This is a genomic window from Campylobacter sp. RM16704, assembly GCF_000816245.1.
GTDB lineage: Bacteria > Campylobacterota > Campylobacteria > Campylobacterales > Campylobacteraceae > Campylobacter_D.
In genome coordinates, this window is the sequence record NZ_CP007769.1 from 57,672 (window position 1) to 170,787 (window position 113,116).

The 113,116-nt window shown below is 29.2% G+C and carries 131 protein-coding genes, 2 tRNA genes and 1 pseudogene (2 of these 134 only partly in view); 88 read left to right on the forward strand and 46 right to left on the reverse strand.

Features of this window, described 5'->3' with window-relative positions; all coding sequences use genetic code 11:
• From rplD to map, 27 genes are all read left to right on the forward strand, one after another.
• A protein-coding gene (gene rplD, locus CAQ16704_RS00300; protein ID WP_039617137.1) for a 50S ribosomal protein L4 crosses the window boundary here: on the forward strand, nt 1-380 show its 3' portion. 235 nt of this gene lie to the left of the window's left edge; the window shows 380 of its 615 coding nt (coding positions 236-615); its start codon lies beyond the left edge, outside the window; the stop codon is at nt 378-380.
• A gap of 1 nt (nt 381) precedes the next feature.
• Nucleotides 382-663: a 50S ribosomal protein L23 gene (locus CAQ16704_RS00305; RefSeq protein WP_039617139.1), complete on the forward strand. Its 282-nt coding sequence runs from the start codon at nt 382-384 to the stop codon at nt 661-663.
• A 1-nt stretch (nt 664) separates the two neighbouring features.
• The gene (rplB, locus tag CAQ16704_RS00310) at nt 665-1,495 is read left to right on the forward strand and encodes a 50S ribosomal protein L2 (RefSeq protein WP_039666378.1); all 831 of its coding nucleotides are present in this window, start codon (nt 665-667) and stop codon (nt 1,493-1,495) included.
• Nucleotide 1,496: 1 nt separating this feature from the next.
• Entirely contained in the window at nt 1,497-1,778 is a 282-nt protein-coding gene (rpsS, locus tag CAQ16704_RS00315) for a 30S ribosomal protein S19 (RefSeq protein ID WP_039617142.1), read from the forward strand.
• A gap of 9 nt (nt 1,779-1,787) precedes the next feature.
• Nucleotides 1,788-2,162: a 50S ribosomal protein L22 gene (gene rplV / locus CAQ16704_RS00320; RefSeq protein ID WP_039666379.1), complete on the forward strand. Its 375-nt coding sequence runs from the start codon at nt 1,788-1,790 to the stop codon at nt 2,160-2,162.
• A 1-nt stretch (nt 2,163) separates the two neighbouring features.
• Complete coding sequence (rpsC, locus tag CAQ16704_RS00325) at nt 2,164-2,865, forward strand: 30S ribosomal protein S3 (protein WP_039666380.1); 702 nt, start codon at nt 2,164-2,166, stop codon at nt 2,863-2,865.
• Between the two features lie 2 nt (nt 2,866-2,867).
• The gene (gene rplP / locus CAQ16704_RS00330; RefSeq protein WP_039666381.1) at nt 2,868-3,293 is read left to right on the forward strand and encodes a 50S ribosomal protein L16; all 426 of its coding nucleotides are present in this window, start codon (nt 2,868-2,870) and stop codon (nt 3,291-3,293) included.
• Complete coding sequence (gene rpmC / locus CAQ16704_RS00335; RefSeq protein WP_012660819.1) at nt 3,280-3,465, forward strand: 50S ribosomal protein L29; 186 nt, start codon at nt 3,280-3,282, stop codon at nt 3,463-3,465. Before rplP ends, rpmC begins: the two co-directional genes overlap by 14 nt.
• Before the next feature lie 9 nt (nt 3,466-3,474).
• Complete coding sequence (gene rpsQ / locus CAQ16704_RS00340; RefSeq protein WP_039617148.1) at nt 3,475-3,726, forward strand: 30S ribosomal protein S17; 252 nt, start codon at nt 3,475-3,477, stop codon at nt 3,724-3,726.
• Complete coding sequence (rplN, locus tag CAQ16704_RS00345; protein WP_012660821.1) at nt 3,726-4,094, forward strand: 50S ribosomal protein L14; 369 nt, start codon at nt 3,726-3,728, stop codon at nt 4,092-4,094. Before rpsQ ends, rplN begins: the two co-directional genes overlap by 1 nt.
• Nucleotides 4,094-4,321: a 50S ribosomal protein L24 gene (gene rplX / locus CAQ16704_RS00350; protein WP_039666382.1), complete on the forward strand. Its 228-nt coding sequence runs from the start codon at nt 4,094-4,096 to the stop codon at nt 4,319-4,321. The genes rplN and rplX overlap by 1 nt, the downstream gene beginning before the upstream one ends.
• Before the next feature lies 1 nt (nt 4,322).
• Nucleotides 4,323-4,868: a 50S ribosomal protein L5 gene (rplE, locus tag CAQ16704_RS00355; protein WP_039666383.1), complete on the forward strand. Its 546-nt coding sequence runs from the start codon at nt 4,323-4,325 to the stop codon at nt 4,866-4,868.
• Between the two features lies 1 nt (nt 4,869).
• Nucleotides 4,870-5,055: a type Z 30S ribosomal protein S14 gene (locus tag CAQ16704_RS00360; RefSeq protein ID WP_012660824.1), complete on the forward strand. Its 186-nt coding sequence runs from the start codon at nt 4,870-4,872 to the stop codon at nt 5,053-5,055.
• 12 nt (nt 5,056-5,067) lie between these two features.
• Nucleotides 5,068-5,463: a 30S ribosomal protein S8 gene (gene rpsH, locus CAQ16704_RS00365; RefSeq protein WP_039666384.1), complete on the forward strand. Its 396-nt coding sequence runs from the start codon at nt 5,068-5,070 to the stop codon at nt 5,461-5,463.
• Nucleotides 5,464-5,540: 77 nt separating this feature from the next.
• On the forward strand, nt 5,541-6,077 hold the full coding sequence (gene rplF, locus CAQ16704_RS00370; protein ID WP_039666385.1) for a 50S ribosomal protein L6: 537 nt from the start codon (nt 5,541-5,543) through the stop codon (nt 6,075-6,077).
• A 9-nt stretch (nt 6,078-6,086) separates the two neighbouring features.
• Nucleotides 6,087-6,443 (forward strand): 50S ribosomal protein L18, encoded by a 357-nt coding sequence (gene rplR / locus CAQ16704_RS00375; RefSeq protein ID WP_039666386.1) that lies wholly within the window; start codon nt 6,087-6,089, stop codon nt 6,441-6,443.
• A 16-nt stretch (nt 6,444-6,459) separates the two neighbouring features.
• Entirely contained in the window at nt 6,460-6,903 is a 444-nt protein-coding gene (gene rpsE / locus CAQ16704_RS00380; protein ID WP_039666387.1) for a 30S ribosomal protein S5, read from the forward strand.
• Nucleotides 6,904-6,906: 3 nt separating this feature from the next.
• Nucleotides 6,907-7,299 (forward strand): 50S ribosomal protein L15, encoded by a 393-nt coding sequence (rplO, locus tag CAQ16704_RS00385; protein ID WP_039666388.1) that lies wholly within the window; start codon nt 6,907-6,909, stop codon nt 7,297-7,299.
• A complete protein-coding gene (gene secY, locus CAQ16704_RS00390) occupies nt 7,299-8,561 on the forward strand; it encodes a preprotein translocase subunit SecY (protein WP_039666389.1) in 1,263 nt (420 codons plus the stop codon). Before rplO ends, secY begins: the two co-directional genes overlap by 1 nt.
• 41 nt (nt 8,562-8,602) lie before the next feature.
• The gene (gene murI, locus CAQ16704_RS00395) at nt 8,603-9,343 is read left to right on the forward strand and encodes a glutamate racemase (RefSeq protein ID WP_039666390.1); all 741 of its coding nucleotides are present in this window, start codon (nt 8,603-8,605) and stop codon (nt 9,341-9,343) included.
• Between the two features lie 125 nt (nt 9,344-9,468).
• Nucleotides 9,469-10,488, forward strand: a complete 1,020-nt coding sequence (locus CAQ16704_RS00400; RefSeq protein ID WP_200884647.1) for a type II asparaginase — start codon at nt 9,469-9,471, stop codon at nt 10,486-10,488.
• Between the two features lie 84 nt (nt 10,489-10,572).
• On the forward strand, nt 10,573-11,220 hold the full coding sequence (locus CAQ16704_RS00405; protein WP_039666391.1) for a desulforubrerythrin: 648 nt from the start codon (nt 10,573-10,575) through the stop codon (nt 11,218-11,220).
• Between the two features lie 47 nt (nt 11,221-11,267).
• Nucleotides 11,268-11,762, forward strand: coding sequence for a DNA-deoxyinosine glycosylase (locus CAQ16704_RS00410; protein ID WP_039666392.1), 495 nt, complete (start codon nt 11,268-11,270; stop codon nt 11,760-11,762).
• Nucleotides 11,740-12,291, forward strand: coding sequence for a ribonuclease HII (locus tag CAQ16704_RS00415; protein ID WP_039666393.1), 552 nt, complete (start codon nt 11,740-11,742; stop codon nt 12,289-12,291). Before CAQ16704_RS00410 ends, CAQ16704_RS00415 begins: the two co-directional genes overlap by 23 nt.
• Nucleotides 12,292-12,565: 274 nt before the next feature.
• Nucleotides 12,566-13,849, forward strand: a complete 1,284-nt coding sequence (locus CAQ16704_RS00420) for an L-serine transporter (RefSeq protein ID WP_052245046.1) — start codon at nt 12,566-12,568, stop codon at nt 13,847-13,849.
• A gap of 13 nt (nt 13,850-13,862) precedes the next feature.
• Complete coding sequence (locus CAQ16704_RS00425; protein WP_039666395.1) at nt 13,863-15,230, forward strand: L-serine ammonia-lyase; 1,368 nt, start codon at nt 13,863-13,865, stop codon at nt 15,228-15,230.
• A gap of 84 nt (nt 15,231-15,314) precedes the next feature.
• Nucleotides 15,315-16,070 carry a type I methionyl aminopeptidase gene (gene map / locus CAQ16704_RS00430; protein ID WP_039666396.1) on the forward strand — a complete coding sequence of 252 codons (756 nt, stop codon included), beginning with the start codon at nt 15,315-15,317 and terminating at the stop codon, nt 16,068-16,070.
• Between the two features lie 16 nt (nt 16,071-16,086).
• Here map and CAQ16704_RS00435 read toward each other — a convergent pair whose 3' ends face one another.
• Genes CAQ16704_RS00435 through CAQ16704_RS00445 form a run of 3 tightly spaced genes read right to left on the reverse strand, consistent with a single transcriptional unit; the run spans nt 16,087 to nt 20,135 of the window.
• Nucleotides 16,087-17,889 (reverse strand): MCP-domain signal transduction protein, encoded by a 1,803-nt coding sequence (locus tag CAQ16704_RS00435; RefSeq protein WP_039666397.1) that lies wholly within the window; start codon nt 17,887-17,889, stop codon nt 16,087-16,089.
• Nucleotides 17,873-18,793 carry a cytochrome c551 peroxidase gene (locus CAQ16704_RS00440; RefSeq protein WP_039666398.1) on the reverse strand — a complete coding sequence of 307 codons (921 nt, stop codon included), beginning with the start codon at nt 18,791-18,793 and terminating at the stop codon, nt 17,873-17,875. Before CAQ16704_RS00440 ends, CAQ16704_RS00435 begins: the two co-directional genes overlap by 17 nt.
• Before the next feature lie 52 nt (nt 18,794-18,845).
• Nucleotides 18,846-20,135, reverse strand: coding sequence for a metabolite/H+ symporter, major facilitator superfamily (locus CAQ16704_RS00445; protein ID WP_039666399.1), 1,290 nt, complete (start codon nt 20,133-20,135; stop codon nt 18,846-18,848).
• 134 nt (nt 20,136-20,269) lie between these two features.
• On the opposite strand from CAQ16704_RS00445, the gene infA reads away from it, so the two are divergent.
• From infA to flgE, 18 genes are all read left to right on the forward strand, one after another.
• Nucleotides 20,270-20,488, forward strand: coding sequence for a translation initiation factor IF-1 (gene infA / locus CAQ16704_RS00450; RefSeq protein ID WP_039666400.1), 219 nt, complete (start codon nt 20,270-20,272; stop codon nt 20,486-20,488).
• Between the two features lie 173 nt (nt 20,489-20,661).
• Complete coding sequence (gene rpmJ, locus CAQ16704_RS08100; protein ID WP_002781429.1) at nt 20,662-20,775, forward strand: 50S ribosomal protein L36; 114 nt, start codon at nt 20,662-20,664, stop codon at nt 20,773-20,775.
• 3 nt (nt 20,776-20,778) lie between these two features.
• Nucleotides 20,779-21,144 (forward strand): 30S ribosomal protein S13, encoded by a 366-nt coding sequence (rpsM, locus tag CAQ16704_RS00455; protein ID WP_039666401.1) that lies wholly within the window; start codon nt 20,779-20,781, stop codon nt 21,142-21,144.
• A 9-nt stretch (nt 21,145-21,153) separates the two neighbouring features.
• A complete protein-coding gene (gene rpsK / locus CAQ16704_RS00460) occupies nt 21,154-21,546 on the forward strand; it encodes a 30S ribosomal protein S11 (protein WP_039666402.1) in 393 nt (130 codons plus the stop codon).
• Nucleotides 21,547-21,576: 30 nt separating this feature from the next.
• Nucleotides 21,577-22,203, forward strand: coding sequence for a 30S ribosomal protein S4 (gene rpsD, locus CAQ16704_RS00465; RefSeq protein WP_012660845.1), 627 nt, complete (start codon nt 21,577-21,579; stop codon nt 22,201-22,203).
• A gap of 14 nt (nt 22,204-22,217) precedes the next feature.
• Nucleotides 22,218-23,231: a DNA-directed RNA polymerase subunit alpha gene (locus tag CAQ16704_RS00470; RefSeq protein WP_039666403.1), complete on the forward strand. Its 1,014-nt coding sequence runs from the start codon at nt 22,218-22,220 to the stop codon at nt 23,229-23,231.
• A 3-nt stretch (nt 23,232-23,234) separates the two neighbouring features.
• Nucleotides 23,235-23,588, forward strand: a complete 354-nt coding sequence (gene rplQ / locus CAQ16704_RS00475) for a 50S ribosomal protein L17 (RefSeq protein WP_039666404.1) — start codon at nt 23,235-23,237, stop codon at nt 23,586-23,588.
• A gap of 112 nt (nt 23,589-23,700) precedes the next feature.
• A complete protein-coding gene (hisG, locus tag CAQ16704_RS00480) occupies nt 23,701-24,600 on the forward strand; it encodes an ATP phosphoribosyltransferase (RefSeq protein ID WP_039666405.1) in 900 nt (299 codons plus the stop codon).
• A gap of 9 nt (nt 24,601-24,609) precedes the next feature.
• A complete protein-coding gene (locus tag CAQ16704_RS00485) occupies nt 24,610-25,890 on the forward strand; it encodes a histidinal dehydrogenase / histidinol dehydrogenase (RefSeq protein WP_039666406.1) in 1,281 nt (426 codons plus the stop codon).
• A complete protein-coding gene (hisB, locus tag CAQ16704_RS00490) occupies nt 25,887-26,954 on the forward strand; it encodes a bifunctional histidinol-phosphatase/imidazoleglycerol-phosphate dehydratase HisB (protein ID WP_039666407.1) in 1,068 nt (355 codons plus the stop codon). Before CAQ16704_RS00485 ends, hisB begins: the two co-directional genes overlap by 4 nt.
• Nucleotides 26,951-27,751, forward strand: a complete 801-nt coding sequence (locus CAQ16704_RS00495; protein WP_039666408.1) for an HpyAIV family type II restriction enzyme — start codon at nt 26,951-26,953, stop codon at nt 27,749-27,751. Before hisB ends, CAQ16704_RS00495 begins: the two co-directional genes overlap by 4 nt.
• A 2-nt stretch (nt 27,752-27,753) precedes the next feature.
• Entirely contained in the window at nt 27,754-28,833 is a 1,080-nt protein-coding gene (locus CAQ16704_RS00500; RefSeq protein WP_039666409.1) for a type II m6A DNA methyltransferase, read from the forward strand.
• Nucleotides 28,830-29,411 carry an imidazole glycerol phosphate synthase subunit HisH gene (gene hisH, locus CAQ16704_RS00505; protein WP_039666410.1) on the forward strand — a complete coding sequence of 194 codons (582 nt, stop codon included), beginning with the start codon at nt 28,830-28,832 and terminating at the stop codon, nt 29,409-29,411. Before CAQ16704_RS00500 ends, hisH begins: the two co-directional genes overlap by 4 nt.
• Before the next feature lie 6 nt (nt 29,412-29,417).
• On the forward strand, nt 29,418-30,152 hold the full coding sequence (gene hisA / locus CAQ16704_RS00510) for a 1-(5-phosphoribosyl)-5-[(5-phosphoribosylamino)methylideneamino]imidazole-4-carboxamide isomerase (RefSeq protein WP_039666411.1): 735 nt from the start codon (nt 29,418-29,420) through the stop codon (nt 30,150-30,152).
• Nucleotides 30,134-30,901: an imidazole glycerol phosphate synthase subunit HisF gene (hisF, locus tag CAQ16704_RS00515; protein ID WP_039666412.1), complete on the forward strand. Its 768-nt coding sequence runs from the start codon at nt 30,134-30,136 to the stop codon at nt 30,899-30,901. Before hisA ends, hisF begins: the two co-directional genes overlap by 19 nt.
• Before the next feature lie 10 nt (nt 30,902-30,911).
• Nucleotides 30,912-31,538 carry a bifunctional phosphoribosyl-AMP cyclohydrolase/phosphoribosyl-ATP diphosphatase HisIE gene (gene hisIE / locus CAQ16704_RS00520; protein ID WP_039666413.1) on the forward strand — a complete coding sequence of 209 codons (627 nt, stop codon included), beginning with the start codon at nt 30,912-30,914 and terminating at the stop codon, nt 31,536-31,538.
• Between the two features lie 337 nt (nt 31,539-31,875).
• Nucleotides 31,876-32,481, forward strand: a complete 606-nt coding sequence (locus tag CAQ16704_RS00525; RefSeq protein WP_039667659.1) for an NYN domain-containing protein — start codon at nt 31,876-31,878, stop codon at nt 32,479-32,481.
• A 138-nt stretch (nt 32,482-32,619) separates the two neighbouring features.
• Nucleotides 32,620-35,094 carry a flagellar hook protein FlgE gene (gene flgE / locus CAQ16704_RS00530; RefSeq protein WP_039666414.1) on the forward strand — a complete coding sequence of 825 codons (2,475 nt, stop codon included), beginning with the start codon at nt 32,620-32,622 and terminating at the stop codon, nt 35,092-35,094.
• A 162-nt stretch (nt 35,095-35,256) separates the two neighbouring features.
• Here flgE and CAQ16704_RS00535 read toward each other — a convergent pair whose 3' ends face one another.
• Nucleotides 35,257-35,838, reverse strand: a complete 582-nt coding sequence (locus tag CAQ16704_RS00535) for a zeta toxin family protein (RefSeq protein ID WP_039666415.1) — start codon at nt 35,836-35,838, stop codon at nt 35,257-35,259.
• 128 nt (nt 35,839-35,966) lie between these two features.
• Complete coding sequence (locus CAQ16704_RS00540; protein ID WP_039666416.1) at nt 35,967-37,208, reverse strand: multidrug effflux MFS transporter; 1,242 nt, start codon at nt 37,206-37,208, stop codon at nt 35,967-35,969.
• 123 nt (nt 37,209-37,331) lie between these two features.
• Here CAQ16704_RS00540 and CAQ16704_RS00545 point away from each other — a divergent pair, with 123 nt between their 5' ends.
• Genes CAQ16704_RS00545 through CAQ16704_RS00600 form a run of 12 tightly spaced genes read left to right on the forward strand, consistent with a single transcriptional unit; the run spans nt 37,332 to nt 47,336 of the window.
• Nucleotides 37,332-37,601 (forward strand): iron-sulfur cluster biogenesis protein NfuA, encoded by a 270-nt coding sequence (locus CAQ16704_RS00545; RefSeq protein WP_039667660.1) that lies wholly within the window; start codon nt 37,332-37,334, stop codon nt 37,599-37,601.
• The gene (locus CAQ16704_RS00550) at nt 37,588-38,127 is read left to right on the forward strand and encodes a hypothetical protein (RefSeq protein WP_039666417.1); all 540 of its coding nucleotides are present in this window, start codon (nt 37,588-37,590) and stop codon (nt 38,125-38,127) included. The genes CAQ16704_RS00545 and CAQ16704_RS00550 overlap by 14 nt, the downstream gene beginning before the upstream one ends.
• Nucleotides 38,111-39,394 (forward strand): UDP-N-acetylmuramoyl-L-alanyl-D-glutamate--2,6-diaminopimelate ligase, encoded by a 1,284-nt coding sequence (locus CAQ16704_RS00555; RefSeq protein ID WP_039666418.1) that lies wholly within the window; start codon nt 38,111-38,113, stop codon nt 39,392-39,394. Before CAQ16704_RS00550 ends, CAQ16704_RS00555 begins: the two co-directional genes overlap by 17 nt.
• Nucleotides 39,395-39,700 carry a YbaB/EbfC family nucleoid-associated protein gene (locus CAQ16704_RS00560; RefSeq protein ID WP_039666419.1) on the forward strand — a complete coding sequence of 102 codons (306 nt, stop codon included), beginning with the start codon at nt 39,395-39,397 and terminating at the stop codon, nt 39,698-39,700.
• On the forward strand, nt 39,697-40,776 hold the full coding sequence (locus tag CAQ16704_RS00565; protein ID WP_039666420.1) for a DUF7488 domain-containing protein: 1,080 nt from the start codon (nt 39,697-39,699) through the stop codon (nt 40,774-40,776). The genes CAQ16704_RS00560 and CAQ16704_RS00565 overlap by 4 nt, the downstream gene beginning before the upstream one ends.
• Nucleotides 40,776-41,621, forward strand: coding sequence for a geranyl diphosphate synthase / farnesyl diphosphate synthase (locus CAQ16704_RS00570; RefSeq protein ID WP_039667661.1), 846 nt, complete (start codon nt 40,776-40,778; stop codon nt 41,619-41,621). Before CAQ16704_RS00565 ends, CAQ16704_RS00570 begins: the two co-directional genes overlap by 1 nt.
• A 3-nt stretch (nt 41,622-41,624) precedes the next feature.
• Entirely contained in the window at nt 41,625-43,529 is a 1,905-nt protein-coding gene (tkt, locus tag CAQ16704_RS00575; RefSeq protein WP_039666421.1) for a transketolase, read from the forward strand.
• Between the two features lies 1 nt (nt 43,530).
• Nucleotides 43,531-44,631, forward strand: coding sequence for an ABC transporter permease (locus tag CAQ16704_RS00580; RefSeq protein ID WP_442856715.1), 1,101 nt, complete (start codon nt 43,531-43,533; stop codon nt 44,629-44,631).
• Nucleotides 44,628-45,350, forward strand: coding sequence for an ABC transporter ATP-binding protein (locus tag CAQ16704_RS00585; protein ID WP_039666423.1), 723 nt, complete (start codon nt 44,628-44,630; stop codon nt 45,348-45,350). The genes CAQ16704_RS00580 and CAQ16704_RS00585 overlap by 4 nt, the downstream gene beginning before the upstream one ends.
• Nucleotides 45,350-46,177, forward strand: a complete 828-nt coding sequence (locus tag CAQ16704_RS00590) for an MlaD family protein (RefSeq protein ID WP_039666424.1) — start codon at nt 45,350-45,352, stop codon at nt 46,175-46,177. Before CAQ16704_RS00585 ends, CAQ16704_RS00590 begins: the two co-directional genes overlap by 1 nt.
• A 1-nt stretch (nt 46,178) precedes the next feature.
• The gene (locus CAQ16704_RS00595) at nt 46,179-46,772 is read left to right on the forward strand and encodes an ABC-type transport auxiliary lipoprotein family protein (RefSeq protein ID WP_039666425.1); all 594 of its coding nucleotides are present in this window, start codon (nt 46,179-46,181) and stop codon (nt 46,770-46,772) included.
• Nucleotides 46,773-46,814: 42 nt separating this feature from the next.
• A complete protein-coding gene (locus CAQ16704_RS00600) occupies nt 46,815-47,336 on the forward strand; it encodes a flagellar FLiS export co-chaperone (RefSeq protein WP_039666426.1) in 522 nt (173 codons plus the stop codon).
• A gap of 32 nt (nt 47,337-47,368) precedes the next feature.
• On the opposite strand, the gene CAQ16704_RS00605 is transcribed toward CAQ16704_RS00600, so the two are convergent.
• On the reverse strand, nt 47,369-47,908 hold the full coding sequence (locus CAQ16704_RS00605) for a superoxide dismutase (Cu/Zn) (RefSeq protein ID WP_039666427.1): 540 nt from the start codon (nt 47,906-47,908) through the stop codon (nt 47,369-47,371).
• Between the two features lie 114 nt (nt 47,909-48,022).
• On the opposite strand from CAQ16704_RS00605, the gene CAQ16704_RS00610 reads away from it, so the two are divergent.
• Both CAQ16704_RS00610 and CAQ16704_RS00615 read left to right on the forward strand, forming a co-directional pair.
• On the forward strand, nt 48,023-48,910 hold the full coding sequence (locus CAQ16704_RS00610; protein WP_039666428.1) for a helix-turn-helix domain-containing protein: 888 nt from the start codon (nt 48,023-48,025) through the stop codon (nt 48,908-48,910).
• 52 nt (nt 48,911-48,962) lie between these two features.
• Nucleotides 48,963-49,799: a hypothetical protein gene (locus tag CAQ16704_RS00615; protein WP_039667662.1), complete on the forward strand. Its 837-nt coding sequence runs from the start codon at nt 48,963-48,965 to the stop codon at nt 49,797-49,799.
• 22 nt (nt 49,800-49,821) lie between these two features.
• Here CAQ16704_RS00615 and CAQ16704_RS00620 read toward each other — a convergent pair whose 3' ends face one another.
• The 6 genes from CAQ16704_RS00620 to CAQ16704_RS00645 all read right to left on the reverse strand — a co-directional run bounded on the left by CAQ16704_RS00620 (nt 49,822) and on the right by CAQ16704_RS00645 (nt 54,039).
• Nucleotides 49,822-50,076: a TFIIB-type zinc ribbon-containing protein gene (locus CAQ16704_RS00620; RefSeq protein ID WP_039666429.1), complete on the reverse strand. Its 255-nt coding sequence runs from the start codon at nt 50,074-50,076 to the stop codon at nt 49,822-49,824.
• A 48-nt stretch (nt 50,077-50,124) separates the two neighbouring features.
• Nucleotides 50,125-50,814, reverse strand: a complete 690-nt coding sequence (gene ung, locus CAQ16704_RS00625; protein WP_039666430.1) for a uracil-DNA glycosylase — start codon at nt 50,812-50,814, stop codon at nt 50,125-50,127.
• 7 nt (nt 50,815-50,821) lie between these two features.
• Nucleotides 50,822-52,129: a sensor histidine kinase gene (locus CAQ16704_RS00630; protein WP_039666431.1), complete on the reverse strand. Its 1,308-nt coding sequence runs from the start codon at nt 52,127-52,129 to the stop codon at nt 50,822-50,824.
• Nucleotides 52,110-52,805, reverse strand: coding sequence for a response regulator transcription factor (locus CAQ16704_RS00635; RefSeq protein WP_039666432.1), 696 nt, complete (start codon nt 52,803-52,805; stop codon nt 52,110-52,112). The genes CAQ16704_RS00630 and CAQ16704_RS00635 overlap by 20 nt, the downstream gene beginning before the upstream one ends.
• Nucleotide 52,806: 1 nt before the next feature.
• Complete coding sequence (locus CAQ16704_RS00640; RefSeq protein WP_039666433.1) at nt 52,807-53,226, reverse strand: DUF1104 domain-containing protein; 420 nt, start codon at nt 53,224-53,226, stop codon at nt 52,807-52,809.
• 63 nt (nt 53,227-53,289) lie between these two features.
• Entirely contained in the window at nt 53,290-54,039 is a 750-nt protein-coding gene (locus tag CAQ16704_RS00645; RefSeq protein ID WP_039666434.1) for an SIMPL domain-containing protein, read from the reverse strand.
• Nucleotides 54,040-54,126: 87 nt separating this feature from the next.
• Between CAQ16704_RS00645 and mutY the strand changes: the two genes are divergently transcribed.
• Together mutY and CAQ16704_RS00655 are read left to right on the forward strand one after the other, a co-directional pair.
• Complete coding sequence (gene mutY / locus CAQ16704_RS00650) at nt 54,127-55,155, forward strand: A/G-specific adenine glycosylase (RefSeq protein ID WP_039666435.1); 1,029 nt, start codon at nt 54,127-54,129, stop codon at nt 55,153-55,155.
• Nucleotides 55,145-55,996: a radical SAM/SPASM domain-containing protein gene (locus CAQ16704_RS00655; RefSeq protein WP_039666436.1), complete on the forward strand. Its 852-nt coding sequence runs from the start codon at nt 55,145-55,147 to the stop codon at nt 55,994-55,996. Before mutY ends, CAQ16704_RS00655 begins: the two co-directional genes overlap by 11 nt.
• A gap of 19 nt (nt 55,997-56,015) precedes the next feature.
• Here the strand turns inward: CAQ16704_RS00655 and CAQ16704_RS00660 are convergent, their stop codons facing one another.
• Entirely contained in the window at nt 56,016-56,849 is an 834-nt protein-coding gene (locus CAQ16704_RS00660; RefSeq protein ID WP_039666437.1) for a hypothetical protein, read from the reverse strand.
• Between the two features lie 154 nt (nt 56,850-57,003).
• Here CAQ16704_RS00660 and CAQ16704_RS00665 point away from each other — a divergent pair.
• A tRNA-Ser gene (locus CAQ16704_RS00665) sits at nt 57,004-57,091 on the forward strand.
• Here CAQ16704_RS00665 and CAQ16704_RS00670 read toward each other — a convergent pair.
• Nucleotides 57,092-57,730 carry a putative metalloprotease CJM1_0395 family protein gene (locus CAQ16704_RS00670; RefSeq protein WP_039666438.1) on the reverse strand — a complete coding sequence of 213 codons (639 nt, stop codon included), beginning with the start codon at nt 57,728-57,730 and terminating at the stop codon, nt 57,092-57,094. It abuts the tRNA gene before it with no gap.
• 129 nt (nt 57,731-57,859) lie between these two features.
• Here CAQ16704_RS00670 and CAQ16704_RS00675 point away from each other — a divergent pair.
• Nucleotides 57,860-57,936, forward strand: a tRNA-Met gene (locus CAQ16704_RS00675).
• Here the strand turns inward: CAQ16704_RS00675 and CAQ16704_RS00680 are convergent.
• The 8 genes and pseudogenes from CAQ16704_RS00680 to moaC form a co-directional block, all read right to left on the reverse strand.
• Entirely contained in the window at nt 57,937-58,578 is a 642-nt protein-coding gene (locus tag CAQ16704_RS00680; RefSeq protein ID WP_039666439.1) for a potassium channel family protein, read from the reverse strand. It lies immediately after the preceding tRNA gene.
• A pseudogene (locus CAQ16704_RS00685) lies at nt 58,575-59,917 on the reverse strand (TrkH family potassium uptake protein). The gene CAQ16704_RS00680 and the pseudogene CAQ16704_RS00685 overlap by 4 nt, the downstream one beginning before the upstream one ends.
• A gap of 97 nt (nt 59,918-60,014) precedes the next feature.
• On the reverse strand, nt 60,015-61,349 hold the full coding sequence (locus CAQ16704_RS00690) for an anaerobic C4-dicarboxylate transporter (RefSeq protein WP_039666440.1): 1,335 nt from the start codon (nt 61,347-61,349) through the stop codon (nt 60,015-60,017).
• Nucleotides 61,350-61,367: 18 nt separating this feature from the next.
• Nucleotides 61,368-62,780, reverse strand: coding sequence for an aspartate ammonia-lyase (locus CAQ16704_RS00695; protein WP_039666441.1), 1,413 nt, complete (start codon nt 62,778-62,780; stop codon nt 61,368-61,370).
• 279 nt (nt 62,781-63,059) lie between these two features.
• The gene (locus tag CAQ16704_RS08535) at nt 63,060-65,150 is read right to left on the reverse strand and encodes a methyl-accepting chemotaxis protein (protein WP_039666442.1); all 2,091 of its coding nucleotides are present in this window, start codon (nt 65,148-65,150) and stop codon (nt 63,060-63,062) included.
• Between the two features lie 48 nt (nt 65,151-65,198).
• Nucleotides 65,199-66,320 (reverse strand): hypothetical protein, encoded by a 1,122-nt coding sequence (locus CAQ16704_RS00705; RefSeq protein WP_039666443.1) that lies wholly within the window; start codon nt 66,318-66,320, stop codon nt 65,199-65,201.
• An 11-nt stretch (nt 66,321-66,331) separates the two neighbouring features.
• Nucleotides 66,332-66,595, reverse strand: coding sequence for an HP0495 family protein (locus CAQ16704_RS00710; RefSeq protein ID WP_039666444.1), 264 nt, complete (start codon nt 66,593-66,595; stop codon nt 66,332-66,334).
• Nucleotides 66,573-67,046: a cyclic pyranopterin monophosphate synthase MoaC gene (gene moaC / locus CAQ16704_RS00715; protein ID WP_039666445.1), complete on the reverse strand. Its 474-nt coding sequence runs from the start codon at nt 67,044-67,046 to the stop codon at nt 66,573-66,575. The genes CAQ16704_RS00710 and moaC overlap by 23 nt, the downstream gene beginning before the upstream one ends.
• Before the next feature lie 83 nt (nt 67,047-67,129).
• On the opposite strand from moaC, the gene CAQ16704_RS00720 reads away from it, so the two are divergent.
• The gene (locus CAQ16704_RS00720; protein ID WP_039666446.1) at nt 67,130-67,291 is read left to right on the forward strand and encodes a highly acidic protein; all 162 of its coding nucleotides are present in this window, start codon (nt 67,130-67,132) and stop codon (nt 67,289-67,291) included.
• A gap of 2 nt (nt 67,292-67,293) precedes the next feature.
• Nucleotides 67,294-68,604 (forward strand): MFS transporter, encoded by a 1,311-nt coding sequence (locus CAQ16704_RS00725; RefSeq protein ID WP_039666447.1) that lies wholly within the window; start codon nt 67,294-67,296, stop codon nt 68,602-68,604.
• Here CAQ16704_RS00725 and CAQ16704_RS00730 read toward each other — a convergent pair.
• A complete protein-coding gene (locus CAQ16704_RS00730; RefSeq protein WP_039666448.1) occupies nt 68,573-69,049 on the reverse strand; it encodes a hypothetical protein in 477 nt (158 codons plus the stop codon). The two genes, CAQ16704_RS00725 and CAQ16704_RS00730, sit on opposite strands and share 32 nt — an antisense overlap.
• A 105-nt stretch (nt 69,050-69,154) precedes the next feature.
• Between CAQ16704_RS00730 and CAQ16704_RS00735 the strand changes: the two genes are divergently transcribed.
• Nucleotides 69,155-69,538, forward strand: a complete 384-nt coding sequence (locus tag CAQ16704_RS00735; protein ID WP_039666449.1) for a group III truncated hemoglobin — start codon at nt 69,155-69,157, stop codon at nt 69,536-69,538.
• Nucleotides 69,539-69,553: 15 nt separating this feature from the next.
• Here CAQ16704_RS00735 and CAQ16704_RS00740 read toward each other — a convergent pair whose 3' ends face one another.
• The 4 genes from CAQ16704_RS00740 to recA all read right to left on the reverse strand — a co-directional run bounded on the left by CAQ16704_RS00740 (nt 69,554) and on the right by recA (nt 72,780).
• Nucleotides 69,554-70,237, reverse strand: coding sequence for an AMIN domain-containing protein (locus CAQ16704_RS00740; protein WP_039666450.1), 684 nt, complete (start codon nt 70,235-70,237; stop codon nt 69,554-69,556).
• Nucleotides 70,227-70,403, reverse strand: coding sequence for a hypothetical protein (locus tag CAQ16704_RS08395; protein WP_235361611.1), 177 nt, complete (start codon nt 70,401-70,403; stop codon nt 70,227-70,229). Before CAQ16704_RS08395 ends, CAQ16704_RS00740 begins: the two co-directional genes overlap by 11 nt.
• Nucleotides 70,404-70,504: 101 nt before the next feature.
• Nucleotides 70,505-71,749 carry a phosphopyruvate hydratase gene (gene eno / locus CAQ16704_RS00750; protein ID WP_039666452.1) on the reverse strand — a complete coding sequence of 415 codons (1,245 nt, stop codon included), beginning with the start codon at nt 71,747-71,749 and terminating at the stop codon, nt 70,505-70,507.
• Nucleotides 71,749-72,780, reverse strand: a complete 1,032-nt coding sequence (gene recA / locus CAQ16704_RS00755; RefSeq protein ID WP_039666453.1) for a recombinase RecA — start codon at nt 72,778-72,780, stop codon at nt 71,749-71,751. The genes eno and recA overlap by 1 nt, the downstream gene beginning before the upstream one ends.
• A gap of 107 nt (nt 72,781-72,887) precedes the next feature.
• Here recA and CAQ16704_RS00760 point away from each other — a divergent pair, with 107 nt between their 5' ends.
• The 3 genes from CAQ16704_RS00760 to CAQ16704_RS00770 are packed head-to-tail and all read left to right on the forward strand — an operon-like array spanning nt 72,888 to nt 74,817.
• Nucleotides 72,888-73,751 carry a menaquinone biosynthesis family protein gene (locus CAQ16704_RS00760; RefSeq protein WP_039666454.1) on the forward strand — a complete coding sequence of 288 codons (864 nt, stop codon included), beginning with the start codon at nt 72,888-72,890 and terminating at the stop codon, nt 73,749-73,751.
• A gap of 26 nt (nt 73,752-73,777) precedes the next feature.
• Complete coding sequence (gene fliQ / locus CAQ16704_RS00765; protein ID WP_039666455.1) at nt 73,778-74,044, forward strand: flagellar biosynthesis protein FliQ; 267 nt, start codon at nt 73,778-73,780, stop codon at nt 74,042-74,044.
• On the forward strand, nt 74,041-74,817 hold the full coding sequence (locus tag CAQ16704_RS00770) for a UDP-N-acetylmuramate dehydrogenase (protein WP_039666456.1): 777 nt from the start codon (nt 74,041-74,043) through the stop codon (nt 74,815-74,817). The genes fliQ and CAQ16704_RS00770 overlap by 4 nt, the downstream gene beginning before the upstream one ends.
• On the opposite strand, the gene CAQ16704_RS00775 is transcribed toward CAQ16704_RS00770, so the two are convergent.
• The 7 genes from CAQ16704_RS00775 to CAQ16704_RS00805 form a co-directional block, all read right to left on the reverse strand.
• Nucleotides 74,810-75,460, reverse strand: a complete 651-nt coding sequence (locus CAQ16704_RS00775; RefSeq protein WP_039666457.1) for a hypothetical protein — start codon at nt 75,458-75,460, stop codon at nt 74,810-74,812. The genes CAQ16704_RS00770 and CAQ16704_RS00775 overlap by 8 nt on opposite strands.
• Nucleotides 75,461-76,219: a 3'(2'),5'-bisphosphate nucleotidase CysQ family protein gene (locus CAQ16704_RS00780; protein ID WP_039666458.1), complete on the reverse strand. Its 759-nt coding sequence runs from the start codon at nt 76,217-76,219 to the stop codon at nt 75,461-75,463.
• 31 nt (nt 76,220-76,250) lie between these two features.
• A complete protein-coding gene (locus CAQ16704_RS00785; protein WP_052244945.1) occupies nt 76,251-77,438 on the reverse strand; it encodes a sodium/hydrogen exchanger family protein in 1,188 nt (395 codons plus the stop codon).
• Complete coding sequence (locus CAQ16704_RS00790; protein ID WP_039666459.1) at nt 77,419-78,255, reverse strand: biotin synthase; 837 nt, start codon at nt 78,253-78,255, stop codon at nt 77,419-77,421. The genes CAQ16704_RS00785 and CAQ16704_RS00790 overlap by 20 nt, the downstream gene beginning before the upstream one ends.
• On the reverse strand, nt 78,255-80,339 hold the full coding sequence (gene topA, locus CAQ16704_RS00795; protein ID WP_442856706.1) for a type I DNA topoisomerase: 2,085 nt from the start codon (nt 80,337-80,339) through the stop codon (nt 78,255-78,257). The genes CAQ16704_RS00790 and topA overlap by 1 nt, the downstream gene beginning before the upstream one ends.
• Nucleotides 80,340-80,415: 76 nt before the next feature.
• Nucleotides 80,416-81,150 (reverse strand): flagellin hook IN motif-containing protein, encoded by a 735-nt coding sequence (locus CAQ16704_RS00800; protein WP_052244946.1) that lies wholly within the window; start codon nt 81,148-81,150, stop codon nt 80,416-80,418.
• 150 nt (nt 81,151-81,300) lie between these two features.
• On the reverse strand, nt 81,301-82,779 hold the full coding sequence (locus CAQ16704_RS00805; protein ID WP_039666461.1) for a flagellin: 1,479 nt from the start codon (nt 82,777-82,779) through the stop codon (nt 81,301-81,303).
• Nucleotides 82,780-82,939: 160 nt separating this feature from the next.
• On the opposite strand from CAQ16704_RS00805, the gene CAQ16704_RS00810 reads away from it, so the two are divergent.
• The gene (locus tag CAQ16704_RS00810; protein ID WP_039666462.1) at nt 82,940-84,418 is read left to right on the forward strand and encodes a flagellin; all 1,479 of its coding nucleotides are present in this window, start codon (nt 82,940-82,942) and stop codon (nt 84,416-84,418) included.
• 12 nt (nt 84,419-84,430) lie between these two features.
• On the opposite strand, the gene CAQ16704_RS00815 is transcribed toward CAQ16704_RS00810, so the two are convergent.
• Genes CAQ16704_RS00815 through pseI form a run of 7 tightly spaced genes read right to left on the reverse strand, consistent with a single transcriptional unit; the run spans nt 84,431 to nt 96,576 of the window.
• Entirely contained in the window at nt 84,431-86,269 is a 1,839-nt protein-coding gene (locus CAQ16704_RS00815; protein ID WP_039666463.1) for a motility associated factor glycosyltransferase family protein, read from the reverse strand.
• A gap of 4 nt (nt 86,270-86,273) precedes the next feature.
• A complete protein-coding gene (locus CAQ16704_RS00820) occupies nt 86,274-88,124 on the reverse strand; it encodes a motility associated factor glycosyltransferase family protein (protein ID WP_052244947.1) in 1,851 nt (616 codons plus the stop codon).
• A complete protein-coding gene (locus CAQ16704_RS00825) occupies nt 88,121-89,917 on the reverse strand; it encodes a motility associated factor glycosyltransferase family protein (RefSeq protein WP_052244948.1) in 1,797 nt (598 codons plus the stop codon). The genes CAQ16704_RS00820 and CAQ16704_RS00825 overlap by 4 nt, the downstream gene beginning before the upstream one ends.
• Complete coding sequence (locus tag CAQ16704_RS00830) at nt 89,914-91,767, reverse strand: motility associated factor glycosyltransferase family protein (protein ID WP_052244949.1); 1,854 nt, start codon at nt 91,765-91,767, stop codon at nt 89,914-89,916. Before CAQ16704_RS00830 ends, CAQ16704_RS00825 begins: the two co-directional genes overlap by 4 nt.
• A complete protein-coding gene (locus CAQ16704_RS00835; protein ID WP_039666464.1) occupies nt 91,764-93,680 on the reverse strand; it encodes a motility associated factor glycosyltransferase family protein in 1,917 nt (638 codons plus the stop codon). The genes CAQ16704_RS00830 and CAQ16704_RS00835 overlap by 4 nt, the downstream gene beginning before the upstream one ends.
• Entirely contained in the window at nt 93,667-95,502 is a 1,836-nt protein-coding gene (locus tag CAQ16704_RS00840) for a motility associated factor glycosyltransferase family protein (protein WP_039666465.1), read from the reverse strand. The genes CAQ16704_RS00835 and CAQ16704_RS00840 overlap by 14 nt, the downstream gene beginning before the upstream one ends.
• A gap of 39 nt (nt 95,503-95,541) precedes the next feature.
• Complete coding sequence (gene pseI, locus CAQ16704_RS00845) at nt 95,542-96,576, reverse strand: pseudaminic acid synthase (protein WP_039666466.1); 1,035 nt, start codon at nt 96,574-96,576, stop codon at nt 95,542-95,544.
• 107 nt (nt 96,577-96,683) lie between these two features.
• On the opposite strand from pseI, the gene CAQ16704_RS00850 reads away from it, so the two are divergent.
• From CAQ16704_RS00850 to CAQ16704_RS00860, 3 genes are read left to right on the forward strand one after another with little or no spacing between them, the layout of a single operon-like run.
• Nucleotides 96,684-97,106, forward strand: a complete 423-nt coding sequence (locus CAQ16704_RS00850) for a chemotaxis protein CheX (protein ID WP_039666467.1) — start codon at nt 96,684-96,686, stop codon at nt 97,104-97,106.
• A complete protein-coding gene (gene fliN, locus CAQ16704_RS00855) occupies nt 97,103-97,399 on the forward strand; it encodes a flagellar motor switch protein FliN (protein ID WP_039666468.1) in 297 nt (98 codons plus the stop codon). The genes CAQ16704_RS00850 and fliN overlap by 4 nt, the downstream gene beginning before the upstream one ends.
• On the forward strand, nt 97,396-98,160 hold the full coding sequence (locus CAQ16704_RS00860; RefSeq protein ID WP_039666469.1) for a hypothetical protein: 765 nt from the start codon (nt 97,396-97,398) through the stop codon (nt 98,158-98,160). Before fliN ends, CAQ16704_RS00860 begins: the two co-directional genes overlap by 4 nt.
• Here the strand turns inward: CAQ16704_RS00860 and CAQ16704_RS00865 are convergent.
• The 5 genes from CAQ16704_RS00865 to plsY all read right to left on the reverse strand — a co-directional run bounded on the left by CAQ16704_RS00865 (nt 98,157) and on the right by plsY (nt 101,689).
• Nucleotides 98,157-99,653 (reverse strand): Ppx/GppA phosphatase family protein, encoded by a 1,497-nt coding sequence (locus CAQ16704_RS00865; RefSeq protein WP_039666470.1) that lies wholly within the window; start codon nt 99,651-99,653, stop codon nt 98,157-98,159. The genes CAQ16704_RS00860 and CAQ16704_RS00865 overlap by 4 nt on opposite strands.
• Nucleotides 99,653-99,898: a YfhL family 4Fe-4S dicluster ferredoxin gene (locus tag CAQ16704_RS00870; protein ID WP_012660922.1), complete on the reverse strand. Its 246-nt coding sequence runs from the start codon at nt 99,896-99,898 to the stop codon at nt 99,653-99,655. Before CAQ16704_RS00870 ends, CAQ16704_RS00865 begins: the two co-directional genes overlap by 1 nt.
• Before the next feature lie 123 nt (nt 99,899-100,021).
• Nucleotides 100,022-100,696 (reverse strand): homeostatic response regulator transcription factor HsrA, encoded by a 675-nt coding sequence (hsrA, locus tag CAQ16704_RS00875; protein WP_039666471.1) that lies wholly within the window; start codon nt 100,694-100,696, stop codon nt 100,022-100,024.
• A 79-nt stretch (nt 100,697-100,775) separates the two neighbouring features.
• Nucleotides 100,776-101,093, reverse strand: coding sequence for a dihydroneopterin aldolase (locus CAQ16704_RS00880; protein ID WP_039666472.1), 318 nt, complete (start codon nt 101,091-101,093; stop codon nt 100,776-100,778).
• The gene (gene plsY / locus CAQ16704_RS00885) at nt 101,078-101,689 is read right to left on the reverse strand and encodes a glycerol-3-phosphate 1-O-acyltransferase PlsY (protein WP_039666473.1); all 612 of its coding nucleotides are present in this window, start codon (nt 101,687-101,689) and stop codon (nt 101,078-101,080) included. The genes CAQ16704_RS00880 and plsY overlap by 16 nt, the downstream gene beginning before the upstream one ends.
• A 210-nt stretch (nt 101,690-101,899) precedes the next feature.
• On the opposite strand from plsY, the gene CAQ16704_RS00890 reads away from it, so the two are divergent.
• The 15 genes from CAQ16704_RS00890 to CAQ16704_RS00960 form a co-directional block, all read left to right on the forward strand.
• Nucleotides 101,900-102,931: a cytochrome c551 peroxidase gene (locus CAQ16704_RS00890; RefSeq protein ID WP_039666474.1), complete on the forward strand. Its 1,032-nt coding sequence runs from the start codon at nt 101,900-101,902 to the stop codon at nt 102,929-102,931.
• Between the two features lie 113 nt (nt 102,932-103,044).
• Entirely contained in the window at nt 103,045-104,394 is a 1,350-nt protein-coding gene (locus tag CAQ16704_RS00895) for a COG3014 family protein (RefSeq protein ID WP_039666475.1), read from the forward strand.
• Complete coding sequence (locus CAQ16704_RS00900) at nt 104,391-104,711, forward strand: putative periplasmic lipoprotein (RefSeq protein ID WP_039666476.1); 321 nt, start codon at nt 104,391-104,393, stop codon at nt 104,709-104,711. Before CAQ16704_RS00895 ends, CAQ16704_RS00900 begins: the two co-directional genes overlap by 4 nt.
• A 13-nt stretch (nt 104,712-104,724) precedes the next feature.
• Nucleotides 104,725-105,354 carry a penicillin-binding protein activator LpoB gene (gene lpoB, locus CAQ16704_RS00905; protein ID WP_039666477.1) on the forward strand — a complete coding sequence of 210 codons (630 nt, stop codon included), beginning with the start codon at nt 104,725-104,727 and terminating at the stop codon, nt 105,352-105,354.
• Between the two features lie 25 nt (nt 105,355-105,379).
• Nucleotides 105,380-106,723 carry a DUF6844 domain-containing protein gene (locus CAQ16704_RS00910; protein ID WP_039666478.1) on the forward strand — a complete coding sequence of 448 codons (1,344 nt, stop codon included), beginning with the start codon at nt 105,380-105,382 and terminating at the stop codon, nt 106,721-106,723.
• Nucleotides 106,724-106,732: 9 nt separating this feature from the next.
• Nucleotides 106,733-107,890 (forward strand): hypothetical protein, encoded by a 1,158-nt coding sequence (locus CAQ16704_RS00915; RefSeq protein WP_039666479.1) that lies wholly within the window; start codon nt 106,733-106,735, stop codon nt 107,888-107,890.
• 121 nt (nt 107,891-108,011) lie between these two features.
• Nucleotides 108,012-108,320: a 50S ribosomal protein L21 gene (rplU, locus tag CAQ16704_RS00920; protein ID WP_039666480.1), complete on the forward strand. Its 309-nt coding sequence runs from the start codon at nt 108,012-108,014 to the stop codon at nt 108,318-108,320.
• Nucleotides 108,321-108,330: 10 nt separating this feature from the next.
• On the forward strand, nt 108,331-108,585 hold the full coding sequence (gene rpmA, locus CAQ16704_RS00925; RefSeq protein WP_002862355.1) for a 50S ribosomal protein L27: 255 nt from the start codon (nt 108,331-108,333) through the stop codon (nt 108,583-108,585).
• Nucleotides 108,586-108,679: 94 nt separating this feature from the next.
• Nucleotides 108,680-109,720: a GTPase ObgE gene (gene obgE, locus CAQ16704_RS00930; RefSeq protein WP_039666481.1), complete on the forward strand. Its 1,041-nt coding sequence runs from the start codon at nt 108,680-108,682 to the stop codon at nt 109,718-109,720.
• 207 nt (nt 109,721-109,927) lie between these two features.
• Nucleotides 109,928-110,227: a TfoX domain-containing protein gene (locus tag CAQ16704_RS00935; protein ID WP_039666482.1), complete on the forward strand. Its 300-nt coding sequence runs from the start codon at nt 109,928-109,930 to the stop codon at nt 110,225-110,227.
• Nucleotides 110,211-110,690, forward strand: coding sequence for a DUF6194 family protein (locus CAQ16704_RS00940; protein ID WP_069358613.1), 480 nt, complete (start codon nt 110,211-110,213; stop codon nt 110,688-110,690). Before CAQ16704_RS00935 ends, CAQ16704_RS00940 begins: the two co-directional genes overlap by 17 nt.
• A 74-nt stretch (nt 110,691-110,764) precedes the next feature.
• Nucleotides 110,765-111,676: a methionyl-tRNA formyltransferase gene (gene fmt, locus CAQ16704_RS00945; RefSeq protein WP_039666483.1), complete on the forward strand. Its 912-nt coding sequence runs from the start codon at nt 110,765-110,767 to the stop codon at nt 111,674-111,676.
• Nucleotides 111,657-112,292, forward strand: a complete 636-nt coding sequence (locus CAQ16704_RS00950) for a biotin--[acetyl-CoA-carboxylase] ligase (RefSeq protein WP_039666484.1) — start codon at nt 111,657-111,659, stop codon at nt 112,290-112,292. The genes fmt and CAQ16704_RS00950 overlap by 20 nt, the downstream gene beginning before the upstream one ends.
• On the forward strand, nt 112,289-113,071 hold the full coding sequence (locus CAQ16704_RS00955; RefSeq protein WP_039666485.1) for a ParA family protein: 783 nt from the start codon (nt 112,289-112,291) through the stop codon (nt 113,069-113,071). Before CAQ16704_RS00950 ends, CAQ16704_RS00955 begins: the two co-directional genes overlap by 4 nt.
• 5 nt (nt 113,072-113,076) lie before the next feature.
• Nucleotides 113,077-113,116: the 5' end (the start) of a ParB/RepB/Spo0J family partition protein gene (locus tag CAQ16704_RS00960; RefSeq protein WP_039666486.1), read on the forward strand. 803 nt of this gene lie beyond the right edge of the window; the window shows 40 of its 843 coding nt (coding positions 1-40); the start codon lies at nt 113,077-113,079; its stop codon lies off the right edge, out of view.

Sequence of the window (113,116 nt, forward strand, 5' to 3'; positions counted from 1 at the left end):
ATGTTTGGGTTGGTGGTGCTGTGGCATTTGGTCCTACAAACAATCGTAACTATTTTCAAAAAGTTAATAAAAAACAAAAACGCTTAGCGCTTGAAAGAGCATTGGCTGATAAAGCACAAAACAATGCGTTATTCTCAGTAGATAGTTTAAGCATTGAAAGCGGTAAAACAAAAGATGCAAATGCAGTTATTAAAAAGCTTGGTTTAAAAGATGCTTTAATTGTAAAAGATTTACTAGATGAAAAAACACTTCTTGCTTTTAGAAACTTAGCAAATTGCTATGTAGTTGATATTAGCGAAGTAAATGCTTATTTAGTATCTGTATTTAATGCTGTTATCATTGAAAAAGCAGCGCTTGAATCTATCGTAAAAGAGGGTTAAAATGGCAGATATTACTGATATAAAAACAATACTTTACACTGAAAAAAGCTTAAACCTTCAAGAGCAAGGTGTTGTAGTTATTCAAACTTCTCCAAAAATGACTAAAAATGGTCTAAAAGAAGTATTAAGAGAATATTTTGGTGTAACTCCAGTAAGAATTAATTCTTTAAAAATGGATGGAAAAGTAAAGCGTTTTAGAGGTCGTGAAGGTCAAAGAAATAGCTTTAAAAAATTCTATGTTAAGCTACCAGAAGGTGTGAGCTTAGAAAGTTCGGAGGCATAAGATGGCAATTAAAACTTATAAACCATATACTCCAAGTAGAAGATATATCACAGGTGTAAGCTCTGATGATATTACAGCAAAAGCTAGTGTGCGTTCATTACTTGTAAAACTTCCAGCTCATGCAGGTCGTAACAATAATGGTAGAATCACAAGTCGCCACAAAGAAGCAGGTGCTAAAAAACTTTACAGAATTATAGATTTTAAAAGAAGAAAATTTGGTATTGAAGGTAAAGTTGAAGCAATCGAATACGATCCATACAGAAATTGTCGTATCGCATTAATCTCTTATAGAGATGGTGAAAAAAGATATATTTTACAACCAAAAGGTTTAAGTGTTGGTGATGTTATTTGTGCTGCTGAAAGCGGACTTGATATAAAGCCAGGTAATGCAATGAAACTAAAAAATATCCCAGTGGGTACTATCGTTCATAATATTGAGTTAAAACCAGGTAAAGGCGGTCAAATGATCCGTTCAGCTGGTGCTTATGCTCAATTAATGGGTAAAGAAGAAAAATATGTTATCTTAAGACTTGCTAGTGGTGAAATGAGACAAGTTTTAGCTGAATGTATGGCAAGTATCGGTGAAGTTGGTAACGAAGAATGGTCTAATGTAACTATAGGTAAAGCAGGAAGAAATCGCCACAGAGGTATTCGCCCTCAAACAAGAGGTTCTGCAATGAACCCAGTTGATCACCCACACGGCGGTGGTGAAGGTAAGAAAAATTCAGGTCGTCACCCAGTTACTCCATGGGGTAAACCAACTAAAGGTGCTAAAACTCGCCGTAAAAAAGCTAGCGATAAGCTAATAATTTCAAGAAGAAAAGGAAAGTAAGATGGCTAGGTCACTAAAAAAAGGTCCTTTTGTTGATGACCATGTAATGAAAAAAGTCATCGCTGCTAAAAAAGCTAACGATGGTAAGCCAATTAAAACTTGGTCAAGACGCAGCACTATTATACCTGATATGATAGGTTTAACTTTTAATGTTCATAATGGAAAAAGCTTTATCCCAGTATATGTTACTGAAAATCATATAGGTTATAAATTAGGTGAATTTGCGCCTACTAGAACATTTAAGGGTCATAAAGGCTCTGTTCAGAAAAAAATAGGTAAGTAAGGGAGATTTATGAGTAGAGCATTAATTAAATTCATAAGATTATCTCCAACTAAAGCGAGATTGATTGCTAGAGAAGTTCAAGGTATGAATGCAGAACTTGCATTAGCTAGTTTAAAATTTATGCCAAATAAAGGTGCTAAATTTATAGCAAATGCTATTTCAAGTGCTGTAGCAAATGGTGGATTTGAAGCAAATGAAGTTGTTGTTTCAAGTTGCCGTGTTGATGCTGGTGCGGTTTTAAAAAGATTTAGACCAAGAGCTAGAGGAAGTGCTAGTCGTATTAGAAAGCCGACTTCACACATTTTGGTAGAAGTTAGTAAAATAGAAGCAAGTGCTGAAAAAACTACAAAAGCTAAAAAAGCATCAGTGAAAAAGGAAAGCTAATATGGGACAAAAAGTAAATCCGATTGGTTTAAGACTAGGAATTAATAGAAACTGGGAATCAAGATGGTTTCCTACAAAAGCTAATTTAGCAGAAAATATTGGTGAAGATTATAAAATCAGAACTTTCTTAAAAAGAAAGCTTTATTATGCGGGAATTAGCCAAATTCTTGTAGAAAGAACAGCTAAAAAACTTCGCGTTACTGTTGTAGCTGCAAGACCGGGAATTATTATTGGTAAAAAAGGTAGTGATGTTGATGTTTTAAGGAAAGAACTTCAAGATTTAATCAAAAAAGAAGTTAATATCAATATCAAAGAAGAAAGGAAAGCAGGAGCTTCAGCTCAACTTGCAGCTGAAAGTGTTGCTACTCAACTTGAAAAAAGAATTGCTTTTAGAAGAGCAATGAAAAAAGTAATTCAAGGAGCGCAAAAAGCAGGTGCTAAAGGCATTAAAGTTTCAGTTTCAGGTCGTTTAGGTGGTGCTGAAATGGCAAGAACAGAATGGTATCTAGAAGGTCGTGTTCCACTTCATACTTTAAGAGCAAAAATTGATTATGGTTTTGCAGAAGCACATACAACTTATGGAAATATAGGTATTAAAGTATGGATTTTTAAAGGTGAAGTTTTACAAAAAGGTGTTCAACCTGAAAAAACCGAAGAAAACGCTCCGGCTAAAAAAACTAGAAGAGCAAGAAGAGGTAAATAATCATGTTAATGCCAAAAAGAACAAAATATCGTAAAATGATGAAAGGGCGTAATAGAGGTTATGCCAATAGAGGAACTGAATTTACTTTTGGTGAATTTGCTTTAAAAGCAACTGAAGCTGGTCGTATAAATTCACGTCAAATCGAAGCAGCTCGTATTGCTTTAACTCGTTTTGTAAAAAGACAAGGTAAAACTTGGATTAGAGTTTTCCCTGATAAACCTTTAACTAAAAAACCTTTAGAAACTCGTATGGGTAAAGGTAAAGGTGCAGTTGAAGAATGGGTAATGAACATTAAACCAGGCCGTATTATTTATGAAATGGCAGGGGTTAATGAAGAGATGGCAAGACAAGCTTTAACTTTAGCTATGCATAAATTGCCATTTAAAACTAAGTTTGTTACAAGAGAGAGCCAAAATGAAATATACTGAGATTAAAGATAAAACAGCAGGTGAGCTTGCAACAATGCTAAAAGAAAAAAAGGTGCTTTTATTTACTTTAAGACAAAAGCTAAAAACAATGCAGCTAACTAATCCTAAAGAAATAAGCGAAGTTAAAAAAGACATCGCTAGAATCAATACTGCAATTAGTGCTTTAAAATAAGGATAGAAAATGGCATTTAAAAGAGAAATTCAAGGCGTTGTTGTTCAAATTGCTGGAGATAAAACAGCAACAATTTTGGTTGAAAGAAAAGTGGTTCATCCAAAATACAGAAAAATCGTAAAACGCTTTAAAAAATATTTAATTCATGATGAAAGAAATGAACTTAAAGTGGGAAATACTGTAGTTGCTATTGAATGTAGACCACTTTCTAAGAGAAAATCATTTCGCTTAAAAACTATAGTATCAGCAGGAGTTGAGTAATGATTCAAAGTTTTACTAGGCTTGCAGTTGCTGATAATAGCGGTGCAAAAGAATTAATGTGTATTAAGGTTTTAGGTGGTAGTAAAAGAAGATATGCTACTGTTGGTGATGTAATTGTTGCATCTGTAAAAAAAGCTCTACCAAATGGTAAAGTTAAAAAAGGTCAAGTAGTAAAAGCGGTTATCGTTAGAACTAAAAAAGAAATTCATAGAGATAATGGCTCTTTAATTCGTTTTGATGAAAATGCAGCAGTTATTCTTGATGCTAAAAGAGAGCCTATCGGAACGCGTATTTTTGGACCAGTAGGTCGTGAAGTAAGATATGGTGGCTTTATGAAAATTGTTTCACTAGCACCGGAGGTGTTGTAATGAAATTAAAAATTAAAAAGAATGATATGGTAAAAGTTATCGCAGGCGATGACAAAGGCAAAACAGGAAAAGTTTTAGCAGTGCTTCCTAAAACAAATAAAGTGATTGTTGAGGGTTGTAAAATTGCTAAAAAAGCTGTTAAGCCAAGTGATAAAAATCCAAACGGTGGTTTTATCAATAAAGAAATGCCAATGGATATTTCAAATGTAACAAAAGCAGGAGAATAAGATGATGAGATTAAAAGAAAAATACACTCAAAATATCAAACCTGCTTTAGTAAAAGAATTTGATATCAAAAATCCTATGCTTATTCCTTTTATTGAAAAAATTGTTATAAGTGTAGGTGCTGGGGAATTAGCAAAAGATCAAAAAGTATTACAAAATGTTGCAGATACTATTTCTTTAATAGCTGGACAAAAAGCAGTTATAACAAAAGCTAAAAAATCAGTTGCTGGTTTTAAAGTTAGAGAAGGCTTTCCAGTTGGAGTTATGGTAACGTTAAGAAAAGATAACATGTACGCTTTTCTTGATAAACTTATAACTATAGCTTTACCGAGGGTTAAAGACTTTAGAGGTCTTTCAAAAGATGGTTTTGATGGAAGAGGAAATTATAATTTTGGTTTAGATGAGCAGTTGATGTTCCCAGAAGTAGAGTATGATAAAATTTTAAGAACACATGGTATGAACATTTCTATTGTGACAACAGCAAAATCAGATAAAGAGGCACAAAAATTATTAGAATTATTTGGCGTGCCATTTGCAAAAGGAAAGTAATATGGCTAAAAAATCAATGATTGCAAAAGCTGCCCGCAAACCTAAATTTAGTGTTAGAGGGTATACTAGATGCCAAATTTGTGGAAGACCACATTCAGTTTATAGAGATTTTGGGATTTGTAGAGTTTGCCTTAGAAAAATGGCAAATGAAGGTTTAATTCCTGGTCTTAAAAAAGCAAGTTGGTAAGAGGAAAGAACCATGATAAATGATTTAATTTCAGATTCACTAACAAGAATTAGGAATGCAGGAATGAGAAGGCTAGAAACTACTCAACTTTTGCATTCTAAAGTTATCGAAGCCTTGCTTGGAATTTTCCAAACTAAAGGCTATATTGAAAGCTTTAATGTTATTGAAGAGGATAAAAAGAAATTCATCAATGTAGTTTTAAAATATGATGAAAAAGGTAAAAGCGTGATTAACGAAGTTAAGCGCATTTCTAAGCCTGGTCGTCGTGTTTATAAAGGTAAAGATGAAATCAAAAGATTTAAAAACGGTTATGGTACTATTGTAGTAAGCACTTCAAAAGGTGTTTTGGCTAACGATGAAGCTTATAAAGCAGGTGTTGGTGGCGAAGTTTTATGTACTATTTGGTAAGAGTTTCTACTTTTTATGGTATTCGGTATCCATTCTTATAAAGTAGTCATATCGTAGACAAGTAAAAAGGAAAATGAATGTCTCGTATAGGTAAACAACCAGTTGCTATTCCAAATGGAGTAGAAGTAAAATTAGAAGGTAACTTGCTAAAATTTAAAAAAGGAAATTTAGCAAAAGAGCTTGATACAAAAGCAAATGTTAATGTTGAGATTAAAGAAGGACAAATTCTTTTTTCTCCTAAAGGTGAAGATAGACAAAGTAGAGCTTACTGGGGAACATACAGAGCTTTAGCGCAAAATATTGTTGTTGGTTTAACTGAAGGATTTAGTAAAACTTTAGAAATCAATGGTGTTGGTTATAAAGCTGCATTAAAGGGTAAAGTTCTTGAACTTGCTTTAGGTTTTTCTCATCCTATCAACTATGCTATTCCAGAGGGTATAGAAATTACTGTTGATAAAAATAATATTATCATTAAAGGAAGTGATAAACAAGTTGTAGGCCAAGTTGCTGCTCAAATTCGCGAATTTAGACCGCCTGAACCTTATAAAGGAAAAGGTGTTAAATATTCTACAGAGCGTATTATCCGCAAAGCTGGTAAAACATCTAAGAAATAAGGATAGGATATGAGAGCAAATGTATTAAAAAGAAAAATATCTTTAAGGGTTAAAAGAAAAAAAAGAATTAGAGCAAAAATTTCAGGAACACAAGCTCTTCCAAGAGTTTCTGTTTTTAAATCAAATAGAACTTTATATATCCAAGCTATTGATGATGTTAAAGCAGTAACTCTAGTAGCGGTTGATGGTAGAAAAATTGGTGTAAAAGCAAATAAAGAAGGTGCTAAAAAAATAGCAATTGAATTTGCGAAAAACTTAAAAGCTAAAAATATAGAAGAAGCAGTGTTTGATAGAAATGGTTATTTATACCATGGAGTGATTGCAACTTTAGCACAAGCACTTAGAGAAAACGGAATCAAACTATAACCCAAAAGGAAGATCGATGGAAAAATATAATAGAGAAGAATTTGAAGAAGTAATCGTCGATATCGGCAGGGTTACTAAGGTTGTAAAAGGTGGTAGAAGATTTAGATTTACTGCTTTAGTTATTGTTGGAAATAAAAAAGGCTTAGTTGGCGTAGGATATGGTAAAGCTAAAGAGGTTCCAGATGCTATAAGAAAAGCAGTGGATGATGCTTTTAAAAATATTGTTGAAGTTAAAACAAAAGGTTCTACCATTCCTCATGATGTAGAAGTTAAATATAATGCAAGTAGAATTTTACTTAAGCCAGCAAGTGAAGGTACAGGAGTTATTGCAGGTGGTTCAACACGTCCTATAGTAGAGCTTGCAGGTATTAAAGACATTTTAACTAAGTCTTTAGGTTCAAATAATTCAGCAAATGTTGTGCGTGCTACTATTAAAGCACTTACAATGCTTAAAGGATAATCAATGAATTTAACAAAGGCACTAGGTTCAACACATAAAACCAAAAGAATAGGTCGTGGTCAAGGTAGCGGTATGGGCAAAACTTCAACTAAAGGTGGGAAAGGCCAAACTGCTAGAAAAGGTTATAATGAAAAAAGAGGTTTTGAAGGGGGTCAACAACCACTTCAAAGAAGATTACCAAAAGTAGGTTTTACTTCTAAATTTGAAAAACCTTATGTGATCAATGTTGAAAAAATCACAGCTATTAAAGAGCTTAGTGAGATTACATTTGAAACTATCAATAGTGTTCATAAACTTTCAAAAAATATAAACAAAATTAAGCTCATTGGAGCAAGTGCTAAAAATCTTGCTAGTAAAATTAAAGATGAGAAGATTACTTTTAGCGGACAAAAATAATGAATAAAACATTGACAAATAAAATTCTCATAACATTAGCTTTTTTATTTGCTTATAGAATATTAGCTTATGTTCCAGTTCCGGGGGTTAATGTCAGTGTTATCAAGGAATTTTTTGATTCTAATGCATCTAATGCATTAGGCTTGTTTAACATGTTTAGTGGAGGTGCTGCTGAAAGACTTAGCATCATCTCTCTAGGCATTATGCCTTATATTACCGCTTCGATTATTATGGAACTTTTAGCGGCAACTTTTCCCAACATAGGGAAAATGAAAAAAGAGCGTGATGGTATGCAAAAATATATGCAAATCATTCGTTATGCTACTATAGTAATTACTTTAATACAAAGTATAGGTGTTTCTATAGGACTACAAAGTCTTCATGGAAAAGCAGGGCAATCTGCTATTATGATTGACATGAATATTTTTATTGCACTTTCTGCTGTTTCTATGCTTGCAGGTACTATGCTTTTAATGTGGATTGGTGAGCAAATCACTCAACGTGGTATAGGAAACGGTATTTCATTAATCATTTTTGGTGGTATTGTTTCTACAATTCCAAGTGCAATAAGCGGAACGGTAAATTTGGTAAATACAGGTGAAATGAATTTCTTGACTATCATTGCCATTTTAGTTGTAATTTTAATTACTATTTGGGCTATTATAATAGTAGAGCTTGGAGAAAGAAGAATTCCTATTTCTTATTCAAGAAAAGTAATTATGCAAAATCAAAATAAGCGTATTATGAATTATATTCCAATAAAAATCAATTTAAGTGGTGTAATTCCTCCTATTTTTGCAAGTGCAATTTTGATGTTTCCAAGTACTATTTTACAAACAAGCACCAACGAGTATGTTTTAAAAATTTATGATTTTTTAAATCCAAATGGATTCATCTTTCATTTTTTAACTTTCTTGCTCGTTATTTTCTTTGCATATTTTTATGCGTCAATTGTGTTTAATTCAAAAGATATAGCTGAAAATCTTAAAAGACAAGGTGGCTTCATACCAGGTATTAGACCAGGCGAAGGAACTGCAAATTATCTTAATGAAGTAGCATCAAGACTTACACTTTCAGGATCTGTTTATTTAGGACTTGTAGCTACATTGCCATGGCTTATTGTAAAATTATTTGGTGTGCCATTTTATTTTGGTGGAACTTCTGTTTTGATTGTAGTGCAAGTCGCACTTGATACAATGAGAAAAATAGAAGCTCAAGTTTATATGAATAAATACCAGACTTTAAGTGCAGTAGGCTTATAAGAAAGTAGTTTTTCTACTTTCTTATTTATTGAAAGATTTAAATGAGACTAGGCGTTTTTGATAGTGGTGTAGGTGGTCTTAGTGTTTTAAAATCTTTGCTTCAAGCAAAACTTTTTAAAGAATACATATATTATGGAGATACTGCAAGAGTTCCTTATGGTGTAAAAGATAAAGACACAATCGTTAAATTTTCTTTAGAAGCTTTGGATTTTTTCAAGGAAAAAAAGGTAGATATGCTTATTATTGCCTGTAATACGGTTAGTGCCTATGCTTTAGAAATTTTAAAAGCAAATGCACCTTTTCCTGTTTTTGGAGTGATAAAAGCAGGGGTTTTGGCGGTAAAAAATTCATTAAAAAATAAAAAATCTAAAATTTTAGTTATTGCTACAAAAGCCACAGTAGATTCTCATGCTTACAAACAAGCTTTATTAAAAGAAGGCTTTTTATGGGTAGAGGAAAAGGCAACAGGACTTTTTGTTCCCATGGTTGAAGAAGGTATTTTTGAAGGTCCTTTTTTAAATTCTGCCTTTGAATATTATTTTAATAATCTTGAATTTAAACCTGATGCTTTGATTTTAGCATGTACTCATTTTCCTTTAATTTCAAATGCATTGCAACAACATTTTGGAAAGCAAACTAAACTTATTCATTCAGGTGAAGCTATAACTTTGCAATTACAAAAAGAATTTTATTTATCACAAATTCAAGAAAATGTTAATGTTGAATTTTACGCTTCAAGTGATGTAGAAAATCTAAAAAAAATTGCAAAATTATGGCTTTAATTAATATTTACTAATTTTATAAAATATTTATAATTTATTTTTTATTAAACATAGTTACATTATAATTTTTCATATTTCTAAAATATAAAAGGACTAACATGAAAAAAGTGTTAATGTGTGCGGCAATGGCTTTAAGCTTGGGAGCAGGGATTTTGGAAGCAAAACCAAAAGTTGCAATTTTAGCCACAGGGGGAACTATTGCTGGTTCTATTGATAGTTCAGTTGCTACTACTGGTTATACAGCAGGGGTTTTAACTGTTGATACTCTGATTAAAGCAGTACCTCAAATTCAAGATCTAGCGGTAATTAGTGGGGAACAAATTTCAAATATTGATAGTAAAGATATGACAAATGAAATTTGGCTAAAACTAGCTAAAGAAGTTAATAGGCTTTTAAAATCTGATGTAGATGGTATAGTTATTACTCATGGAACTGATACCATGGAAGAAACTGCATACTTTTTAAATTTAACAGTAAAAAGTGATAAACCTGTTGTTTTAGTAGGTGCAATGCGTCCATCAACCGCAATTAGTGCAGATGGTCCTAAAAATCTTTACAATGCAGTAGCTCTAGCAGCAAATCCTAAAGCAAAAAATAAAGGTGTAATGGTAGCTATGAATGATAGAATTCAAAGTGCTAGAGGTGTGGCAAAAACTCATAGTTTAAATGTAAATGCGTTTAGCTCACCTGATATGGGAGATATGGGTTATATAGTAGATGGAAAAGTATTTTTCTACAATACTAATACAAAATTACATACTAAAAAATCTCCATTTGATGTAAGCAAATTAAAAGAATTGCCAAAAGTAGATATTCTTTATAGTTATGCAAATGATGGTAGTGGCGTTGCTGCTAAGGCTTTATTTGAAAATGGCACTAAAGGTATAGTTGTAGCAGGAACTGGTGCTGGTAGTATTCATGATTATCAAAAAGATGTATTGAAAGAACTGCTTAAAAAAGGTCTTAAAGTAGCAGTAAGTTCTCGTGTGGTTGCGGGTAGAGTAGCGGTTAGTGATACTGATGCAAAACTTGGCTTTATTGATACAGGTGATATGAGCCCTCAAAAAGCTAGAGTATTATTAATGCTTGCTTTAACTAAAACGAGTGATCCTAAAAAAATTCAAGAATACTTCTTAAAATACTAAAATCTTTAAAACACCCAAATACTAAAAGAATATTTGGGTGGATTTCTTATAAAAATCTTACTTATTTAAATCACAAGGATATTAATGAAACAATATGAAAGCTATAGATGTCAAAAATGTGGCAATGAAATTGAAGTGCAAAATGTTGGTGGAGGAAAGCTCAGCTGTTGTGGTCAAGAAATGGAATGCATTACTAAAGATTTAACAGCAGTAAATCTAATGAAAGCTTTTGCAGGTGAATCAATGGCTAGGAATAAATACGATTTGTTTGCTGATATTGCTCAAGAAGAAGGTTGGCATGCAATTTCAAAGCATTTTAGAGAGGCTGCAGAAAACGAGAAATGGCATGCAAGAGCACAATATAAAGCTTATCATGAATTAATAGATGGTAAAGCCTTAGAAGAAACTACTAAAAATTTAATCTGTGCAGCAGATGGTGAAAATTATGAACATACAATTATGTATCCAAATTTTGCAAGAATTGCAGAGGATGAAGGCAAAAGAAATATAGCAAGATTATTTACTGCTATAGGTAAAGTTGAAATTGAACACGAAAGAGAATATTTAGCACTTAAAAAAATGCTTGAAGAGGAAGAGTTTTTTAACTCAGAAGTAGAAGAATTATGGGTTTGTGAAGTTTGTGGTCATATCCATCGTGGTAAAAAAGCACCAAATGCCTGTCCATTGTGTAAAGCACCAAAAGAATATTTTAAACGTGAATTCTTGGGATAATTACAAAAAACCTTGATAAAATAATTTTATTTTTGCAAGGTTTTTTAATGCAAATTCTAAACCATCCCTTTGAGCCTTTTTTTGATAAAAATTCAAAAATTTTAATTTTAGGATCTTTTCCATCTATAAAATCAAGAGAAGAGAAATTTTATTATCAGCATAGTAAAAATCGTTTTTGGAAAATTTTTGAAATTTTATTTGATTGTGAACTAAAAAATATACAAGAACAGAAAATATTTTTAAAGACAAACCATATAGCATTATGGGATGTTATAGCAAGCTGTAAAATAAAAAATTCGGATGATAAAACAATCTCTTATGTAAAGGTAAATGATATAGATAAATTATTAAAAAAAACGAAAATAGAAAAAATTTATGTTTTGGGTAAAATTGCAAGTAAGTATTTTTTTAAATTTTATCCTGATAAAGAATTTTTTGAGCTTCCTTCGAGTTCGCCTGCAAATATGAATTACTCTTTAGAGGAATTAGTAGAAAGATATAGCATTATAAAGGAAAATAATGGCATTAGTAGGAGTAGATGAAGCTGGGCGTGGAGCCTTAGCTGGAGATATGCATTTATGTGCTTGCAAGCTTTTAAAAAATATAGATGGCCTAGCTGATTCTAAAAAGTTAAGTGCAAAAAAAAGAGAAGTATTATACGAACAAATTATCATCAATTCAAAATTTTTAATCCTTGCATTTTCTCCTTTACAAATCGATATCTTAGGTCTTAGTCAATGTCTGCAGCTTGGATTAAAAATCATACAAAAACATTTCATTCAAGATGAAATTTTATTTGATGGAAATTTAAATTATGGAATTTTGGGTATTAAAACCATGGTTAAAGCTGATATGAAAATTCAAGAGGTTTCAGCTGCTAGTATTCTAGCAAAAGTAAGTCGCGATCGAAAAATGTATTATTTTTCTAAATTTTACAAAAAATACGAATTTGATAAACACAAAGGTTATGGAACTAAAACCCATATAGAAAAAATTAAAACATTTGGATATTCATCTATACATAGAAAAAGCTTTGTCATAAAGTGTTTTGAAAAAACACTATTTGACTGATATATAAAATTAGATACTTTTTATAATTTTAAAACCATGTAAAAAACATTTATGCTATCATTTAGTAAAGTTTTTAGATTTAAAATATGATAAAAAATAATTATTATATATATTTTTGATAATTTTTCATCAAAAATATATATAATTTTTTAAACTAATAATAATTTTAAGAAATTTTAATTTTTTTTATATATAGTAATACAATATTTTTTATTATATTTGACAAGGAGAAAATGTGGATAATCTTAAGTGGAATTCTTTTGATACGCGTTGGATGCTTTCTCTTTTTGGGACAGCAGTTGGTGCAGGAATTTTATTTTTACCAATTAAAGCAGGTGTTGGTGGTTTTTGGCCAGTTGTTGTTATGGCTTTGATTATTTTTCCGATGGTGTATTTAAGCCATAGAGCATTAAGTCGCTTTGTGTGTCAAGCAAACGGTAATGATAGAGATATTACACATGCTGCTGAAGAGTATTTTGGTAGAAAAGTGAGTATATTTATTTCTATACTTTATTTTTTTGCTATTTTTCCAATTTGTTTAGCATATTGTGTTGGTATAACTAATACCTTTGAAAGTTTTATCTATAATCAATTTTTACCACTTTTAGATTCAAATGGTTCTCTTGCAAATGTAATTAGTGCAATGTACCAAACAAGCATGAATGAGCAAGGAAAAACTGTTGCGAATTTACTCCCTTTTTATAGAGCTCTTTTTGCTTTTGTTTTAGTAAGTATTTTTATGCTTATTATGCTTTTTAGCGAAGAGTTGATTACTAAAGTATGTGAATGGCTTGTTTATCCTTTGTGTGCTATTTTGTTTTTATTTTCACTATATCTTATACCACAATGGTCTTTTGAAAGTTTTAGTGCAATTCCTGGAACAAAAGAATTTATCACTATAGTATGGTTAACTTTGCCAGTTTTAGTTTTTTCATTTAATCACTCACCAGCTATTTCTACCTTTTCATTAAGCGTGAAAAGACAATATCCTGAAAATTCAGTACAAAAAGCAAATCAAGTATTGTTTAGAACCTCTGTAATGCTACTTGCTTTTGTTATGTTTTTTGTTGTGTCTTGTGTACTATCTTTAACACCTACAGAGCTTGCTGAAGCTAGAGCACAAAACATACCTGTTCTTTCTTATTTTGCAAACAAACTTGACAATCCATTTATTTCTTATGGCGGTCCATTGATTGCATTTTTAGCAATTTCTAGTTCATTTTTTGGACACTATTTTGGTGCTAGAGAAGGTGCTTATGGTATAGTTAGAAAATGTTGTAAATTAACAGGTAATGAAAATCCTGATTTGAAAAAAATTGCAGTTTATTCAACTTTGGTAATGTATATTATTATGCTAGTTACTGCTTATATAAATCCAAGTATTTTAGGTTTTATTGAGAGTTTAGGTGGACCAATTATTGCTGCGATTTTATTCTTAATGCCAATGGTTGCAATTTACACTGTTTCAAAAATGAAAAAATTCCAAAATAAAGCTTTAGATGCTTTTGTATTTATCACAGGTGTTTTGACAATCATTACTGTTATTTATACCTTTTAAAAGGTTTAAATGAATGAGTAGTAATTTAAGTATATTTAAAGTTGGTGTTGGTCCTTCATCTTCTCATACCTTAGGACCAATGTTAGCAGGTAATATGTTTTGTGAAAAAATAAAGGATAAAATCACACAAATTACAAAAATTCAAATTAAACTATATGGTTCTTTATCACTTACTGGCAAAGGTCATTTAAGTGATAAAGCTATTATATGGGGTTTGAGTGGTTTAAAAGCAAAAGAATTAAATGCTGCTTTACAAGATCGAGTGTTTAATAAAATCTTGCAAGATAAAATTTTAGTTTTAAATGCTCAAAAAGAATTAAAATTTGATTATGAAAAAGATCTAGTTTTCGAGAAAAGTTTTTTACCCTTGCACGAAAATGGTTTAAAAGTTAGTGCATATAATGAAAACAACGAAATTATTATTGAAGAAATTTATTATTCAGTAGGCGGTGGTTTTGTAATGAGTGAAATAGAGCTTCAAAAATTCAAAGATGGAGCTTGTGGGCAAAAACATACTAAATTAGAATTTGACATTAATAATGCAAGCGATGCTTTAAAAATTTGTGAAGAAAAATCATGGGATTTAGCGAAACTTTCTTATGAATATGAGCTTCAATTTTATACTAAAGAGGAAATTAGAGCATATTGTTTAGAAATTTGGGAAGTAATGCAAGAAGTATATTACAATGGTATTCATCCAAGTTCAGATTATCTTCCAGGAAATTTGCACTTAAAACGTCGTGCCAAAGGACTTAATGAACGTTTGGCAATGACAAGTGATCCTTTAGGTATTATTGATTTTATATCTTTATATGCCATTGCTATTGCAGAAGAAAATGCAAGTGGAGCTAGGGTGGTTACTGCACCTACAAATGGAGCGTGTGCTGTTGTACCCGCTGTAATGCTTTACCTAAAGAACCATACTATAGGTTTTAATGATGAAAAAGCTATCAACTTTCTACTAACTGCTATGCTTATAGGTTCTTTTTATAAAAAAAATGCAAGTATAAGTGGTGCTGAAGCTGGTTGTCAAGCAGAAATTGGAAGTGCAAGTTCTATGGCAGCAGGGGCAATGGTTACTGTTATGGGTTTTGATGCTAAAATAGCTTGCAATGCTGCTGAAATTGCAATGGAACATCATTTGGGTTTAACTTGTGATCCAGTAGAAGGTTTAGTACAAATTCCTTGTATTGAAAGAAATGCTTTTGGTGCTATAAAAGCAATTTCAGCAGCTAGAATGGCAATGAGTAGAAAATCAACTCCAAAAGTGAGTCTTGATGAAGTTATAAAAACCATGTATGAAACAGGTAAAGATATGAACTCAAAATATAAAGAAACTTCTTTAGGTGGATTAGCTACAAATCTTAAAAGTGTATGCTGAAATATTAAGTTAATTTATGTTTTTCCTTAAAGCTTTTAAAAGCCCACAAATGATAAATTTTTAAAAATTTTAAGGAAAATATAAATGATAGAAATCAAAAAACCAGCAGAAATAGAAAAATTACGTAAAGCAAATGAGCTTGTAGCTAGAACGCTTGATTATTTAGAAAGTATTATAACTCCAGGTATAAGTTTAAAACAAATTGACATAAAAGCAGAAGAATTTATACTTGATCATGGTGCAAAACCATCTTTTAAAGGCTTATATGGTTTTCCTGGATCTATTTGCATATCACTAAATCAAGCTTGTATTCACGGAGTAGGTGATGAGCGTATTTTAAAAGAAGGTGATATTTTAGGACTTGATGTAGGAACTTTTCTAGATGGCTATTATGGTGATGCTGCAAGAACTATCCCTATAGGTAAAATTTCAGCTATTGATGAGGCTTTGATTGCTTGTGCAAAAGATACTTTATATTATGCTATTGACATCATTAAAGAAGGTATGCGTTTTAAAGAACTTTCATATGAGCTTGGCGAGTTTATAACAAAAAAGGGATTTGTGCCATTAAAAGGTTATTGTGGCCATGGTATAGGTAAAAAACCACATGGAGAACCTGAAATTCCAAATTATTTAGAGTCAGGTGTTAGTGCTAAAAGTGGTCCGAAAATAAAAAATGGCATGGTTTTTTGTATAGAACCTATGATATGCCAAAAAGATGGCACTCCAGTGCATTTAAAGGGCAATTGGGAAGCAGGTAGCAAAGATGGACTAAATACAGCTCATTATGAGCATTGCGTTGCAATTATAAATGGTAGAGCAGATATCTTATCAAAGTAAGAAAGTTTATACTTTCTTACTCAAATGTTTTTAGTTTTTCCGAAAGTTTAGATGCATTTTCTAAAACATTTTGCGAAATTTGTGTTACATCAAGTGAGTATGTTTTTACAGAATTTGCAAGTTCGGTTACTTTTTCTATGTTTTGTTCTAGCTCATTCATTTTAGCTTTTGATTCATCGCTTTTTTCTTCCATAATTTGAGTAGATTGGATACTTGTTTTTAGTTTTTCTATAGAGGTGCTAACTTCACCTTGTAAAATATCGGCTTTGTCAGAAGTATTGTTCATAGACTGGTGAATTCCATCCATTAAGCTTTTGTTGTCATTGATTTGCTGAACGATTGTTCTTACTGTGGTTTCTATAGCCACTAAAGACTTGGTTGTTTTATCGGCAAGATTTCTTACCTCATCAGCAACAACGGCAAATCCCCTACCATGCTCTCCTGCTCTTGCAGCTTCTATTGCAGCATTTAGTGCTAATAAATTAGTTTGATCAGCTATATCTTTGATGGTTGTAGTGACTTCCACTATACTATCAGCGCTTTGTACTAACATATCCATAGCACTTAAAACACTCTGCTCTTTCTCGCTACTTAATGAGATAAGTTCTACTAGCTCTTTTAGTGTTGCTTCTACTTTACCCATAACCTCTTGCATATCATACATATCTTTTATAGTATCTTTGGCTAGATTTTGAGTTAAATTTATATGATTTTCTAATACCAAACTAATTTTACGAACATTAGAAATTTGTTCATGTTGTAAAAATGAGCTTTGTTGCAACTCTTCGGCATTTTGCGAAAGTTTTTGCGAACTTTTATGGCTTGATTTTGCAGTTTGTATAGCTTCTAAAACAGAATTTTGCACTATTTGTATAAAAGAGTTAATATAACCAGCACTTGCGGCTAATTCGCTTTTTTTATCTATATCCAATCTAGCATTAAGATTAGCACGATCTCCTGCTAAATTTGCACTTAGTTTTTCTAATAAGGATATAGGTATAATCACTTTTTTTAGTGTAAGTAAAATAAAAAAAACTAATACAAATAAAGTAAATAAAAATATTCCTATAGCGGTATAAAGATTATATTTGCTATTTTGACCAATCTCTTGAGCAATAATATTTTTGTGAGTAATAATTTCTTTTTGCAATTCTTGGTCTAAAAAAGCCTGAGAATTCTCTTTTAAAATTGCTATTTGATTAATTATCATTTTGCAATGTATGCTAAAAAGATTTAGCAATTCATGTGATAATTGGGAATTGTTTATAGTTAAATTATTTACTAAATTCTGTAACCTATTTTGTGCTAATGGTTCTAAAATATCCATAGTACCTATAATGCTTAAAATATTTCCTATACGTTCTATTTGCATACTTTCTTGAGTGTTTAAGATTAGCTTATTTGTTTGTTTAATAATTTCTTGCTGAATTTCGTAAAGATAAAGTTTTGAATTAATAGCTATAGAATTTGCAGATTTAAAATGTTGTAATTGTGTATTTTTTTTCTGAAATATGGTTTCTATTTTTTTTATATCAATATCATTCTTTTTTAAAATATTTAAGGTGTTTTCAAAATCTTGTATTAATACGACACTTGTATCATAGTTTTGTAAATTGAGTTTGTTTTTAAAAATTTCATCTAATTTTGTATCTAAAATTTCAAGCTTTTGAAAAGAACTCATAATTGTAGAATTTCTTTTTGTGGTGTTGTAAGTATTGAAAATGAATAATGTTAAAACTAAAAGTAATACCAAAATCACTACAGATAAAATAATAAATTGTGATAAAAATGAAAAAGCTTTTTTATTTGAGTGGATCATGATATTCTCCTGTTAAAGAATTCAAAAATGCAACTATATCATCTACTACATTTTGTTCTAAGAATTTTCCAAGTTGATAATATGCCATAAATTGTACGCACGCATCAAGTGTTGGCATAGATCCATCGTGAAAATATGGTGCTGTTTTAGCTATATTTCTAAGACTTGGAACTTTAACCACAAATTTATCATTAGGATCTTTTGTTATCTCATAACGACCTTGCCAATTTGTTCCATTATCATAAGGTACAAATACCCCCATTTTCTGATACATATTGCCACCTATATTTTGTCCTTGATGGCATGCAATGCAACCATTAGATAAAAAGGCATTATATCCTCTTTTGGCTTGTTCGTTTATAGCGTTTTTATCTCCTTTTAAATAACGATCAAAAGGAGAATTTGGAGTCAGTAAGGTTTTTTGAAATTCAGCTAAAGCATCTGCTATATTATCAAAAGTAACTTCACCATATAATCTTTGAAATTCCTTTTCATATATAGGATTGCTTTTTACTATTTGGACAGCTTCATTTCCATCTTCTAATCCCATTTCTTTAGGATTTATTATAGGACTTTTTGCTTGTTCTTGTAAATCTTTAGCATTGCCTCTCCAAAATTGTGAAAGATTAAAAACTGCATTAAAATTCGTAGGTGTATGAAATGGTTCATCTAATATTTCATTAATACCTACAGAAAAAGTTTTATTATCTACTCCAAATTTAGTAATATCATGACAAGTGTTACAAGAGACTTTTTTATCTTTTGATAAACTTGTATCCATATAAAGTTTTTTACCTAACAAAGCTTTTTCTTTATCATAGGGTATGCTATCGGGTATAGGTGTAATCATTTCTAATGCTAAACAAGGAAAAAAAGAACATATTAAAATGATAAAAAATTTCATAATTATTTCCCTCTTTTTTAATTTTTTAAACTAAAATTCTTTTATTATAACACTAAAATCTTAATCTCTTATAAGTAAAAATGGAGGTTACAAGTGTTATGAATGACAAGATTAAAATATAAATAAAAATTCCAAATATAAAAGGATTTTCTGGTTTTATGGCTAGAGAATGCAAAGCAAAAACAAGTTGTGGGGTAAATCCACCCGCTATTGCATATGCTATATTATATGAAAAAGAAATTCCACTAAAACGTATGTTTGGCTTGAATATTTTACACATTAAAATAGGCGCTAGGGCATTAATGCCACCAAAAAAACTTGAAATGAAATAAAAATATATACTTAAATGTAAAATTTCTTCATAAAAAAAATAAAAATAAAAAAAACAAGATATGCTAAAACCAATTGAAAAAATAAAAGCAGTTGGTAAAAAACCAAATTTATCCACCCATAATCCAGCCATTAAAGTACCACATGATAAAATTATTATAGCCATCATCTGAATATATATAGCATCAGTCTTATTTAAAGTTAATACTTCAGGTATAAAATTTGGCATTAATAGTATTAATATCACAACACAAGCTGTAAGCATCCAAGTTAAAAACATAGAAGAGATAGTATTAAATAATACATCTTTTTCTTTGAAAAAAGTTCTTAATGGGAATTTTTCCAAATTATTTGTTTCTTGCATTAATTTAAAAACGGGAGTTTCTTCTAAAAATTTTCTAAGATATACAGAAACAATTCCAAAAATTGCTCCAATAGCAAATGGAATACGCCATGCATATTCATAAATTTCCTCTTGAGAAAAATAATAATTTATCATTAGGGCAATAATACATCCTAATAAAATTCCAAAAGCCATAGAAGCATTAATAGCACTGATATAAAGACCATCTTTTCCTTGTGGTGCATGTTCTTTTATAAAAACCCAAGCTCCCGGTAATTCACCACCTATTGCAATTCCTTGAGCAATTCTAACAAGTATTAAAATGACTGGAGCAAAATATCCTATATCTTCAAAAGTTGGTACAATTGCTAGAGAAAAAGTTGGTATAACCATCAACAATATACTAAGCATAAACATTTTCTTACGACCAAATTTATCTCCAAAATGTGCCATTACTATACCACCGAGTGGTCTAGCTAAATATCCTGCTGCAAAAGCTCCATAAGTGTTTAAAAGTTTCCAAAAATCACTTAAATCACTAGGAAAAAAATTTCTTGAGATATAGCTTGCAAAAAATACAAAAATAATAAAATCATAAAATTCTAAAGTTCCTCCCAAGGAAGATAAAAATAGAGTTTTTAAATTATTTTTTCTTAAAATTTTTGACATACCATAAGCCTTCTTTGTAATAATTTTAACATTATAGTAAAAAAATATAAAGTTTATAAAAAAATATTAAAATATTAAAAAGAAAAATTATGATAAAATAACAACTTTGTATTTTTTGTAGAAAGGAGAAGACATTGGCAAAAGATGATATTATTGAAATTGATGGTAATGTGGTTGAAGCTTTGCCTAATGCAACTTTTAAAGTTGAGCTAGATAATAAACATGTAATACTTTGTCATATTGCAGGTAAAATGCGTATGCATTATATTAGAATAATGCCTGGTGATAGAGTTAAAGTTGAGCTAACACCTTATAGCCTTGATAAAGGTCGTATTACATTTAGATACAAATAAGTCTAAGTTATTTAAAAGCAAAAGTAAGGTATAATTATTGCTTTTGCAGAAATTGCAATAAAACTGTATGAAGAAGTATTTTCAAAATCACCACTTATTTTGAAAATAGTTGGTTATTCTAAAAACCTGGTGCAGTTGTAAAAAAGTGGAATTTACAATAACAGGAGTAAAGCATGAAAGTTAGACCATCTGTTAAAAAGATGTGTGACAAGTGCAAAGTAGTTCGTCGTAAAGGCGTAGTTCGCATTATTTGCGAAAACCCAAAACATAAACAAAGACAAGGATAATTTATGGCTCGTATTGCAGGTGTGGATTTACCAAAGAAAAAAAGAATTGAATATGGTTTGACTTATATTTATGGTATAGGTTTACATACTTCAAGAAAAATTTTAGATAAAACCGGAATTTCTTATGACAAAAGAGTTCATGAGTTAAGTGAAGATGAGGCAGCAGCTATTCGTAAAGAAATTCAAGAGAGCTATATGGTTGAGGGTGATCTTAGAAAACAAGTTGCTATGGATATCAAAGCATTGATGGATTTAGGAAGTTTTAGAGGTTTAAGACATAGAAAAGGCTTACCAGTTCGTGGTCAAAAAACTAAAACAAACGCTAGAACTAGAAAAGGTAAGAGAAAAACCGTTGGTGCAAAATCATAAGGATAGAAAATGGCAAAAAGAAAAGTAGTTAAGAAAAAAGTAGCTAAAAAAAATATAGCTAAAGGTATAGTTTATATCAGTGCAACATTTAACAATACTATGGTTACTATAACTGATGAAATGGGAAATGCTATAGCATGGAGTAGTGCTGGTGGCTTAGGATTCAAAGGCTCTAAAAAATCAACTCCTTATGCGGCTCAACAAGCAGTAGAAGATGCCTTAAATAAAGCAAAAGAGCATGGTATTAAAGAAGTAGGCATAAAAGTACAAGGACCAGGAAGTGGTCGTGAGACAGCGGTTAAGAGTGTAGGTGCTATGGAAGGTATTAAAGTAACTTTCTTAAAAGATATAACTCCATTAGCTCATAATGGTTGTAGACCACCAAAACGTCGTCGTGTCTAAGAATAAGATATAAGATTTAGGAGAATTACAATGGCAAGATATAGAGGACCAGTAGAGAAATTAGAAAGACGACTTGGCGTAAGTTTGGCAATGAAAGGCGAAAGAAGATTAGCAGGTAAAAGTGCTTTAGATAAACGCCCTTATGCACCAGGTCAACATGGACAAAGAAAAGCAAAAATTAGTGAATATGGACTTCAATTAAGAGAAAAACAAAAAGCTAAATTTATGTATGGAGTTAGCGAAAAACAATTTAGAAGATTGTTTGCTGAGGCTGCAAGAAAAGATGGCAACACAGGTGCACTTTTAATTCAGCTTTTAGAGCAAAGACTAGATAATGTTGTCTATAGAATGGGATTTGCTACAACACGCCGTTTTGCAAGACAACTTGTAACACATGGTCATATTTTAGTAAATGGAAAAAGAGTTGATATTCCTAGTTATAGAGTAGAAGCAGGCCAAAAAATTGAGGTAATTGAAAAAAGTAAAAATAATCCTCAAATTTCAAGAGCAATCGAACTTACTGCTCAAACTGGTATAGTTGCTTGGGTTGATGTAGAAAAAGACAAGAGATTTGGAATTTTTACAAGAAAACCTGAAAGAGAAGAGGTTATCATTCCAGTTGAGGAAAGATATATCGTTGAGTTGTACTCTAAATAATAAAGGTTTATGATATGAGACATATTACAACTTCTGCTTATACGCCGACAGAGTTTAGTATTGAAAATATCAGTGATACAGTAGCAAAAGTAAGTGCATGGCCTTTTGAAATTGGTTATGCTATTACTTTGGCGCATCCTTTGCGTCGTTTGCTTTATTCAAGCACAGTTGGTTTTGCTCCTACTGGAGTAAAAATCAAAGGTGTTGCGCATGAATTTGATAGTATGCGTGGTATGCTTGAAGATGTTGCATTGTTTATTATCAATCTAAAAAAATTAAGATTTAAACTAAAAACAGATTCTGATAAAGAGATTGTTACATTTAATTTTAAAGGACCAAAAGAAATTTGCGGAAAAGACTTAAACAATGAAGTTGTTGAGGTTGTGAATGTAGATAGCTACCTTACAACTATTAACGAAGATGCAGATTTAGAATTTACTTTGATTATAGAAAAAGGTATTGGCTATGTTCCTTCTGAAGAAATTCAAAATTTCTTAGATCCTGATTTTATAGCACTTGATGCGTTTTTTACACCAGTAAAGCATGCAGTTTATGATATAGAAAAGGTGCTTTTTGAAGATAATCCAGATTATGAAAAAGTTGTTTTTACAATTACAACTGATGGACAAATTTCACCAAGCGATGCTTTTAAAAATGCTTTAGAGGCAATGTATAAACAATTATCGGTTTTTGATAAAATAACTAGCGCACAAAGTATTACAAGAAATCAAACACCGAGCAATGAAGTAGAGCATGTAAAATTACTTCAAAATATAACCGAATTAAATTTAAGTGCAAGAAGCTTTAATTGTTTAGAAAAAGCAAATGTAACTTATATAGGTGAGCTTGCTTTAATGAGTATAAGTGAGCTTGCAGATTTGAAAAATCTAGGAAAAAAATCATTAGATGAAATTAAAAGTGTAATGGAATCTATAGGATTTCCTATGGGTGGTTCAAAACTCAATGATAGTGCAAAAGAAACGCTAAAGAAAAAAATTATAGAATTAAAAGCACAAAATGAAGGATAATCAATGAGACATAGACATGGATATAGAAAATTAGGTCGCACCTCAACTCATCGTGCTGCCTTATTAAAAAACCTTACTATTGCTATTATTAAAGCAGGTAAAATAGAAACAACATTGCCTAAAGCAAAAGAATTAAGAGGTTATGTTGAAAGATTAATTACTCGTGCAAGAAAAGGCGATTTTAATGCTCATAGAGCAGTATTTGCAAGTTTGCAAGATAAAGAAGCTACGAATAAATTAGTTACTGAAATTGCACCAAAATATGCAGATAGAAACGGTGGTTATACAAGAATTATTAAAACTAGAATTCGCCGTGGCGATGCTGCTGAAATGGCTTTCATTGAATTTGTAGCTTAAGTTTTAGCCTTTTTTTAAGGCTAAAACCTCTTTTTACTAATTACTCATTATTTTTTGTATTTTTATCTATTTTTTGCTACTATTAATCTTTTAACTACAAAAAAGGAAAAAAATGCAAGAAAATTCAAGATTACGCATAGCTATACAAAAATCTGGTCGTTTAAGTAAAGACTCTATAGCCTTGCTTGAGTCTATAGGGGTAAAACTTCGCATACACGAACAAAGTTTGATTGCATTTTCTACTAATTTACCTATTGATCTACTTAGAGTAAGAGATGATGATATACCAGGATTAATTTTTGATGGAGTAGTAGATCTTGGTATAGTTGGAGAAAATGTTTTAGAAGAAAATGAGCTTGAAAGAAAATCAAAAAATGAAAACGCAGATTTTATAATGCTTAAAAAGCTTGATTTTGGTGGATGTCGTTTATCTTTAGCATTGCCAGAAAAGAGCGAGTATAAAGGTATAGAGAGCTTTAAAAATTTACGCATAGCGACTTCTTATCCACAACTTTTAAAGCGTTTTATGGAAGAAAATAATATCCCTTATAAAACTTGTATGTTGACAGGCTCGGTTGAAGTAGCACCAAGTGCAAATTTAGCTGATGGAATTTGTGATTTAGTTTCAAGTGGTGCTACTTTAAAAGCAAATGGACTTAAAGAAGTTATGGTAATTTATAAATCCAAAGCTTGTATCATTCAAAGAAAAGAAAGTTTATCTTCACATAAACAAGAATTAATCGATAAATTGCTTATTAGAATTAGTGGTGTTATGCAAGCTAGAGAGTCAAAATACATTATGCTTCATGCACCGGTTGAAAAATTAGAAAAAATTACAGCTTTATTGCCAGGTGTGGAAAAACCTACAATTTTACCTTTAGAAAATGATAAAGCTAAAGTTGCATTGCATATGGTTAGCCAAGAAAATTTATTTTGGGAGACTATGGAAGCTTTAAAAAAAGAAGGTGCAAGTGCGATTTTAGTTTTACCTATTGAAAAAATGCTTTCTTAAGGATGGAATATGCAAATATTAGATTTTGAAAAACTCAACAAAAATGAACAAGAATTAGCACTCAAACGCCCAGCTATAAGTGCTAATGCACAAGTTAAAACTATAGTAGAAGACATTGTAGAAGATATTAAGACAAATGGCGATGAAGCATTAAAACAAATGGCATTAAAATTTGATAAAGCAAAGATAAACTCTATCAAATTAAGTGATAAAGAACTTGAAAATCTAGCAGAACAAGTTGAAGATGAGTTAAAACAAGCTATCAAAATAGCTTATGATAATATTTATAAATTCCATAAAGCACAAGAGAGTAAAACCATAGAGGTGCAAACTTTTGAAGGTGTAACTTGCAAAGTGATAACTAGAGCTATTGAAAATGTAGGACTTTATATACCAGGAGGCTTGGCACCACTTTTTTCAACTGCACTTATGTTAGCTATCCCTGCTAAAATTGCAAAATGTAAATTTATAGCTTTAGCTTCTCCGCCACCTTTGCACCCTGCCATTGCTTATGTAGCAAGACTTTGTGGGGTTGATGAAGTATATCAAATGGGTGGAGCAGGTGCGATAGCAGCATTAGCTTATGGAACACAAAGCGTAAAAAAAGTAGATAAAATTTTTGGGCCAGGAAATGCCTTTGTAACAGAGGCTAAAAAGCAAGTTAATAATCATGGAGTAGCTATTGATATGCAAGCAGGACCTTCAGAGGTACTTGTTTTGGCAGATGAGTATGCTAATGCTAAATTTATAGCTTCAGATTTGCTTTCACAAGCTGAACATGGAACAGATTCTCAAGCGATTTTAGTTTGTACAGATGAAAAATTAGCCAAAGAAGTAGATAGTGAAGTTGCTTTACAGCTTGAAAAACTTTCACGCAAAGAAATTGCTACAAAATCTTTAGAACACTCTAAAATCATTCTTGCAAAAGATATAAAACATGCCATAAGTATTTCAAATGATTATGCACCAGAACATTTGATCATTCACACGCAAAATCCATCTAGTTTGCTTGAAGATATTATGCATGCAGGTTCTGTGTTTTTAGGTGAGTATTCTCCAGAATCCATGGGAGATTATGCAAGTGGGACTAATCATGTATTGCCAACTTATGGTTTTGCAAGGTCATATTCTTCTTTAGGGCTTGCTGATTTTATGAAAAGAATGAGCGTACAAGAGCTTAGTAAAGAAGGTTTTAAAAAACTTGGACCCATAGTAGAAGTTTTAGCAGCTGCTGAAGGACTTGATGGGCATAAAAATGCTGTGAGCTTAAGATTAGAAAGCTTAAAATGAGTGCAAAAATTTTATTTATAGATAGAGATGGCACACTTATAAATGAGCCAAAAGATGATTTTCAAATTGATTCTTTAGAAAAGCTTGAATTTGAAAAAGGTGCCATCAACGCACTTTTAAAGCTAAAAAATTTTGGTTTTAAATTTGTCATGGTGAGTAATCAAGATGGCTTAGGTACAAGTTCTTTCCCTAAAGAAAATTTTGACAAGGCTCATGAGAAAATGCTAAGTGTTTTTCAAAGTTGTGGTATAGAATTTGAAGATATTTTTATATGTCCGCATTTTGAAAATGAAAATTGTGTTTGCAGGAAGCCAAAAACTGCTATGCTTGAAAACTATACCCAAAACAAACTTTATGATAAAAATAAAAGTTTTGTTATAGGCGATAGGCCTAGTGATATGCTTTTGGCGAAAAATCTTGGAATTCAAGGTTTAAAATATGACAAAAACGACTTTAATTGGGAGCAAATCACTGATTTTATTTTGCAAAATTATCGTAGTGCTTGTATAGAGCGTAATACCAAAGAAACTCAAATTCAAGTTAAAATAGCTTTGAATGAAAAAGCAAAAGCTGATATAAAAACAAATATCGCTTTTTTTGATCATATGCTAGAGCAAATTGCTACTCATGCAAATGTATCTTTAGAGATAAAATGCAAAGGGGATTTAGAAGTTGATGAGCATCATAGTGTAGAAGATGTAGCACTTGCTTTGGGTGAGGCTATCAAAATAGCACTAGATCAAAAAATAGGCATTGCAAGATATGGTTTTGTTTTGCCTATGGATGAGTGTTTGGCAAGTTGTGCGATTGATTTTTGCAATAGACCACATTTAGTTTATAAGGCTAAATTTAAAAAAGAAAAACTTGGAGAGTTAAGCACAGAGATGATAGAGCATTTTTTCTACTCGCTAAGTTATGCTATGGGGGCAAGTTTGCATTTAAAAGTAAAAGGCAAAAACGATCATCACAAAGCCGAAGGACTTTTTAAAGCTTTTGCAAGAGCTTTAAAAATGGCTATAAAAATAGAAAATGAAAACCTAGCAAGCTCTAAAGGAATGATATGAATTATCAAAATTTTAAAAATAAACTTGATGCTAGAATTTTTGGCGAAGACTTAAATTATGAAATTTTACTTACGGTACTTAATAATCCTAAACGATATATAGGTTTATTTAGAATTACAAACGCTAAAACAAAATTAATTCAAAATATAACTCAAAGTTGTGAAATTAAATTTGGTGATTTTATAGAAGAGATTTTAAATGAATATATTATCGAAATGGGATATGAAATACTCAATAAAAATATAGGGGTTGATGAAAAAAATAACAAACTTAATGCCGATCAGGTTTTTAAAGATAATGATAATATTTATCTTATTGAACAAAAAATTAGAGATGATCATGATAGCACAAAAAAACGAGGACAATATGCAAATTTAATTAAAAAAATCAAAACATTAAAACAAAAATTTCCTAATTACCATATTGTTGCTTGTATGTGGTTTAGTGATGATAGTCTAAAGAAAAATAAAAAATTCTATGAAGAACAAATTTGTAATAATACAGATGAGAAAGTTAATATTTTTATCTTTTACGGAAAAGAATTATTTATAAACCTTTTCCAAAGAATAGATATTTATAATGAACTTATTTCACATCTTAAGAAAAATAAAGAAGAAAGAAGTAAAGATATTTTGAGCGTTCCAGATTTTGATACAAGCGAAGAAATAAAAATTGCCCTTTTAAAAACTAAAGAAAATTATCCAAAATTAATAAAAAAGTTATTATCTAGTAAAGAGGAATTTGTAGAGCTTAGAAAAGAGCTTTTTCCTACAGGTAAAAATTTAGAAGGTTTATAATAATGCAAAAAGATATTATTTTACAAGGTGATTGCTTAGAAATTTTAAAAACTATTCCAGATAAAAGTATTGATTTAGTTTTTGCAGATCCACCTTATTTTATGCAAACACAAGGCGAACTTTTAAGAACGAATGGTGAAATTTTTAGTGGTGTAAATGATGATTGGGATAAATTTGAATCTTTAAAAGCTTATGATGAATTTTGTGAAATTTGGCTCAGCGAGTGTAGAAGAATTTTAAAAGATGATGCAAGTATTTGGGTTATAGGTTCTTTTCAAAATATTTTTAGACTAGGCTATATAATGCAAAATTTAGGTTTTTGGATTTTAAACGATATTATTTGGAACAAATCAAACCCTGTTCCAAATTTTAAAGGAACAAGATTTTGTAATTCCCATGAAACTCTTATTTGGTGTTCTAAATCTAAAAATTCAAAATATACTTTTAATTATAAAACTATGAAATTTTTAAATAACAATAAACAAGAAAAATCAGTGTGGAATATAGGAATTTGCATAGGAAACGAAAGATTGAAAGGAATTGATGGCAAAAAAATTCATTCTACCCAAAAACCTGAAATTTTACTTGAAAAAATTATTCTTTCAAGTACAAAAAAAGGAGATCTAATTTTAGACCCTTTTTTTGGAACAGGAACTACAGGAGCTATGGCTAAAAAATTAGGAAGATATTATATAGGGATAGAGCAAGAGAAAATTTATACTAAAATAGCAGAATCTAGGATTAGACAAATAAACACAATTGATAATGAAATCACTAGAAATGAATTGGAAATAAAACCTCCAAGGGTAAGTTTAGAGGAGCTTATAAATACTGGATTTTTAAATAAAAATGAAAAATTTTATGATAAAAATAAAAATTATATTTGTTATCTAGCAAATGAAAATAAAGTAAGTGATGGAAATGAAATTTTAAGCATACATAAAATGGCAGCAAAATATTTAAACAAAGAAAATCATAATGGATGGAGTTATTTTTATATCTTTAAAGATAAAAAATTTATAAGCATTGATTCTTTAAGATATGAATATCAAAACCTAGCAAGCTCTAAAGGAATGATATGAATTTAGCCATTATAGATACAGGTTGTGCGAATTTAGCTTCTTTGAAATTTGCACTTTTGCGTTTAGGGCAAAAGAGTATTATAACTCATGATTTAAAAGAACTCTCACATGCAGATAAGCTTTTACTTCCTGGTGTTGGCACAGCAGCTAAAGCAATGGCTAATCTAAAAGCACTTAGTTTAGAAAGTTTTATCCAAACTACTACAAAACCACTTTTAGGAATTTGTCTTGGTATGCAAATTTTAGGTGAATTTTCAGAAGAGCTACACCAAAAAACACTCGGTATTATGCCTTTTAAAACACAAAAATTTCAAGAAAAAACAAATTTTACTTTCCCGCATATGGGATGGAATCAAGTATCAAGCACACATGAGCTTTTTAAAGGTTTAAATGGAGCTTATTTTTATTTTGTGCATAGTTATTGTGTAGGTTTAAATGAATACACCATCGCAGAGTGTGAATACTCTACTAAATTTAGTGCAAGTTTAAATAAAGACAATTTCTATGGCGTGCAGTTTCACCCAGAAAGAAGTGGCGAAGCAGGTGAAGTGCTATTAAAAAATTTCATAAATATGTAGGTAAAAATGCAAACTCAAATAATTCCAGCATTAGACTTAATCAATGGCAAGGTAGTAAGGCTTTATAAAGGTGATTATGCCAAAAAGCAAGAATACAGCTTTGATCCTTTGGCTAAATTTCAAGAGTATGAAGCACAAGGCATATCATGGCTTCATTTGGTGGATTTAAGCGGTGCAAAAGATCCTAGCAAAAGACAACTTAAACTTATAGAAAATCTAGCTTCTAAGATTAAAGTAAATTTACAAGTAGGCGGAGGCATACGCACTAAAGATGAGATTAAAGCTTTGTTTGATAGTGGAGTTAAACGCGTGGTTATAGGCTCTTTAGCAGTTAAAAATAAAGCCTTTACACAAGAACTTTTGAGTGAATTTGGCGTAGAAAATATAGTATTAGCGCTTGATAGTGTTTGTGTTAAAGATGAGTTTTTTGTAGCTACTGATGCGTGGAGTAAAACAAGCGATGAGAGTTTGTTTGAGCTTTTAAATTTCTATAAAAATATAAAACATATTTTATGCACTGATATTTCCAAAGATGGCACGATGAGTGGAGCAAATATCACTTTATACAAAGCTTTGCATGAAAAATTCCCACATTTACAAACCCAAGCAAGTGGAGGTGTGGCAAGCTTAGAAGATTTTAAAAAGTTAAATGGCATAGTAAGCGGTATCATCGTGGGTAAAGCCTTACTTGATGGAAAATTTAGCATTAAGGAGGCTCAAAAATGCTTGCAAAACGCATAATAGCGTGTTTAGATGTAAAAGATGGCAGAGTTGTAAAAGGGGTGCAGTTTAAAAACCACCAAGATATGGGCGATATCATAGAGCTTGCTAAGTTTTACTCGCAAAATGGCATTGATGAGCTTGTATTTTACGACATAACAGCTTCGGCTAAGAATGAGCGTGTAGATAGAGCGTGGGTAAGCAAGGTCGCACAAAATATCTCCATACCATTTTGTGTAGCAGGTGGTATAAAAAGTGAAGATGATGCAAAAGAGCTTTTAGCAAATGGAGCGGATAAAATTTCTATCAATTCCCCTGCTTTAAATGAACCTGATTTAATCTCACGCCTTGCAAAAAGCTTTGGGGTGCAGTGCGTGGTAGTAGGTATAGATACCTTTAAAGATGAAAATGGCAATCTTTTAGTCTATAAATACACCGGAGATGAGAGCAAATCTCATCATAGTGGTAAAAAAACACTAGAGTGGGTAAAGCAAGTATGTGAGCTAGGAGCAGGTGAAATCGTGCTAAATATGATGAATCAAGATGGCATGAGAAAGGGCTATGATTTAGATCAACTTGCTAAGGTTAGAAAAATTTGCCCTGTGCCTTTAGTGGCAAGTGGTGGAGCAGGGGCTAAAGAGCATTTTTTAGACGCTTTTAAACTCGGAGTAGATGGAGCTTTGGCAGCTTCGATTTTTCATAAAAAACTTATAGATTTAAAAGAATTAAAACTTTTTTTAAAAGATCAAGGCATACAAATTCGCATTTAAAAGGAAAGCTATGAAGATAAATGAAGAAGAATTTATAAAAAGCATAAATTGGCAAAAGGTAGCAAATTTAGTCCCTGTTATAGTGCAAGATTTTCAAACTTGTGAAGTTTTAATGCAAGGTTTTATGAACGAACAAGCCTTAAGGGAAAGTTTCAAACACCAAAAGGTAGTATTTTACTCCCGCACTAAAGAGCGTTTGTGGATGAAGGGCGAAGAAAGTGGGAATTTTTTAAATATCGTAGATTTAGGGCTTGATTGTGATAAAGATTGTATTTTAGTTTTGGTTAAACCAAGCGGAGCTACTTGCCATAGTGGTGATATTTCTTGTTTTGAGCAAATTTCTAAAAGAGCTGATTTTGTATTTTTATCACGCCTTGAAAAACTCATATACTCAAGGAAAAATTCTACCCCAAATTCTTCTTATACGGCTGAACTTTTTTCAAAAGGCACCAAACGCATAGCACAAAAAGTAGGCGAAGAAGGCGTAGAAACAGCCTTAGCAGCTACAGCAAAAGACAAAGATGAGCTTATAAACGAAGCAGCGGATTTGCTTTATCATTTAGATGTTTTACTTGCTGATGCGAATTTGAGTTTAAATGATGTGATTGCAAAATTAAAAGAAAGAAATAAAAATTAAGTGCAAGAAACCCTGCACTTAACCAAACAATATTTTTGAAAAGATTCACTGACTATATCGAGTAAATTTTAAAAAACTTTACAAAATTTTTACAAATGTCTTTTTGAAAAGTTATAGCAATTTTAATTTATTATGTTATAATAAATCATCATTGCATAGCGAGAAGTCGTCTAGCCATTTATTTTTAGATTGACATCTCGTTATGTATAGTAGGACTTTTATGAATAATTTTAGTGAAGATATAAACTTTTCTGTTATACAGCCTAGAAAAACTGCTGTTTTGGTAGATTTATCCTTTTTTATAGAAAGATATAATACTTTAAAACATATCAAAGATATGACTCCTGAAGAACTAGCAAAACGATTAAAAGATTATGTGTTTGAGTCTGTTAGAAGAAATAAAGATTATTTATATAGAGTGTATATTTATGATTGTGAGCCATTAAATAAAAATGTTCCTATGCCACCTATAGAAAAAACAGATAAATCATTAAATCTTGGAAAAACTGATACTTTTAAATTTAGAACTAGTTTGTTGGATTGTCTAAGACAACAGCCGTATTTTGCTGTAAGATTGGGTGAGATTGATGAAAATAGTTTTCAATGGAAAATCAAAGATTATAAAAAATTTAAACAGCTTTTGCAAAAAGAAATAGAAATTGATAGCTTAACTGCCGATGATTTTGTTTTAGATATCAGACAAAAAGGCGTTGATATGAAAATAGGATTAGATATTGCTACTTTATCTATAAAAAAACAAATCGAAAAAATCATTCTTATTACCGCAGATAGTGATTTTATACCAGCTATAAAACACGCAAGAAAAGAAGGGGTCATTGTCCAACTAGACCCTATGAGAGTTTCAAATTCTCAAATGAAAAAAGGTTTATTAGAGCATATAGACATTCTCTCATCAGTCTTTAAAAATACCAACAATCCTTAATCACACGATTATCACTTTGTATTTATATGTAATTTTTATTACAAATATCTTCATTTTTGGAACACTTATTGCTTTTATCTTGGCAAGCAATAGAAATTGTGAAATATCACAAAGCAATATTTTTTAAAGGATTTAATTATGATGAGATCTCTTTGGGCTGGAGTTTCAGGACTTCAGGCACATCAATATGCAATGGATGTAGAAGGTAACAACATAGCCAATGTTAATACATTTGGTTTTAAGTATTCTCGTGCAGATTTTTCTACGCTTATGAGTCAAACTTCAAAGATAGCTACTTCTCCAGATGGGGATTTAGGTGGTAAAAATCCTATGCAAGTTGGACTTGGTGCAGGTATAAGTTCTACTACTAGAATTCACTCACAAGGTAATATCCAAACCACAGATAAAAACACAGACTTAGCTATAAATGGAGATGGTTTTTTCATCGTATCAAATGATGGTGGTACTACTCAATTTTTCACTCGCTCAGGAGACTTTAAAACTGATGCGGTAGGAAATTTTGTAGATAATAACGGCTACACCGTTCAAGGATGGAATTATAATCAAGAAACAGGTCAGATTGATTCTTCTAAATCAGTAGAAGATATAGTCATCCCACCTGGTATGAGTATGCCAGCTAAACCAAGTACTATAGTAAAACTTGCAGCAAACCTTGATAGTGGTAATACTTTAGGCACAAATGCATCAGCTAAGCGTCCTATATATGCATTAGATTCTAAGCATGGTCAAAGACTCGATACAGGAACAGCTATAGATGAAAACGATAGAGGTCATACTGAATTTTATACGACTTCAAAAAGTGGAGCCCAAGTAACTGAAAAAGGTGTAGATATGGGCGTAGTGTTTAACGCTAAGGGCGAGGGCTTAAATTTAAGAGATGGTCAAGGTATTTGGGTAAGCTATAAAGAAGCAAAACATACTTCAAATATCACTATGTATCAAGACTTGCCTACAGAACAAGCTCAAATGCAAGATAATACCCAATATACTTTTTGGGGTTTTAAAGATACAAATGGAACCCAATACCCTGCTACTTTAGATATTACTATAAATGGGACTCACATTACAGCAACTGGTGTAGGTAGGGAAACATTTTTAAATGCTATCAATGCCAAGACAGCAGAAACTGGTGTAGTAGCTTCTATAGTAAATGGTAAGATGACTTTTACTAATGATAATAGCACAGGGACTACAGCTAAAACTAAAAATATAAATATAACTGTAAATACAGCAACTACAGCTGGAGCTCAAGTTACAACAAGAAATACTGGAGCTAACACAGGACCTGTTAATACTCCACCACTTTTAGTTCAAGATGGAACAGCTGATAGAGTATGGCTTGGAACGAATAATGGAGCAACTACAGGTATAGCTAAAACTAATGTCCAAGTTATTACAGCACATGAGTATATTTATAGTTCAAGCAATGTAGATATAGGAGTTGATCCTAATCCTCAAGCAAATACAGCTGCTAATGCTCATATGCCAAGTGCTACAGGACAAAGAACTTTCCATACTACTGAAGATTTAAGAGAATTAATGCAAAGAGATGCTAGATTTGCAGTAGATTATGATGGAGATGGACAAATAGAAAATTATAATACAGGTGGTGTTACAAACGGACAAGATGTTAATATAGGTGTAGAAGTTGTAGTAGAAAGAGATGGTAGATTTAAAATCACTAATCCTAATTTAAATAGTGATTCTAAAGATATGACTTTTAAAATTACAGGTTATTCTAATGAAGCTAATAAAATAGCTACGAATGATAAATTTACAAATATCTTTAGCGCTTTAGATGGAAATTTCAATGCAGGAAATGATGAAAAATATTCTCAAGATATGTATTTATCAGCTCATACTGCAAGTATAGAAATTTTTGACTCATTAGGAACTAGACACGAAATAACCGTGCAATTTACCAAAGAAACTAAAACAGCAGATGGCGGTGCTGAATGGTCTATCATCATTTCAGTTCCTGAACCTGCTGAGATTAATTTTAGTGGAAATGGAGCACCTGGTAATATAGTAATAGGAAATTTAAAATTTGGTAATGATGGATCACTTCAAAGCTATACACCAAATGTGATTAATTTCACAGGAAATAACGGCTCAAAACCTAATCAAGTAGTAAAACTTGACTTTGGGACAACTGGAGCTTTTGATGGTCTAACAAGCTATGATAAAGACTCAGCCACCACTAAACAAGAAACAGATGGTTACACTGGGGGTAATCTAAAGCCAGATGCATTAAGAACTGATGAAAATGGTTATATTTATGGAGAATTTACTAATGGTAAAACTCTAGCCTTGGCTAAGGTTGCTTTAGCGTCTTTCCCAAATAATATGGGCCTTGAAGAAATAGGAAATAACCTTTTCAAAACGACAGCAAATTCAGGAACTCCTACTATAGGACATGCTGGAGAAGGCGGTAGAGGTGGTTTGAAATCTTCTGCGATAGAAATGTCAAATGTGGATTTGAGTCGCTCATTAACTCAACTTATCGTTATACAAAGAGGATATCAAGCAAGCTCTAAAACTATCACCACAAGTGATCAGCTTTTAAATACCTTGCTTCAATTAAAACAATAATCTTAACCCAAGGTTTTAAAGCCTTGGGATCAAGCTTTACAAGGTTATCAAGGTAACCTTGTAATACTTGATAACCTTGAAGCCTTCAATCTATTGCTAACTCACTTCTTTTGCCTAGGAAGTGAGTAGCATAGTTTCATATTGACGAAAGAAAATGAAAATTTATAAACTTGGATTTTTAAAATTTATCATTAATGGTTCTAGCCATTTGGTGATTTCAAATACTTCTAGTTTGTTGTTTTTAAATTCTAAGAGTTTTTTATAATTTTGAGTATTGTCAAAAATAGTGATGTGATTACAAAATTTTGCAATGATGTTAAAATTTTTTAAAGACTCGTGGTATCTTTTTTCTATGAGTTCTTCTTTTATATCGTGTCCGCCCTTAGCCACACGAATCTTAACTCTTTGCTTTGCTGTATTTGGAGAATCTAATCCTATGTAGTAAAGATTTATAGTGTAAGAATTTTTTTGTAATTTTTTGAATAAAGATAAAATGCTAGTGCCACAAAGTGTAGTTTCTTGGTTAAAATCATAAGCTTTTTTGATATAGTTTTCACGCATTTTAATGGCTATCCTTGAAGCTCTAAATTGATCTTCTTGATTTTTCCAATCGCCAAAGCTACTTACGATTTCATCGATGTTGATTCTAAGTCCAAAGTCTTTGTTTTTTTCAAGTTCATTATAATACAAGGTAGTTTTTCCAGATCCATTAACTCCTGCAAAAATAGTAGCTATTTTTTTCATTAATAAAGCCTTTGTTGAATGATGTGAAATTTTAACATAAATTGTTTATAAGTGTTTTGAAAATAAATATAAAGTTTTTTGAAAAAGGTTCGATATAGTCAGTGAATCTTTTCAAAAATATTGCTTAATTAAGTGCGAGAAATCGCACTTAACTTTCTTTTTATTTTTTCGAATTTTCTTTTATTGATTAAACTAAGATAAGAAATCAAAGCTAAAAAGGTGCAAATTCCTAAAATAACTGATAAAAGTATAGGTGTGTTTGCATTTAAAAGACTTACTAAAAATGCCATAAATCCAGCCATAGCAAATTGAGCTGCACCTAAAAGAGCTGAAGCACTACCTGCGTTTTGTTTTGATCTTGCCATTGCTAAAGTAGTGGTATTTGGCAAGATAAAACCTAAGCTTGCAATGATAAAAAATAAAGGAAGTTCAAAAGCTAAAAATCCAAATTCAAAAGTGGCTCCTAAAATTAGCAAAAATGCTAAAAAAGCTACACTGATGAAAGCCCTAGGTAATATATAATAAGGCGAATATTTACGGACTAATCTTGCATTGATATTTGCAAAAACTACAAAACCTAAAGCATTAACACCAAAAAGCACAGCGTATTGTTGCTCATTAAGCTCAAAAATACGAGTAAAAACAAAAGATGAACCTGTTAAATAAGCAAAAAATCCTGCAAATATTAAATTTCCACAGAATAAATACACTACAAAACGGCGGTCTTTTAAAATATTTTTATAGCTTTTTAAAACTTCTTGGTGATTGAATTTTTTTCCTTGTGTATTGTGGTTACTTTCTTTTAAAACAAAAATTACAAGCAAAAATAAAATAAAACCCAAAATAAAAAGAGTAAGAAAAATGCTACGCCAAGAAAAAAATTCAAGCAAAATTCCACCAAAAGTAGGTGAGAGCATAGGAGCTAGTGAAGTAAAAACCATCATCAAAGCATAAATTCCTGCTGCTTCTTTAAGCTCAAAAATATCATTTACTATAGCTCTTGCTACAACTACACCCACGCAACCTCCTAAAGCTTCAAAAAAACGCAAGGCTATAAAAGCATGAATGGAATCAACCAAAACACAGGCTACACTAGAAGAAACAAAAATAAAAATTCCAATATATAAAGGTTTTTTTCTACCATAAACATCACTTAATGGTCCGTAAAAAAGCTGTCCTAAAGAAAAAGCTATAAAAAAACTTGCAAGGGAAAGCTGAGTGTAAAAAGAATTAGTTTGAAAACTTTTTTCAACTTCATTTAAAGCAGGTAAATACATATCAGTAGAAAGTGGTGCAATAGATGATAAAAAAGCTAGTATAATAATGAGTTTTAATTTTTCAAAACCTTTAATTTGTGTGCGTTTTTGCATAAAAATTTCCTAAAATATTTTTATCATTGTAAGCAAAAGAATTTAAAATAAGCATTAATTTACATTTTTTAAAGGCAAATAAGATAAAATTAAACTAAAAATAATCAAGGAAAAGTTATGAATATGCCTTTTAGTGATGAAGAATTAATCGAGCCTGTAAAGGCAAGTTTAGCTAAAACTATGCATATTTTAGAAAAAGATGGCGGTGGGCTTGATTTTTTAGGGATTAAAAACGGGATTGTTTATGTAAAATTAACTGGAGCTTGCCATGGTTGTCCAGCAAGTGGAACAACTTTAAAATATGGTTTAGAAAAGCAGCTTAAAATCGATATACATCCAGATATTACCATAGTAAATTTAGCAGATGGGGAAAGCGAATTTGCAAAATTATAAAAAAATAGCTATAGAATGTTTTTATAACAAAGATTTTAAAAATGCTAAAATGTATTTTTCTTTAGCATATCAAAAACGTAAAAATAAAAGATTATTAACTTTTATAAATATTTGTGATTTGGCATTAAAAAGTCCTGAAGAAGCTTTTGTTTTTTTTGAATTTTTTATGCAAAATTATAAGAATTATAAAGTAGATAGTGATTTAGAAAAACTAATCAATCTAAGTCAAAGTGTGAAATTTGATGAAGAAAGTGAAGATTTTGATGGTTTAAGTTATCAAGATTTTTTGCTTAGTGAAGAAAAAGTTGGGTTTAAACAAGCCTTAGAAAATGTTATAATATCTAATAAACTTATTATAAACGATAAAGAAGATTTTGTGGATTTTTTAGAAAAGCTTTTAGAGCATGGTTATAAAGATATGCTAGTTGCTTATATGGAAGATGTGTCAGCACATTTTTATTCAAATTATAGATTTATCAAGCTTAGCGAGAAAATCAAGGAATTAAAATATGATAGTAAAGATTAAAAATACTTTCATTTGTGATAATTCTAATGAATGCGAAGAAGATTGTTTTTTCTTAAAAACTTCTCAAAATGAAAAATTTCTTAATCATGCTTTAGAGAAAAAAGCAAAAATCATTAATGTTGATGAGTGCAAAAAACTTTTAAATATAAATGAAAATATTAAGATTGTCGGTATTACGGGGACCAATGGTAAAACAACTACAGCTGGAGCGATTTATTCTATCTTGCTTGATTTAGGTTATAAATGTGCTTTGATGGGAACTAGGGGTAGTTATATCAACGATAAAAAGATTATTCCAAAAGGCTTAACTACAGCTGCGATTTTACAAACTTTAGAGTTTTTATCTTTAGCAAGTAAGGAAAAATGTGAATTTTTGATTATGGAAGTAAGCTCGCATGCTTTGGTTCAAAATCGCATAGAAGGACTTAAGTTTAAAGCTAAAATTTTTACCAATATCACTCAAGATCACTTAGATTTTCATCAAAATTTCGAAAATTACCAAGCCGCAAAAGAAAGTTTTTTTACTGATGAGTGTATGAAATTTATCAACAAAGATGCAAAAGCTATAAAATTTAATGTAAAAGGTGCTTTTACTTATGGGGTGGAAAATCCAAGTTATTATCATATAAAAGCTTATGCTTTAAAAAATGGCATAGAAGCTGTGGTAAATTTTGGTAAAGAAAGTTTTATGATTGAATCTTCTTTGGTAGGACTTTTTAATCTTTATAATCTTTTAGCAGCTAGTGCTTGTGTAAATGAGCTTGTTAGACCAAATTTAAAAGAACTTGAAAAGGCTATTAGTAATTTTGGTGGTATTGAAGGTAGAATGCAAGTGGTTGCAAAAGATGTGATTGTGGATTTTGCTCATACACCAGATGGTATAGAAAAGGTTTTAGACGCTTTGAAATATCGTGATTTGATTGTAGTTTTTGGAGCAGGAGGCAATAGGGATAAAACCAAGCGTCCTTTAATGGCAAAAATTGCAAAACACTATGCAAAAAAGCTTATTATCACAAGTGATAATCCACGCTTTGAAGAGCCAATGGATATTATAAATGATATTTTAAGTGGCATAGAAAAAGATGAAAATGTTTTTGTAGAATGTGATAGAAAAGAAGCTATAAAAAAGGCTTTGAGTTTAAAGACAAAAGATGAGTTTGTAGTTATTTTGGGTAAGGGTGATGAAGATTATCAAGAAATTAAGGGTGTAAAGTATCCTTTCAATGATAAAGAAGTGGTATTAGAGATATTAAAAGAAGGAAAATAAATGTTTGAAAATGTGGATTTTTCTAAAATGGGTGAGCTTTTAACCAAGGCTCAAGAAAAAGCAAATGAGTTAGAACAAGAAGCTTTAAAGAAAGAATTTAGTGCAAAAAGTGGCGGTGGTTTAGTAAAGGTTAGTGCTAATGGAAAAGGCGAAATTATCGATATAAATATTGATGAATCTTTGCTTGAAGATAAAGAATCTATGCAAATTTTGTTAATATCAGCAATCAATGATGTGCTTAAAATGGTAGAGCAAAATAGAAAATCAATGGCTAGTAATTTATTTAGCGGAATGGGAATGTTATGAGAATTTTACTTTGTATGGTAGCAATAGTAGGAATATTATTTGCTATTCCAAGACCTACTTTTAATGATTTTTTGGGTTGTTATGAAAAAAATAAAGCTAGTATGCTAATCTATGAAGGTTTGCCTGCTTTTGTTTTAAATGAAAATACTTTAGCTGTAGTAAAAACCAAAAATGGAAAATTAAATAGTTATACTAAATATGATCCGTTTTTGAATTTGTATTTAGTCAAAACAGACTTTAGTTTAATCCCTGCACCAATGGGAGATGAAGAAGAACTAACACGCAATAGCTGGGTAGGAATTTTAGATAATAATAAAAGCTATATAGGGCATTTAAAATACTTTGGACAAAATTTAAAAGAACGCGATCAACTCGATTTTACTTCTAAAATTGGTGAATTAAACTCGCCTTGTTGTAAAATGCTTGGTATAACCTTAGAAGATGGAAAGCTTATAGGAAATCGCTACTTAAAACATTTTGCAAAATATCCTGATGTATATTGGGGTGATATAGGAATAGACTTTGATATGCGTGATGGTAAAATTTATGTAAAAAATGTGCGTAAAAATGGACAATTTTTGATAAATGATGAGCTAGTAAGTGTGGATGGACAAGCTTATGATGATATAAGAAAATTAAATGAGAAAATTTTATTTGCCGATCGTGGAGCAACTTTATACTTTAATGTGTTAAGAGATAATAAAGATGTAAATATTTCTACTATAGTTTTTGATAAAGATTTGGGTATATTTGCTAAACCTAAAAAGGTTGTTCCGGTTAAACCAACTTCTTTTTATAGTAATTTGGGCTTACGCGTTGATACAAAAATGAATGTTATAGAGGTAATTTCAAATTCAAAAGCACAAATGGCAGGATTTATGAAAGGTGATAAAATTTTAAGAATCAATAATCAAAAAATCAACAATTTTAATGACCTTCAAAATATTTTAGCACAAGCTGATACTTTTGATATTTTGGTTTCAAGACAAGCAAGTAATATCCCTTCTGCTAAAAATAATGATTTTGAACATTTTAATAGAGGATATTTTGATTTTTTCATAAGGCTTAATAAGTGATTTTAGAAAAATTTAAACAATATCTAGAGCAAAATTTTCCTAAAACACAAAGCTTTCATCCTTTTTTTAATGAAGCTTTAAAATGGATGTTGCAAGCAGGTGGAAAGCATTTTAGGGCACAACTTCTTTTAGGTATAGTTAATGCTAAAAATCCTGCTTTGTTTGATAAGGCTTTAGATGCAGCTTTAGCTTTAGAATTTATTCATACTTATTCTTTGATACACGATGATTTGCCTGCTATGGATAATGCATCTTTGCGTAGAGGTAGGCAAACTCTACATAAAAAATATGATGAAACAACTGCCATTTTAGTAGGAGATGCTTTAAATACACAAGCTTTTTTACTACTTTCAAAACTTGATTTAAAAGAGAGCATTAGATTAAAACTTATAGAAACTTTAGCTTTTAATGCTGGAATTAACGGAATGATTATAGGTCAGGCTATTGATTGCTATTTTGAAGATAAACCATTAAATTTAGAACAAGTTGAGTTTTTGCATATCCATAAAACTGCAAGATTGATTGCGGCTAGTTTAAAAATGGGTTGTGAAATTTGTGAGCTTGGCGAAAAAGAGTGCGAACAAATTTATGAAATAGGGCTTTTGATAGGATTGATTTTTCAAATTAAAGATGATATTATCGATGCGACTTTAGACACCAAAGATGCAGGTAAGCCAACTCATAATGATACACACAAAAACTCATTTGTAAAACTTTTAGGTTTAGAAGGTGCTAAAAAGGCAAAAAATGATAAAATCACTTTATGTGAAGAAAAAATGAGAAATTTAGACTCTAAGCTTACTAATGAACTTGGAATTTTGATTAATAAATATTTAAAAGGTTAAACAATGCTACAAAAACAAGCCAATACAATAAGGTTTTTATGTGCTGATATGATACAAAAAGCAAATTCAGGTCATCCAGGTGCACCTATGGGTTTGGCTGATATTATCAGTGTTTTAAGTAATCATTTGGTACATAACCCAAAAGATCCAACTTGGTTAAACCGCGATAGATTAGTTTTTTCAGGCGGTCATGCTAGTGCATTAGTTTATAGTTTTTTGCATTTGAGTGGATATGATGTGAGTTTAGATGATTTAAAAAATTTTCGCCAATTGCATTCTAAAACCCCAGGTCATCCTGAAATTTCTACCCCAGGTGTTGAGATAGCTACAGGACCTTTAGGACAAGGTATAGCAAATGCGGTAGGTTTTGCTATGGCAGCTAAAAAAGCAAGTTTGCTTTTGGGTGAAGATATTATTAATCATAGAGTGTATTGTTTATGTGGCGATGGAGATTTACAAGAGGGAATTTCTTATGAGGCTTGTTCTTTAGCAGGGCTTCATAAGCTTAATAATTTAATCATTATTTATGATAGTAATAATATTTCTATTGAAGGTGATGTGGCTATTGCATTTAATGAAAATATAAAAGAGCGTTTTAGAGCTCAAGGTTTTGAAGTGCTTGAGATAGATGGTCATAATTTTGAGCAAATTGATTTAGCACTTAAAACAGCAAAAGAAAGCAAAAAGCCGTGTTTGATTATTGCACATACTAAAATAGCCAAAGGAGCTTTAGAACTTGAAGGGAGTCATCACTCCCATGGTGCACCTTTAGGCGAAGAGCTTATAAAAAGAGCAAAAGCAGCTTTAGGTTTTGATCCACAAGAAACCTTTGAAATTCCAGAAGATGTAAAAATTCTTTTTGGCGTTGCTAATGAACTTGGAGACTTGGAGCAAGCTAAATGGCAGGATAAAGTAAATAAACTTGAACCATCAAAACAAGCTTTATTAAAAGAACTTTTAGAGCCTGATTTTACTAAGATTGAATTTCCTGATTTTAAAGGAAAAGATTTAGCTACTAGGGATAGTAATGGTATGATTTTAAATGCTATAGCTAAAGCTTTGCCAGGATTTTTAGGTGGTAGTGCGGATTTAGGTCCATCAAACAAAACCGAGCTTAAAGATATGGGTGATTTTCCAAATGGAAAAAATATTCACTATGGTATAAGAGAGCATGCAATGGCTGCTATATCTAATGCTTTTGCAAGATATGGTTTGTTTATGCCTTTTTGTGCTACATTTTTTATATTTAGTGAGTATTTAAAACCTGCTGCAAGGATAGCAGCTTTGATGAAAATTAAACATTTTTTCATTTTTACACATGATAGTATAGGCGTAGGAGAAGATGGGCCAACACACCAACCTATAGAGCAATTAAGCACTTTTAGAGCAATGCCAAATTCATTAACATTTAGGCCTGCTGATGGTGTTGAAAATGTAAAAGCGTGGCAAATAGCTCTTAAAAATGATATGCCTAGTGTTTTTGTATTATCTCGTCAAAAACTGAATGCTTTAAATGAGCCTGTTTTTGGAGATGTTGAAAATGGAGCTTATTTATTAGAAGAAAATTCAAACGCACAATTTACACTTTTAGCAAGTGGTAGTGAAGTGATGTTGTGTTTAAAAACAGCTAGGCTTTTAAAAGGAAAAGGAATTGTTTGCAATGTAGTTTCTATGCCTTGTTATGAATTATTTATCAAACAAGAAAAAACATATAAAGAAAGAATTTTACAAGGCAAAGTTGTAGGTGTAGAAGCTGCAAATTCAAATGAACTTTATAGAATTTGTGATGAGTTTTATGGTATAGAAAGTTTTGGTGAGAGTGGTAAAGATAAAGATGTATTTGAGCATTTTGGATTTAGTGAGGAAAAATTAAGCTCGTATGTTTTAAGTTTATATGATGAAAAATAAAATTATCAAAGATATTAAAAATCAAGAATGCATTTTTAATATCTTTGGAATTTGGGACAAAACAAGTGTAGTAAATGTAAAAAAACTAGATTTACCACAACAAAAAAGTATTATTTTTGATTTTACTAATTTAGATTTTATAGATAGTGCTGGGGTGCAGTATTTTTTAGCTTTGGAAAATAACTTAAAACAAAAGGGTTGTGAAGTCAATAAAATAAATCTTCAAAGCCAATATTTAACTTTATTTGAACTTTGTCAAAAACACTATAAAGCATATGATGAAACTCAAAAACATAAAAGCAGTCTAAAAGATTTTTTTGAAAATTTAGGAAGAAAAGTCGTAAATTCTTTTGAAATTTTAGTTCAGTTTTTAAATTTTATAGGTTTGATTCTTTATACTTGTTTTAAAACATTGATAAATTTAAAAAAATTACGCTTTAAAGCTTTTTTATATCATGTAGAAAGTAGTGCTATTAACGCTTTACCAATTATTATGCTAACTTCTTTATTGGTAGGTGTAGTTTTGGCTTATCAAGCTGCTTATCAACTTTCTCAATTTGGTGCTAATATATATATTGTTGATTTAATGGGGATTGCTGCTACAAGGGAGTTGGCACCTTTAATAGCTGCTATTGTTATTGCAGGAAGAAGTGCAAGTTCATACACAGCTCAAATTGGAGTGATGAAGCTTACTGATGAAATAGATGCAATGAAAACCATGGGATTTAAAGAAAGTGAATTTATTATATTACCTAGGGTTTTAGCTTTAACTTTTGCTATGCCTTTGGTTGTTATAGTTGCAGATATTTTAAGTGTAATTGGTGGAGTTGTGGTTGCTTGGGTAAGTTTGGAAATTAGCGTGAGTGAATTTATGAGTCGTTTTAAAGAGGCCGTAGAATTAAAGCATATCATTATAGGTCTTGTAAAAGCTCCGATATTTGGATTTTTGATTGCTTCTATTGCTTGTTTTAGAGGATTTTTCGTGCAAAAAACAACAGAAAGCATAGGTATTTATACGACAAAAAGCGTGGTAAATGCTATATTTTGGGTAATAGCTTTTGATGCTATTTTTTCTGTGTTTTTAACAAAGGCTGGATTTTGATTATACAGGCAAAAAATATTAGCACCTATTTTGGAAGCAAATGCGTACACGAAAACATTAGCTTTCAAATACAAGATAATGAAATATTTGGTATTTTAGGTGGTAGTGGTAGTGGTAAATCTGTACTTTTAAGACAAATGTTAATGCTTGAACATTTTGATAATGGAGAGTATGAAATTTTAGGTAAAAATTTAAAAAATATAAGTGATGAAGATGCTTTATATTTGCAAAAACAATGGGGCGTTGTTTTTCAATATGGAGCATTATTTAGTTTTTTTAATATACTTGAAAATATTAGCATACCATTAGTAGAATATACAAAATTAAAGCAAAATGATATTAAAGAAATAGCAATGATGAAGCTTAAAATGGTAGGACTTGATGAAAGTGTAGCTAAACTTTATCCTAGCGAATTAAGTGGAGGTATGAAAAAAAGAGTTGCTATAGCTAGAGCTTTGGCACTTGATAGTAAATTACTTTTTTTAGATGAACCAACTTCAGGACTTGATCCTTATAGCTCAAGAGAATTTGATGAACTGCTTTTAAATTTAAAACAAAGCTTTAAATTATGTGTCATTTTAGTGACTCATGATAAAGAAAGTATGAAAAATGTTTTAGATAGATTTTTGATAATAGAAAATAAAAAAATAGGTTTTTTAGGAAATGTAAAAGATTTAAAAGAACAAAATAAAAGACTATACGAAAGGTTTATGCAATAATGGAAAATAAAGCAAATTATATATTAATTGGAGTTTTTGTTAGTGTATTATTTTTTATCAGTTTATTTTTTATGGTTTGGTATGGAAATTTAAAAGATGAGAAGACTTTTAAATATTATGAAATTTATATGGAAGAATCAGTTGCAGGACTTAATGTAAAAGCTCCTGTTAAGTTTTTAGGGGTTGATGTAGGTAGTGTTGAGCATATTGGAATTGATAATTCAAGCAATAAACTAAGAGTAAAAATTTTAATTAAACTTGATTCTAGTTTAGTAGTAAAAACTGATACTTATGCAAGTTTACAAACTCAAGGCATAACTGGATTTAAATTTATTCAACTTGCTGGTGGAAGTGAAGAAGCTAGCATTTTAAAAGCCGATAAAAATACATATCCTATTATTAAATTTAAAGAAAGTTTTTTTGCTAATATAGATAAACAAACTAACAATTTTTTCAATTTTATCGCTAGTTCTAAAGAAAGACTTGAATTGCTTTTAAATGATAAAAATTTAAAAAATATCGAACTTACTTTAGAAAATTCTTCTCAATTGTTTTCATATTTAAATAGTCAAGTACCTTTTTTACTAGAAAATTTAAAAAACACATCTTCAAAAATTTCTAAAAGTTCAAATGATTTATCATCGTTTTTAATCCATGCAAATTCAGAATTGACAGAATTAAGCAAAAGTAGAATGCTTTTGAATGATAATCTAGATATATTAAGAATTTTATTTTTGGATTTTTCTCAGTTACTTGAACAAATAAAACAAAATCCATCAAATTTGATTTATAAAGACAAAAAAATTCAATATGCTCCAGGAGAATAAAATGAAAATACTATATTTTATGCTATTTGCTTTATTTTTTAGTGCTTGTTCTTTGATAAGCCCTAGTCAAACTCTACCCGCAAATAAATATTTTGATATAACTTTGGAAAAAAATGTTTTACACAAAGCAAAGCAAAAAGATTTTACTATAATTGTTGCATTACCTAAAGGCTTAGCTTATACTAATGAGATTTTTTATAAAAAAAATAATATAGTTAATTCATATGCTTATCATTTTTGGAAAGAAAACCCTGCATTGATGATAAAAAGTTTTTTAGAATTTCATTTGCAGAATTTAGGACTTTTTAAAGCAGTGTTAAATCAAGATAGTATAGCCAAGGCTGATTATGTTTTGGAAAGTAAAATTGATTTATTGGAGCAGGAATTTAGCAATAATACGCATTCAAAAATAAAATTTGGTATTAATTTAAACCTGATACATATTGATACGAAAAAACTTATAACAAGTCAATATTTTTATTATGAAAAATTACTTAATGATAACAATCCACAGGTTTTAATTCAAGCTTATGATGAAATGTTTAGTTTGTTTGCTAGTGATATGCAATATTGGATAATTAAAAATTTGGAATAAAAAATGCTTTTTTTGTTATAGCAATAACAAGGAAGGTGTAATATGAGAGATGAATTAGAAATTTTACAGAAGCATTTAGGACAAGTAGGTTCTAGTATAGATGGTGCAAATTTAAAACACCAAACACAAAAATTTAGTGAAGATATCACAGATGCTAATGATTTTGTAGGTGCATTGCAGATTTTGGATTCTTCGTTGAAAAAAATTTCAAAGCTCTTAGAAGATAAAAATTACGAAGATGTACAAGATAAAGTATTAATTGCTAGTGAGAGTTTAAAAATAGTAGATAATTGTTCATTTTTAGGCAATGCTTTATTTGATAATAATTATAATGTGAATGTTGGTAATAAAGCTTTTGCTTTTGAAATTTACAACCCTTTAAAAATTTTAGAAACTAGTGATTATGAGGGTGTGAAAGCTTATATAGATGACAAAAGAGAAGAAATTGCAACTATGCTTTCAGAACTTGCAGTGGCTATTGCTACTTATAGTCCTAGTCAAAGTTTTGGTGGATCAAGCTTTGGTTCTGTGAATGATTTTGATTTTACTAAACTTTTTAAATAATACTAAAGGCCAAAAAGCCTTTAGTATAGAAATTACTTAATAACCCCGCAAGCCATTCTAGCACCACCACCTCCAAGTACTGTCGGATGATCGCTGTGGTTATCTCCTCCAAAATGTATCATTAAAGCATGGTTTTTTAATTCATCAAGGGTTTTGATTTTTGGTGCTAATACAGGATTGTTCGCTTTTCCATCTTTTTCTACATAAAGTGGTGGTAAATCACCTTTGTGACCTTTGTCATCCCATGGACTTGAATGTGCATCAGTTTTTTCAGGATCCCAGTGTCCTCCTGCTTTCATACCTAAACCTTTGTCAGTTGCACCACAATCTGCATTTTCATGGATATGAAAACCATGAATTCCGCTTTCTAAGCCTTGGAGATTTGGATAAAATGCTACTCCATAAGGAGTTTGTATTGCTACTACTTCTCCTGCATTTTTGTTGGCATTTTTATCAAGAATCTCCATATTTATAATTAAATACTCATCTTGTGCCTTTGGATCAAAAATTTCTAAGTTTGCTCCAAGTGAAAAACTTGCTACTAGTAACGAGCTTAATATAATTTTCCTCATTTTTTTCCTTTTTAATAAAAATTATCATATTGTAACATATATTATTAATTAGAAATTATTTTTTATTATCATATATAAGATATAATTAATCAAAAAACTTATAAAAAGATATTTATGTTAGTGTTCCCTAAAGACTTAAAAAAAATAAGCAATAATGTTTTATTTACTTCTTTATTTTCATTTTGTTATTATCAAAAAGAAGTAGAAAATAAAAAAAATCAAGAAGTTTTATTTGGTGATTATGCTCTAGTTTTTATTTTGAAAGGTTCTAAAAAGATTTATTCTATAGATAGTCAATTTAGTATAAAAAAAGATGAAATTATATTTTTTTCAAAAAATTCTTTTTCTATAAGAGATTATTTAAACGATGAGAATGTTTATGAATCCATTATTTTGTGTTTTAAAGAAAGCATTTTGGTAGAGCTAATTTTTAAATATAAAGAGATAATTTTTAAATTAGATTCTTTAAAAAATCATAAAAGTCTATTTAGTATAAAAGCAGATTTTATTACTAAAAGTATATTTGAATCTTTTATACCTTATATTAAATTTTCTCATAAAAACAACGAGAATTTATTAAGACTAAAATTTGAAGAATTGTTTTTATCTTTATTATATAGTGAAGACAATATGGAGTTTTTATCTTTTTTAAAAACTATTTTAGGTGGTTTTAAATTAGAGCTTTATAAAATGTTTGCATATTGTGATAATGACTTTGAAAGTGTAGCTTCTATGGCTAAATTTAGTAAAATGGATATAGCTAGTTTTAGTCGTAATTTTAAACAAAGTTTCGGAATTAGCGCTAAAGAATGGCTTGATAATAAACGCTTTGAAAAGGCTAAATTTTTACTTGAATTTTCTACAAAAAATATTACTCAAATTTGTACTGAATTAGGATTTAATTCTCCAGCATGGTTTATAGCAAGATATAAAAAAAGATATGGTATTACTCCAAAGCAAGAACAAAAATCAAAAAACTTATATTTTTTATCTTATAAATGATAGATTTATTTTTTTAAATTTATTACAATTTGTAAAAAAAGAAAGGATAGTTATGAAAAAAAGTATTTTAGCTTTATCAATTTTGGCATTTTGTAGTGCAAATGCTTTAGAAGTTCAAGAATTTAAAGGATTTTCACACCCAGAGAGTGTGTATGTAGATGAAAATGTAGTTTATGTATCTAATGTAGGAAAAGAGTTAGCTCCTTTAAATAAAGATAATGATGGATTTATTTCAAAGTTAGATAAAAACGGCAATATTTTAGAATTAGATTTTATAAAAAATCTTAACGCTCCAAAAGGAATGTCAAGAATAGGAGATATACTCTATGTTGTAGATATTGATGTAGTTTATGGTTTTAATGTAAAAAACAAAAAAGAAGTGTTTAAACTCCCATTAAAAAATGCAGTTTTTTTAAACGATATAGCTGTTTTAAATGATGATGTATTATTGATAAGTGATACGGGAACAGGATATATCCATAAGGTATTTTTAAAAGACAAAAAATATGAAAATTTTATACATTTAGATCCAAAATATGGTGGTCCTAATGGCTTATTATTAGATAAAAACACTTTATTTGTGGCAGGGTATGATCCAAGTGATAAATTAGGTGGTAAAATCATTAGCATTGATTTAGATACAAAGAAAATTCAAGAATTAAGTCAAAAAATAGAGCAGTTTGATGGTATAGTATTTGATAAAAATAAAAATATTTTAGTGTCAAGTTGGGGTAAAGATTTACAAGGGTATATTTATTCTTTAAAAGATGGCAAGGAAACTAAACTTGATTTAGATTCTATAAAAGGTCCTGCAGATATGTTTTTTGATGGAGAACATTTGTGGATTCCAAAAATGGCGGAAAATGCTTTAATAAAAATAAAATTATAAAAACTTTTAAGCCTTTTTAGGCTTAAAAGTCAAATAACTCTCCTAGCCAACTTTCTTTCTTTTTATGTTTATAGCCATTGTTATGATGATAGTTTGGTTGGCTGTAGCTTTGTTGATTGTAACTTTGTTGAGTATTTTGAGTAGAATTTCTTTCTATGATTTTATCAAGTTCACCACGATCAAGCCAAACTCCACGGCATTTTGGGCAATAATCAATTTCAACACCATTTCTTTCGCTCATTATCAAAGCAGTATTTTCACAAACTGGACAATTCATCTTTTTCCTTTATTAAAAATTTTATAAAGTATATAGATTTAAGGTAAATTATGAGTTTAAATTCCAATCAATTATATCTTTATGTAAAGATGATAAAATAGTATTTGTTTTAGAAAAATGTTTGCAACCTAAAAAAGCATTTCTTGCTAATGGAGATGGATGTGCTGCTTCTAAAATATAATGCTTTTGGGTGTCAATTAAGAATTTTTTATTTTTAGCATAATTTCCCCAAAGTAAAAATATCAACCCTTCTTTTTCTTGACTTAGTTTTGAAATAACTGCATCTGTAAAATTTTGCCATCCAAAATGTGTATGTGAGGCTGGTTTATTAGCTTCTACACTTAAGATAGAGTTTAAAAGTAAAACCCCTTGCCTTGCCCATTTACTAAGATCTCCGTGGTTTGCTATAGGTATATTAAGATCTTGTTGCAATTCTTTGTATATGTTAAGTAAAGATGGTGGAATTTTAACTCCCATAGGCACGCTAAAACTAAGTCCCATAGCTTGGTTTGGATTATGATATGGATCTTGACCTAAAATTATAACCTTTAAATTTTTTAAAGGAGTAAGATTAAAAGCGTTAAAAGTTAAATTTGCCGGTGGATATATGATTTTTCTTTCATTTAAAGCATTGATATATTCCATTTTTATATTCAAAAAATAAGGCTGTAAAAACTCATCTTTTAAAAAAAATTTCCAATCATCATTTATTTTAATTTTATCTAAAGTTATTTGCATATTTTCCTTACCAAGAAAGTATAATTTCACTTCCTTTATTTTCTTCACTTATAATTTTTATATGGATATTGTTTTTATCTGCTATTTGTTTAACTAGATTTAAACCTATACCAAAACCTCCTTGATCTTTATTAAAACGTTTATAGCGAATGAAAATTTGTGATATTTCTTTCTGGTTCATTCCTTGACCTTCATCTTTGATGCTTAATGTTTTTTCACTTAATGAAATATATATTTTTTTAAAAGCACTAGTGTATTTTATAGCATTGCTTAATAAGTTGTCAAATAAAATTTGTATTTCTTCTTTATTGGCATAAAAAAATTGCTCTGAAAGGTCTTTTTCTAAAATAAGATTTTTTTGTACAATTAAAATCTCAAAGTATTCTAATCTTTGCTCAATTAATTCTTTTAAATTGATATTTTCTTTAACATTGTTTTTTTGTATAAAAAAGTTTAAAGCTATAAGATTTTGATAGATGTGATTTAAATTTTTACTAGCTAGTTTAATATGATTTAGTTTTTTAATATTGCTTTGACTTAAATTTGTATTATCAAATTTTTTTACACTGGCTAAAATTACACTTAGCGGAGTATTTATTTCATGAGTGGTATCTTTGATAAAATCATTTAAAGCATTAAATTGCTCTTTTATGTTTTTAAATACAAGTAGTATTAATACATAAGCAACAATAGCTAGTAGTGTAATACAAATAAGTGTATAAAAGATAGTTTTTAATTTTAATTTCCATAGTTCATTAGAAAAATCATTGATTTTAGTATTATTATAATTATCTTTACTATATTGTTCTTTTTGAAAACCAAGATCGTTTGTTTCTATGATAATGTGGATATTTTGATGTCTTAAAAATTTAAAATAATGCTTTGGCCTTTTTATATCACTACTATCTATATAGGTATCAAGATTTCGAATCCTTAGAAAATCCATAAATAATTTTTGATTTTTGCTATAGATAAAATTATTTTTTTTAAGTTGATTTAGAATGTCAAAAGCATCAAATGAAAGATTGCTAAAAATAATTTGATTATCCACAATAATAGCAAATGAGGTGTTAAGTTTGTTAGAAATACTGGAAAAATCGATATTTTCTATTGGAATTTGATTGTGTCTTGATTCTATAATATTTTGTAAAATATAATTATGATGGGTATACATATGTGTAAGTTGGTTTAAGCGAATATAACTTGCCTCTTTTTGATAAAAAGTAATAAAAAAAATAGTAAGAAAAAAGCCACTGGTAATGATATAAAGTGCTAAAATTTTGAAAATGGTATTATTAAAATTTACATTCTTCATTTTCTAGCCTAATAGCATAACCTATATTTCTTTGATTTACAATGATATTTTTTCCTAAAATTTTTCTTAAATTTTTTACATAAACCCTAAGACTCATTATAGTTGGTTCTTCATCAAAAGTCCAAATTTCATCAAAAATTTTTTCAAGACTTACAAAGTGTGGGCGCTTTTTTAAAAGTAGGGACAAAAGCTCTTTTTCTTTATTTGTTAAGTCAATAATTTCTTTTTTTTGATAAAGAGTTTTGTTAATGAGATCAAAAGAAATATTTTTTGAGGCATTGAGCAAAATTAAATCTTCTTTTTGATGATTAAAATTTCTTTTGATGATATTTTTAATACGAATGATTAATTCATCTATATCAAATGGTTTTTTAATATAATCATCACAGCCTACCAAAAATCCTTCTTTTACATTATCGAGCATAGAAAGAGAGGTTAAAAAAATAGCTGGAGTATTTTTGGAGCTTTCTCTAAGTTCTTTTAAAACTTCAAATCCATTTCCTTTTGGAACTTTTACATCAAAAATCCATAGATCAAAATTTTCTTCATATGCTTTTTCTAAAGCTTCTTGTGCATCATATACACAAGAAACTTTAAAACCCTCATCTTTTAAGGTGTCGCTGATAATTTCATTTAAACTTAAATCATCTTCTAAAAGTAAAATTTTAGCAGACATATTATCTCATCGGACAATTATATGGCTGTGATTGGAAATGGTAGCCTTTATGATGCATACCTTTAGAGTATCCGTTATGGTGTAGATTAAGTTCTCTTATTTCTTTCCCACTCATTTTATCAGTAATATTTTGCATATTTTGTTGCACGATAATTCTTCTTTGTCTTCTATCTTCTGGATTTAATTTAGAAATGTTTTCTCTTAAATTATTTCTAAATTGATAGTGATATTCTTGTGCATCACTGTATTTCATTTCATTCATTCTCTTTCGCATTTCTACTACTAAATCAGCTTGATCTTGTGCTGTAACAGTTTTTGCAAGATTTAAGATTTCATTATTGCTTTTTTTTGAAAAATCAGCACTTAAAGCTAGAGTAGCAGTCAAAGAACTTACAATAAGTAAACTTATAGTTTTTTTCATTTTTTTCTCCTTTAAATAAATGATAAGGAATTATAAAAACTCAAAATAAAGTAAAAATGAAATTTATTGACATTCAAAAATTACACTAGCTATTAAAGTTTGTTTTTCATGTTTTATAATCGGCAAAACTACACTATCAGCAGCCGCAGTTAAATTTGAACTAAAATATCTTGCATTATTTCCATCAAAGTAAATATTTTTTATTTTACAAGTTTTTGATAATGTTTTAGAATAATGCTGTTCTTTTTCAAAAGCTTTATTTAATGCTAGATCATAAAGAATTTCTTTGTTTTTTTCTAAAGTAGCTTCATCAAAACCAGCTTGCAATGCTTTTGTGTTAAAAGAAATTAAAGTATTAGTTGAGCTAATATTTTCTATATCCTTGATAAGTTGTTCATATTCTTTATTTTTATCATGTGGAATTTGACAAATAAAATCAGAGTATAATTTATATCCACTAAATACTTTTTGTCCTTGATAGTAGCTATAATTTGGTTCCAATGCATAACTTCCGCCTTTACAGAAATTTTCTTTTGCTATACGCTCTGAAAGCTCTTTAAAAGTTTTAGCTATATTACTTTTTTCTTCTTGTGAAATTGTAGTTTTTTTGTTGAGTTCTTCGCTAGCACTAAAATTTAGTGTAGCATTAAAAACATTTGGTGTAATTTCATTAAATACTTCTATATTTCTTGAGAATTCCAACCCCTGTTTTTGATTTTTTAAACCCAAAAATTCAGTGTTAAAAACTACACCTAAGATAAATAAAAATAAACAGAGCAGTCCTAATCCTAAACCCTTCAAAAAACTTTTCATAGTGAGTTCCTTTTAAAATATTTTTTTAATTTTATCACAAAGCTTTTAAGAATTGATTGTATAATTTTTAAAAAACAAAGAAAATTAATGCATAAAATTCATCAAAATATTTTAGATTGGTATAATCAAAATGGCAGGAAAAATTTACCTTGGCGTGTTTTACATGAAGAGTATAAAAAATATGCCAAAAAAGATGATTTAGAAAAGTTAAAAAATATCAATATTGCTTATGCGGTTTATATTAGCGAGGTTATGTTGCAACAAACCCAAGTAAAAAGTGTTTTGCAAAATTATTATTTTCAATTTCTAGGTAAATTTCCTTCTTTAAAAATTCTTGCAAAAGCAAGTGAAGATGAGGTCTTGAAAGCTTGGCAGGGACTTGGATATTATACTAGGGCTAGAAATTTACATAAATGTTCAAAAATTTGTGTTCAAAAATTTGATGCAAAATTACCTTGTGATGTAAAAGAACTTCAAAAGCTTCCTGGCATTGGAGAATATACAGCCAAAGCTATAGCCTGCTTTGGTTTTTTACAGGCTAATGCCTTTGTGGATGCAAATATCAAAAGAGTTTTGAGTAGATTTTATAGTTTGCAAAATCCAAATTATAAACTTTTAATGCAAAAAGCAAAAGAATTTTTAAATTACAATAACGCATTTGATCACAATCAAGCATTATTAGATATAGGAGCTTTGATATGTTTGCCTAAAAATGCAAAGTGTAATCTTTGTCCTTTGGTAAGATATTGTAGCGGTAAAAATGAATATGAAAAATTTAATATTCGAAAAAAAATTCAGTATGAAAATATCGTTTTAAAAATACTTATAGTGCAAAAAAATAACAAATTATTGTTTGTAAAAAGCAAAGAAAAGCTATATTTTAATTTATATAATTTTTTAGAATATAAAAATGAAGAAAACGCGAAATATTTGGGAGAATTTAAACATTCTTATACTAAATATAAAATTACTGCTAAGGTGTATTTTTTAAAAAATGATCATTTTAAAGATGATAAATATAAAGCTTTATCTTATGAACAATTAGAGCATAATGCTTTGTCTAAATTAACACTAAAGGCTTTGGAACTTTTAAAAAAGAGTATTTATGCAATTTGAAAAAATTTATATAGAATTAAGTGATATTTGTGGGTTAAAATGTGATTTTTGTCCTAGCCAAAAAGCTCAACGAAAAATCATGACTCTTGCAAATTTTGAAAGAATTTGTAAAGGCGTACATAATTATGCTAAGCTTTTTACTTTTCATGTATTGGGAGATCCTTTAAAAATTTCAAATTTAAAAGAATATTTAGAAATATCTTTAAAATATAATATGCAAATTGAGCTTACTACAAGTGGATTTTATTTTGATGATGAAAAAATGAATTTAGTTTTAAATTTTAAAAATATACGACAAATAAATATTTCTTTGAGTGCTTTTTTAGCACAAAGTAGAATGAGTTTGAATGAATATTTCAAGCCTATCTTAAAGTTTATTTTTTTACATTTGCAAAAAGAAAATAATTCTTTTGTTAATTTTAGACTTTGGAATTTAGATAAAAATTTCAATTCACCTTTGGAAAATAAAATAATTTATGAATTTTTAGAGCAAATTTTTAAAGTAAAAATTCAAAAACAAAAAGCCAAAAATCGCCTAGCAAGACATATAATTTTACATCAGGCTAAGTTTTTTAAATGGCCATCTTTACAAGATGAAATTATTAGAGAAATGGGGTATTGTCATGCTTTAAATGGACAAATTGCTATTTTAAGTGATGGTAGTTTAGTTCCATGTTGTTTAGATGTTAAAGCAGATATAAAACTTGGAAATTGTTTTGAAAAAGATTTTAATGAGCTTTTAAACTCCTCTTTATATGTAGAATTAAAAGAAGGCTTTAAGCAAGGAATTTTAAAGGCTGAGCTTTGTAAAAGGTGTGAATTTTTAGCTTCAAAATGTTAAACTATGTTTTTGCTATTTTTTAGATATTTTCATCATATGTTTTATGTTTATCTATATTATCTTTTGAGTGTTTAGACAGCTCATTAATAATTTTTGTAGCCATACCTCTAAATGCTTTTTGTTTGCTTGATTCGCTTGTGGAGGTCATTGTATATTTTAAGGTATTGGAAGTTTTGGTTTTCATTGTATTAAAATCAATTAGATTGTAATCAATATTGACTTTATAAACTTGCATATTAACTTCTTCTTGAATTTGTTCCATATTTGGGCTTAAAATAAGCAAAAAATCTGTCTCTAAAGCAGCATAAAGACTAATAATTTCATCATCACTTAAATTATCTTTTAACATGATGTCTTTTTCTTGATTATATAAATCTAAGTGATTTTTATCTAAAATTCTGAATTTTTTTTCTTGCAGTAAAATACTTAAAAGTTCTTGCTCAAATTTAGTGGAAAGTATATTTTTGACTTTATTTATAATTACCAACGAGTTTTTATTGTCAAAATTTTTTTCGTTATAAATTTTTTTATAAATTTCAACTTTGGCGTGATATTCATTTGAACTTATTTGAGTTAAAGATTTGATTTCATAACTATTGAAAATTCCATTGCTAACAAAATCAATTTCTTGTTCATATCCTATGTCAAAATTTCCATCAAAATTAAAAGTAAATTTTAATAATCTTGCTTGTTTTAAATCATCTGTTTTTTTTAAAGCATCATTGATTGCATTTTTTATAGCATCGCTTTTTGAAATACCAAATCCTTCTCCTGTGCTTTTTTTGTTGAATATATCTTGTGCATAAGAAATATAAGCTAAAATGAATAAAGCTAAAAATATTCTTTTTATCATTATTAATATTCCTAAATTCAATATTTGTAAAACTTGCAAAGTTTTGATTTCATCAAAAGCTAATTTCGACAATCTATAGTATTTATTATATAGATAAAAGGCTTAAAATATATTTTTATGCAAATTTAAAAAATTAAGTTATAATCTATGTTTTAGAGAGGTGTCCGAGTGGTTGAAGGAGCACGCCTGGAACGCGTGTGTGGGGCAACTCACCGAGGGTTCGAATCCCTTCCTCTCTGCCATTATGCACTTATATTATACTGACTTCCTATATAATTTTGTGAAGAATTTTGCATGTATGATTTTATGACTTGTGAATTTGTATTTTTTTCTTGATTGTTTTCATTTTTACTTTTTTCATTTTGCTCTTTTAGTTCTTCTGCTTTAATTTTAGCTTGTTCCATACGTGCATCATTTTGCATTTGCATTGCATTGGCCGCTACTTTGTAATCTTGTGGGCTAGGATCGGCTGGTGCCATAGCCGCAGCAATTATTTGCATTGCATTGGCTATGGTTTCTTCAGGAGTATTACCCTTTTGCATTCTTATAGGCACTTCTCCTTCAATTGCATACATTTTATTATCGGGCCCTCTTGTGTAACCATAACTAGCACCACCTGCTAAGCCACCACCTGCTGCCATGTGAGCTGCTTCATGGGCTTTTACTTCTCTGTCTATTCTTTCAAGTTCTCTAACTTGTCTTATTTCTTCTTCACTTAACTCTTTACCATTGACTTTTTGAGTTTTTTCTTCATTATTATCTTTTTTATTTTCTGTAGAATTTTGAGCTTTAGAATTTGTATTTTCTTGATCAATTTCTTTTTCTTTATTTTGATAAGGATTTTTTATATATAAAGCATTATAATTCAAACCAACTTGCATTAAAATCCTTTTTTAATGTAATTTTATATTTTTATCACAAAAAACTTAAAAAGTTTATAAAATTTTCATAAATATGTTTTTATAAAAAGTTAAGAAAAATAAAGTATAATTTTAATTTCTTACACTTATGTCAGGGTAGCTCAGCTGGCTAGAGCGCTGGTCTCATAAGCCGGAGGTCGGGAGTTCAAGTCTCCCCCTTGATACCACTAGTATTTGTATTTATTGATTTCTTCTTGGGCTCCAAGTAACATAAGTATATCGTTTAAATAAGCTATTGCTTCCAAATTTGGCATAATAGTCCAAGCATCGTGTTGTTTATGTGCTATGACTTTAAGATTTTGCGCAATGGTGTATAAATTTTTCCCCGAAAGATTTTCATCTACTAATAATTTTACTACTTTAATGGTATTTGCTGAAAGATCTATGATTTCAAAATTTGGATTAGTGATAAGAATTTTAGCTAAACGCTTAGCAGATTCTTTTTCGGGATAAATTACTTTACTTACTCCGAGTTTAGAAAGAATTTGTCCGTGCGTAGAAGAATTTGCTTTTGCGATGATATTTTTTACTCCTATTTCTTTTAAAGCCATAAAAGTAAGTATGCTTGATTCTAAATTTTCACCTATGCTAAGTATCACTACATCAGCATTTGCATAACCTGCTTCTTTTAAGGCTATGGTATGAGTAGAATCTAAAATATATGCAAAGTCAGCGTGTTCTTGCAGTTCTTTTACCGCTTCTTCATCAATATCTGAAACAATAACTCTTTTACCTTGATCAATAAGTTCTTTTGCTAAAACAGAACCAAATCTTCCAAGTCCTATAATGCCATAAGTTTCTTTTTTCATAGTATGATTTTTCCTTTTGGATAATTTAAGTATTTTTCTTTTTCCTTAAAAAATATGCTAAATAAAAATGCAAGTACACCAACTCTACCACTAAGCATCAATAAAATAATAATCAACTTACTTTCAGTATTAAAATTTGCACTTAATGATAAAGTTCCGCCATCTCCCACCGAAACACCTACTGTGGCAAAAGCTGAACTTGTTTCAAAAAGCAAAGGTAGAAAACTTTTGTCATCTTCAATCAGTGATAAAATTAAAACGCAAGTAATAATATATACGATAGAACTTACTGCTATAATAAAAGCTTTGTTAATGGTTTCAGTAGGAATTTCAAAGTTGAAAATTCTTGGATTAGTATCTTTAATACTCCAATATGCATAAATTAATAACACAGCAATGGTAGTTACTTTAATACCTCCAGCAGTTCCTCCGGGTGCACCACCTATAATCATAAACAAGGAACCAAAAAATAAACTCGCATCTTTGAAAGTGCTAAGATCAAGAGTGTTAAAACCTGCTGTTCGATAATTTACCGCTGTAAAATATGCACTCATAATCTTATCAAAAAGTGAAAATTCCCCTATGCTTTTTGGATTATGATATTCAAATAAAAAAACAATTAAACTTGCAAAAATAACTAATATAATAGTAGAAATTAAAACAAGTTTGGTGTGCAAACTTAAATTTGCAAAACGCTTTTTTGAAAAAAAATATAATTCTAATAATACAAAATAACCTAAACCACCAATAATAATCAAAGAGGTAATGATAAAATTGATCCAAAAATCATCCCTATAAGGCATAAACCACTTTCAAATACACTAAAACCAGCGTTATTGAATGCTGATATAGAGTGAAATATACTAGCCCATAGTGCTTCGTTTAAATTCATATCAAGCTTAAATCTTAAAAATAATAAAATTGCACCTATAATTTCAATAGCAAATACAAAAAACAAAACTTTCTTTAAAAATCCTACTAGACCATCTGAACTAGGATAAATTAAGGATTCTCTTAAAAGATTTTTTTCATCAAAACTCATTTTTTTACGAACTAAAATATATAAAGCCATGGCTATACTCATATAGCCTAATCCACCAATTTGAATTAAAAGTAATATAACAATTTGCCCATAAAAACTAAAATCTAATGAGGTATTTAGCACTATAAGCCCTGTCATGCTTACAGCTGAAGCACTTGTAAAAAAAGCATCTAAAAACGATATAGCTTTAGTATGCATAATGGGAAGCATAAGTATAAAGGTGCCAAAAAGTGCTATAAGAATATAACCTATAAATAAAATTCTTATATTGTTTCTATCTAAAGATAATCTTGTCATAATAAAATCTTAAAAATTTTTAAAACATTTTACTTGAAATCAATTAATAAATAAGAGAAAGAAACTTTCCACTTTAAAAGTGGAAAGTTATAGAGTATTAGAGCATTCCTACTGCTAAGAAACCTAGAGCAACAGCTATAACTATAGCCAATACACCCGGTATAAAGAATGCGTGATTGAAAATGAATTTTCCAATTCTTGTTGTACCAGTATCATCCATTTGAACTGCACCTAATAAAGTAGGATAAGTTGGAAGAACGAAAAGTGCTGAAACAGCAGCAAAGCATGCAACTAACATATAAGAATCCCCAGGATTTGTAGCTGAAATTCCTAATGCCGCAATAATAACTGGAACAATAGCTTTTGCAGTAGCTGCTTGAGAATATAAAAGCATACTAGCAAAGAAGAAAGCAACCGCAAGCATAGCTGGAGTTTGTTTAACCCACTCACCTGCTACTTCTTTAATACCTGCTTCATGTCCTGAAACAAAGGTATTTCCAAGCCAAGCAACACCAAATACACACACACAAGCTGTCATACCTGATTTAAATACACTTGTATCTAAAATTTTAGCAGGCTCAACTTTACATAAGAATGTGATTAATGTTGCAGCAGTTAATAAGAAACTCATAATAGCAGCATCTCTTGGAATAATAACTGGATCGATCCATTTAATATTATTTGAAATTGCTGTAGCATAAAGAACAACCGCTAAAACAGTGATCAAGAAAATTGCAACTGAAAGTTTAGCACCTGGTTTGTCTTCACTTTGTAAAACATCAGAAGCACTTTTTACAAGACCAGCTTTTAAACGCTCTTGATATACAGGGTCTTTACTAAGATCCATAGGGGTAATTAAACTTACAATGAAAGCTGTAATCATACAAGCAGCAAAAGTAGTTACAATCCATATACCAATCAATGCAGGATAGTTCCAACCAAGTGGCTCTAAAACACCTGTCATATAAACAACTGCAGCACTAACAGGAGAAGCTGTAATACCAATTTGTGAAGCAACAACCATTAATGAAAGTGGTACAGATGGTTTGATATTTTGTGATTTTGCAACATCAATTACAACTGGCATTAATGAAAATACAGCATTACCAGTACCTGCTAAAATAGTAAGAAACCAACCGCAAGCTGGTGCAAGATAGTTGATAAATTTTGGATGACTACGTAAAATTTTTTCAGTAACTTTTACCATGTAATCCAAACCACCTGCTTGTTGCATTGCTGAAATTGCAGCAATAGCTGCAGCGATGATTAAGATAACATCCCAAGGAATATTACCTGGTTTCATACCTAAAACAAGACCTAAAATAACCACACCCAAACCTCCGGCATAGCCTATTGCTATGCCGCCAAGGCGGATACCTATAAAAATTGCCCCAAGAAAGACAACAAGTTGTAAGATAATCATAATATCCATGTTTTAAACTCCTATAAATTAAGCTTTTCTTTTTTCTGTCATATGAGGATTTAACATATTTTCTGGTGTTAAAATCTCATCAATTTTTTCTTTTGGTAAATATCCTCTTTCTAAACAAATATCACCAACTGCTTTACCAGTTTCTAAAGCTTCTTTAGCAATACTTGCAGATTTTTCATAACCCAAAACAGGATTAAATGCAGTCACTATTCCTATCGAGTTTAATACTAATTTTTTGCAATTTTCAGGATTAGCTTTTAGTCCTTTTACTGCTTTTTCTGCTAGAGTTTTCATTGCATTTTCAAGTAATACTATAGAATTAAACAATCCATAAGCAATACCTGGTTCAAATGCATTAAGTTCAAATTCTCCTCTTTCAGAGCAAAGCATAATGGTAACATCATTTCCTATAACTTCATAGCAAGCTTCACCTACTGCTTCACAAATTACAGGATTTACTTTACCTGGCATAATAGAGCTACCAGGTTGCATAGCAGGTAAGCTAATTTCAGCCAAACCACATCTTGGTCCTGAATTCATTAATCTTAAATCATTTGCAATTTTAGAAAGCCTAACTGCTGCAGTTTTTAATGCACCACTTACATGTACAAAATCAGCGGTATCTTGAGTAGCAGCAATAAAATCTTCAGCTGGTTTATAATCAACACCAGTGATTTCTTTTAATTTTTTCTCAACCACAAATTTATAATCAGGGTGGCAGTTAATTCCTGTTCCAATAGCTGTTGCACCAAGATTTAAATAAGTCATAGAATCACGAGCTGCTTTAATTTTTTCAATATCACTTTTAATATAACTAGCAAAAGCATTGAAAGTATTTCCTAAAGTAGTAGGAACTGCATCTTCAAGCTCTGTTCTACCCATTTTAATGATATCTTTGTATTCTTTAGCTTTAACTTCTAGTTCAGCTTTTAAAAGTTCCATAGCTTTTAAAAGATCGCTAAGTTTTGCATAGGTTGCTACTTTGATCGAACTTGGATAAGTATCATTTGTAGATTGACCTAGGTTTGTATGATCGTTTGGATGAAGGTATTGGTATTCACCTTTTTTATGTCCCATGCTTTCAAGAGCGATGTTGGTAATAACTTCGTTAGTATTCATGTTTGTACTAGTTCCAGCACCACCTTGGATCATATCTACTACAAATTGATCTAAAAATTCACCAGCAATTAATCTATCGCAAGCTTTAGCAATAGCATCAGCTTTGTCTGCATCAAGAACCCCAACTTCTTTATTGGCAAGAGCGGCTGCTTTTTTTACTTGAGCAAAAGCTTTTACAAAATAGGGATAATCTTGTAATCTTCTACCACTCATATGGAAGTTTTCTAGTGCCCTAAAAGTTTGCACTCCATAATAAACTTCATCAGAAATTTCTAACTCACCAATAAAGTCGTGTTCTTTTCTTGTTCCCATGTTATACTCCTTGTGGGTTTTGTTTAAGTTTTGTTTATAAACTTAGGAAGTATTATATAACAATTTTTTATAAAAGTTTCATAAATTTTCATATTTTTTTGCAAATTTTGTAAAAAAAATATGAAAATAATGTTTATTTTTATATATATCAAAAAATATGTAATTTTCATATGTTTTTTATATCTAATAAAGTAAATTTTTATATTTAAAAAGTTAATTTTATATAAATTAAAAGTAATTACAAAATAATAACCCCAATTATTTTAATTGGGGTTATAACTAAAACTTCTTCTTCCTAGCATCTTCTAAGATATCATTAGCAATTTGATTTACATTCTCAGATATTGCAGCACTATCTTTTGCTATTTTTAAGTTTTCTTGGGTTACATGATCAATTTGAGCTACAGCATCATTTATTTGAGTAATACCTGTAGTTTGTTCTTTAATACTTTCACCCATTTCATTAATAGATTGAACTAAGATATTAGTATTAGCTTCTATTTCACCTAAAGATTTTTGAGTTCTTTCAGCTAGATTTCTTACTTCATCAGCAACAACAGCAAAGCCACGTCCGTGCTCACCTGCACGTGCAGCTTCAATAGCAGCATTTAATGCAAGTAGATTGATTTGATCAGCAATATCTCCTATGATAGAAGTAACATTTTTAATCTCTTCACTTTGAGCTATAACTTCACTAGTTTTATGAGATACATTTTGCATAGAAGAAGTAATCTCTTCTAAAGCAGCAGCTGTTTCTTCTAAAGAAGAAGCTTGGCTAGATGAAGAATCAGTTAAGTTCTTAACAGCATTTTGTAATTTACCACTCTCATCAGCTAATAAAGAAGCAAATTCAGATGATTGTTTTAACATATCAATGATTTCTTTACCTAGGGTATTAGTTGTTACTTCAACACCACCTTTAGCATTTTTAACTTCAGTGGTAAAGTCTAATGCTTTATAGCTATCAAATACTCTATTAATTTCATTCATATTAGAACCAACTTTTGCTTCTAATACATTAAGCATTTCATTTAAAACATTTTTTAATTCTATTAATTGAGGATTAGCTGGAACTGCTGTAATTCTTGCTGTGAAATTACCACTTTCTATTTCTTTAGCAGTTTCTACTGATTGTTCTACTGCTTTAGAATCTTGTTCTAATGCATTTTTAGTTTTAGTGATGTTTTCATTGATGGCTTTAGCCATAATGCTTAATTCATCATTATTTTTAGTATCTTTACTTAAAATTGTATCTTTTGTTTCGTGATTTAAAAACTTAAAAAAATATAACAAATTGTTTTGTAAATTAATAATTCTTGAACTTACTGCCTTATTTATATATATAAATACTATTAAAGCAATAGCTAAAAGAACAAAAAGAGATACCATAGCTATAGTTGTTATAAGCTTAGTAATAGGCATTTGTATCGAGCCAACTGGGGCCATAGTAACTATGGACCAATAATCATTTGCACCATCCCATACATTAAAATTTGTTATTGCTGCTCTATTTGCATTTCCTGTGGAAGCTGGAGTAAAATTGAATAAAGTATTAGATTTATTTTTTTGTAGTTCCACTAGTAAATTTGCACTAGAATGAGAATTGATTTCAGTTATTCTTTTTCCAATAAATTGTGTAGCAGGACTTACTGCTATAAGCCCATCTTCTCCAAGTAATAATCTTTGATCATCTTTAAACACGCTTCTTTCAGGATTTGTAAGTTCTTCTTGAAGTTGAGTTAAACTTCCCAAAGCTCCTACAACGCCAATAATTTTATTGTTTCTTATAATTGGAACAGCAACATTGTAAGCTAAAATTTCTTCATCGTTGATTACAAATTTTTGAGGTCTTCCAATACCTTCGCGCTTGTCTTTTAAAGCACTATTGATACTTCTTTGATCTAAAATTTTATCATCTGCTTGAATGAGTTTAATTCCACCTTTTTCTCTTAAACTTGCATCTTGTAGTAACATTAAAAATTTATTTGATTGGGTTAAAAGTTTGGGATTGATATTATTGTATTTTGATGTATCAATAATATGCATATAAATATAAGCTATCCAGCCATTAGAGTCTAAAGTTCCCTCCAAAACATTTTTAAGTCTATCTTCATCTATGGTTGTTTGAGTGTCAAGAATTTGGTCTAAGATGTTTTCTGCATTAATAAGACTTGAATGCACGCTTTCTGTGGCACCTCTAACTATATTTGAATATCTAAAAGCACTAGTTTGAAGTAGTTTGTCTGCTTCAGTGTGTAAAATATTTGAAGATTGCATTGCAATGATACTTGCCAAAATTCCAATACCTATTATTATAATAGCAATTACAACTGCAACTATTTTAGTCCCTATTTTTAAATTTAAAAACATAATATATCCTTAAAAATTAAATCAAACATTTATTATATTATAAAAATATTAATTTTTTATTAAATTTTTAGCTTTTTCCCAAAGTCTTACTCCTAATTCTTTTGCATTGTTTTTATCTAAATTTTTATATTTTTGACTGGCTAGTTTTTCAAGTTCGTTGATTTCTTTAGCTAAAAGATTAATTTTACTTTGTGCTAACTTACCAAAATCATCAATTTTTGGATTTTGTTTAAGCTCGTTTATTGCTATTAAAATTTGTTCTCTATTTTCTTGTATTAAGCGTTTGAATTTGGCAAATATAGTATCAAATTTATTTTCTAATAAATCTTTGAGGATATCTTTAACAGGATTATTAAATTCTAATGAAAGTTTTTTAAGCATTTGGACAAATTCTTGTTCTATATCTATAAGTTCTTTTTCTTTATCTTTTAAATCATTCTCTAAAGCACTATAAGCAAAATTTGATTTAAATTTTTCAATAGCTAAGGAAATTCCTTCTTGTGTTCCATAAATGCTTCCTACGCATAAATCATATGCAAAAACTTTTGATTCATTAGCAAGTTCAAAAGCAGTATTTAAAACCACTTGGGAAATTTTTAAAATTCTTTCTTTTTCAAAACTTCCTTCGCAAATTGCGTTATATATTAGATTTTTAGAAATTTCGCAAGAAGTAAGTTCTATATTTTCACTTTTTTCCAAAGTGGTTATGAAAGCACTTTCTGCAGTTTCTTTTAGAAGTCCTAGTATTTCTATATCATAAAGCATAGCATCGTTTATGCTGATATTAAACTCGTTTAAATTTAAATTTTTTAAAGCTTTTTCTAAATCAAAAAAATTATCACAAATTTTGTGCTTTATGATGTTTTGTTGCTCTTTTATTTTTGTTTTTAATTTTCCAAGCTCGTTAATATAAGTAAAAAACATTTTTTTATCTTCTTCTACTCTAGCCTTAACGATACCTTGTATAATTTTAGAAATATTTTCTTCATTTGCAAGTTCAAGTTTTTCTAAAATATTAAAAAAAATAGTAAATAATTCTTCATTATTAGTATTTTCAAAACAAATTTTTTTATAACTTAGGTTAAAAACAAGCTCACTAATTAGATTAGGGATTTCATTTTTTTCACAAGCTAGAAGAGAATTTTCAAAGATAATTGCTGTATTTTTCATATGTTTTCCTTCTATAATACGAATTTGGCTTTGTTTTTTAATTGATTAAAGATATTTAAACGATCATTTTTGCTATCTACATATACACTTAAAAGATAACTTTTATATGTGCCTTGTTTGCTAGTATTTGAAATTTTATACTTAAATTCTCTTTCATTTAATATCTCGCGAAAAATTTCTAAGGCATCAATATGAGTTTCAAAAACAACCTTATAATCCCAAAAAGTAGGGTAGTTTATAATAGGTTCTTTTTTAAGATCGCAGATATTTACCACTTTTTCCTCCTTCTTTGCTTTCTAAAACTATATCAGTAATTTGCATACTTTTATCAATAGCTTTAACCATATCATAAATAGTTAAAAGTCCTATGCTAACAGCAGTTAAACTTTCCATTTCTACGCCTGTTTTTCCTTCACATTTAACACTTACAAAAAGTTTAAAAGAACATTCTTTTTCGTTTTCTTCTATATGGGTTTGAACTTTTGAAACCATCAAAGGATGACACATTGGAATGAGGTTTGGAGTTTGCTTTGCTCCCATTATAGCTGCTGTAATAGCAGTTTGTAAAACAGGTCCTTTTTTGGCTTTATTTTCAATGATAGCTCTAAAAGCCTCTTTACTCATATATATTTTACCACTTGCACAAGCTTCTCTTTGGGTTATGTTTTTTTGACTAACATCTACCATTTTAGGATGATTTTTTTCATCTAAATGTGTTAAATTCATATTTTTCCTTAATTATAGTTTGAAAATTATACCAAAATGTATATTTTTATAATAAAATATCAAAAAAAATTAAAGGATTTGTAATGTCTTATGAAAATGAAGAATTTGAAGAATATGATGATTATGAGTATGATGATTATGAAGAAGATGCTTACACAAATAATCAAAAATCATACAATTATGATGATGATGATTATGAGTATGAGGATGATTATAACGATGATGACACCTATGAAATGGAGTAATCGTGAGTAAAAATCTTAGTAGAAAAGATATAAAAGTTTTAGGTTTATCATCTTTAGGTGGAACTTTAGAGTTTTATGATTTTATTATTTTTGTATTTTTTGCAAGTTATATTTCAAAAAACTTTTTCCCTGAAAATTTAAGTCCCTTTTGGCAAATGTTTAACACTTATGGAATTTTTGCAGCAGGGTATTTAGCTAGACCACTTGGTGGTATAGTTATGGCACATTTTGGAGACAAATTTGGTCGTAAGAAAATGTTTATGCTAAGTATTTTACTTATGGTTATACCTACTTTTATGCTTGCTTTTATACCAGGTTATGAAAGTATAGGATATTTGTGTATAGTGCTTTTAGTATCTGTGAGAATTTGTCAAGGTATAGCTATAGGTGGAGAATTACCAGGTGCTTGGGTTTTTGTGTTTGAACATGCACCAAAAGGGCAAAAGCGAACTTATCTTGGGTTTTTAACTGCTTCTGTAGTAGGTGGAATTTTGCTTGGTAGTATCGTGTTTTTAATAATGAATAAACTTTATACTCAAGAAGAACTTTATGAATGGGCTTGGAGAATTCCGTTTTTCTTAGGTGGGATTTTTGGTATTATCTCAGTATATTTGCGTAAATTCTTAAGAGAAACTCCAGTTTTTGAACAAATGAAAAAAGATAAAGCCTTAGAGAAATTCCCGTTAAAAGAAGTGTTTAAAAAGGCTAAATTAGGCATAGTAGCATCTATGCTTATTACTTGGGTTTTAACAGCCTGTATAGTTGTAATGATTTTGATTATTCCATCTTTTATGGCTAAAATGCTAAATATAGATGCAAGTGTGCAAACATATATGCAAATGCTTGGAATAGTTATACTTGTTATAGGCTGTATATTGAGTGGAATTTTGGCCGATAAAATTGGCATAGTAAAATCTTGTATTATCTTTTCCATAGGATTTTTCTTTGTTTGTTGGTTGTATTTTAATGCACTTTATGTTGAACTACCTGATTTTAATCAAGTATGTATATATTATCTAACAGCATGTTTTTTTGCTGGAGTATTGAATTTTTGTCCTTTGATTATGAGTGAAGTGTTTGATTCTAAAATTAAATTTTCAGGACTTAGCTTTTCTTATAATATAGCTTATGCTATAGCAGGTGGCTTTACTCCACAACTTGCATTGTTTTTACATACTTTTGCTTTGAAAAATTTAGAAAATATTTGGCGTTTTTCTTTGGGTTTTTATATGCTTGCTATGGCTTTAATAGCTCTTTTATCTGTTTTTATTTTTAAATACCTTAATAATATCCAACGCACATACTCTCAGTGATTTTAATACGCTTTTCTAAAGGTGCGGGGCTAAAAAAATGGCATTTTTCGATGTAAATATTACAATTGTAATCAAGTTTTAAAAAATCGTAAAATGCCTTTAAATTTACAAATTTAATCCCACAAATTTCTTTAATATCTAGGATTTTATAAATTTGAGAATTGTTTTTTTCTACCAAATGAGATGGAGCTAAAGTTGTGAAAGAGCAAAAAGCACTTGCCAAAACATAACCATTTAAATTATCACATTCTTTTATAAGATGTTCGTATTTTTTTAAAATATTTTTTTTATGTAAAAATATCACTCTTGTACCTTGGTATCTTGCAGCATGAACATTTTTCCAAAATTTAAAAGCATTTTTAGAAATATTTGCTAATCTGTGTAATTGTATGTTTAAAATATAATCATCTAAAAATTGATTAGGTGGTAAAATGGTATAAGTCATAATCTTTCTTTATGTTTTTAAAAATTATACTAGAAATTGACTTTTGTTTATATTTTTATTTTGTAATTTTAATACAATTTATAAAATTATTTTTTAAGGAAGATTATGAAATTTCAAAATATCAATCATGAAAGTATAAAAGAACTTATGGATATTTTTTATGCAAAAATAAGAATAGATAAAGATTTAGGACCTATTTTTAATGATAAAATAGGAATAGATGATGAAAGTTGGAAAAAACACAAAGAAAAAATTGCAAGTTTTTGGGCAGGAATGTTTTTAGGTGATCCAAGCTATAGTGGTTCGCCTTTAAAAGCACACCATGAATTACCTCCATTTCCAAGGGAATTTTTTGATATTTGGCTTAAATTATTTGATGAAAGTTTGCAAGAAATATTTGAAGAAGAACCAAGAAATATTATTATTGAAAGAGCCAAAATGATAGCTCAAAGATTTCAAATGATTATTTATGATCATAAATTTGCTTAAGAGTTTTTAAAACTCTTAACGGTAATTAAAAGTATGTAAATTTTCGCTATATGAGTAGTTATAATCGTATTTTCCATCAAGATAAATCACTAGACGATAATACCCTTTATGTGAGCCAAAAACAACTTTTTTAACTTTTGCTGTATTTACATGTAAGGTTTTTGTATTAAAATTTTGCTTTTTAGCAAAATCTATGATAATTTTTGTAGGATCACCTATGGATAAATTCCTTAACATTTTATCTTCAGTTTTAATGTTGATTTTATTGTTGTAAAAGCTAATAGATAAAAAATTATAAATATTTCCGCTAAATAATGGAGTTTCTATATTTAAAGTTGTATTGTTTTCTTCTGATTTTGTATTTTTTGAACCTTGCTCTTGTGGCACAGTAACAGAAACATCTAGTATTGGAGTAGCATCTGGGCTTTTTGTTTTTATAAATGAATAAGTATCATGCCAATTAATGCTTTTGTGTATATCTAAAGTCACTTGCTCTTCAGAACCATCAAGATTGATATAAGTAATAGTAATATTCTTTAAAATTCTTGCATTAGAATTAAAGTTAAAATCTTGTCTTTGAAAAGGACTAAGTTTTGCAAATTCAGTATTTTGTTGTTCAAAATTGTTATCAAAGGGATTGTCTTTTGCATTTAAAAATACACAAAATAGTAAAAACAATATAAAAAATTTAATTCTCATGCGAATTTTCTCCTTTAAGTCTTAAAAGCTGCAAATATTCTTTTTGTGCTTGAGCATTTTTAGCTTTTAAAATATCTATATTTTTTTCTAATTTTTTTTGTTCTTCTTTAAGTGTTAATAAAACATCTAAAGAGGATTTTCCAAAAAACATATTACCAAAATACATAGCAACGACAACCGCTACGATTGATAAGATGATGGTTTTTATTAGTTGACGATGAGCTTCCCTTTTTTTAGAATGCTCATCATATTCTTTTAATAAATCACTCAGAGTTTATCTCCTAAGTATTCATCATTGTCAAGTTCAATTTCTAACAAACGATTATATTTAGCCGTTCTTTCACCTCTTGCTAAGGCTCCTGTTTTGATTTGTCCTGTATTTAATGCTACGGCAAAATCAGCTATAAAAGTATCTTCGCTTTCGCCACTTCTATGACTCATAATGCATTTATAATTATTTCTATGAGCAAGTCTAACTGTTCTCATAGTTTGGGTAATAGTGCCTATTTGATTTGGTTTAATTAATACAGCATTTGCCATATTTTTCATGATACCTTCTCTTAAAATATCTTCATTAGTTACAAATAAATCATCTCCCACAAGTTGAACTTTATTACCAAGTTTTTGAGTGAGTTTAATCCAACCTTCATAATCATCTTCAGCCAAGCCATCTTCAATGCTAAAAATAGGATACTTAGCACATAATTCTTCATAACGAGCGATTAAGTCTTCACTTGAGAAAACTTTACTTTCTAAGTGATATTTACCATCTTTGTAAAGTTCGCTACTTGCTACATCTAATGCTAATTTGATTTTATTTTCATAACCTGCTTTTTTAATGCAAGTCATTAAAAGTTCAAGTGGTTCGGTGTTATTTGCTAAATTTGGTGCAAAACCACCCTCATCACCTAAGGCAGTAGAGTGACCTAAACTAGCTAGTTCTTTTTTTAATACTGCATAAATTTCACAAACTGATCTTAATCCTTCTTTGAAAGATGAAAAACCAAAAGGCATAATCATGAATTCTTGAAAGTCTACACTATTGTTTGCATGAGCACCACCATTGATGATATTACACATTGGCACAGGCAATACGCTCGCATTAGTCCCACCTAGATAACGATATAATGGAATTCCTAAAGCATTAGCCACAGCACGAGCTGTAGCCATAGAAATTCCTAAAGTTGCGTTTGCTCCTAAATTTGAGTAATTTTTTGTCCCATCAAGTTCTAATAAAGTATTATCTAATTGAGTTTGGTTAAAAGCATCAAGACCTATGATATTTTCAGCGATAGTGTTATTAATATTTTCAATTGCTTTTAAAACCCCTTTTCCACCAAATCTTTCATCATTATCTCTTAATTCCAAAGCTTCTTTTTTTCCTGTACTTGCACCACTTGGAACGATAGCACTACCTACGCTACCATCACTTAGTATAATTTCAGCTTTTATGGTAGGATTTCCTCTGCTATCTAAAACTTCAAAAGCTCTTAAGTCTTCAATAATTAACATTATTCATCTCCCTCATCATCTTTTGCACCTAAAATCATACTATCTATACCGATAGAATTTTGTATAGCTTGTGTGATTTCATCTGCAATAGCTGGGTTTTCTTTTAAAAATGCTTTAGCATTTTCTCTACCTTGTCCAAGTTTAGAAGCTTTGTAAGAAAACCACGCACCGCTTTTATCAATAATATCAAGTTTTACACCATAGTCTATTAGCTCACCTTCACGGCTAATACCCTCGCCAAACATTACATCAAATTCAGCTTGTTTAAAAGGTGGTGCGACTTTATTTTTAGCTACTTTAACTTTAACGCGGTTTCCAATAGGCTCATCGTTTTGTTTTAAAGTGGCAGTTTTTCTTACATCTAAACGCACTGAAGCATAAAATTTTAAAGCATTTCCACCAGTGGTTGTTTCAGGAGTGCCATAGCCCATCATACCTATTTTCATACGAATTTGGTTGATAAAAACAACCGTAGTATTCATCTTATGAATAATTCCTGTTAATTTTCTTAAAGCTTGACTCATTAATCTTGCTTGAAGTCCTACATGTTGATCGCCCATATCACCTTCAATTTCAGCTTTTGGAGTGAGTGCAGCAACACTATCTACTACTATTAAATCAATAGCACCACTTCTTGCTATAGTTTCAACGATTTCTAAAGCTTGTTCGCCAAAATCTGGTTGAGAAATATAAAGATTTTCTGTATCTACTCCTAAATTTTTTGCATATTTTACATCAAGTGCGTGTTCAGCATCAATAAACGCACAAACTCCGCCTTTTTTTTGACACTCTGCTATAATATGCAAAGTCAGCGTTGTTTTACCAGAGCTTTCAGGTCCATAAATTTCTATGATTCTTCCTTTTGGAACTCCACCTATACCTAAAGCTAAATCAAGTCCAACCGAGCCTGTAGGGATAGAATCAATCTTTTCAACTTCTTTATCACCTAATCTTAAAATAGTTCCTTTTCCAAAGGTTTTATCAAGACTTTTTAAAGCTGCATCAAGCGATTTTCTTTTATTATCATCCATACTTATCAATCCTTTTATAATATGTTTAAAATTGTATCAAAAAGAAATTTAATATAAGTTTTTATTTTGAATTTTGCTAAAATACTTTTTTTAGACTAAGGAAAAAAATGAATAAAAAAATTAGTGTAGCACATTCTCCTGATGCTGATGATATTTTTATGTATATGGCAATTAAATTTGGCTGGGTTGGAAATGCTTATGAGTATGAAAATACGGCCTTAGATATACAAACTTTAAACGAACTTGCACTACAAAATATCTATGATGTTAGTGCGATTTCTTTTGCACTTTATCCTTTAATAGCTAGTGAATATGCTTTATTAAAAACAGCTGTAAGTTTTGGTGAGGGTTATGGACCAAAGCTTATAAAGAAAAAAGACAAGAAATTAAAGCCAAATTTTAAAGTTGCATTAAGTGGAGCACATACTACCAATGCTTTAATTTTCCGTATAAAATACCCACAAGCAAGAATTATTTATAAGAATTTTTTAGAAATTGAAAAAGCTGTTTTAGAAGATGAGGTAGATGCAGGAGTGCTTATACATGAAAGTATTTTAGAGTTTGATTCTAGTTTATGCGTGGAAGCTGAACTTTGGGATATATGGCAAGAACTAGCAAAAGATGATTTGCCTTTACCTTTAGGTGGTATGGCACTTAGAAGATCTTTGCCTTTAAATGATGCTATAGCAATTGAGAAAGATTTAATTAAAGCAGTAGAGATAGCTGATCATAATAGAAAAATTCTAGCTTCTATGCTTTTAGAGCGTAATTTAATACGCGTTGATTCACAAAAACTTGATATATATTTAAATTTATATGCAAATAAAAATTCTATTAATATGAATGATAGGCAATATAATGCTATTGATAAGCTTTTTGAGCTTGGGTTTAATCACAAATTTTATGAAAAGCTAATTAAAAGCAAAGATTATCTTATACCTAACGAATATGAAAAATTTAGAAATTCTTGATAGAATTTTGATTTTAAGGAGATAAAATGGAAAGTACTTTAGTAGCTTTGGGTGTTCAAACTTTTAAAATTACGCTTATGCTTTCTTTGCCTATGCTTTTAGCAGGGCTTATAGCAGGGCTTATTATAAGTATTTTTCAAGCTGTTACACAAATTAATGAAGCTACTCTTTCTTTTGTACCAAAAATTTTACTTGTTGTTGTTGTGATAGTTTTTTTAATGCCTTGGATGATAAGTTCAATGACAGATTTTACTATTAATATGCTAAATCAAATTCCAAATTTTATTCGATGATTATTGATTTTTCTAAATATTCTTCTGTGCGTATAGGGGAAAGCTTTGAAGTGCAAGTACTTGAAGAGCTTTGCGAATTTGATGGTTTTTTAATAGGTGGAGCAAATAATCTTTTAATTTCTTCTAATCCTAAAAAACTTGGAATTTTAGGAAAGAATTTTGATTATATTAAAATTTTAGATCAAAATGAAAAAGGTATGTTTTTAGAGATAGGTTCTAGTGTGAAATCTCTTAAAATGTATCATTTTGCTAAAGAAAACAACCTAAAAGGATTTGAGTTTTTAAAAAATATCCCAGGGACTTTAGGTGGAATTTTAAAAATGAATGCGGGTTTAAAAGATGAAAATATTAGTAAAACTTTAATTAGTATTCAAACTTTTAAAAATGAAATTTTAAAACAAGATATTGCTTTTGCTTATAGATTTAATCCTATTAAAGAAGTGATGTTTAGTGCAAAGTTTTTTTTAGAATATGGATTTAACTCGACTAAAGATGAGCTTTTAAAAAATGCAAGGAAAAACCAACCTAAAGGTGCCAGTTTTGGCTCTATTTTTAAAAATCCTAAAAATGATTATGCCGGAAGATTGATAGAAGCTGTAGGACTTAAAGGTTTTAGTAAAAATGATGCAATGTTTAGCAACGAACATGCTAATTTTTTAATCAATAAAAAGCATGCAAGTTTTGATGATGCTATGTTTTTAATAGAACTTGCTAAAAAAAGAATATTTGAAGAATTTGGAATTAGTTTAGAAGAAGAAGTAGTGATTATATAGTATTTTTAATGTCTTCATAAAGGATATTAGCTATTTCTTGGATTAATTCTTGATATGATTTGTTTTTATTATTTGTGCTAAATTGAGTATTGATTGTGAGAATTTTATAATCTTTTAGTTTGTTTGTTTTGGCGTTAAAAAGTTTATATTCTATATTAGCTTTGACTTCAAAATTTGAAAAAAGCAAGAAATTTTGTTGGCTTGCTTGAATGCTTTTTAAGTCTAGCAAAATGACAAAATTAGGTTTTTTGAAACGATTAAATTCTAAAAAATTCTCTGAATTGATGAAATTTTTATTTGTTTGTAAAATGTTTTGGCTATTGATATAAGTTTGATTTTCTTTTTGGCTAAGTAAGGCAAGATCGTTTTGTTTATTGATGATAAAACTTAGTGCTTTTAATGTATCTTTTGCCATTGTTGTAGCATCAATTTTTAAATTTGAAAAATAAAAATTATATTCTTTTTCATAGCTTGGTATTAAAGCTAAGGTGCTAATATGTGTGAGTTTATCATAATCTACATTTTGATTCAGATTAATAATACTAAACTCATCATTTTTTTGTAGCTTTATGATTTTTTTATTGGCAAAAGAATTTGCATAAATAGAGCTTAAAAAACACATAAAAACTAAAAATATTTTCATTTAAAAACCTTTTAATTTAAAATTAGTTTTAGCAAAAGCTATAAAACTTGGAAGTTTAAAATCAGGACTATTATAATCTAAAGCCTTTTGATTAAAATCATATAAAATTCCACCATTTTGCTTAATCAAAAAATCTCCAGCAGCTATATCCCAAGCTTTTGGACCACCAAAGCGTGGGTAAATTCCAGCCTTTGCTTCAAGTAAATACACAAATTTTAAAGCAGATGAAACCTTAATGCCTTTAAGATGATTTTGAATGAAAAAATCTTCATTATTGTCGTGATTTTTAGAGTAAAGGGCTATATTTTTAACTTCTTCATATTTATCTAAACTATGATTTAAAATTTTATCATTTTTATAAACTTTTGTGTGAATGTGTGCATAGTAAAACATATCATTTTCTACATCACTTATAAGTGAAAGCACGGGAGTATTTTTATGAATTAATGCAATTAAAGCACAATATTCTTTATCTTTTTTAGCATAAGATTTTGTGCCATCAAGTGGATCTATAAGCCAAAAATACTCTAAATTTTTTCTTTCTTCATAGGAAAGTATATTTTCTTCAGAGCATATAGCTATATCACTTGAAGCTAAAATTTCACTAATAATTTCATTTGATTTTATATCAGCTAAGCCAACAGGGGAGTTATCATCTTTAAACCACAAAGTATTTTTATCTTTATATTCAAGTAGTATTTTAGAAGCTTCTTTGCCTGCTTTTAAAGCTAGTTCTAAAAGTGAATCTAAATTTTTCATAAATCAAAGTATAGCAGGCAAAAATAAATACTTAGCAGAGTTGTTTTTTACTAAGATTATTAACAAATTTAATCAAGCTAATAGCTAAAATCGCTTCAAGCAATGCTGTTAAAACCAAACCTGAGTATATATCTTGAGTGATGATATTGGTTTGATAAGAAAGCGTAGCTACTGCAATGAGTAAGGTTAGTGGCATAGAATGGCTTAGCCCAAATAAAAAGGTATTTTTTAAACCAAGTATTTTTACAAAAGTCATAGCACAAAATATTCTTAGTCCTATCATAAAAGCAGTTAGCGAAAAAGCTATGATTAAAACTTGAGGATTTAAAAGCATTTGGAGTTTAAAGCTTGAGCCTATATAGATGAAAAATATAGGGATTAAAAAGCCATAGCCAAAACTAGAAAGTTTATGCTCTAAATCCTTTTTATGATCAAAAAAAGTAGCTATAAATGAACCTGCTATAAAAGCTCCAAGGGCTACTTCAAGTTTAAAATAAATCATAATTGCAACTATAGCGATAAATATAGCCATACAAAACCTTATATCTTTTTCGTTTTGATCTTGCCAAGGCATAAGTATGGTTTTAAGCTGTGGATACCACCAAAAAAGCACTTCTAAAAATTTAAATCCAAAAATACAAAGGGCTAAAAATCCTACCAAATACAATAAATTTTGAGTGAGTGAAAAAAGATCAGCACCTTTTCCTAAAAATGCTGCAGCTATAGTAAGTAAAACTATGCTTACAACTTCTGCTAAAGTAGCTACTATCATAGATACATTAAGCCACTCGCAATTTTTACCAAAATCCCTATAAAGCGTTGAGAGCAAACCCACACTCATAACAGGTATAATAATGACAAAAATATAAGAAATGTCTATACTTTCAACTGCTAAAATACTAAAAACATATAAAAATATAATATAAATAAAAGCTTTATTAAGTAAGCTTTTGTCTGTATTTAAAAAAGTTTTGAGATTAATCTCCATACCTGCAATAAACATAAGATAATAAAACCCCGCATTAGCTAAAAGTTTAAAATTTTCACTTTCTTCTATAAAACCTATAAAACCTATAAAAGAGCCAAGCATAATTTCAGTAGCTGAAAGTGGGAGTTTTAAAAATTTAGCAATATAAGGTGAAGTTAGCAAACACCCTGCTACGACTAATAAAATTTTTAAATCCGTAGCAGCTTGAGTATCAATGGCATGAGCTAGCAAAGCTAAATCCCATTTGTTTTAATTTTTGTATATCTTTGCTAGGTTCTTCTCCTTTGGTAGTAAGATAATCCCCTACTACTATAGCACTAGCACCTGCATTAAAAATTTCATATTGTCTTTCTTTTAGCACAACTTCTCTGCCGCCTGCTACCATGATATGTGTATTTGGTAAGTCTTTTTTGGTGTCTTTAATGATATTTAAAGCTTCATCAGCGTTTAATAAGTCTTGTTTGAGTTTTAAATTCTCATTTGGTATAAAAAAATTAATAGGCGAAGAAAAAGGATCAAGCTCTTTTAAACTTGCTCTAAAGCTTTTTCTATCAGCCTCGCTTTCTCCAAGTCCATAAATTCCACCACAACAAAGCATTAGCCCAGCTTCTTTGGCATAAAGATTAGTTTGAAATCTTTGCTCCCAAGTATGCGTAGAGCAAATGTTTGGGAAAAATTCTTTAGAGGTTTCTAAGTTGTGATTATAAGAAAAAATTCCTGCTTTTTTTAATTCTTTGAGTTGCTCTAAATTTGCTATGCCATTACAAGCTATGAGTAAAAGTCCTTCTACTTCTTTTTGTACCGCATAAGCTACTTTGCATACATACTCAAGTTTCTCATCATCAAGCCCAGCTCCAGCCGTAACCAAACAAAAACCTAAAGCCTCATTTTTCTTAGCCATTTTAGCTTCTAAGATGATTTTGTCTATATCTTTTTTTTTATATTTATTGATATTAGTTTTTACATGAGCGCTTTGAGTGCAGTATTTGCAATCTTCCCCGCATCCTCCACTTGCTATATTAGATATAGCACAAAGCATAATTTGCATTAAATTTCCTTTTTGATTTTACATTTTAAGCACTCTAAAAATGTGCCTTTTTTAAGCTCTTTGACAATCAAAGTTTCGCCACATTCGCTGCATTTTTCTTCACTTGGCTTGTATTTGCTTATATAGTTGCATTTTGGATAAGCACTACACCCATAAAATTTACCACGCTTAGAAAAACGCTCTACAATCTCACCTTCTTGACAGCTTTGGCATTTTACGCCTATGGTGTTGAGTTTTTTCTCGCTTTTTTCTTTATTTTGTGTTTCTTGTTTTAAATTTCTTGAGTATTTGCATTTTGGAAAATTTAAACAAGCCACAAATTCCCCATATCTTCCTTTTCTTATGGCAAGTTCGCCTCCACAATCAGGGCAAGTTTCATCTAATTTTGTGAAAGTTTTTTGGCTTTTTATATTTTTTTTACCCTCATCAATTTTTCTCATAAAAGGAAAATAAAATTCCCTTAAAACTTCTTGCCAGTCCATCTTACCTTCTGCGATGATGTCAAGTTTATCTTCCATTTTAGAAGTAAAATCGCTATCTACTATATCACTAAAATTTTGCTCTAAAACTTCTGTTACAACAAAGGCTATTTCGTTAGGTATGATTTGCTTTTTATCTATATATACATATTCTCTTGCACTAAGTAAAGAGATAGTTGGAGCATAAGTTGATGGGCGTCCTATGCCAAGATTTTCTAATCTTTTAACAAGTCCAGCTTCTGAATATCTTGAAGGTGGCTCAGTAAAATGTGAGTTTAATTCTATATTTTGGATAAGAAGTGTATCTTCTATTTTTAAATTAGGCAAAATTTTATCCTTATCCATATCCCCATATACTTTATAATGCCCATCAAATAAAATTTTTCTACCACTTATTTTAAAATTTGCATCATTAGAATTTACAAAAACATTTTGAGTTTGAGATATAGCAGGATTCATCTGTGAAGCTAGGAAACGATTATAAATTAGCGTATAAAGCTTTGCTTCATCTTTTTCTAAAAACTCATTTGCAAGTTTTGGGGTAAAGCTAAGATTAGTCGGTCTTATAGCTTCATGTGCTTCTTGAGCACCTTTACTTTTAGTGGTATAAATGTTTGCTTTGCTTGGTAAGTATTCTTTACCAAATTCTTTTTTTATAAGTTTTCTCACTTCTTCTAGTGCTTCTTTTGCTATGTTTAAGCTATCTGTTCTCATATAAGTGATTATACCCATAGTGCCTTGATGGGTTTTTACACCCTCATAAAGCTTTTGAGCTATCATCATAGTTTTTTTAGGGTTAAAGCCTAAGCGATTACTCGCACTTTGTTGTAAGGTTGAGGTCATAAAAGGAGCTTGTGGGGCTATTTTTCTATCTTTACTTTCTATATCTTTGACTTTAAAATTAGCATTTTTACAAGCTTTAAAGATAAGCTTAGCTCTATCTTCATTTGTTAAACTTAGTTTTTCTATCTTTTGATTTTGAAATTCAACCAATTCAGCTTGTAAGTCTTTTTCAAAAACCATATCGATGCTAAAGTATTTTAAAGGTACAAAAGCTTTGATTTCTCTTTCTCTATCGACTATGATTTTTAAAGCTGCACTTTGCACACGCCCTGCACTTAAACCTTTTTGAATTTTTTGATTTAGCAAAGGACTTAGTTTATAACCTACTATGCGATCAAGTAAGCGTCTAGTTTGCTGGGCATTGACACTATTTACATTTAAAGATCTTGGATTTTTTAAAGCATTTTCTATGGCATTTTTAGTGATTTCATGAAAAACTATGCGTGGTAAGGAATTTTCATCTTTGTTAATAGCCTTAGCTATATGATAAGCTATGGCTTCACCTTCTCTATCTTCATCGGTTGCAAGGTAGATGGTTTTAGCCTTTTTAGCCTTTTCTTTGATCTCTTTTACTAAGTTTGAATGGTCATTTGAAATTCTATATTCGGGTTTAAAATTTTCATCTTCTATTTTTATACCAAAGCTAGTTTTAGGCAAATCTCTAATGTGTCCTTTAGAAGCGATTACTTCATAATCTTTTCCTAAAAAATTGCCTATGGTTTTGGCTTTAGCAGGTGATTCTACTATGATTAAATTTTTCATTATTTTCCTTGTAAGGATTAAAATTAATGAAAGTGTATAAAAAAAAATTAAATTTTTTGCTTAGAGAGAAAAAAGCCTACCAAAAGGTGAGCTTGTTTGCTCTAATGGTATCAAGATTTGCTATAGCAGTATCAGCTATATCCATAACAGCCATAGCACCTCTTAAAGTAGTAACACCAGCTGATTGTTTGCTTCCAGCTAATGGCGCAGTTGTCATAGCATTAAAGCCCATAGCTGAAGCTATATCTGCACTAATTTCACCTTTGATACTTTCAAGATTAACTGTGCTTTGTGCTATTTGAGCTGATCCAATACCAGCGTTTGAAATATTAGTTCCACTTAAAAAAATATCAGAACCATCATTTTTAACTAAAGTTAGCCTACCATAGTTTTCTTCTTTTATTTGGCCATCTAAACCACCTGTTGAACCACTAATCTTAATACCTCTACCATCTGCTGAATTTAACACTAATCTTCCATCTACTATAGAAGCTTCAACACCAGTAGTGTCTTTTTTAGCATTGATAGCAGCTACTAAAGCTCCATCTTTATCATTTGCTTTAAATGTAACCTTACCTATAACAACACCGTTTATAGCAAAGGTTTGTCCTGTAGAACCAGCAGTTATTGCAGCACTTGATATAGTTTGAACCACAGCAGTTGCTCTAACTCCTGTTTTATCAGAAGCTTTGTTAATCTCAGCTGCTAAAGCTCCAAGTCCTGTTCCAACACTATATGAAATATCTACGCCTTGAACTGTATAATCATTAATACCATCATATTTTTTGATGACAAGGTTTTGATTTGCCACCGCACCTGTAATATTTTTACCTGTTTCAAAGCGAGTTTGACCGATTTTTGCTAGAGGATTAAAATTAATGAAAGTGTATAAAAAAATTAAATTTTTTGCTTAGAAAGAAAAAAGCCCACCAAAAGGTGAGCTTAGGAGTTCGTAAATAAACTACTGAAGTAATCTTAATACATTTTGAGAAGCTGCATTTGCTTGAGCCATAGCATAAGACCCACTTTGAGCTAAGATATTAGCTTTAGAGTAGTTTGCACTCTCACTTGCAAAGTCAACATCTCTAATTTGAGATTCAGCAGCTTTAACATTAACTTGAGTTACGCTAATGTTGTTAATAGTTGAGGTGACTTGATTCATCGTAGCACCGATGTTTGCTCTAATGGTATCAAGATTTGCTATAGCAGTATCAGCTATATCCATAACAGCCATAGCACCTCTTAAAGTAGTAACACCAGCTGATTGTTTGCTTCCAGCTAATGGCGCAGTTGTCATAGCATTAAAGCCCATAGCTGAAGCTATATCTGCACTAATTTCACCTTTGATACTTTCAAGATTAACTGTGCTTTGTGCTATTTGAGCTGATCCAATACCAGCGTTTGAAATATTAGTTCCACTTAAAAAAATATCAGAACCATCATTTTTAACTAAAGTTAGCCTACCATAGTTTTCTTCTTTTATTTGGCCATCTAAACCACCTGTTGAACCACTAATCTTAATACCTCTACCATCTGCTGAATTTAACACTAATCTTCCATCTACTATAGAAGCTTCAACACCAGTAGTGTCTTTTTTAGCATTGATAGCAGCTACTAAAGCTCCATCTTTATCATTTGCTTTAAATGTAACCTTACCTATAACAACACCGTTTATAGCAAAGGTTTGTCCTGTAGAACCAGCAGTTATTGCAGCACTTGATATAGTTTGAACCACAGCAGTTGCTCTAACTCCTGTTTTATCAGAAGCTTTGTTAATCTCAGCTGCTAAAGCTCCAAGTCCTGTTCCAACACTATATGAAATATCTACGCCTTGAACTGTATAATCATTAATACCATCATATTTTTTGATGACAAGGTTTTGATTTGCCACCGCACCTGTAATATTTTTACCTGTTTCAAAGCGAGTTTGACCGATTTTTGCTGAGTTAGTTGAACCTATAGTAGCATTTACAGTTTGGTTTGATTTGTCCCCGATCTGGAATTTTGCATTTGCAAAAGAACCACTTAAAAGTTGCTTACCATTGAAAGTTGTAGTATTTGCTATGTTTTCAAGTTCTTCCATAAGTTTTACGATTTCACCTTGAATCATCGCTCTAGTTTTAGCTGTTTGACCATCTTGAGCTGCTTGAGTAGCTTTAACTTTAATGGTATCTAGTATTTTTAATTGCTCATCCATAGCTTTATCAGCAATTTGAAGTATACCATTTGCATCGTTTGCATTGTTAATAGCTTGGCCTAAAGAATTAGCTTGAGTTCTTAAACTATCAGCAATCGCTAAACCAGAAGCATCATCTGCAGCAGAATTTATTCTCAAACCTGAACTAAGTCTTCCTAAAGAAGTATCTAAAGCTCTTGAGTTCAAAGTAGAGTTTACATGAGCATTTAAAGCTGCAGTATTTGTGTTAATACGAAATCCCATTTTAAATCCTTTTAAATATATTCAACAACGTCATGCTGTCGTTAAAAACTATATCGGAAGTATTTTTTTTTTTTTTAATATTTTTGCAATATTTTTTTATATTTTTTTGGAACACTTATTGCTTTAAGCCTAACTAAGCAATATTTTGAAAGGATTTAAAATGGGTTTTAGAATAAACACCAACATAGGTGCAATGAATGCACACGCAAATTCAGTAATCACAGCTAGAGAATTAGATAAATCTCTAGGAAGACTTAGTTCAGGTTTGAGAATAAATTCTGCTGCAGATGATGCTTCTGGTATGGCAATAGCTGATTCACTTAGAAATCAAGCAGCATCTTTAGGTCAGGCTATTAACAATGGTAATGATGCTATAGGTATTTTACAAACTGCTGATAAAGCTATGGATGAGCAATTAAAAATACTAGATACCATTAAAGTTAAAGCTACTCAAGCAGCTCAAGATGGTCAATCAGCTAAAACTAGGGTTATGATACAAAATGAAATCAATCGTTTGATGGAAGAGCTTGATAACATAGCAAATACTACAGCTTTCAATGGTAAGCAACTTTTAAGTGGAAATTTTGTTAATCAAGAATTTCAAATTGGAGCTCAATCAAATCAAACCGTGCATGCAACCATAGGGCCAACTCAATCAGCAAAAATCGGTCATACTCGTTTTGAAACAGGTGCTAGAGTTACTGGTAGTACTACTGCGAATTTAATATTAAAATCATATGATGGTATTAATGATTATACATTCCAACCTATTCCTATTTCATATAGTGTTGGAACAGGACTTGGAGCTTTAGCAGCTGAGATAAATAAAGTAGCTGATAAAACAGGAGTTAGAGCAACTGCTGTGGTTCAAACTATATCAAGTGGTGCATTAGCTGCTGGTTCTACAGGATCAAGTTTTGCTATAAATGGTGTTGTTATAGGTAAGGTTGCTTATGAGGCTGGAGATAAAAATGGAGCTTTGGCAGCTGCTATCAATGCTAAAAAAGACACTACTGGGGTTGAAGCATCTGTAGTAGATGGAAAACTCATATTAAATTCAGCAGATGGTAGAGGTATTAAGATTAGTGGTTCAATGGGAAGTTTAGCTAATCAGGTTGTAGATGAAAATTACGGAAGACTTTCTTTGGTTAAAAATGATGGTAGAGATATATTATTAGGAGGAAGTAATATTTCTGCAGTCGGTCTTGGTTCAAATGCAGCTATGGCAGAAGTAACTGCAAATTTACAAGATATCAAAGGCAGAATTACACCTGATATAGCTTCAGCTATGGGCTTTAATGCTATGAGTACTGCTGAAAATATTACTAGTCCAAAAAGTGCTGGTGTAAGCACGCTAAGAGGTGCTATGGCTGTTATGGATTTAGCTGATAGTGCTATTATCACACTTGATACTATTAGAGCAGATATTGGTGCAGTGCAAAATCAAATCACAGCTACTATTAATAATATCAGTGTAACTCAAGTAAATATTAAATCAGCTGAATCAACTATTAGAGATGTGGATTTTGCAGCTGAGAGTGCAAACTTTTCTAAATACAACATTCTAGCTCAAAGTGGTTCTTATGCTATGAGCCAAGCAAACGCTGTCCAACAAAATGTATTAAAACTTTTACAATAAGCCAAAGCCCTTTTAAAGGGCTTTAAAATCGATTTTTTTCAATGCTTCATTTTGAATGGTTAAAAAGCTAATAAAATTTTCAAGCCATTCTTTGTTTGCTTCTAACCATTGTATGTTTTTTAACATTTTTTCTTCATCTGTGTTGATTGGTTTTACAAAAATAGTTGCTAGATTACTTTCAAGATGAAAAAATAAAGGTTCAAATAATTCACTTTTTATAAAAGGATTATCATAAACTTTTATTTTAAAAGAATCAATTTTTTTAATCAATGCAGTAATGTTTTTTTGTGAATTTTCTTCTAGAATTTTATTTGTTTGGTTAAAAAGATTTTTTCCCTGTTGTAAGTATTTTTCCAAAATATTTAATTGTTTTTCTATAATTAAATGTATTTTTGTGGTATTTTTTTGGTGATTTTTATTTGGAAAAGCAAAATAAGGTTTATCTTCTTTTAATAACTCTTCACAAAGCTCTTTAAATGGTTTTTCTATAGCACCTTCTATCCTAGCTCCACCTTCAGTGGCGTTATAGGTTGTGATGTTTATTTTTTTATAAAGTTCAATATCTCTTTGAAAGGTTTTTCTAAAAATATCCCAGCACATATTCGTTTCTACCTTACCATTACCACCATAAGCAGTAACAAATAAACCTTCTTTTCTGTCATTTTCACTTTCTTGGGTATGTAGATATTCTTTAGGATGAGAATTTCCATCTTCTCCATAGGCTAAATCTTGTCCTATTAAGATGATATTTTTATGCCCTAATTTTTCAGCTAAATCATAAGCCATATTAGCTACGCTTAAACCTGTACCTAAATAACCATAATCATTCATATTTAAAGCTTTAGAAAAAGGTAGTGGTCTATGTACTAATATATATGGTTTTTTTGTTTTTTCTAAAGTATCTATAACACTTTTATGTGCTACACTAGCTACAATAAATAATATATCTTTATCAAATTCTTGATTATCTTTTTCAAAACACTGATAAACAAGGTTATGTCTTTCTAAAGCTAAAACATAATCAGGTTTTATATTATGTTTTGCAAGTATTGGATATGCCGTATCAGCACATATAATAGTTGCCTTATTAACATATTCTTTTAACAAAGGTAATTGTTTTATCAAAGATGGACCAGTAGAAACTATAATAGCATTTTCTATTTTATCTTTTCTTTGTTGGATTAAGTCTTTTAAGCTAGGATTGGCTAGTTGATAAGGTAAATTATGTAAAAGTTGGGTGATGCCTTCAAAAGAATCTAGTGGAGAGTTTCCTTTAGCATCTGTGATATATTTAATAGCTTTTAATGTGATAGAATTGGTATTTAAAATATTTTCTTCATAGTATTTTTCATAATAATTAATTGTAATGTGAAGATTATAGAGTTTTAAAAGAGTGTTTATACCTTTGTTTTCTAAAAAATTAACTAATATATTAAAATTTACTTTATAAAACAAAATCACTTTTTCACTTCTTAGCTCTTCGCTTAAATCTAAATAATGAAAAACCAAATAAATAATCTCTAATTCTTCTTCAAATATAACTAAATGATTTCTTAAAGGATTAGAAAGTAAAGCTTTGTATAAAATTCCATTACCCAAACCATAAAAAAATAAAACAGGATATCTTAAAAATTCTCCATTAAATAGTTTTAAACTTTCATCTAATTCTTTTAAAGGATCTTTATATACAAATTCTTTTCTTTTTTTATCTAGTATATTTATATCTAAATTATCATTACTTCCTTGAAAAAGTTCAAATCGTTCACACTCTTTAAGCTCTCTTAATTTTAAAGCTAAAGGCTGGTCTTTTTCAAATAAAGCTTGAGTGTTTTTTAAAAAAAGTTCATTCATGTTTTTACCTTGTAAGTTGAAAAAGCTCTATAGTATCATCTTTTATTGTGATATCAAATACATATAAAAGATGTAAAAGAGTTTTAAATGTTTCTTCGTATTCATTTAAAAGTTCTTCTAAAATTTGTTTTTGTTCGTTTTCATCTTTTGGATTTTTACACAATATCGCATTCACTCTTAGCTCATGATGATATAAAATATGTGGGTAAAGCTCATAAGCTCCATTTGATTTCTTACAAAGTTGATTTTTAAAAGCATCAATTTGTGAAAAAAGTTTTTTTACTTTTAAAGTCTTTTTGCATATTAGAATTTTTTCTAAAATATTTTTTAATGTTTCAATGTTTTTTTGATTAAGCAAAAGCATTTTTTTTATATTTTTTGCTGCTCTTTGTAGATTTTTTCCTATTTTTGTTTGAGTGATTTTAAGAGGCTTTAGATAAGGTTTTTGGGTGAGTAATAACTCTTCACACACTTGCTTAAATGGTTTTTCTATAGCACATTCTATCCTAGCTCCACCTTCAGTGGCGTTATAAGTTTTTATACCTAGTGGATTCATCAAGGCTATGTCCTTTTCAAAAATATCTTTAAACATTTTCCATAAATAATTCGTTTCTACCTTACCATTACCACCATAAGCTGTTATAAATAAATCTTGTTTTCTATCTCCTTCGAAGTCTTCTTCAAAATAATGATATTCTTTAGGATGAGAATTTCCATCTTCTCCATAGGCTAAATCTTGTCCTATTAAGATGATATTTTTATGTCCTAGTTTTATGGCTAATTCATAAGCCATATTAGCTACACTCATGCCACTCCCTAAATAACCATAATCATTCATGTTTAAGCTTTGTGCAAATGGTAGTGGTCTATGTACTAACATAAAGTTTCTATTGTTTTTCTTAAGATAGTCTATTGTGTTTTTATAGATTAAACTTACAACTATAAATAATATATCTTTATCAAAATCTTTAAAATCATTATTAAAAAATTCAGAAGTTAGTTCTATTCTTTCTAGAGATAATACATAATCAGGTTTTATATTATGTTTTGCAAGTATTGGATAAGCACTATCAGCACATATAATAGTTGCCTTATTAACATATTCTTTTAATAAAGGTAATTGTTTTATCAAAGATGGACCAGTAGAAACTATAATAGCATTTTCTATTTTGTCTTTTCTTTGTTTGAGTAAATCTTTTAAGCTAGGGTTATTTAAAAGTGGGAGTAAATTCCTAGTTAGTTGGGTAATGCCTTGTAGAGAATCACTAGGAGCGTTTCCATTTTTCATATGATTTAATTTAATGGCTTGAATAATATTAGTATTTATTGAACTTATATTGTAAGAATTATAAAAATCACAATGTGTAAAAAGATTATAAATTTTATAATAATTTTTTATAGTAGAATAAGTCATCAAAACATCAAGTTGGGTAAATGTTACTAATGGCGTGTAAAACAAAATCACTTTTTCACTTCTTAGCTCTTCGCTTAAATCTAAATAATGAAAAACCAAATAAATAATCTCTAATTCTTCTTCAAATATAACTAAATGATTTCTTAAAGGATTAGAAAGTAAAGCTTTGTATAAAATTCCATTACCCAAACCATAAAAAAATAAAACAGGATATCTTAAAAATTCTCCATTAAATAGTTTTAAACTTTCATCTAATTCTTTTAAAGGATCTTTATATACAAATTCTTTTCTTTTTTTATCTAGTATATTTATATCTAAATTATCATTACTTCCTTGAAAAAGTTCAAATCGTTCACACTCTTTAAGCTCTCTTAATTTTAAAGCTAAAGGCTGGTCTTTTTCAAATAAAGCTTGAGTGTTTTTTAAAAAAAGTTCATTCATGTTTTTACCTTTGATTTATTTTTTATATCGGATAAAGCATTTTGTAAAATTATCCTTTGTTGATGTAAAAGATCGATAATTTCTTTTATGTATCTTTGATGATTAATAATGTATGATAATGTATTTATGAGCTGTTCTTGTTCATTTTGTGTTTTTAGACTTTGCAATTTTATAAAATTTGGCTCATTTGCAAAAAGTAAAGTAAAAAGTATATCACTCATACTTTCCCAATTTTGTTGTGAAAATAATAAAGATTTAAAAGTTTTTATATATTCTTGCGCCAAAATTATTTCATTATAATCTAAATTTTTAAGTGCATCTTCTAAAGTATAATTTTGAGCAATAAGATTGATTTTTTCTATAATAGGTTCTATTTTTTTTAATATTAAATCACACGAAGATGTAAAAATTATATTGGTTTTTATATGTTTTTCTAAAGTGGCAATCGAAGATAAAATGTAGTTTCTAGAATCATCATAAATTTCTAATTTTGGAAAAAATTTATTCTTGCCTTGTTTTAACTCTTCACAAAGCTCTTTAAATGGTTTTTCTATAGCACCTTCTATCCTAGCTCCACCTTCAGTGGCGTTATAAGTTGTGATAAGATGCTTGTTATTTTGTATATCTTCTTCATAAGCCTTCTTATAAAGCTCCCAAACACAATGAGTATAAACCTCTCCTTTGCCACCATAAGCTAGTGTTTTTATAGGTTCATAACGATTTGTATCTAAGTTGCTTCCATGTAAAAATTCTTTAGGATGAGAATTTAAATTTTCATCATAGGCTAAATCTTGTCCTATTAAGATGATATTTGTATATCCTAAACCTATAGCAAAATGATACAAATAATTAGCCACACTTGAAAATTTTGTATCACTATAACCATAATCATCAAGTTTAAAAGTATGATTAAAATTGCTAGAAGTTAAAGTGATTATAATATTTTTTTTGTGATTTTGCAGAGTTTGAATAACATTGGGATTTGTGGTGCTTGAAAGAAGAAAAATAGCATTGTTGTCTTCAAAATATTTTTTAAAAAAAATATTTGGCAAGGTGCTTATTTCAATATTTCCGATATAGTCAGGTTTTATACCATACTCATGTAAAATATTATAAGAACCATCAGCACAAAAAATACTCACCTTATTTTGAATTTCTTTTAACAAAGGAAGCTGTTTGATAAGACTAGGTCCACTTGCTACTATAATAGCATTTTTATTTTTTGCTTTATGTTTTAAAAGTAATTCTTTAGTACTTGGGTTTTTCAAGCATGTATAAAGATTTTTAGTAAAAATTTCCAAACCCTCTAAGCAGTGTTCACTTGAATGCATAGCGTTTTTTATATTTTCAAGTGTTTCAAGACATATTTTTTCTACAAAATCTTTGAGATTATGATTTTTAAATGGAAGTAATGTAAAAATCTCATGATAAAATAAAATATTCTGATTTAAAAACATTAATTTAGCTGTTTGGGTGTTAAAATCTAGTGAATTATAAATTTTTAATTTACCGTTTTTTAGAAAATCACTAAGATCATAGTTTTTAAAGATAAAATAAATCACTTCCAAGTCATCTTCAAAAATGATAAGATGTTTTAGTTTGTCGTTTTTGAAAAGTTCTAAGATATACTCTCCTATACCATAAATAAAAAGTGCAGGATAATTTGAATAATTATCTGTAATTTTTTTTAAAAATAATTCATTCTTAATAGGTTTTTTATGTTTTTTACAAGTTAGAATTTTTGTTGCTAAATTTGATTCGATACTTAAAATGTTTTTTTGTAAAAAATTCATTTATCTTCCTTTGAAATAGCACTATAAAACTCTTTTAGTGTTGATTGAAGAATTTTTAGCCATTCTTCTTGTTTTAAAACCCATAGTATCATCCTTGTTTTTTTATCTTCTTGGTTTATTGCCGGTATTAAATAAATTTTTGCAAGTTCTAGTTCAACATCTTTTAATGCAGGAACTAAAATTTCACCCAATAAAGCAAAATCTTTTTCAAATGTAATTTTAAAATTATGAATTTGATTATTGATGTTTAAAATTTGTGAAAAATCTAATTTTGCAATATCTGTGGTTGATTTTATATAGGTTATAATGCTTTGTAAACTTATGCTAAGTTTTTGAATTTGATTTAGTATATTTACATTGAAGATTTTTTCTATACCCTTATCAATTTCATCTTTTTTGATTTTTAATTCTTTTTCATTTAAACCTTGTAATTTTTCAAAATAAGGTTTATCTTTTTTTAATAACTCTTCACAAAGCTCTTTAAATGGTTTTTCTATAGCACCTTCTATCCTAGCTCCACCTTCAGTGGCATTATAGGTTGTGATGTTATTGGTATCTATAGAATATTCTAAACTTTCCTTGAATAAAATCCACCATTGATTAGTCTCAACTTTACCATTACCACCATAAGCAGTAACAAATAAACCTTCTTTTCTATCATTTTCACTTTCTTGGGTATGTAGATATTCTTTAGGATGAGAATTTCCATCTTCTCCATAGGCTAAATCTTGTCCTATTAAGATGATATTTTTATGCCCTAATTTTTCAGCTAAATCATAAGCCATATTAGCTACGCTTAAACCTGTACCTAAATAACCATAATCATTCATATTTAAAGCTTTAGAAAAAGGTAGTGGTCTATGTACTAATATATATGGTTTTTTTGTTTTTTCTAAAGTATCTATAACACTTTTATGTGCTACACTAGCTACAATAAATAATATATCTTTATCAAATTCTTGATTATCTTTTTCAAAACACTGATAAACAAGGTTATGTCTTTCTAAAGCTAAAACATAATCAGGTTTTATATTATGTTTTGCAAGTATTGGATATGCCGTATCAGCACATATAATAGTTGCCTTATTAACATATTCTTTTAACAAAGGTAATTGTTTTATCAAAGATGGACCAGTAGAAACTATAATAGCATTTTCTATTTTATCTTTTCTTTGTTGGATTAAGTCTTTTAAGCTAGGGTTGGCTAGTTGATAAGGTAAATTATGTAAGAGTTGGGTGATGCCTTGGATGGAACTTTTAGGGGAGTTTCCTTGATCATTAACTAAGTAAAAACATAAATTTTTAACTTGCGAAGAAAGATTGTCATAATAATCATCTTTATAATAATTATTATGTGATAAAAGCTCACTATTTTGAAGGTAGTTTTTTACATTAAGATCTTCTCTGAGTAGTTTTTTTAAATTTTGTTTGTGAAAATTTTCTACCACATACAATCTTTTCTCTTTTAATTCTTCACTTAAATCTATTAGATGAAAAACTATATAAAGTATTTCAATATTAGGTTCAAAAACAACTATACTTTTATGATTTTCATTTTTTAACAAAGCTTTATACAATAAACCATTACCCAAACCATAAAAAAATAAAACAGGATATCTTTCATATTTAGTATAAATTTCATTGTATTTTTCATCAAAGAATTTTTCAGGATTATCATAGAAGCTTTGTTTTAATTCGTGATCGTATATATTTATATCAAAAGTACTTTTTCCTGCAAATACTTCAAAACGCTCATTTGATTTTATACCTTCTATTTTATCAGCCAAGATAGCATTATACTCTTCTAATGCTTCTAGGTTTTTAGTAAAATTTGCTTCATAGGCGTTCATGAGTTTTCCTCTATGAAATTTTTTAGGTTTGTTAAAGAATTTTTTATAGTGCTAATTTGTTTTTTTAAAGTATCAATAACTATTTTTAGCCATTCCTCATGAGCTATGACCCACATGATCATACGAATTTTTTTATCTTCTTGAGTGTGTGCACTCATCATTGAAATTTTAGCTAGTGTTGTTTCTTTAGAGGCTAAAGCGGTTGTTAGTGCTTCGCTAAAAAAACCCATATTTTCATCTTCCAAAAATTCTTTAATCTTATGTAATTTTTCATTTATATCTAAAAGTTTTACAAAATCTATTTTTTCAAGATCGATTTGATAGCTTGTTTGGTTTATAAGATTTAAGATTGGTATTAAAATTTCTTCACATTGAGTTGTTTTTTTTTCTGCTAATGGTATGATTTTGACTAATGAATCATAAGCATTTTTTGCAAGTTCGAGTTGTTTTTTTGTATCTATATAATACAATGGTTCAAAAATTATTTGTTTTTCCTTAAGAAGTAAATTTTGACAAATAGCTTCAAAAGATTCTTCTTTGGCATGGTTGATTCTTGAGCCTCCTTCAGTTGCGTTATAGGTTGTTATACCTTTTTTTAAGGCATCTTGTATAGAAAATTCGAAATTTTGTCTATAAGTATTCCAAGCTCCATGAGTATAAACCTCTCCTTTGCCACCATAAGCTAGTGTTTTTATAGGTTCATAACGATTTGTATCTAAGTTGCTTCCATGTAAAAATTCTTTAGGATGAGAATTTAAATTTTCATCATAGGCTAAATCTTGTCCTATTAAGATGATATTTTTATGTTCAAGTTTTAATGCTAAACTATAAGCCATAGTCGATACATTTAATCCTCCAAGAGTTCCAAAATCTTGCAAATGTAAAAAATTTTTATGTAAAAGAGTGTTTTTTGAAATAAGCATATAATTTCTATTATTAGACTCAAGATATTCTAAAGTTTTACTATGTGCGGAGTCTGAAATTACAAATAAAATATTTTTATCAAAATCTCCAAAATCATTATTAAAAAATTCACTTGATAAATCATTTTGCTCTAAACATACAACATAATCAGGTTTTATATTATGCTTTGCAAGTATTGGATAGCTTCCATCAACACATATAATAGTTGCCTTGTTAGCGTATTCTTTTAATAAAGGTAATTGTTTTATCAAAGATGGACCAGTAGAAACTATAATAGCATTTTCTATTTTATCTTTTCTTTGTTGGATTAAATCTTTTAAGGGAGGATGAGAAATCATTTTAGGAATATTGCAAATGTATTTTTGCATATCATCTAAATATCTTTCAACATTAAAACCTAAGGCACTATATAAAAAATTTAAATTCTGCTCTAAATTATGATTTATTTCATCTATACTAGATTGAAAATAATCATAGTAGTTGCAATGACTAAAAATTTTACTATCATATAAATAACTTCTTAAGCCTAAAGTTCCACTAAAATAAGCAATAATATCCATCATATCAAAATCATTTGCATCCACCACATACAATCTTTTCTCTTTTAATTCTTCACTAAAATCTATTAGATGAAAAACTATATAAAGTATTTCAATATTAGGTTCAAAAACAACTATACTTTTATGATTTTCATTTTTTAACAAAGCTTTATACAATAAACCATTACCCAAACCATAAAAAAATAAAACAGGATATCTTTCATATTTAGTATAAATTTCATTGTATTTTTCATCAAAGAATTTTTCAGGATTATCATAGAAGCTTTGTTTTAATTCGTGATCGTATATATTTATATCAAAAGTACTTTTTCCTGCAAATACTTCAAAACGCTCATTTGATTTTATACCTTCTATTTTATCAGCCAAGATAGCATTATACTCTTCTAATGCTTCTAGGTTTTTAGTAAAATTTGCTTCATAGGCGTTCATATAGACCTTCTTCCATGGTTTTTACTTGTAATTTTATATGGGGAATGATAAAATCAATCCAGTTTTTATGTATATCTAAATATTCTTGTCTTTTGGCGTATTCTTCTTCTATATTATTAGGATTTTTTATATAATTTTGTGCAATTATATATTCAAAATGAAAAAATATTGAGCGAATTAAATCTAAAAAATAATTTTTAAATTCTTCCTCTTCAAATTTGGACTTCATTTGATAAATTCTTTGACTTAATGGTTTAAAATTTTCATCATTAAATTTTAAATTTTCTAAGCAATCAATTAAATCTAGCTTTAAAAGTTCACATTCGCTGATATAAGTTTTTGCTAAAATGAGATTTTTTTCTATACCCTCATCAATTTCATCTTTTTTGATTTTTAATTCTTTTTCATTTAAACCTTGTAATTTTTCAAAATAAGGTTTATCTTTTTTTAATAACTCTTCACAAAGCTCTTTAAATGGTTTTTCTATAGCACCTTCTATCCTAGCTCCACCTTCAGTGGCATTATAGGTTGTGATGTTATTGGTATCTATAGAATATTCTAAACTTTCCTTGAATAAAATCCACCATTGATTAGTCTCAACTTTACCATTACCACCATAAGCAGTAACAAATAAACCTTCTTTTCTATCATTTTCACTTTCTTGGGTATGTAGATATTCTTTAGGATGAGAATTTCCATCTTCTCCATAGGCTAAATCTTGTCCTATTAAGATGATATTTTTATGCCCTAATTTTTCAGCTAAATCATAAGCCATATTAGCTACGCTTAAACCTGTACCTAAATAACCATAATCATTCATATTTAAAGCTTTAGAAAAAGGTAGTGGTCTATGTACTAATATATATGGTTTTTTTGTTTTTTCTAAAGTATCTATAACACTTTTATGTGCTACACTAGCTACAATAAATAATATATCTTTATCAAATTCTTGATTATCTTTTTCAAAACACTGATAAACAAGGTTATGTCTTTCTAAAGCTAAAACATAATCAGGTTTTATATTATGTTTTGCAAGTATTGGATATGCCGTATCAGCACATATAATAGTTGCCTTATTAACATATTCTTTTAACAAAGGTAATTGTTTTATCAAAGATGGACCAGTAGAAACTATAATAGCATTTTCTATTTTATCTTTTCTTTGTTGGATTAAGTCTTTTAAGCTAGGGTTGGCTAGTTGATAAGGTAAATTATGTAAAAGTTGGGTGATGCCTTCAAAAGAATCCTCTGAAGAATTTCCTTGCCTAAGTACTAGTGATTTTATGCTTTCAATACATAAAGAATTTATTTTATTGATTTTTTCTCCGTAGTTTTCGTAAAAATTTGATACAAAAAGCAAATCATAAGTTTTTACATAAAAATGAATTTTCTCTTGCTCAAAAAATCGATAAAAAGTTAAAAAATTAACATCTTCATATAAATAAATTTGTAATCTTTTATTTTGTAAATCTTGACTAAAATCATTCAAATGTAAAGCAATGTATAAAAGTTCTATTTCAGGTTCTATAATGCAAATATAGTCTTTCAAAGGGTTTTTTAAAAGATTGTGTATTAATACTCCATTACCAATCCCAAAAAAAATCAAAAAAGGATGTCTTTTATAATTTTGCTCATAAAAAGATAAATTGTTTAATGTATTTTGTACGCAAAATTGCTTCGTTATATGATCGTATATATCATAGTTTTTCTCAAAAAGCTCGAATCTTTCGTTACTTTTGATTTGTAAAATTTTTTCTGCTAAAATTGGATTTGCACTTTTTAGAGTTTGTAAATTTTTAGAAAAATTTAGCTCAAGTTGCATTATAGTCCTTTATTAATATTTGTTTAAGAAAAGCATTAATCATTCCAAAAAATGTTTTTTCTCTAAAGCCTGACCAAATTCTATATCACAGCTTGCTTTTTTTCCAAGTATAATAGGTAGAAATTTAGGATGTAATCCTAAGCTAGGTCTTATACTTTTTACATTTTCTTGTGTAAAAATCTCACCTTTTTTAATGTCCTTACTAGCATATAAACTTCTTGCAAAATGACGATTTTTTAAAGTTTTTTCATCCATTACAAATTCACTACTACCCAAGGCTTGTTCGCTTTGTCGTACCATAAAACACATTTGTTTAAATTCTTCAAAATCAAGACTAAATTTAGCATCAGCACTTTTTAAATTTTTATCAAGTATGAAATGTTTTTCTATCACCCTTGCTCCAAGAGCCACTGCTAAAGTCGGTGCTAAAAAACCATCACTATGATCACTTAATCCTATAATGGTTTTAAATTTTGATTGTAGAGTTTTAATAACATTTAAATTTAAATCGCTAATTTTTGAGGGATAAGCTGAAGTGCATTTTAATAAAATTAAATTCGGATTATTTTCTTCTTTAAAAATTTTAACAATCATTTCAAGTTCTTCTTCATAGGCTATACCTGTTGAAACTAAAGTGGGTTTGTTTTCTTTGGCAATAAAACGTACAAAATCATAATCATTCGCCTCAAAAGAAGCTATTTTATAGGCTGGTGGATTAAATTGTTTTAAAAATTCTAAATCTTTTTTAGAAAATGGACTGGAAAAACATATAAGTCCTTCATTTTTAGCACATTCAAAAAGTTTTTTATGCCATTCATATGGCGTTTTAGCTTCCTCATATAGTTCGTATAATTTGCGTCCATGCCATAAACCACCTTCTATAATAAAATCTTTTTTGTCACAATTTAGCGTTAAACTATCTGGTGTATAGGTTTGAATTTTGATAGCATCAGCACCTGCTTTTTTAGCCGCTTGTATAGTTTTTAAAGCTACTTCAAGATTATTTGCATGATTTGCTGAAAGCTCTGCTATGATAAAAACTTTTTCATTAAGATTAAAACCATCTATCAACATAAATTACCTTTTATTTAAAATAACTATAATTTTATATTTTAATTATTAATTATGATTAAAGGTTTATTTAGTAAAATAAATTTATTAAGTTATTTTAAGGATAAACTATGAATAAAACCCTAGAATACTCAATATATCATTTTTGTGAGCATATTTTGAAATTAAAGATTACACAAACTAGTGTAATTAGAGGTGAGCTTTATGGTGCTTCAATTCCTTTATATTTTAAGAATGAAGAGTATAGTTTTTACTTGTTTTTTTCAAAAAAAGTTTTAAATGAAATAGCACAAGTTTTACTACATGAAGAGCTTAAAGAAGATGGTCTAGCAGATTTGATAAAAGAAGTGGCAAATCAGATTATAGGCTATGCTAAAAAGTTGCTTAATGATACCAATGGTAAAGATGAATATCGCCTAGGTGTTCCTGAATATTTAGGACGTATTGATGGATTTTCAAAAATAAAGCTTAAAGAAAAATTTACTTACGAAATAAAAAATTCTCGCTTTAGAATAGGTTATAAAAAAATATGACAGAAGAACAATTAGGGTTATTGCAATCTTATGAAGAGATTTTAGATATAAGTGTCGATTTTGTTAGTGAACTTGGCACTACTAATATGACAGTGAAAGATCTTTTAAAATTGGAAATAGGTTCAGTGATAGATCTTGAAAAGCCAGCCGGAGAAAGTGTGGAGCTTTATTTAAATAAAAGAATTTTTGGTAAGGGCGAGGTTATGGTGTATGAAAAAAATCTTGCTATAAGAATTAATGAAATTTTGGATTCAAAATCGGTGTTGCAATATTTCAAAAAAGAATTGCAATGAAAATTTTTTGGATTTTATTTTTAGCCTTTCCTCTTTTTGGGGCAAAAATTCTTGATTATAATATATATCCAAGAGATGATAGGGTGGATATTACTTTTTATTTTGATAAACCTTATGAATCGGGTGTTAGTCAAAATAAAAAAGATGGTATTGTTATTTTTACTTTGAATGCTGAAACTTTAAAAGAAGAAGATAAAACATTAAATTCTGATTTTGTCAAAAAGATTAAAATCTTTTCAGAAGCTAAAAAAACTTTTATTGCTTTAAATGTTGGTGATAATGTAGAGATAAAGGCCGATACAATAGGTGGTGATAAGTACGGCTTGAGATTACGAGTACAAAAAGAGGGTAGTTTTACTTTGCCAGCAAAACAAACTTTAAGTGAAAAAACAACTAAGGATTTAAATATGCAAGAATATGATTTTACAAATTATATTTTAGTTGTAAGTATTTTGATTCTTTTGCTTATAGTGCTTTGGTTTTTAAAAAATTATTTAAAACAAAAGCATCCCTTGGATAGAAATTTTAATTTAATATTTCAAAGGCCACTTGATAGACACAATCAACTTATAGTTTTTGAATATGGATTAAAGCGTTATACAATGATAATAGGCAATTCTAATATTGTTTTAGAAACCAATGATGTTTTAGAAAAAAGCGAGAAAGTAAATTCTCAAAATCCAAAAGAAAAGGATTTTGATTTTTATTTTGAAGAAAATAAACAAAAATTAAAAAATATGCTTTTAAAACAAAATAATTAATTTTTTTGGTTAAAAGCTAAAACAATTAGTTTTGGTTTTAGTATTTTTTTGATTTCTTCTTTAGAAAAATAAATTTCTTTTTTTGTAGAAAAAATATATAAAGTATGGTTTTTTAGTTCAAAATCAAGATTTTCATCCGTGTCTTTTGCTAATTTTTTAGACAATGCTAAAATAAAATTAAGCCAAATTAATATATGGTTATTAGGCAAGAGTTCTTTGTAATGTTCTATGGTTAAAGGATTAATTTTTTTACCATTTGCTTTTAAAATAGTGGAAATAAGTAAGCTTTCTTTATGTGAAAATCCAAAATGCAAACCATTTAATGCCATATATGCGCTATGTTCATTTGCAAAATAAAAATTTATTCTCTCTCCAATATGAGCGAGTTTTGCTGCATTTAAAAGACTTTTTTTATAAGTTATATCAATTTTATGTATAGGTAAAAGTGCATCAAATATTTTATTTGCAAAATAAGCACTTTTATCTATATAATTAACACAAAAGCGATCTTGTAATGCTTTTAAGCTAGGGTTAAAATTAGGCGGAAATTTAGCATTAAAGCTTGAAAAATCCGTTGTTTCATTTTTTATTTTTGTATATTTGTGAAAAATATTTGATAAAAACACTCCCTCTCTTACGCCAACAGCAGAGGTGATAATTGTTTTTGCTTTTAAGTTTTTTGCTAAATTTAAAAATATTATACAACCTTCTTTAATAGTGTCAAAACGATCTTTTTTTATATTAAAATCAATTAAATTTTTAGCATTTTGAATTTTCTCTATGTATGCTTTTTCTTTGTCAAAACTATAGCTATAATTGTGAATTATTTTTAAAGGATAAGAATTTTTTTTCATAATAGAATTAGATAAGGCTCTTAAGCTACCACCTATTGCAATAATGTTTTCATTTTGGAATGATTTTGGAATTTGCAAAAGAGTTTCTTTTATAAACTTATCTAATGCATCAAATTTTTTCATATCATAATATATTTCTTTTAATCTTACGGTACCAATATCTAAAGAAATACAATCAACTATTTTCCCATTTTTGATTAAACATAATTCTGTTGAGCCTCCGCCTATATCTATGGTTGTTGCATTTTGAATATTTGACAACAAATTAAGTGCAGCAAGCCCTCCTAAGAATGATTCGGTTTTGCCATTGATGCATTTTATATTTAAACCCACATTTTTTGCTATTCTAGCAATGAAGTCTTTTGCATTGGGTGCATCTCTTAAAGCAGATGTTCCAACAATAATAATTTTTCTACATTTTTCCTTAAAGGCTTTTTCTTTAAAATAAATTAAAGCTTTTTGAGCCTTAAGCATTGCATCTTCTTGAAGAATTTTATTATTATTATAAGCATTTTCTCCAAGTCTAACTTTTTTTTTATACTCACTACAAACGAAAAAACCATATCTTGAGGTTCTTTCAAAAACAACCATACGAACAGAGTTAGAGCCAAGATCAATTACTGCTGTTTTTTTTGCCATTAAATATCTTTATTTTTATGTTTAAGGCGAAGCTCATCGATGCTTTCAACATTATCAGGATCAGGTATAATACAATCTACCGGACAGGCTACTATACAAGCTGGTTCTGAAAATTCATTCACGCATTCTGTGCAAAGGTCAGGATCTATAACATAAATTGGATCATTATCGTAGATTGCTTCATCTGGACATTCTTCCCTGCATGCATCACAGGATATGCATTCTCTAGTGATTAAAAGCGACATATGTTTTTCCTTTTCACAAGTGATAAAGCTAACTTATACTATATAAAAACTTATATGTAATTTAAAAATATAAGAAAATTTAAAATTAATCAGAATGAGATAAATTTTCATTCTGATTAAAATTTAGTTTGCTTTTTTTGGAAAACAAAAACGATAGCCTCTACGACGCACAGTTTCTATAGTAGAAATATTAAGTGGTTTGTCCATTTTTTGTCTAATTTGATTAATCGCTACTTCAATAACATTTGGAGTTACTAATTCTGGTTCTTCCCAAATAGCATCTAAGAGTTGTTCTTTTGATACAATTTGATCAGAATGTCTAGCTAAATGAGTTAAAACTTCAAAGGGTTTACCTTTTAACTCAATATCTTTTCCTTGATAAGTAATTTTTTCTTCATCTGGATCAATAGTTAAATCATCTATTTTAATTACATTTGTTCCACCAAATCTAAGTCTAGCTTCAATTCTTGCCATCAAAATTTCAAAATCTAAAGGTTTTTTTATATAGTCATCTGCTCCAGTTTTTAATGCTTTAATTTCATTTTCCTTGTTTGCTTTTGAACACATTACTATTATAGCAGTTCTTGGGGATTTTTGTTTTACAACATTAATCAAATCACTTGCATCATTACCGCTAATGGTCCAATTTGATAACACTAAATCATAATGTCTAATACCTATAAAATACTCAGCATCTTTAAAATTTTCTGAAGTATCACTTTGGTACCCAAATTCAGTTAAAGTATTTGATAGTGTTTTATTTAGTGATGCTTCATCTTCTACAACTAAAATACGCATTTTATTCCTTTTAAGAAATTTTTAATGAACTAAAGTATAACACAAGTTAAGCAAATATTCAAAATTCTTTAAAAGTATTTTAATATTTTTTAGTGATAGTTGCACCAACAAGAGCATTTTTTATAATATCTGGTTTATAACAAGTAATATTTATAAATTTAATCTTTTTATGATGTTTTTTTATATCCTTACATAAATATTTTAAAGATTTTTCTATAGTTTTAAATTTTTTTTTCTTATAAATTTTTTCAATTCTTATGCATAATTTAGCATAATCTAAAAATTTTTTACTTTTAGCTTCCAGTTTTAGAAAAACTTTTTGTTCTTGAATTCTTTCAAAATCTAAAAGCCCTATAATGCACTTAAATTCTAAATTAATTTTTATATGACTTTGCATTCTTGTTTTCCAATAAGCCTTAGAATATTTGGTATGTGCTTGTATACTACTATAAAGGCAATAATGAAAATGGGTGCATGTGTATTAATAATAGGCATATCATAGTGAAAAATAAAAGAGGTGAGGATTAAAACTACTAAAGCTCCAAGAGAAGCTAAGCTTGAAATCTTGAAGATTTTTCCTATAATAAGCCAAGCTAAAAAAGAACATAAAATTTCTAAAGGTAAAAATATAGCTAAAACTCCAGCACCTGTTGCAATACCTTTGCCACCTTCAAATTTTAAATAAGGTGAAAAGCAGTGCCCAAATACAGCTAAAACGGCCATAGTCCATAAAATATTTTCATCATATCCTAAAAATTTTGCTGTTAATATAGGTAAAATTCCTTTTAAAGCATCTAAAACGATAGTTGCAATAGCAAGTTCTTTCGCAAGTTTTGGATTGTTTTCCTTTACTACTCTTAAAACATTAGTTGCTCCAATACTTTTACTACCTGAGTTTTTAATATTGGTTTTAGCGAAAAGTTGTGCTAATAAAAAACCAAAAGGTATAGCACCTATAAGATAAGCTAAAAGATAAATTATTAAGTTTTCCATAATCATTCCATTTATAATAATGTTTAAAATGAAAAATATATCAAAAATAACAAAAACAAAACTGAAATTAGTATTTAAGATATATTTTATCTTATAATAATTTTTATTTACAAATACAAATTTTTTATTTAATCTAAAGAAAATTATAGATAATATTTCTATTAAACTTATTTAAATAAGTTTAATTTTATCTTAATTTAGGAGTAGATAATGAAAAAAATTTCATTATTAGTTGCATCATTATTAGTTGCATCAACTGCTTTGGCTAATGATAAAGCTTTGTTAGATGAAGCAAAAGCAGCAGGTTTAGCACCATTGCCAAAGGATCAAGCAGGTGTTGAGAAACTTTTAAAAGAAATGGGTGTTAAAGCTAGCAAATTCTCTAAAGAAAAAGTTAATCTTGGTAAAAAGTTATATTTTGAACCAAGACTTTCTAAAAGTGGTTTGATTTCCTGTAATACCTGTCACAATCTAGGTATGGGTGGAGCTGATGGTATAGCAGCTGCTGTGGGTCACAAATGGACAGCAAATCCACATCATTTAAATTCACCAACGGTTTATAATTCAGTACTAAATTCAACTCAATTTTGGGATGGTAGAGCAGGAACTTTAGCAGATCAAGCAAAAGGTCCAATCGAAGCAGAACCTGAAATGGCAACTCCTGCAAAATTAGCAGTAGAAAAAATTTCATCTATGCCAGAGTACGTTAAAGAATTTAAAAAAATCTATGGAAGCAATGGGGTAACTTTTGATAATATTGCAGATGCAATTGCAACATTTGAAAGAACACTTTTAACTCCATCTAAATTTGATAAATTCTTAGAAGGTGATACAAAAGCTTTAAGTAAAAAAGAAAAAGACGGTTTAAAAACTTTCATTGATAAAGGATGTACAGCCTGTCATACTGGAGTAAATTTAGGCGGTAGTATGCAAGCTTTCCAAGTAGCAGCTAAATATAAATTTGCTAACATAGGAGACTTTAAAGGAGATGCTAATGGTTTGGTTAAAACTCCAACATTAAGAAATATAGCTGAAACAGCTCCATACTTTCACAATGGTGCGATTTGGTCTTTACAAGAAGCAATTAAAGAAATGGGTAGTGTTCAACTTGGTATAGAAATTTCTGATAAAGAAGCAGCTTCTATAGAAATTTTCTTAAACGCTTTAACAGGTAAAAAACCAAATATCTCTTATCCTCAGCTCCCAAAAGCAACTGAGAAAACTCCAAAACCAGAGCTTTAATATAAATTTTCCAAAGATATTTTTGTGTATCTTTGGAAATAAAAGATATTGATTTTTATTAATTTTTCTTGTATATTTTTGTTTTTATTTTATTTAATATTTAAAGGTCTTCAATGAAAACAAAAATTTTATATAGTATTATAATTACTATTATAGGTTTGTTATTTAGTGCTTGTGCTAATCATGCAAAAGTTAATAATGATTTTGAACAGAAATTAACCCAAAAAAAATGTTCTAATGAATTTTTCTCTCAAGAAATGAAGAAAGTAGATAAAAAAGATGACCCAGTTTATGTAGGTTTAAATGCAGGCTTAATCGCAAGAAATTGTAGTGATTATAATCTTAGTAATAGTTTTTTTGACAAAGTAGAAGAATCATATCAGGTTGATGTGGATTTAAGAAATGGTGCTCAAAAAATTATTAAAACAGCTACAACTACATTGATAAATGATTCTATATTGGATTATGATGGTTCTTTATATGAAAGAATTATGGTTAATGTATACAAGGGTTTAAATTTTATGAGTGAAGGTGATTTTAATAATGCAAGAGTAGAATTTAAAAGAGCATTACTGCGTCAAGATAGAGCAAAAGATTATTTTAAAGTCCAAATTGCTAAAAATAAGGCAGATTTGGAAAAAGCTAAAAAAGAAGATCCAAATTTTAATAAAAATTTCAGTGAATCATCAAAACAAATAAATTCTCAATATGAAGCATTATTTGAAGAATTTTCAACAAGTAAGAATTTTACCAATCCTTATGCGACTTATTTAGCTTCTATTTTTTATTATATGAGTAAGGATTATACCTTAGCCAAAGACTTATTTAAAGAAATTAAAATTTTAAATCCTAAAAATAAAGAAATTAATAAAGAATGGAAGGTAATAAATCGTGCTCATAAAAATAAAAAATATATTTTTGTCGTATATGAAAATGGATTTGGTGTGATAAAAGATGAATTTAAATTGACCTTACCTTTAATTTTAAATAATACGCTTACTACAACTTCTATTGCGTTGCCTACTTTGAAAAAAAGAAGCCAATCTTTTGAATATCTTAGTGTAAATGATAATAATACTACAAAATTAGTTGATTTAGATAATGTAGTTGCAAGTGAATTTAAATTTGAACAACCAGCAATAGTTACAAAAGCAATAGTATCGGCTATTTTAAAAACTACCGTTAACGCAGCAGTAGCAAATAATGATTCAACGGGAGGAATTTTAAGTCTTGCTAGTGGTATTATAACCGCAGCAACAACTAAAGCTGATGTTAGATCTTGGAGGGGTTTGCCACAAAGCATTGAGGTGGTTATGGTTAAAAACACTGGCAGGGTAGTAGTTAAAACACCCAATAATGATGAGTTGCTTTCTAAAGAAGTAGACCCAAAAAAGAATGTGCTAATAATTGTTCGTTCTTTTGCACCTTATATTTTGCCAAATATTAGTGTAATAGAAAAATGAAAAAGATAGTTTTTTTACTTTTGAGTTGTATTGTTTTATTTGCACAAGAAATAAAGCCAATCAAACATACAAATATTAAAAGCGTTAATGAAAGAATAAATAATGCAGGATTATTAGAAGTGCAGATTGTTTTTTATAGTTTTATAGACAAAAAACTTTCTTATAAAATAGAATGGTTTGATAAAGATGGTTTTGCAGTGAAAAATACCATTGATAAAAATTACAAAAATATTAGATTATTGGCTAGGCAAGACTATATTGTACAAAATATAGCTACCAATAAGCAAGCAAAAAAATATAAAATATATATTAAATAAAAAAGGATCAAAAATGAAAAAAATTAAAATTTTAACAAACATTATAGCTATAGGTGTTTTATTTAGTGCTTGTACTCAACAGCCTACTTATGTAGATGGGACTGCGGCTAAAGTAAAACAAGGTGATTCTTTAAGTATGGCTTTAACTGGGGAAGATTTTGACAATACTGCTAAAGAAATGCTAAATAGTTTGTTTAACTCAGGGTATGTTGTAAATAAAATAGGAAATTCTGGTAAGGCTATAGTTGCAGTTTACGATGTGGTAAATAACACTGCTTTAAGAATTGATACTAGAAATTTAACAGATTTAATGGTGGAAGAACTTATAAATTCTGGTAAATTTGCAGCTTCAGCTACTCAAGGAAGTGATAGTGCTACTCAAAATAATATGGATGAGCTTATAAGTGATAAAGATGATGATAGATACGATAAAGCTACAGTTTCAAAAAACTATACCCAAATTAGTGCATCGCTTACTTTGCAAGGTAGAATTGATCAACAAAATATAAAGTTAAATAATGGAAAAACTCAAGTTGAGTATTTTTTTGTAATGAAATTAGCTGAGAAAGTTAGCGGTTTAGTAGTGTGGCAAAAAACTAATAGAATTAACAAGCTTGGGTCTAGTAAAACTGTCAGTTGGTAATAATTTAATTCAATAAGGATATATAATGAAAAAAATATTTATTGTAGGTTATTTGGCTGTAGTAAGTTTTCTTTATGCACAAGCAACGCCACAAGTAGAAATTACCCAAGAAGATATTAAAACTCAAAATGAAATATCAGATGCTAGTACTAAAGATATTACTCCTAAATCAGTAGATGACTTTTTTGAAGAATTTGCAGATAATTTTGGTATAGAATATGGTATAACAAAAGATGGAAAAACTTTTTATGTTGGAAAAAGTGTAGTTGCACTAAGTAATAGCGATCCACAATTTGCTCAAGCTTTACAAAATGCTTATCAAAAAGCTATGTTAAATTTGCAGGCTGAATTTATAAAAGATGCTTTTGGAAGAATAGCGGTGAGTAAAATTCAAAGTTATGAAGCTGATAATTCTACAAATGCAAAAGAATTTGAAGAACTTCCAAAAGGAAGCGTTGTAAGTCAAATTTTTGATAAACTTGCTCAATTAAGCGGAGCAAAATTAGACAAGGCTTTAAAAGATTTAGGTATCAATGTAGAAGGTTTAACAGAGGAAAGAAAAAAGACTTTATTAAAAGAAGAATTTCTCAATAAAACTATCACAAGTGCAGTTGGTTCAATGAGTGGTTTGATTCCTGTTCAAACTATAATTACACAAAGAAGAGGACAATATGATATAGGTGTAATTGCTGTCGTATCAAATAAAACACGTCAACTTGCAAAAGACATGGCATTAGCAAGAAAAAGTAATATAAAAGGTAAAGGCAAAAATATAAGTGAGTATTTACCAAAAGAAGAAAAAGGTTTTCTCAATGAATATGGTATACGCTTGGTTTATGATGAAAAAGGCTTACCTGTCATTTTAAGCTATGGGAATTGGGGCTATATAGCCGATGCTAATAATGCTAAAAAAACAAATATATTAGAAGATAGGGCAAAAGATACAGCTTCAACTATGGCTGATGCTGCTATTGTAGAATTTATTAATACAAATTTAAGCTTAAAAGATGAAAAAACTACAGGTGAAAGTTATGAAGAAATTATCAAGCAAAGCTTAAATATCAATGATAATACTACTCAAGAGCAAATTCAAAATTTTACAAATATTATAGAAAAAATCAATACAAAAATAAAAGCAAGTGCTAGCGGGAAAATCAAAGGTATAAAAACGCTTAAAAAATGGAGCTATACAAGCGAAAATGGTATAGAGCATGTGGGCGTCGTAAGATTTTATTCTTATGATAATGTAGCTAATATTAATGAAGCTTTAAAATCAAATTCAAACACAAACACTCCAAAAACTGAGTCTAAAAAGTCTTCTAATATACAAAGAAGTTCTAATATTGTCAATGATATAGATGATTTTTAGGAGTATTCCATGAGATATTTATATATTTGCATTCTAAGTTTATTTTTGCATTTAAATTTAAATGCAAAAATCATTAGTTCTACTTCTAATCAATCAAGTACTGGCGAAGGTGTTGGTGTAACTAGAGATGAAGCTGTGAATAATGCCATTATAGAAGCTATTGGAAAATTAAATGGAGTTGATATTGATTCAGCTAAAGAAATTTTTATTAATATTGATTCAAATAGCAAGAAAACCAATATCCAAGATAATTATAAAGAGCAACTTTTAAAGACTACAAAAGGTAAAATAGACACTTACGAGATTAATAATGTAGAACAAAATGATAAAGGATATATTGCTAGTGTAACAGTTTTTAAAACAACTATAGATAAAAAATACCAAGCTCCAGGTTTGAATACTAACAATAGAAGAAACATTACTGTTTTTAATACTTCTTACAATTATAAAGAATTTGGGGCAATCTTGCAACAAAAAATTATTACAGATTTAATTCAAAGTAGAAAATTTAATGTTTTAGATCGTGATTCTAAGGGTTATTATGATATGGAAAAAGCCTTGATAAAATCACCCGATGCATATAAAGATGAGATATATAAATTAAAGAATGTTTTAGCTACTGATTATATATTATTATTTAATATTGGTGGAGTTGATCTTAAAACAAAAGGTAGTAGAAATAAAATAGATGTTGTAGTTGATTATCGTGTGCTTTTATTTGCTACAAGACAGATTAAATTTTCAAATACTTTAACTATGTCAGCTTCTACCAAAGGTGATTCTTTAGTAGCTAGTGAAAAGTTAAGTGAAAAAATAGCAAAGAAAATTTCAGATGATATTTTAAATGCTATTTATCCTTTAAAAATAGAGAAAATTATCAATAGTGAAGTTATATTTTCACAAACATTAAATAATGATGATGTTTATGAGTGTTATTCTTTAGGTGAAATTGTTAAAGATTCTTACACAAAAGAAAATACAGCAAGAATAGAAACTAAAAGTGGAAAGGTTCAAATTACCCGCTCAACACCAAAACTTTCATATGCAAAAATTCTTGAAGGAAATGTAAAAAAAGGAGACATTTGTAGACCTTTAAATGGCGGCGATGTAGGAATGGAAAAACAACATAGTATTAATCAAAACGGAACAGTAAATTTAGGATGGTGATTAACCTAAGTTTAAAATTATTTGAGTATAATCTCAAGTTTTAACCACTAAAGCTTTCTAAATTTATGTTTTATACATAATGCTTTATGGTGCTACCAAAATATTTTAAGAAAGGATAGCTATGTATGCTATTATAAAACACAGCGGAAAGCAATATAGAGTAAGCCAAGGTGATGAGCTTAAACTAGATCGTTTTGAAGCTGAAGTAAAATCAAGTGTAGAAGTAAGCGAAGTTCTTGCTGTATGCGATAAAGAATTAAAGGTAGGTGCGCCTTTTGTTGCGGGTGCAAAAGTTGTTTTAGAAGTGGTTGCTCATGGAAAAGACAAAAAAGTTGTGATTTATAAAAAAAGACGCAGAAAAGACTCTAAGCTAAAACGCGGTTTTAGAAGACAATTTACTCGCGTTAGAGTAGTAGATATTAAAGCATAAGGAGTAAAGAATGGCACACAAGAAAGGTCAAGGTTCAACTCAGAATAATCGTGATTCTATAGGTCGTCGTCTAGGTGTTAAAAAATTTGGTGGAGAATTTGTTCGTGCTGGTAACATCATCATTCGCCAAAGAGGAACAGCAACTCATGCAGGTAATAATGTAGGCATGGGAAAAGATCATACAATTTTTGCTTTAATTGATGGTTTTGTAAAATTTGAAAGAAAAGATAAAAATAGAAAAAAAGTTTCTGTTTATCCTGCATAATTTTAAGGCTACTTTGTAGCCTTTCTCTTCTTTTTATCTTAATATATTAAAAAAAATATAATATCATTTTAAAAATTTATACTTTGGTGATTGTATGTTTATAGATAATGTAAAATTAGTTTTAAGTTCAGGTGATGGCGGAAAGGGTGCAGTAAGTTTTCGCCGTGAAAAACATATCCCACTTGGTGGGCCTGATGGTGGTGATGGCGGAAATGGAGGTGATGTGTATTTTATCTGCGATAATAATACTCATACCTTAGTTCATTTTAAAGGTAAAAAAGAGCTTAAGGCTCAAAATGGCCAACCAGGTTTAGGGCGAAATAAAAATGGTAAAAGAGGGGAAAATTTAGAATTAATTGTTCCGCAAGGAACCCAAGTAATTGATGCACAAAGCGGAGAAGTTTTGCTTGATATGCTTGTTGAAGGTCAAAAAGAATTATTTTTAAAAGGTGGTAAAGGTGGTCTTGGCAATACTCACTTTAAAAACTCCACTAATCAACGCCCAGATTATGCTCAACTAGGTGTTGCAGGAAAAACTTTAAGTGTGCGTTTAGAATTAAAACTCATAGCAGATGTAGGGCTTGTTGGCTTTCCAAATGTAGGAAAATCCACTCTTATAAGTGTAGTATCTAATGCAAAACCTGAAATAGCTAATTACGAATTTACCACTCTAACCCCAAAGCTTGGTATGGTTGAGGTAGATGATTATAACTCTTTTGTAATGGCGGATATTCCAGGTATTATAGAAGGTGCAAGTGATGGAAAAGGTTTGGGACTTGAATTTTTAAGACACATAGAAAGGACTTCTTTTTTACTTTTTGTGCTTGATCCGTTAAGAGAAATGAGTTTGAAAGAACAATTTTGTATCTTAAGAAAGGAATTGGAAAAATTTTCAAGCAAGCTTTATGCAAGAAATTTTGGAATAATGCTTTCAAAAAGTGATAGTGTAAATTTAGGTGAGGAATTTGCTCAAAAAATGGAAGATGATTATAATGAATTAAAAGCTTATTTGCAAGGTCAAAACAATCCACAAAGTTTTTTGATTAAAGTATCAAGTCTTGAAAAAACTGGGCTTAAAGAGCTTAAATTTATGCTTTTAGAGGAGATTGAAAAATTAAGAAAAAACGAAAAATGATGAAAAATAAAAAAACCAAAAACAATGCTTTGTAATTAATTATAGCTTTAATCCATTTTGATTGTTTTATGTATCTTATTATCTTGGTAAAATTTAATGCTTGTTTTTTTGGAATTTTTGATTTATTTTAGGAATTAGTTATTTTATTTATACCAAATATCAATTATGAAAAATAATTTCATTTTTTCTTTATAAAAAAGGGGAATTATGGCAAGTAGCGAATATTTTAAAGATTTTGTTTTAGAGCAACTTAGATTTTGTGAAAGCAAAATTGTTTTTAGTGCAAGAAAGATGTTTGGTGAGTATTGTATTTATGCTGATAATAAGCCTATATTTTTACTTTGCGATGATGTTTTATATATCAAACAATTTTCTTTTTTAAATGAACTTTTAAAAGATAACGATTTAGGCATTCCCTATCCAAAAGCTAAACAATGGTATATTTTAGATGTTGAAGATATTGAAATTCTAAAAAAGGTAATTGAAAAATTTGCAAGTAAAATGTAAAAATAGTTTAAATATAGATTTTATTCAAGAATACATTAAGTCTAATTTTAAAGGCTTAGTATATAAATTTACCTATAAAGAACATAGCTTTTTTTATAATCCCGATAGGGTTTTAAAAAATGGAGTTTATTTTTGTACTATTAAAGAAAATGATGGGGTAAATGATAAAGCTTCGAATTTAAATAGAGAAGGTGTATTTCGTTTAAGTTGCTCTCTTTGTGATCAAGATTACCAAAAGCTTTTTGGTCAAAAACCTAAAAAAGCTTTAAAGGGTGAGATTGTTAGTTTAAATTACGATTTTTCTATGCTTGATTTTATCATGCCTCATCCAATTTATGCTTATATGGGATATATTTGTATTAATAGTCCTTCTAGAAAAAATTTCGAAATTTTTAAAGACTATCTTGAGCTTTCATATCAAAAAGCTATAAAAACTTACCAAAAAAGAATAAAAAGCAATTAAATATCTTTTAAAACCTTAAAATTATAAAATTTACACATATTTAATATAATACACTATTTGATAATAGGAAAATTATGAAAAATATCATTTTTATGGGAACTCCATCTTATGCAACTTGTATTTTAAAAGAGCTTGTCGATAAAGGATTTAATGTCCAAGCTTTATTAACTCAGCCTGATAAGCCTGTAGGAAGAAAGCAAATTTTAACTCCAAGTGAAACTAAAAAATTTGTTTTAGAAAATAATTTAAATATCAAAATTTTCACTCCAAAAACTTTAAAAGATGAAAGTATAATTAATGAAATAAAAAGCTTAAAACCTGATTTTATAGTTGTTGCTGCTTATGGGAAAATTTTGCCAAAAGAAATTTTAGATATTGCTCCTTGTATAAACTTGCATGCTTCCTTACTTCCTAAATATCGTGGTGCTTCTCCTATACAAAGTGCCATTTTAAACGCGGATAAAATAAGTGGAGTTTGCACAATGCTTATGGAAGAAGGGCTTGATAGTGGTGCAATTTTAGAAAGTATAGAATGTAATATCGAGGGTAAAAATTCAGCAGAAGTTTTTACTATGTTTTCAAATTTAGCAGCCAAACTTACTATTTCTACGCTTTTGAATTTTGAAAAAATTATTCCAAAAAAGCAAGATGAAAGTTTGGTTACGTATTGTAAAAAAATCAAAAAAGAAGATGGGTCGATTAGTTTAGATAATGCAAACGAAATTTATCAAAAATTTTTAGCATTTTATCCTTGGCCTGGAATTTTTTTGGAAAATGGTATGAAATTTTTAGATATAGAATTAGTTGATAGTGAAAAAAATCAAGAAGCAGGTGTTATTTTGCAAATAGAAAAGGAAAGCTTTTTGCTTTCATGTAAAAAAGGCATTTTAAGGATTAAAATTTTACAAGAAAGTGGAAAAAAAGCCTTAGATGCTAAGACTTATTTGAATGGAAAAAGGTTAAAACTTGGAGATAGTTTATTTTGATGAACTTGAATCTACTCAAGTTTATTTGAATGATAAAATTCGAAATAATGAGATTGTAGATAATACTGCTATATGTGCCTTTAACCAAAGTTCTGGTATAGGAAGCAGAGATAACACATGGCAAAGTAAGCAAGGAAATTTACATGTATCTTTTTGCAAAAAAATTCAAGAACTACCACAAGATCTTCCTTTGGCTTCTGCTAGTATATATTTTGCTTTTTTAATGAAAGAAGTATTAAAGAAAAAAAAATCTAAAGTATGGATTAAATGGCCAAACGATTTTTATATAGATGATAAAAAAATTGGTGGTTTGATGAGTAATAAAATTAATAATTTTTTGATTATTGGTATAGGAATCAATCTAAAATATGCCCCATTTAATGCTGAAATTTTAGACATAGAAGTCGATATTAAAGAACTTTTAAATGAATATTTTATTTATATTGATGATAAAATTTTATGGAAGAATATTTTTAGCAAGTATATGTTAGAATTTGAAAAGTCAAGAAATTTTTTTATACATAATGAGGGCAAAATTTTATCATTAAAAGATGCTTTACTGTATAAAGATGGTTCTATATTGATAGATAATAAAAGGATATATAGTTTAAGATGAGTGAGATAATAACTATTGCAAATCAAAAAGGTGGTGTAGGTAAAACTACTACTGCAATTAATTTAGCAGCTTCTTTGGCTGTAGCTGAAAAAAAGGTTCTTTTAATAGATATTGATCCACAAGCTAATGCTACAACAGGACTTGGTTTTAATAGAAATAATTATGAATATAATATTTATCATGTTTTTATAGGAAGAAAAAAGCTTTCAGAAATTATTTTAAAAACAGAACTCCCTCAATTGTATTTAGCTCCTTCTAATATTTCTTTGGTTGGAATTGAGCAAGAAGTGGTAAAAGAAAGTGGTGAGTATAGAACTATTTTGAGAGAAAAAATTAAAGAAATTGCAAAAGATTATGATTTTATTATTATAGATTCACCTCCCGCACTCGGGAGTATTACAGTAAATGCTTTTGCGGCTAGTGATAGTGTAATTATTCCAATACAATGCGAATTTTATGCATTAGAAGGAGTTGCAATGGTTTTAAATACCATTAAATTTGTAAAAAAAACCATCAATCCAAAACTTAAAATCAAAGGTTTCTTACCTACTATGTATAGTTCTCAAAACAATCTTTCTAAAGATACATTTGAAGATCTGAAACAAAATTTTAAACAAAAATTATTTAGAACAGGCGATAATGAAGATGATTTTATTATTATACCTAGAAATGTAAAATTAGCTGAGAGTCCAAGTTATGGAAAGCCTATTATACTTTATGATATAAAATCTCCAGGCTCTTTGGCTTATCAAAATTTAGCATACTCTATACTGGGATAAAACAAATGGCAAAAAAAAGTGCATTAGGAAGAGGTTTAAGTAGTA

Bases quoted from the DNA above. Each gene is read 5' to 3' on its own strand.
- CAQ16704_RS00305 (WP_039617139.1), top strand. From the start codon at position 382: ATGGCAGATATTACTGATATAAAAACAATACTTTACACTGAAAAAAGC.
- rplB (WP_039666378.1), top strand. From the start codon at position 665: ATGGCAATTAAAACTTATAAACCATATACTCCAAGTAGAAGATATATC.
- rpsS (WP_039617142.1), top strand. From the start codon at position 1,497: ATGGCTAGGTCACTAAAAAAAGGTCCTTTTGTTGATGACCATGTAATG.
- rplV (WP_039666379.1), top strand. From the start codon at position 1,788: ATGAGTAGAGCATTAATTAAATTCATAAGATTATCTCCAACTAAAGCG.
- rpsC (WP_039666380.1), top strand. From the start codon at position 2,164: ATGGGACAAAAAGTAAATCCGATTGGTTTAAGACTAGGAATTAATAGA.
- rplP (WP_039666381.1), top strand. From the start codon at position 2,868: ATGTTAATGCCAAAAAGAACAAAATATCGTAAAATGATGAAAGGGCGT.
- rpmC (WP_012660819.1), top strand. From the start codon at position 3,280: ATGAAATATACTGAGATTAAAGATAAAACAGCAGGTGAGCTTGCAACA.
- rpsQ (WP_039617148.1), top strand. From the start codon at position 3,475: ATGGCATTTAAAAGAGAAATTCAAGGCGTTGTTGTTCAAATTGCTGGA.
- rplN (WP_012660821.1), top strand. From the start codon at position 3,726: ATGATTCAAAGTTTTACTAGGCTTGCAGTTGCTGATAATAGCGGTGCA.
- rplX (WP_039666382.1), top strand. From the start codon at position 4,094: ATGAAATTAAAAATTAAAAAGAATGATATGGTAAAAGTTATCGCAGGC.
- rplE (WP_039666383.1), top strand. From the start codon at position 4,323: ATGATGAGATTAAAAGAAAAATACACTCAAAATATCAAACCTGCTTTA.
- CAQ16704_RS00360 (WP_012660824.1), top strand. From the start codon at position 4,870: ATGGCTAAAAAATCAATGATTGCAAAAGCTGCCCGCAAACCTAAATTT.
- rpsH (WP_039666384.1), top strand. From the start codon at position 5,068: ATGATAAATGATTTAATTTCAGATTCACTAACAAGAATTAGGAATGCA.
- rplF (WP_039666385.1), top strand. From the start codon at position 5,541: ATGTCTCGTATAGGTAAACAACCAGTTGCTATTCCAAATGGAGTAGAA.
- rplR (WP_039666386.1), top strand. From the start codon at position 6,087: ATGAGAGCAAATGTATTAAAAAGAAAAATATCTTTAAGGGTTAAAAGA.
- rpsE (WP_039666387.1), top strand. From the start codon at position 6,460: ATGGAAAAATATAATAGAGAAGAATTTGAAGAAGTAATCGTCGATATC.
- rplO (WP_039666388.1), top strand. From the start codon at position 6,907: ATGAATTTAACAAAGGCACTAGGTTCAACACATAAAACCAAAAGAATA.
- secY (WP_039666389.1), top strand. From the start codon at position 7,299: ATGAATAAAACATTGACAAATAAAATTCTCATAACATTAGCTTTTTTA.
- murI (WP_039666390.1), top strand. From the start codon at position 8,603: ATGAGACTAGGCGTTTTTGATAGTGGTGTAGGTGGTCTTAGTGTTTTA.
- CAQ16704_RS00400 (WP_200884647.1), top strand. From the start codon at position 9,469: ATGGCTTTAAGCTTGGGAGCAGGGATTTTGGAAGCAAAACCAAAAGTT.
- CAQ16704_RS00405 (WP_039666391.1), top strand. From the start codon at position 10,573: ATGAAACAATATGAAAGCTATAGATGTCAAAAATGTGGCAATGAAATT.
- CAQ16704_RS00410 (WP_039666392.1), top strand. From the start codon at position 11,268: ATGCAAATTCTAAACCATCCCTTTGAGCCTTTTTTTGATAAAAATTCA.
- CAQ16704_RS00415 (WP_039666393.1), top strand. From the start codon at position 11,740: ATGGCATTAGTAGGAGTAGATGAAGCTGGGCGTGGAGCCTTAGCTGGA.
- CAQ16704_RS00420 (WP_052245046.1), top strand. From the start codon at position 12,566: ATGCTTTCTCTTTTTGGGACAGCAGTTGGTGCAGGAATTTTATTTTTA.
- CAQ16704_RS00425 (WP_039666395.1), top strand. From the start codon at position 13,863: ATGAGTAGTAATTTAAGTATATTTAAAGTTGGTGTTGGTCCTTCATCT.
- map (WP_039666396.1), top strand. From the start codon at position 15,315: ATGATAGAAATCAAAAAACCAGCAGAAATAGAAAAATTACGTAAAGCA.
- CAQ16704_RS00435 (WP_039666397.1), bottom strand. From the start codon at position 17,889: ATGATCCACTCAAATAAAAAAGCTTTTTCATTTTTATCACAATTTATT.
- CAQ16704_RS00440 (WP_039666398.1), bottom strand. From the start codon at position 18,793: ATGAAATTTTTTATCATTTTAATATGTTCTTTTTTTCCTTGTTTAGCA.
- CAQ16704_RS00445 (WP_039666399.1), bottom strand. From the start codon at position 20,135: ATGTCAAAAATTTTAAGAAAAAATAATTTAAAAACTCTATTTTTATCT.
- rpmJ (WP_002781429.1), top strand. From the start codon at position 20,662: ATGAAAGTTAGACCATCTGTTAAAAAGATGTGTGACAAGTGCAAAGTA.
- rpsM (WP_039666401.1), top strand. From the start codon at position 20,779: ATGGCTCGTATTGCAGGTGTGGATTTACCAAAGAAAAAAAGAATTGAA.
- rpsK (WP_039666402.1), top strand. From the start codon at position 21,154: ATGGCAAAAAGAAAAGTAGTTAAGAAAAAAGTAGCTAAAAAAAATATA.
- rpsD (WP_012660845.1), top strand. From the start codon at position 21,577: ATGGCAAGATATAGAGGACCAGTAGAGAAATTAGAAAGACGACTTGGC.
- CAQ16704_RS00470 (WP_039666403.1), top strand. From the start codon at position 22,218: ATGAGACATATTACAACTTCTGCTTATACGCCGACAGAGTTTAGTATT.
- rplQ (WP_039666404.1), top strand. From the start codon at position 23,235: ATGAGACATAGACATGGATATAGAAAATTAGGTCGCACCTCAACTCAT.
- hisG (WP_039666405.1), top strand. From the start codon at position 23,701: ATGCAAGAAAATTCAAGATTACGCATAGCTATACAAAAATCTGGTCGT.
- CAQ16704_RS00485 (WP_039666406.1), top strand. From the start codon at position 24,610: ATGCAAATATTAGATTTTGAAAAACTCAACAAAAATGAACAAGAATTA.
- hisB (WP_039666407.1), top strand. From the start codon at position 25,887: ATGAGTGCAAAAATTTTATTTATAGATAGAGATGGCACACTTATAAAT.
- CAQ16704_RS00495 (WP_039666408.1), top strand. From the start codon at position 26,951: ATGAATTATCAAAATTTTAAAAATAAACTTGATGCTAGAATTTTTGGC.
- CAQ16704_RS00500 (WP_039666409.1), top strand. From the start codon at position 27,754: ATGCAAAAAGATATTATTTTACAAGGTGATTGCTTAGAAATTTTAAAA.
- hisH (WP_039666410.1), top strand. From the start codon at position 28,830: ATGAATTTAGCCATTATAGATACAGGTTGTGCGAATTTAGCTTCTTTG.
- hisA (WP_039666411.1), top strand. From the start codon at position 29,418: ATGCAAACTCAAATAATTCCAGCATTAGACTTAATCAATGGCAAGGTA.
- hisF (WP_039666412.1), top strand. From the start codon at position 30,134: ATGCTTGCAAAACGCATAATAGCGTGTTTAGATGTAAAAGATGGCAGA.
- hisIE (WP_039666413.1), top strand. From the start codon at position 30,912: ATGAAGATAAATGAAGAAGAATTTATAAAAAGCATAAATTGGCAAAAG.
- CAQ16704_RS00525 (WP_039667659.1), top strand. From the start codon at position 31,876: ATGACTCCTGAAGAACTAGCAAAACGATTAAAAGATTATGTGTTTGAG.
- flgE (WP_039666414.1), top strand. From the start codon at position 32,620: ATGATGAGATCTCTTTGGGCTGGAGTTTCAGGACTTCAGGCACATCAA.
- CAQ16704_RS00535 (WP_039666415.1), bottom strand. From the start codon at position 35,838: ATGAAAAAAATAGCTACTATTTTTGCAGGAGTTAATGGATCTGGAAAA.
- CAQ16704_RS00540 (WP_039666416.1), bottom strand. From the start codon at position 37,208: ATGCAAAAACGCACACAAATTAAAGGTTTTGAAAAATTAAAACTCATT.
- CAQ16704_RS00545 (WP_039667660.1), top strand. From the start codon at position 37,332: ATGCCTTTTAGTGATGAAGAATTAATCGAGCCTGTAAAGGCAAGTTTA.
- CAQ16704_RS00555 (WP_039666418.1), top strand. From the start codon at position 38,111: ATGATAGTAAAGATTAAAAATACTTTCATTTGTGATAATTCTAATGAA.
- CAQ16704_RS00560 (WP_039666419.1), top strand. From the start codon at position 39,395: ATGTTTGAAAATGTGGATTTTTCTAAAATGGGTGAGCTTTTAACCAAG.
- CAQ16704_RS00565 (WP_039666420.1), top strand. From the start codon at position 39,697: ATGAGAATTTTACTTTGTATGGTAGCAATAGTAGGAATATTATTTGCT.
- tkt (WP_039666421.1), top strand. From the start codon at position 41,625: ATGCTACAAAAACAAGCCAATACAATAAGGTTTTTATGTGCTGATATG.
- CAQ16704_RS00590 (WP_039666424.1), top strand. From the start codon at position 45,350: ATGGAAAATAAAGCAAATTATATATTAATTGGAGTTTTTGTTAGTGTA.
- CAQ16704_RS00595 (WP_039666425.1), top strand. From the start codon at position 46,179: ATGAAAATACTATATTTTATGCTATTTGCTTTATTTTTTAGTGCTTGT.
- CAQ16704_RS00600 (WP_039666426.1), top strand. From the start codon at position 46,815: ATGAGAGATGAATTAGAAATTTTACAGAAGCATTTAGGACAAGTAGGT.
- CAQ16704_RS00605 (WP_039666427.1), bottom strand. From the start codon at position 47,908: ATGAGGAAAATTATATTAAGCTCGTTACTAGTAGCAAGTTTTTCACTT.
- CAQ16704_RS00610 (WP_039666428.1), top strand. From the start codon at position 48,023: ATGTTAGTGTTCCCTAAAGACTTAAAAAAAATAAGCAATAATGTTTTA.
- CAQ16704_RS00615 (WP_039667662.1), top strand. From the start codon at position 48,963: ATGAAAAAAAGTATTTTAGCTTTATCAATTTTGGCATTTTGTAGTGCA.
- CAQ16704_RS00620 (WP_039666429.1), bottom strand. From the start codon at position 50,076: ATGAATTGTCCAGTTTGTGAAAATACTGCTTTGATAATGAGCGAAAGA.
- ung (WP_039666430.1), bottom strand. From the start codon at position 50,814: ATGCAAATAACTTTAGATAAAATTAAAATAAATGATGATTGGAAATTT.
- CAQ16704_RS00630 (WP_039666431.1), bottom strand. From the start codon at position 52,129: ATGAAGAATGTAAATTTTAATAATACCATTTTCAAAATTTTAGCACTT.
- CAQ16704_RS00635 (WP_039666432.1), bottom strand. From the start codon at position 52,805: ATGTCTGCTAAAATTTTACTTTTAGAAGATGATTTAAGTTTAAATGAA.
- CAQ16704_RS00640 (WP_039666433.1), bottom strand. From the start codon at position 53,226: ATGAAAAAAACTATAAGTTTACTTATTGTAAGTTCTTTGACTGCTACT.
- CAQ16704_RS00645 (WP_039666434.1), bottom strand. From the start codon at position 54,039: ATGAAAAGTTTTTTGAAGGGTTTAGGATTAGGACTGCTCTGTTTATTT.
- mutY (WP_039666435.1), top strand. From the start codon at position 54,127: ATGCATAAAATTCATCAAAATATTTTAGATTGGTATAATCAAAATGGC.
- CAQ16704_RS00655 (WP_039666436.1), top strand. From the start codon at position 55,145: ATGCAATTTGAAAAAATTTATATAGAATTAAGTGATATTTGTGGGTTA.
- CAQ16704_RS00660 (WP_039666437.1), bottom strand. From the start codon at position 56,849: ATGATAAAAAGAATATTTTTAGCTTTATTCATTTTAGCTTATATTTCT.
- CAQ16704_RS00670 (WP_039666438.1), bottom strand. From the start codon at position 57,730: ATGCAAGTTGGTTTGAATTATAATGCTTTATATATAAAAAATCCTTAT.
- CAQ16704_RS00680 (WP_039666439.1), bottom strand. From the start codon at position 58,578: ATGAAAAAAGAAACTTATGGCATTATAGGACTTGGAAGATTTGGTTCT.
- CAQ16704_RS00690 (WP_039666440.1), bottom strand. From the start codon at position 61,349: ATGGATATTATGATTATCTTACAACTTGTTGTCTTTCTTGGGGCAATT.
- CAQ16704_RS00695 (WP_039666441.1), bottom strand. From the start codon at position 62,780: ATGGGAACAAGAAAAGAACACGACTTTATTGGTGAGTTAGAAATTTCT.
- CAQ16704_RS08535 (WP_039666442.1), bottom strand. From the start codon at position 65,150: ATGTTTTTAAATTTAAAAATAGGGACTAAAATAGTTGCAGTTGTAATT.
- CAQ16704_RS00705 (WP_039666443.1), bottom strand. From the start codon at position 66,320: ATGAAAAATACAGCAATTATCTTTGAAAATTCTCTTCTAGCTTGTGAA.
- moaC (WP_039666445.1), bottom strand. From the start codon at position 67,046: ATGAATTTAACACATTTAGATGAAAAAAATCATCCTAAAATGGTAGAT.
- CAQ16704_RS00720 (WP_039666446.1), top strand. From the start codon at position 67,130: ATGTCTTATGAAAATGAAGAATTTGAAGAATATGATGATTATGAGTAT.
- CAQ16704_RS00730 (WP_039666448.1), bottom strand. From the start codon at position 69,049: ATGACTTATACCATTTTACCACCTAATCAATTTTTAGATGATTATATT.
- CAQ16704_RS00735 (WP_039666449.1), top strand. From the start codon at position 69,155: ATGAAATTTCAAAATATCAATCATGAAAGTATAAAAGAACTTATGGAT.
- CAQ16704_RS00740 (WP_039666450.1), bottom strand. From the start codon at position 70,237: ATGAGAATTAAATTTTTTATATTGTTTTTACTATTTTGTGTATTTTTA.
- CAQ16704_RS08395 (WP_235361611.1), bottom strand. From the start codon at position 70,403: ATGTATTTTGGTAATATGTTTTTTGGAAAATCCTCTTTAGATGTTTTA.
- eno (WP_039666452.1), bottom strand. From the start codon at position 71,749: ATGTTAATTATTGAAGACTTAAGAGCTTTTGAAGTTTTAGATAGCAGA.
- recA (WP_039666453.1), bottom strand. From the start codon at position 72,780: ATGGATGATAATAAAAGAAAATCGCTTGATGCAGCTTTAAAAAGTCTT.
- CAQ16704_RS00760 (WP_039666454.1), top strand. From the start codon at position 72,888: ATGAATAAAAAAATTAGTGTAGCACATTCTCCTGATGCTGATGATATT.
- fliQ (WP_039666455.1), top strand. From the start codon at position 73,778: ATGGAAAGTACTTTAGTAGCTTTGGGTGTTCAAACTTTTAAAATTACG.
- CAQ16704_RS00770 (WP_039666456.1), top strand. From the start codon at position 74,041: ATGATTATTGATTTTTCTAAATATTCTTCTGTGCGTATAGGGGAAAGC.
- CAQ16704_RS00775 (WP_039666457.1), bottom strand. From the start codon at position 75,460: ATGAAAATATTTTTAGTTTTTATGTGTTTTTTAAGCTCTATTTATGCA.
- CAQ16704_RS00780 (WP_039666458.1), bottom strand. From the start codon at position 76,219: ATGAAAAATTTAGATTCACTTTTAGAACTAGCTTTAAAAGCAGGCAAA.
- CAQ16704_RS00790 (WP_039666459.1), bottom strand. From the start codon at position 78,255: ATGCAAATTATGCTTTGTGCTATATCTAATATAGCAAGTGGAGGATGC.
- topA (WP_442856706.1), bottom strand. From the start codon at position 80,339: ATGAAAAATTTAATCATAGTAGAATCACCTGCTAAAGCCAAAACCATA.
- CAQ16704_RS00805 (WP_039666461.1), bottom strand. From the start codon at position 82,779: ATGGGATTTCGTATTAACACAAATACTGCAGCTTTAAATGCTCATGTA.
- CAQ16704_RS00810 (WP_039666462.1), top strand. From the start codon at position 82,940: ATGGGTTTTAGAATAAACACCAACATAGGTGCAATGAATGCACACGCA.
- CAQ16704_RS00815 (WP_039666463.1), bottom strand. From the start codon at position 86,269: ATGAATGAACTTTTTTTAAAAAACACTCAAGCTTTATTTGAAAAAGAC.
- CAQ16704_RS00820 (WP_052244947.1), bottom strand. From the start codon at position 88,124: ATGAATGAACTTTTTTTAAAAAACACTCAAGCTTTATTTGAAAAAGAC.
- CAQ16704_RS00825 (WP_052244948.1), bottom strand. From the start codon at position 89,917: ATGAATTTTTTACAAAAAAACATTTTAAGTATCGAATCAAATTTAGCA.
- CAQ16704_RS00830 (WP_052244949.1), bottom strand. From the start codon at position 91,767: ATGAACGCCTATGAAGCAAATTTTACTAAAAACCTAGAAGCATTAGAA.
- CAQ16704_RS00835 (WP_039666464.1), bottom strand. From the start codon at position 93,680: ATGAACGCCTATGAAGCAAATTTTACTAAAAACCTAGAAGCATTAGAA.
- CAQ16704_RS00840 (WP_039666465.1), bottom strand. From the start codon at position 95,502: ATGCAACTTGAGCTAAATTTTTCTAAAAATTTACAAACTCTAAAAAGT.
- pseI (WP_039666466.1), bottom strand. From the start codon at position 96,576: ATGTTGATAGATGGTTTTAATCTTAATGAAAAAGTTTTTATCATAGCA.
- CAQ16704_RS00850 (WP_039666467.1), top strand. From the start codon at position 96,684: ATGAATAAAACCCTAGAATACTCAATATATCATTTTTGTGAGCATATT.
- fliN (WP_039666468.1), top strand. From the start codon at position 97,103: ATGACAGAAGAACAATTAGGGTTATTGCAATCTTATGAAGAGATTTTA.
- CAQ16704_RS00860 (WP_039666469.1), top strand. From the start codon at position 97,396: ATGAAAATTTTTTGGATTTTATTTTTAGCCTTTCCTCTTTTTGGGGCA.
- CAQ16704_RS00865 (WP_039666470.1), bottom strand. From the start codon at position 99,653: ATGGCAAAAAAAACAGCAGTAATTGATCTTGGCTCTAACTCTGTTCGT.
- CAQ16704_RS00870 (WP_012660922.1), bottom strand. From the start codon at position 99,898: ATGTCGCTTTTAATCACTAGAGAATGCATATCCTGTGATGCATGCAGG.
- hsrA (WP_039666471.1), bottom strand. From the start codon at position 100,696: ATGCGTATTTTAGTTGTAGAAGATGAAGCATCACTAAATAAAACACTA.
- CAQ16704_RS00880 (WP_039666472.1), bottom strand. From the start codon at position 101,093: ATGCAAAGTCATATAAAAATTAATTTAGAATTTAAGTGCATTATAGGG.
- plsY (WP_039666473.1), bottom strand. From the start codon at position 101,689: ATGGAAAACTTAATAATTTATCTTTTAGCTTATCTTATAGGTGCTATA.
- CAQ16704_RS00890 (WP_039666474.1), top strand. From the start codon at position 101,900: ATGAAAAAAATTTCATTATTAGTTGCATCATTATTAGTTGCATCAACT.
- CAQ16704_RS00895 (WP_039666475.1), top strand. From the start codon at position 103,045: ATGAAAACAAAAATTTTATATAGTATTATAATTACTATTATAGGTTTG.
- CAQ16704_RS00900 (WP_039666476.1), top strand. From the start codon at position 104,391: ATGAAAAAGATAGTTTTTTTACTTTTGAGTTGTATTGTTTTATTTGCA.
- lpoB (WP_039666477.1), top strand. From the start codon at position 104,725: ATGAAAAAAATTAAAATTTTAACAAACATTATAGCTATAGGTGTTTTA.
- CAQ16704_RS00910 (WP_039666478.1), top strand. From the start codon at position 105,380: ATGAAAAAAATATTTATTGTAGGTTATTTGGCTGTAGTAAGTTTTCTT.
- CAQ16704_RS00915 (WP_039666479.1), top strand. From the start codon at position 106,733: ATGAGATATTTATATATTTGCATTCTAAGTTTATTTTTGCATTTAAAT.
- rplU (WP_039666480.1), top strand. From the start codon at position 108,012: ATGTATGCTATTATAAAACACAGCGGAAAGCAATATAGAGTAAGCCAA.
- rpmA (WP_002862355.1), top strand. From the start codon at position 108,331: ATGGCACACAAGAAAGGTCAAGGTTCAACTCAGAATAATCGTGATTCT.
- obgE (WP_039666481.1), top strand. From the start codon at position 108,680: ATGTTTATAGATAATGTAAAATTAGTTTTAAGTTCAGGTGATGGCGGA.
- CAQ16704_RS00935 (WP_039666482.1), top strand. From the start codon at position 109,928: ATGGCAAGTAGCGAATATTTTAAAGATTTTGTTTTAGAGCAACTTAGA.
- fmt (WP_039666483.1), top strand. From the start codon at position 110,765: ATGAAAAATATCATTTTTATGGGAACTCCATCTTATGCAACTTGTATT.
- CAQ16704_RS00955 (WP_039666485.1), top strand. From the start codon at position 112,289: ATGAGTGAGATAATAACTATTGCAAATCAAAAAGGTGGTGTAGGTAAA.